This window comes from Sporosarcina sp. ACRSM, from assembly GCF_022346545.1.
Lineage (GTDB): Bacteria > Bacillota > Bacilli > Bacillales_A > Planococcaceae > Sporosarcina.
Window position 1 is genome coordinate 115,344 of record NZ_JAKRNU010000001.1, and the last position, 115,343, is coordinate 230,686.

The 115,343-nt window shown below is 43.7% G+C and carries 105 protein-coding genes, 1 other RNA gene, 2 riboswitches and 1 other annotated feature (2 of these 109 cut by a window edge); of the genes, 20 read left to right on the top strand and 86 right to left on the bottom strand.

Going from position 1 to position 115,343, the window contains the following annotated elements:
- The 5 genes in view from MHZ95_RS00545 to MHZ95_RS00565 are tightly spaced (at most 56 nt apart) and all read left to right on the top strand, a layout consistent with a single transcriptional unit that may run on beyond the window.
- Positions 1-383, top strand: the 3' end of a protein-coding gene (locus tag MHZ95_RS00545; protein WP_239388392.1) for a sigma 54-interacting transcriptional regulator. It extends 982 nt beyond the left edge of the window; the window shows 383 of its 1,365 coding nt (coding positions 983-1,365); its start codon lies beyond the left edge, outside the window; it ends in the stop codon at positions 381-383.
- Positions 384-395: 12 nt separating this feature from the next.
- Positions 396-1,718 (top strand): aspartate aminotransferase family protein, encoded by a 1,323-nt coding sequence (locus tag MHZ95_RS00550; RefSeq protein WP_255726483.1) that lies wholly within the window; start codon positions 396-398, stop codon positions 1,716-1,718.
- A gap of 56 nt (positions 1,719-1,774) precedes the next feature.
- Positions 1,775-2,578, top strand: coding sequence for a transporter substrate-binding domain-containing protein (locus MHZ95_RS00555; protein WP_239388394.1), 804 nt, complete (start codon positions 1,775-1,777; stop codon positions 2,576-2,578).
- Between the two features lie 31 nt (positions 2,579-2,609).
- On the top strand, positions 2,610-3,269 hold the full coding sequence (locus MHZ95_RS00560) for an amino acid ABC transporter permease (RefSeq protein WP_239388396.1): 660 nt from the start codon (positions 2,610-2,612) through the stop codon (positions 3,267-3,269).
- Entirely contained in the window at positions 3,262-3,984 is a 723-nt protein-coding gene (locus MHZ95_RS00565) for an amino acid ABC transporter ATP-binding protein (RefSeq protein WP_239388398.1), read from the top strand. The genes MHZ95_RS00560 and MHZ95_RS00565 overlap by 8 nt, the downstream gene beginning before the upstream one ends.
- A gap of 138 nt (positions 3,985-4,122) precedes the next feature.
- Here MHZ95_RS00565 and MHZ95_RS00570 read toward each other — a convergent pair whose 3' ends face one another.
- The 17 genes from MHZ95_RS00570 to MHZ95_RS00655 all read right to left on the bottom strand — a co-directional run bounded on the left by MHZ95_RS00570 (position 4,123) and on the right by MHZ95_RS00655 (position 26,277).
- Positions 4,123-4,923 (bottom strand): alpha/beta fold hydrolase, encoded by an 801-nt coding sequence (locus MHZ95_RS00570; RefSeq protein WP_239388400.1) that lies wholly within the window; start codon positions 4,921-4,923, stop codon positions 4,123-4,125.
- Positions 4,924-5,373: 450 nt separating this feature from the next.
- The gene (locus MHZ95_RS00575; protein ID WP_239388402.1) at positions 5,374-6,195 is read right to left on the bottom strand and encodes a MetQ/NlpA family ABC transporter substrate-binding protein; all 822 of its coding nucleotides are present in this window, start codon (positions 6,193-6,195) and stop codon (positions 5,374-5,376) included.
- Between the two features lie 17 nt (positions 6,196-6,212).
- Complete coding sequence (locus MHZ95_RS00580) at positions 6,213-6,875, bottom strand: methionine ABC transporter permease (RefSeq protein ID WP_239388404.1); 663 nt, start codon at positions 6,873-6,875, stop codon at positions 6,213-6,215.
- Complete coding sequence (locus tag MHZ95_RS00585) at positions 6,875-7,612, bottom strand: methionine ABC transporter ATP-binding protein (RefSeq protein ID WP_239388406.1); 738 nt, start codon at positions 7,610-7,612, stop codon at positions 6,875-6,877. The genes MHZ95_RS00580 and MHZ95_RS00585 overlap by 1 nt, the downstream gene beginning before the upstream one ends.
- A 678-nt stretch (positions 7,613-8,290) precedes the next feature.
- Complete coding sequence (locus tag MHZ95_RS00590; protein ID WP_239388408.1) at positions 8,291-9,799, bottom strand: malate:quinone oxidoreductase; 1,509 nt, start codon at positions 9,797-9,799, stop codon at positions 8,291-8,293.
- 337 nt (positions 9,800-10,136) lie between these two features.
- Positions 10,137-10,934 carry a hypothetical protein gene (locus tag MHZ95_RS00595; RefSeq protein ID WP_239388410.1) on the bottom strand — a complete coding sequence of 266 codons (798 nt, stop codon included), beginning with the start codon at positions 10,932-10,934 and terminating at the stop codon, positions 10,137-10,139.
- Positions 10,931-11,818: a hypothetical protein gene (locus tag MHZ95_RS00600; protein WP_239388412.1), complete on the bottom strand. Its 888-nt coding sequence runs from the start codon at positions 11,816-11,818 to the stop codon at positions 10,931-10,933. Before MHZ95_RS00600 ends, MHZ95_RS00595 begins: the two co-directional genes overlap by 4 nt.
- 189 nt (positions 11,819-12,007) lie before the next feature.
- Positions 12,008-13,246 carry an MFS transporter gene (locus MHZ95_RS00605; protein ID WP_239388414.1) on the bottom strand — a complete coding sequence of 413 codons (1,239 nt, stop codon included), beginning with the start codon at positions 13,244-13,246 and terminating at the stop codon, positions 12,008-12,010.
- Positions 13,247-13,703: 457 nt separating this feature from the next.
- A complete protein-coding gene (locus MHZ95_RS20925) occupies positions 13,704-15,083 on the bottom strand; it encodes a M28 family peptidase (protein ID WP_304648874.1) in 1,380 nt (459 codons plus the stop codon).
- Between the two features lie 365 nt (positions 15,084-15,448).
- Entirely contained in the window at positions 15,449-16,384 is a 936-nt protein-coding gene (gene arcC / locus MHZ95_RS00620) for a carbamate kinase (RefSeq protein WP_239388416.1), read from the bottom strand.
- A gap of 137 nt (positions 16,385-16,521) precedes the next feature.
- Positions 16,522-17,796: a YlbE family protein gene (locus MHZ95_RS00625; RefSeq protein ID WP_239388418.1), complete on the bottom strand. Its 1,275-nt coding sequence runs from the start codon at positions 17,794-17,796 to the stop codon at positions 16,522-16,524.
- Positions 17,797-17,866: 70 nt separating this feature from the next.
- Positions 17,867-19,612 (bottom strand): acyl-CoA synthetase FdrA, encoded by a 1,746-nt coding sequence (gene fdrA, locus MHZ95_RS00630; RefSeq protein ID WP_239388420.1) that lies wholly within the window; start codon positions 19,610-19,612, stop codon positions 17,867-17,869.
- A 378-nt stretch (positions 19,613-19,990) separates the two neighbouring features.
- Entirely contained in the window at positions 19,991-21,040 is a 1,050-nt protein-coding gene (gene allD / locus MHZ95_RS00635; protein WP_239388422.1) for an ureidoglycolate dehydrogenase, read from the bottom strand.
- A gap of 121 nt (positions 21,041-21,161) precedes the next feature.
- The gene (gene allD / locus MHZ95_RS00640) at positions 21,162-22,214 is read right to left on the bottom strand and encodes an ureidoglycolate dehydrogenase (RefSeq protein ID WP_239388424.1); all 1,053 of its coding nucleotides are present in this window, start codon (positions 22,212-22,214) and stop codon (positions 21,162-21,164) included.
- Between the two features lie 25 nt (positions 22,215-22,239).
- Positions 22,240-23,007 (bottom strand): (S)-ureidoglycine aminohydrolase, encoded by a 768-nt coding sequence (allE, locus tag MHZ95_RS00645; RefSeq protein ID WP_239388426.1) that lies wholly within the window; start codon positions 23,005-23,007, stop codon positions 22,240-22,242.
- 73 nt (positions 23,008-23,080) lie between these two features.
- On the bottom strand, positions 23,081-24,331 hold the full coding sequence (gene allC / locus MHZ95_RS00650) for an allantoate deiminase (protein ID WP_239389161.1): 1,251 nt from the start codon (positions 24,329-24,331) through the stop codon (positions 23,081-23,083).
- 287 nt (positions 24,332-24,618) lie between these two features.
- Positions 24,619-26,277 (bottom strand): PucR family transcriptional regulator, encoded by a 1,659-nt coding sequence (locus MHZ95_RS00655; protein ID WP_239388428.1) that lies wholly within the window; start codon positions 26,275-26,277, stop codon positions 24,619-24,621.
- Between the two features lie 162 nt (positions 26,278-26,439).
- Between MHZ95_RS00655 and MHZ95_RS00660 the strand changes: the two genes are divergently transcribed.
- Positions 26,440-27,312, top strand: coding sequence for an alpha/beta hydrolase (locus MHZ95_RS00660; RefSeq protein WP_239388430.1), 873 nt, complete (start codon positions 26,440-26,442; stop codon positions 27,310-27,312).
- Positions 27,313-27,412: 100 nt separating this feature from the next.
- Here the strand turns inward: MHZ95_RS00660 and MHZ95_RS00665 are convergent, their stop codons facing one another.
- Positions 27,413-28,738, bottom strand: coding sequence for a uracil/xanthine transporter (locus MHZ95_RS00665; RefSeq protein ID WP_239388432.1), 1,326 nt, complete (start codon positions 28,736-28,738; stop codon positions 27,413-27,415).
- The gene (locus tag MHZ95_RS00670) at positions 28,735-29,691 is read right to left on the bottom strand and encodes an oxamate carbamoyltransferase subunit AllH family protein (RefSeq protein WP_239388434.1); all 957 of its coding nucleotides are present in this window, start codon (positions 29,689-29,691) and stop codon (positions 28,735-28,737) included. The genes MHZ95_RS00665 and MHZ95_RS00670 overlap by 4 nt, the downstream gene beginning before the upstream one ends.
- 273 nt (positions 29,692-29,964) lie before the next feature.
- Between MHZ95_RS00670 and MHZ95_RS00675 the strand changes: the two genes are divergently transcribed.
- Positions 29,965-31,623 carry a PucR family transcriptional regulator gene (locus MHZ95_RS00675; protein WP_239388436.1) on the top strand — a complete coding sequence of 553 codons (1,659 nt, stop codon included), beginning with the start codon at positions 29,965-29,967 and terminating at the stop codon, positions 31,621-31,623.
- 57 nt (positions 31,624-31,680) lie between these two features.
- Here the strand turns inward: MHZ95_RS00675 and MHZ95_RS00680 are convergent, their stop codons facing one another.
- The 6 genes from MHZ95_RS00680 to MHZ95_RS00705 form a co-directional block, all read right to left on the bottom strand.
- Positions 31,681-33,027 carry an allantoinase gene (locus tag MHZ95_RS00680; protein ID WP_239388438.1) on the bottom strand — a complete coding sequence of 449 codons (1,347 nt, stop codon included), beginning with the start codon at positions 33,025-33,027 and terminating at the stop codon, positions 31,681-31,683.
- A gap of 70 nt (positions 33,028-33,097) precedes the next feature.
- The gene (gene allB / locus MHZ95_RS00685) at positions 33,098-34,456 is read right to left on the bottom strand and encodes an allantoinase AllB (protein WP_239388440.1); all 1,359 of its coding nucleotides are present in this window, start codon (positions 34,454-34,456) and stop codon (positions 33,098-33,100) included.
- 73 nt (positions 34,457-34,529) lie between these two features.
- A complete protein-coding gene (gene allW / locus MHZ95_RS00690; protein ID WP_239388442.1) occupies positions 34,530-35,999 on the bottom strand; it encodes an allantoin permease in 1,470 nt (489 codons plus the stop codon).
- Between the two features lie 353 nt (positions 36,000-36,352).
- On the bottom strand, positions 36,353-37,750 hold the full coding sequence (locus MHZ95_RS00695) for an NCS1 family transporter (protein ID WP_239388444.1): 1,398 nt from the start codon (positions 37,748-37,750) through the stop codon (positions 36,353-36,355).
- Between the two features lie 584 nt (positions 37,751-38,334).
- Positions 38,335-38,826: a DinB family protein gene (locus tag MHZ95_RS00700; protein ID WP_239388446.1), complete on the bottom strand. Its 492-nt coding sequence runs from the start codon at positions 38,824-38,826 to the stop codon at positions 38,335-38,337.
- A gap of 261 nt (positions 38,827-39,087) precedes the next feature.
- Positions 39,088-39,864 (bottom strand): formate/nitrite transporter family protein, encoded by a 777-nt coding sequence (locus MHZ95_RS00705; RefSeq protein ID WP_239388448.1) that lies wholly within the window; start codon positions 39,862-39,864, stop codon positions 39,088-39,090.
- Between the two features lie 352 nt (positions 39,865-40,216).
- A riboswitch (Lysine riboswitch) is annotated at positions 40,217-40,399 on the top strand.
- A gap of 100 nt (positions 40,400-40,499) precedes the next feature.
- Between MHZ95_RS00705 and MHZ95_RS00710 the strand changes: the two genes are divergently transcribed.
- Positions 40,500-41,951 (top strand): amino acid permease, encoded by a 1,452-nt coding sequence (locus MHZ95_RS00710; RefSeq protein ID WP_239388450.1) that lies wholly within the window; start codon positions 40,500-40,502, stop codon positions 41,949-41,951.
- Positions 41,952-42,493: 542 nt separating this feature from the next.
- On the opposite strand, the gene MHZ95_RS00715 is transcribed toward MHZ95_RS00710, so the two are convergent.
- The 11 genes from MHZ95_RS00715 to MHZ95_RS00760 form a co-directional block, all read right to left on the bottom strand.
- Positions 42,494-42,904, bottom strand: a complete 411-nt coding sequence (locus tag MHZ95_RS00715) for a DUF4275 family protein (RefSeq protein WP_239388452.1) — start codon at positions 42,902-42,904, stop codon at positions 42,494-42,496.
- A 97-nt stretch (positions 42,905-43,001) separates the two neighbouring features.
- Positions 43,002-43,283, bottom strand: coding sequence for a hypothetical protein (locus tag MHZ95_RS00720; protein WP_239388454.1), 282 nt, complete (start codon positions 43,281-43,283; stop codon positions 43,002-43,004).
- 12 nt (positions 43,284-43,295) lie between these two features.
- Positions 43,296-43,430 carry a hypothetical protein gene (locus MHZ95_RS20950; RefSeq protein ID WP_370642864.1) on the bottom strand — a complete coding sequence of 45 codons (135 nt, stop codon included), beginning with the start codon at positions 43,428-43,430 and terminating at the stop codon, positions 43,296-43,298.
- A complete protein-coding gene (locus MHZ95_RS00725; protein ID WP_239388456.1) occupies positions 43,427-43,657 on the bottom strand; it encodes a hypothetical protein in 231 nt (76 codons plus the stop codon). Before MHZ95_RS00725 ends, MHZ95_RS20950 begins: the two co-directional genes overlap by 4 nt.
- Before the next feature lie 356 nt (positions 43,658-44,013).
- Positions 44,014-45,261, bottom strand: coding sequence for a DUF4153 domain-containing protein (locus MHZ95_RS00730; RefSeq protein ID WP_239388458.1), 1,248 nt, complete (start codon positions 45,259-45,261; stop codon positions 44,014-44,016).
- A gap of 45 nt (positions 45,262-45,306) precedes the next feature.
- Positions 45,307-45,522 carry a helix-turn-helix domain-containing protein gene (locus MHZ95_RS00735; protein ID WP_239388460.1) on the bottom strand — a complete coding sequence of 72 codons (216 nt, stop codon included), beginning with the start codon at positions 45,520-45,522 and terminating at the stop codon, positions 45,307-45,309.
- 11 nt (positions 45,523-45,533) lie between these two features.
- The gene (locus tag MHZ95_RS00740; protein ID WP_239388462.1) at positions 45,534-46,016 is read right to left on the bottom strand and encodes a DUF2975 domain-containing protein; all 483 of its coding nucleotides are present in this window, start codon (positions 46,014-46,016) and stop codon (positions 45,534-45,536) included.
- A 747-nt stretch (positions 46,017-46,763) separates the two neighbouring features.
- Entirely contained in the window at positions 46,764-47,873 is a 1,110-nt protein-coding gene (locus MHZ95_RS00745) for a transposase (protein ID WP_239388464.1), read from the bottom strand.
- A gap of 435 nt (positions 47,874-48,308) precedes the next feature.
- A complete protein-coding gene (locus MHZ95_RS00750; protein WP_239388466.1) occupies positions 48,309-48,695 on the bottom strand; it encodes a topoisomerase in 387 nt (128 codons plus the stop codon).
- A gap of 271 nt (positions 48,696-48,966) precedes the next feature.
- Positions 48,967-49,314: a short-chain dehydrogenase gene (locus MHZ95_RS00755; RefSeq protein WP_239388468.1), complete on the bottom strand. Its 348-nt coding sequence runs from the start codon at positions 49,312-49,314 to the stop codon at positions 48,967-48,969.
- Between the two features lie 670 nt (positions 49,315-49,984).
- Positions 49,985-53,173 carry a bifunctional cytochrome P450/NADPH--P450 reductase gene (locus MHZ95_RS00760; protein ID WP_239388470.1) on the bottom strand — a complete coding sequence of 1,063 codons (3,189 nt, stop codon included), beginning with the start codon at positions 53,171-53,173 and terminating at the stop codon, positions 49,985-49,987.
- Positions 53,174-53,474: 301 nt separating this feature from the next.
- Here MHZ95_RS00760 and MHZ95_RS00765 point away from each other — a divergent pair, with 301 nt between their 5' ends.
- Complete coding sequence (locus tag MHZ95_RS00765; RefSeq protein ID WP_239388472.1) at positions 53,475-54,053, top strand: TetR/AcrR family transcriptional regulator; 579 nt, start codon at positions 53,475-53,477, stop codon at positions 54,051-54,053.
- A gap of 106 nt (positions 54,054-54,159) precedes the next feature.
- Here the strand turns inward: MHZ95_RS00765 and MHZ95_RS00770 are convergent, their stop codons facing one another.
- The 5 genes from MHZ95_RS00770 to MHZ95_RS00790 form a co-directional block, all read right to left on the bottom strand.
- Entirely contained in the window at positions 54,160-56,187 is a 2,028-nt protein-coding gene (locus tag MHZ95_RS00770; protein ID WP_239388474.1) for a methyl-accepting chemotaxis protein, read from the bottom strand.
- A 267-nt stretch (positions 56,188-56,454) separates the two neighbouring features.
- Positions 56,455-56,976 carry a hypothetical protein gene (locus tag MHZ95_RS00775; protein WP_239388476.1) on the bottom strand — a complete coding sequence of 174 codons (522 nt, stop codon included), beginning with the start codon at positions 56,974-56,976 and terminating at the stop codon, positions 56,455-56,457.
- On the bottom strand, positions 56,954-57,142 hold the full coding sequence (locus tag MHZ95_RS00780) for a hypothetical protein (RefSeq protein ID WP_239388478.1): 189 nt from the start codon (positions 57,140-57,142) through the stop codon (positions 56,954-56,956). Before MHZ95_RS00780 ends, MHZ95_RS00775 begins: the two co-directional genes overlap by 23 nt.
- Positions 57,143-57,194: 52 nt before the next feature.
- Positions 57,195-57,692, bottom strand: coding sequence for a YjdJ family protein (locus tag MHZ95_RS00785; protein ID WP_239388480.1), 498 nt, complete (start codon positions 57,690-57,692; stop codon positions 57,195-57,197).
- Positions 57,693-57,953: 261 nt separating this feature from the next.
- Positions 57,954-58,277 (bottom strand): hypothetical protein, encoded by a 324-nt coding sequence (locus MHZ95_RS00790; protein WP_239388482.1) that lies wholly within the window; start codon positions 58,275-58,277, stop codon positions 57,954-57,956.
- A 600-nt stretch (positions 58,278-58,877) separates the two neighbouring features.
- Here MHZ95_RS00790 and MHZ95_RS00795 point away from each other — a divergent pair.
- Both MHZ95_RS00795 and MHZ95_RS00800 read left to right on the top strand, forming a co-directional pair.
- Entirely contained in the window at positions 58,878-60,080 is a 1,203-nt protein-coding gene (locus MHZ95_RS00795; RefSeq protein WP_239388484.1) for a right-handed parallel beta-helix repeat-containing protein, read from the top strand.
- Between the two features lie 346 nt (positions 60,081-60,426).
- Complete coding sequence (locus MHZ95_RS00800) at positions 60,427-60,612, top strand: gamma-type small acid-soluble spore protein (protein ID WP_239388486.1); 186 nt, start codon at positions 60,427-60,429, stop codon at positions 60,610-60,612.
- A 67-nt stretch (positions 60,613-60,679) separates the two neighbouring features.
- Here the strand turns inward: MHZ95_RS00800 and hpaB are convergent, their stop codons facing one another.
- From hpaB to MHZ95_RS00855, 11 genes are all read right to left on the bottom strand, one after another.
- A complete protein-coding gene (gene hpaB / locus MHZ95_RS00805) occupies positions 60,680-62,110 on the bottom strand; it encodes a 4-hydroxyphenylacetate 3-monooxygenase, oxygenase component (protein WP_239388488.1) in 1,431 nt (476 codons plus the stop codon).
- 112 nt (positions 62,111-62,222) lie between these two features.
- Entirely contained in the window at positions 62,223-63,680 is a 1,458-nt protein-coding gene (locus MHZ95_RS00810; RefSeq protein ID WP_239388490.1) for a GntP family permease, read from the bottom strand.
- 118 nt (positions 63,681-63,798) lie between these two features.
- A complete protein-coding gene (locus tag MHZ95_RS00815; RefSeq protein WP_239388492.1) occupies positions 63,799-65,337 on the bottom strand; it encodes an acyl-CoA carboxylase subunit beta in 1,539 nt (512 codons plus the stop codon).
- Positions 65,338-65,421: 84 nt separating this feature from the next.
- A complete protein-coding gene (locus MHZ95_RS00820) occupies positions 65,422-66,348 on the bottom strand; it encodes a hydroxymethylglutaryl-CoA lyase (RefSeq protein WP_239388494.1) in 927 nt (308 codons plus the stop codon).
- A gap of 12 nt (positions 66,349-66,360) precedes the next feature.
- A complete protein-coding gene (locus tag MHZ95_RS00825; RefSeq protein WP_239388496.1) occupies positions 66,361-66,573 on the bottom strand; it encodes an acetyl-CoA carboxylase biotin carboxyl carrier protein subunit in 213 nt (70 codons plus the stop codon).
- A gap of 13 nt (positions 66,574-66,586) precedes the next feature.
- Positions 66,587-67,378 carry an enoyl-CoA hydratase gene (locus tag MHZ95_RS00830; RefSeq protein WP_239388498.1) on the bottom strand — a complete coding sequence of 264 codons (792 nt, stop codon included), beginning with the start codon at positions 67,376-67,378 and terminating at the stop codon, positions 66,587-66,589.
- Positions 67,379-67,390: 12 nt separating this feature from the next.
- Positions 67,391-68,953, bottom strand: coding sequence for a class I adenylate-forming enzyme family protein (locus tag MHZ95_RS00835; protein ID WP_239388500.1), 1,563 nt, complete (start codon positions 68,951-68,953; stop codon positions 67,391-67,393).
- Between the two features lie 261 nt (positions 68,954-69,214).
- On the bottom strand, positions 69,215-70,579 hold the full coding sequence (locus MHZ95_RS00840) for a sigma-54 interaction domain-containing protein (protein WP_239388502.1): 1,365 nt from the start codon (positions 70,577-70,579) through the stop codon (positions 69,215-69,217).
- Positions 70,580-70,669: 90 nt separating this feature from the next.
- Positions 70,670-71,164: a hypothetical protein gene (locus MHZ95_RS00845; RefSeq protein WP_239388504.1), complete on the bottom strand. Its 495-nt coding sequence runs from the start codon at positions 71,162-71,164 to the stop codon at positions 70,670-70,672.
- 125 nt (positions 71,165-71,289) lie between these two features.
- A complete protein-coding gene (locus MHZ95_RS00850; RefSeq protein WP_239388506.1) occupies positions 71,290-72,132 on the bottom strand; it encodes an aldo/keto reductase in 843 nt (280 codons plus the stop codon).
- 215 nt (positions 72,133-72,347) lie between these two features.
- Positions 72,348-72,503 (bottom strand): DUF1540 domain-containing protein, encoded by a 156-nt coding sequence (locus MHZ95_RS00855; protein WP_239388508.1) that lies wholly within the window; start codon positions 72,501-72,503, stop codon positions 72,348-72,350.
- Between the two features lie 110 nt (positions 72,504-72,613).
- Positions 72,614-72,657, top strand: a riboswitch (PreQ1 riboswitch).
- A gap of 7 nt (positions 72,658-72,664) precedes the next feature.
- Between MHZ95_RS00855 and queC the strand changes: the two genes are divergently transcribed.
- From queC to queE, 3 genes are read left to right on the top strand one after another with little or no spacing between them, the layout of a single operon-like run.
- Complete coding sequence (gene queC, locus MHZ95_RS00860) at positions 72,665-73,330, top strand: 7-cyano-7-deazaguanine synthase QueC (protein ID WP_239388510.1); 666 nt, start codon at positions 72,665-72,667, stop codon at positions 73,328-73,330.
- Complete coding sequence (gene queD / locus MHZ95_RS00865) at positions 73,327-73,752, top strand: 6-carboxytetrahydropterin synthase QueD (protein WP_239388511.1); 426 nt, start codon at positions 73,327-73,329, stop codon at positions 73,750-73,752. Before queC ends, queD begins: the two co-directional genes overlap by 4 nt.
- Positions 73,749-74,456 carry a 7-carboxy-7-deazaguanine synthase QueE gene (queE, locus tag MHZ95_RS00870; protein WP_239388513.1) on the top strand — a complete coding sequence of 236 codons (708 nt, stop codon included), beginning with the start codon at positions 73,749-73,751 and terminating at the stop codon, positions 74,454-74,456. Before queD ends, queE begins: the two co-directional genes overlap by 4 nt.
- 84 nt (positions 74,457-74,540) lie before the next feature.
- Here the strand turns inward: queE and MHZ95_RS00875 are convergent, their stop codons facing one another.
- The 6 genes from MHZ95_RS00875 to proB all read right to left on the bottom strand — a co-directional run bounded on the left by MHZ95_RS00875 (position 74,541) and on the right by proB (position 81,023).
- On the bottom strand, positions 74,541-74,966 hold the full coding sequence (locus MHZ95_RS00875) for a DUF1801 domain-containing protein (protein WP_239388515.1): 426 nt from the start codon (positions 74,964-74,966) through the stop codon (positions 74,541-74,543).
- Between the two features lie 108 nt (positions 74,967-75,074).
- Entirely contained in the window at positions 75,075-76,811 is a 1,737-nt protein-coding gene (locus tag MHZ95_RS00880; RefSeq protein ID WP_239388516.1) for an AAA family ATPase, read from the bottom strand.
- Between the two features lie 155 nt (positions 76,812-76,966).
- Positions 76,967-77,845: a patatin-like phospholipase family protein gene (locus tag MHZ95_RS00885; protein ID WP_239388518.1), complete on the bottom strand. Its 879-nt coding sequence runs from the start codon at positions 77,843-77,845 to the stop codon at positions 76,967-76,969.
- 265 nt (positions 77,846-78,110) lie between these two features.
- Positions 78,111-78,599, bottom strand: a complete 489-nt coding sequence (locus MHZ95_RS00890; protein WP_239388520.1) for a flavin reductase family protein — start codon at positions 78,597-78,599, stop codon at positions 78,111-78,113.
- A gap of 59 nt (positions 78,600-78,658) precedes the next feature.
- A complete protein-coding gene (locus MHZ95_RS00895; RefSeq protein WP_239388522.1) occupies positions 78,659-79,906 on the bottom strand; it encodes a glutamate-5-semialdehyde dehydrogenase in 1,248 nt (415 codons plus the stop codon).
- A 16-nt stretch (positions 79,907-79,922) separates the two neighbouring features.
- Positions 79,923-81,023 carry a glutamate 5-kinase gene (gene proB / locus MHZ95_RS00900; protein WP_239388524.1) on the bottom strand — a complete coding sequence of 367 codons (1,101 nt, stop codon included), beginning with the start codon at positions 81,021-81,023 and terminating at the stop codon, positions 79,923-79,925.
- Positions 81,024-81,115: 92 nt separating this feature from the next.
- Positions 81,116-81,333, bottom strand: a binding site (T-box leader).
- Between the two features lie 154 nt (positions 81,334-81,487).
- Here proB and MHZ95_RS00905 point away from each other — a divergent pair.
- Positions 81,488-82,027 carry a transcription repressor NadR gene (locus tag MHZ95_RS00905; protein ID WP_239388526.1) on the top strand — a complete coding sequence of 180 codons (540 nt, stop codon included), beginning with the start codon at positions 81,488-81,490 and terminating at the stop codon, positions 82,025-82,027.
- Between the two features lie 32 nt (positions 82,028-82,059).
- Here MHZ95_RS00905 and MHZ95_RS00910 read toward each other — a convergent pair whose 3' ends face one another.
- The 4 genes from MHZ95_RS00910 to MHZ95_RS00925 all read right to left on the bottom strand — a co-directional run bounded on the left by MHZ95_RS00910 (position 82,060) and on the right by MHZ95_RS00925 (position 84,404).
- A complete protein-coding gene (locus MHZ95_RS00910) occupies positions 82,060-82,749 on the bottom strand; it encodes an LrgB family protein (protein WP_239388528.1) in 690 nt (229 codons plus the stop codon).
- Entirely contained in the window at positions 82,740-83,114 is a 375-nt protein-coding gene (locus MHZ95_RS00915; RefSeq protein ID WP_239388530.1) for a CidA/LrgA family holin-like protein, read from the bottom strand. The genes MHZ95_RS00910 and MHZ95_RS00915 overlap by 10 nt, the downstream gene beginning before the upstream one ends.
- Before the next feature lie 139 nt (positions 83,115-83,253).
- The gene (locus MHZ95_RS00920; RefSeq protein ID WP_239388532.1) at positions 83,254-83,433 is read right to left on the bottom strand and encodes a YtzI protein; all 180 of its coding nucleotides are present in this window, start codon (positions 83,431-83,433) and stop codon (positions 83,254-83,256) included.
- Between the two features lie 341 nt (positions 83,434-83,774).
- Entirely contained in the window at positions 83,775-84,404 is a 630-nt protein-coding gene (locus MHZ95_RS00925) for an HD domain-containing protein (protein ID WP_239388534.1), read from the bottom strand.
- A gap of 199 nt (positions 84,405-84,603) precedes the next feature.
- Here MHZ95_RS00925 and MHZ95_RS00930 point away from each other — a divergent pair, with 199 nt between their 5' ends.
- Positions 84,604-84,813 carry a cold-shock protein gene (locus tag MHZ95_RS00930; protein WP_239388536.1) on the top strand — a complete coding sequence of 70 codons (210 nt, stop codon included), beginning with the start codon at positions 84,604-84,606 and terminating at the stop codon, positions 84,811-84,813.
- Positions 84,814-84,926: 113 nt separating this feature from the next.
- Here MHZ95_RS00930 and MHZ95_RS00935 read toward each other — a convergent pair whose 3' ends face one another.
- A complete protein-coding gene (locus MHZ95_RS00935; protein ID WP_239388538.1) occupies positions 84,927-85,115 on the bottom strand; it encodes a zinc-finger domain-containing protein in 189 nt (62 codons plus the stop codon).
- A 144-nt stretch (positions 85,116-85,259) separates the two neighbouring features.
- On the opposite strand from MHZ95_RS00935, the gene MHZ95_RS00940 reads away from it, so the two are divergent.
- The gene (locus tag MHZ95_RS00940; protein ID WP_239388540.1) at positions 85,260-85,652 is read left to right on the top strand and encodes a ribonuclease HI family protein; all 393 of its coding nucleotides are present in this window, start codon (positions 85,260-85,262) and stop codon (positions 85,650-85,652) included.
- Positions 85,653-85,686: 34 nt separating this feature from the next.
- On the opposite strand, the gene MHZ95_RS00945 is transcribed toward MHZ95_RS00940, so the two are convergent.
- The 4 genes from MHZ95_RS00945 to MHZ95_RS00960 form a co-directional block, all read right to left on the bottom strand.
- Positions 85,687-86,283, bottom strand: a complete 597-nt coding sequence (locus MHZ95_RS00945; protein WP_239388542.1) for a metallophosphoesterase family protein — start codon at positions 86,281-86,283, stop codon at positions 85,687-85,689.
- 21 nt (positions 86,284-86,304) lie between these two features.
- Positions 86,305-86,976 carry a DUF421 domain-containing protein gene (locus tag MHZ95_RS00950; RefSeq protein ID WP_239388544.1) on the bottom strand — a complete coding sequence of 224 codons (672 nt, stop codon included), beginning with the start codon at positions 86,974-86,976 and terminating at the stop codon, positions 86,305-86,307.
- 65 nt (positions 86,977-87,041) lie between these two features.
- Entirely contained in the window at positions 87,042-87,863 is an 822-nt protein-coding gene (locus MHZ95_RS00955; protein ID WP_239388546.1) for a sulfurtransferase, read from the bottom strand.
- Positions 87,864-91,502 carry a dynamin family protein gene (locus tag MHZ95_RS00960; RefSeq protein ID WP_239388548.1) on the bottom strand — a complete coding sequence of 1,213 codons (3,639 nt, stop codon included), beginning with the start codon at positions 91,500-91,502 and terminating at the stop codon, positions 87,864-87,866. It lies immediately after the preceding gene.
- A gap of 128 nt (positions 91,503-91,630) precedes the next feature.
- Between MHZ95_RS00960 and MHZ95_RS00965 the strand changes: the two genes are divergently transcribed.
- The gene (locus MHZ95_RS00965) at positions 91,631-92,089 is read left to right on the top strand and encodes a chemotaxis protein CheX (protein ID WP_239388550.1); all 459 of its coding nucleotides are present in this window, start codon (positions 91,631-91,633) and stop codon (positions 92,087-92,089) included.
- Positions 92,090-92,142: 53 nt separating this feature from the next.
- On the opposite strand, the gene MHZ95_RS00970 is transcribed toward MHZ95_RS00965, so the two are convergent.
- From MHZ95_RS00970 to MHZ95_RS01000, 7 genes are all read right to left on the bottom strand, one after another.
- Positions 92,143-94,053 (bottom strand): ATP-dependent DNA helicase, encoded by a 1,911-nt coding sequence (locus MHZ95_RS00970; protein ID WP_239388552.1) that lies wholly within the window; start codon positions 94,051-94,053, stop codon positions 92,143-92,145.
- 63 nt (positions 94,054-94,116) lie between these two features.
- Complete coding sequence (locus tag MHZ95_RS00975) at positions 94,117-95,244, bottom strand: THUMP domain-containing class I SAM-dependent RNA methyltransferase (protein WP_239388554.1); 1,128 nt, start codon at positions 95,242-95,244, stop codon at positions 94,117-94,119.
- Positions 95,245-95,430: 186 nt separating this feature from the next.
- Positions 95,431-95,814: RNase P RNA component class B (gene rnpB / locus MHZ95_RS00980), an RNA gene on the bottom strand.
- Between the two features lie 63 nt (positions 95,815-95,877).
- Positions 95,878-96,174 (bottom strand): cell division regulator GpsB, encoded by a 297-nt coding sequence (gene gpsB / locus MHZ95_RS00985; protein ID WP_239388556.1) that lies wholly within the window; start codon positions 96,172-96,174, stop codon positions 95,878-95,880.
- A 127-nt stretch (positions 96,175-96,301) separates the two neighbouring features.
- Complete coding sequence (locus MHZ95_RS00990; RefSeq protein ID WP_239388558.1) at positions 96,302-97,582, bottom strand: ribonuclease H-like domain-containing protein; 1,281 nt, start codon at positions 97,580-97,582, stop codon at positions 96,302-96,304.
- The gene (locus MHZ95_RS00995; protein WP_239388560.1) at positions 97,572-99,854 is read right to left on the bottom strand and encodes a DEAD/DEAH box helicase; all 2,283 of its coding nucleotides are present in this window, start codon (positions 99,852-99,854) and stop codon (positions 97,572-97,574) included. The genes MHZ95_RS00990 and MHZ95_RS00995 overlap by 11 nt, the downstream gene beginning before the upstream one ends.
- Positions 99,851-100,222 carry a YppE family protein gene (locus MHZ95_RS01000; RefSeq protein ID WP_239388562.1) on the bottom strand — a complete coding sequence of 124 codons (372 nt, stop codon included), beginning with the start codon at positions 100,220-100,222 and terminating at the stop codon, positions 99,851-99,853. Before MHZ95_RS01000 ends, MHZ95_RS00995 begins: the two co-directional genes overlap by 4 nt.
- A gap of 211 nt (positions 100,223-100,433) precedes the next feature.
- Here MHZ95_RS01000 and recU point away from each other — a divergent pair, with 211 nt between their 5' ends.
- Positions 100,434-101,069, top strand: coding sequence for a Holliday junction resolvase RecU (recU, locus tag MHZ95_RS01005; RefSeq protein ID WP_239388564.1), 636 nt, complete (start codon positions 100,434-100,436; stop codon positions 101,067-101,069).
- Positions 101,066-103,759 (top strand): penicillin-binding protein 1A, encoded by a 2,694-nt coding sequence (locus tag MHZ95_RS01010; RefSeq protein ID WP_239388566.1) that lies wholly within the window; start codon positions 101,066-101,068, stop codon positions 103,757-103,759. Before recU ends, MHZ95_RS01010 begins: the two co-directional genes overlap by 4 nt.
- Positions 103,760-103,808: 49 nt before the next feature.
- Here MHZ95_RS01010 and MHZ95_RS01015 read toward each other — a convergent pair whose 3' ends face one another.
- The 12 genes from MHZ95_RS01015 to bshA form a co-directional block, all read right to left on the bottom strand.
- Positions 103,809-104,156, bottom strand: coding sequence for a YpoC family protein (locus MHZ95_RS01015; protein ID WP_239388568.1), 348 nt, complete (start codon positions 104,154-104,156; stop codon positions 103,809-103,811).
- Positions 104,153-104,800, bottom strand: coding sequence for an endonuclease III (gene nth, locus MHZ95_RS01020; protein ID WP_239388570.1), 648 nt, complete (start codon positions 104,798-104,800; stop codon positions 104,153-104,155). The genes MHZ95_RS01015 and nth overlap by 4 nt, the downstream gene beginning before the upstream one ends.
- 10 nt (positions 104,801-104,810) lie before the next feature.
- Entirely contained in the window at positions 104,811-105,524 is a 714-nt protein-coding gene (locus tag MHZ95_RS01025) for a DnaD domain-containing protein (protein ID WP_239388572.1), read from the bottom strand.
- A 41-nt stretch (positions 105,525-105,565) separates the two neighbouring features.
- Positions 105,566-106,777 carry a pyridoxal phosphate-dependent aminotransferase gene (locus MHZ95_RS01030; protein WP_239389162.1) on the bottom strand — a complete coding sequence of 404 codons (1,212 nt, stop codon included), beginning with the start codon at positions 106,775-106,777 and terminating at the stop codon, positions 105,566-105,568.
- Positions 106,774-107,253, bottom strand: a complete 480-nt coding sequence (locus tag MHZ95_RS01035; protein WP_239388574.1) for a cell wall elongation regulator TseB-like domain-containing protein — start codon at positions 107,251-107,253, stop codon at positions 106,774-106,776. The genes MHZ95_RS01030 and MHZ95_RS01035 overlap by 4 nt, the downstream gene beginning before the upstream one ends.
- A 70-nt stretch (positions 107,254-107,323) precedes the next feature.
- Positions 107,324-110,101, bottom strand: a complete 2,778-nt coding sequence (dinG, locus tag MHZ95_RS01040; RefSeq protein ID WP_239388576.1) for an ATP-dependent DNA helicase DinG — start codon at positions 110,099-110,101, stop codon at positions 107,324-107,326.
- 183 nt (positions 110,102-110,284) lie between these two features.
- Positions 110,285-110,665 carry an aspartate 1-decarboxylase gene (gene panD / locus MHZ95_RS01045; RefSeq protein WP_239388578.1) on the bottom strand — a complete coding sequence of 127 codons (381 nt, stop codon included), beginning with the start codon at positions 110,663-110,665 and terminating at the stop codon, positions 110,285-110,287.
- Positions 110,658-111,539, bottom strand: coding sequence for a pantoate--beta-alanine ligase (panC, locus tag MHZ95_RS01050; RefSeq protein WP_370642865.1), 882 nt, complete (start codon positions 111,537-111,539; stop codon positions 110,658-110,660). Before panC ends, panD begins: the two co-directional genes overlap by 8 nt.
- Positions 111,529-112,374, bottom strand: coding sequence for a 3-methyl-2-oxobutanoate hydroxymethyltransferase (gene panB, locus MHZ95_RS01055; RefSeq protein ID WP_239388580.1), 846 nt, complete (start codon positions 112,372-112,374; stop codon positions 111,529-111,531). The genes panC and panB overlap by 11 nt, the downstream gene beginning before the upstream one ends.
- Positions 112,375-112,605: 231 nt before the next feature.
- Positions 112,606-113,589, bottom strand: coding sequence for a biotin--[acetyl-CoA-carboxylase] ligase (locus MHZ95_RS01060; RefSeq protein ID WP_239388582.1), 984 nt, complete (start codon positions 113,587-113,589; stop codon positions 112,606-112,608).
- Entirely contained in the window at positions 113,567-114,757 is a 1,191-nt protein-coding gene (locus tag MHZ95_RS01065; protein ID WP_239388584.1) for a CCA tRNA nucleotidyltransferase, read from the bottom strand. Before MHZ95_RS01065 ends, MHZ95_RS01060 begins: the two co-directional genes overlap by 23 nt.
- On the bottom strand, positions 114,754-115,343 hold the 3' portion of the coding sequence (bshA, locus tag MHZ95_RS01070) for an N-acetyl-alpha-D-glucosaminyl L-malate synthase BshA (RefSeq protein ID WP_239388586.1). It continues 544 nt past the right edge of the window; the window shows 590 of its 1,134 coding nt (coding positions 545-1,134); its start codon lies off the right edge, out of view — the gene reads right to left on this strand; it ends in the stop codon at positions 114,754-114,756. The genes MHZ95_RS01065 and bshA overlap by 4 nt, the downstream gene beginning before the upstream one ends.

Consider the following 115,343-nt stretch of genomic DNA (forward strand, 5'->3'; position numbering starts at 1 on the left):
CCACGTATTTGGAGAAGTTTTCAGCCCAATATCGGACAGTGAAGCAATTAGCGGACGATGTCTATATGCATTTGCTGCAAATGAAATGGCCTGGCAATCATGGTGAACTGGTCCATGTGGTGGAACGGCTAGTTGTCCAAAGCGCATCGACCATCATCACGCTCCAAGACTTGCCGCCGGAATACCGCCAAGATACCGAGGATGACTTATCGATGTTCCAACTCGAAGGTCAATCGCTTCCACATATTTTGGAATCCGTGGAGATGAAAGTATTAAGAAATGCACAGCAGCGTTATCGGACGACAACAGAAATTGCCAAAGTGCTCGGCATCAGCCAACCTTCCGTCGTGCGCAAGCTAAAAAAATATTCCGAACTTGAATAGGAGATATGTAAAATGCAACAAAAAGTAGACACACAACAAGAATGGCATCATATGGTCGATCATATCGGCAACTTCCTCGCCCCGAGCATGGCGAAAGATCACCCGAACCTCCCCGTCGTCAAAGCGGAAGGTTGTTATTACTACGGTGTCGATGGCAAACGCTATTTGGATTACACTTCAGGCATTGCCGTAGAGAACGTCGGCCACCGCCATCCGAAAGTCGTTCAAGCGATCAAAGACAGTGCAGACCATTTGATCCACGGTCCTTCCGGCGTCATCATTTATGAATCGATTTTGAAGCTGGCAGCTGAACTGCAAAAAGTTTTACCGTCCGGACTTGATAATTTCTTTTTCGCAAATAGCGGAACGGAAGCCATTGAAGGCGCTCTTAAACTGGCAAAATATACGACAAAGCGTCCTTATGTCGTGTCATTTACCGGCTGTTTCCACGGGCGCTCCATGGGCGCATTAAGTGTCACGACGTCGAAAAGTAAATACCGTAAACATTTACAACCTTCTTGGCTCGCTTATCAGCTCCCTTACGCGTTACCGGAATACCTTCCAGAAGGCGCAGATCCGGATGTTTTCTTCCCTGAAAAACTGGAACAGGATGCCAAAAAGTTGTTCAACCATCAAGTCGATCCGGAAGAAGTCGCTTGTATGATTATCGAGCCGGTACTTGGTGAAGGTGGCTATATCATTCCGCCAAAAGCCTGGTTGAAAAAGATCCGCGAGATTTGTGACCGTCACGGTATTCTGCTCATCTTTGACGAAGTACAAACCGGTTTCGGACGCACGGGCGATTGGTTTGCTGCGCAAACATTCGATGTCAAACCGGATATCATGGCCATTGCGAAAGGAATTGCCGCAGGACTGCCACTGAGTGCCACGGTCGCTTCAAAAGAACTGATGGACCAATGGCCGCTTGGCGCGCATGGGACGACATTCGGAGGAAATCCGATCGCCTGCTCCGCTGCCCTTGCTTCACTTGAAGTGATGAAAGAGGAAAAATTATTGGACAATGCGACGGCGATGGGTGCCTATGCGAAAGAACGCCTCCTTGAGTTGAAAGCAAAACATCCGGTCATCAAAGATATCCGCGGTGTCGGCCTGATGCTAGGCATCGAGCTTTGGAATCCTGAAACAGGCGAAGCGGACGGCAAAGCCGTTATGGAAGTGCTTGACCTCTGCCTGGAAAAAGGCGTCTTGTTCTATCTTTGCGGGAATTCCGGAGAAGTGATCCGGATGATTCCACCGCTAACGATTACAAAAGAACAAATTGATGAAGGCTTAACGTATTTGGATGAGGCATTGCAAGAGTTTGGAAATAGATGAATGCTCTTGCACTTCACTATTGACAATAAAAACGAAATGAATAGGAGCGAATAATCATGAAAAAATGGTCAGGAATTGCCCTCCTACTCATCCTTGTGATGAGTGTATTGGCGGCATGTGGCGCGAAAAACGAAACGAATGGTGACAATGCAAACACTGACAATGCATCAGGAGCAGATGCGAAAAAAGTACTGAAAGTGGGAACTTCCGCGGACTACCCGCCTTTCGAATATGTAGACACAGCGAAAAGTGATGAAATCATCGGATTTGACATCGACTTGGCGAAAATGATTGCAGATGAGCTTGGTTATGAATTAGATATACAAGACATGGATTTCAATGGATTGATCCCGGCACTTCAAGCGAAAAGTATCGATTTCGTCATTGCAGGAATGGACGGAAATGATGAAAAACGGAAGCAAGTTGTCGATTTTACAGATCCATATTTCACAGCAACAAACTACGTTATCTTCAAAAAGGACAGCGGATTTGAAACAGCTGAAGATTTAAAAGGCAAAAAAGTCGGTGCTCAAACGGCAACAATTCAAGAAAAAAGTGCGACAGCCTTACAAGATCAGTATGGCTATTCTGTTGAATCACGGGATCGTGTGCCTGATCTGATCCAGGAAATCAAATCCGGTCACCTCGATGCGGTCGTCCTTCAAAACGCCGTTTCCATGGGCTATTTATCCGCCAATGACGACCTTGCTTATTTCGAATTGCCGGAAGAGCATAAATTGCAGCTGTCCATCGCTTTCCAAAAAGATAGCGAACTTACACCTGAATTCAACAAAGCATTAAAAGAACTAAAAGATTCAGGGAAAGTCGACGAATTGATCACAAAATGGTTTAACCAATAATTTTAATTTGTAGAGAGAGGGATAAAGACTTATGAGCTTGGACTTTACCCAAATTACCTCCTCGATTCCTTATATTTTACAAGGAATCGGGGTCACTTTAAAAATCGTCGGCATTGCAGCCCTCATCGGTTTTTTTCTAGGTACATTATTAGCGATTTGTAAAATCGGCAAAGTGAAAGCACTCGCTTGGTTAGCGGATATATACACATCCATTTTCCGTGGAACACCGTTAATTTTGCAATTATTATTGATCTATTATGGAGTTCCTCAACTGTTCGGCATCCAAGTCGAAGCGTATATCGCAGCCATTTTAGCATTCGGTCTTAACTCCGGTGCCTATATTTCTGAAATTATCCGTGCTGGTATTTTAGCCGTCGATCGGGGCCAACTGGAAGCGTCCATGGCGCTTGGCATCCCCTATGGTAAAATGATGAAAGATATCATTTTACCGCAAGCAGTGAAAAATATATTGCCGGCTTTAGTCAATGAATTTATCACCTTAACAAAAGAATCGGCGATTGTCACCGTTATCGGGATCATGGACATTATGCGCCGATCTTATATTGTCGGTGGCAACACGTACCGCTATTTTGAATCATTGATCTTTGCGGGATTCGTGTATTATATTATGGTCGTTGTGCTGACGATGCTCGGAAAACTGATTGAAAAGAGGATGAGTAGAAGTGATTAAAATCCAAGACCTCCATAAATCTTTCGGCAAAACCGAAGTATTGAAAGGCATTTCGACAACGATGAACAAAGGAGAAACGATCGCCATCATCGGTCCTTCCGGTTCCGGGAAATCGACGTTTCTTCGTTGTATCAACTTGTTGGAAACGCCGACAAACGGACAAATTTGGGTCGGTGATCAAGAAGTGACAAACCCGAAAACCGATATTTCCAAAGTACGGGAACGGGTCGGAATGGTGTTTCAATCGTTCAATCTCTTCCCCCATAAAACAGTGTTGGATAATATTACATATGCACCGATCACTGTCAAAGGAATGGCCAAAAAAGAAGCCGAAGATATCGGGCGGGAACTGTTGAAAAAAGTGGGATTAGCTGACAAAGAACAAGCTTCCCCTAAACGGCTGTCAGGCGGTCAAAAACAACGGGTCGCCATCGCACGGGCATTAGCAATGTCCCCGGAAATGATGCTATTTGACGAACCGACTTCCGCACTGGACCCTGAAATGGTAAAAGAAGTGCTGGAAGTTATCAAATCACTCGCAAAATCCGGCATGACGATGGCCATCGTCACCCACGAAATGGGCTTTGCCAGGGAAGTCGCGGATCGCGTGTTATTTTTAGACGGCGGAAAACTCATCGAAGACGCTCCCCCTGCCGAATTCTTTTCCTCTCCGAAAAGTCAACGTGCAAGAGATTTTTTGGAGAAAATTTTATAAATCTTAAAAGCCAACATTCCGTTTTATTTCGGGTGTTGGCTTTTAAGATTTATCCATCAAATCGCTCCGCTCGTTTTCCGCTGTAATTAGCCATAAAAAAGCACGATTCCTCACAGCAGGATCATGCTTCTTTCATCATTATTTAACGGTCCTTGCATTGAATGAGTTCAGGACGGTATGCATACACGTCCCCTTCTTTCGTTTACTTTCCTCAATGAAATCAAACAGGATTTCATTGTACTTTTCTTTTCGTTCCAAATTGGGTAAATGTCCACACTTATCAAAAATGATTACTTCCGCTTGCGGCATGAACCATTTCGTTTGATAAATACTATAAAGCGGAATAACTTCGTCATACAGACTGCCGATCAGTAAAGTCGGCACTTTGACGAACGGCAACATTGGTAAATAATTGGATTGAATAGCTGATTGGGAAGAGGCAATATAAGGTTCCGATCTGATAACGAACATGCTTTTCGCTTCTTGAATGAGGTCCGGTGTTTTTTCGTATAAGCATCTTGTCGCTGTCAATGTTATATATTCATCAAGCGTGAGCAACTGGAGATTTCTCATTCTTTCTTTCAAGGAAAGATAGCCGAATAAGTAAGGGGTGTATGAAAAAGTGTTCGATAAGATGATGGATTGCACCCGATCCGGTTGTTGACGATATATTTCCTGTACAACAAGCCCACCCATCGAAAGCCCGCAGAAATGGGCTTGCCGGATCTCCAATCTGTCTAGCAAAGTGCACACATCTTCCGCAAATTGAGCGATCGAAATCGCTTGGTCCTCTTCAGATTCTCCATGCCCGCGTAGGTCGGGTATGATGAGACGATAATGTGTAGCCAGCTCATATTGATACTGCCATGATTCCTTGATACTGCCCAATCCATGAATGAAAACGAGCGGATCGCCTTGGCCAATATCCACATAATGCATATGCGATACCTCCATTAGGTTCCATACTTGATCACTCCGCGGAAGTCATTCACTTCAATTCTGTACCAATGAATGTCCAATTCGAATCAAATTCGTTCATATCAACTTCCGCCGATTCTGTTCTCCCCTGCTCCAAACGGATATTTCAGGGGAACACCGTCTATGACAACACAACACGTATCCTTGTTGCTTACGGTATTGCTTCGCAATTTTCCCTTGCTGGCGGCGCAGACAATCAAATATGTAAAGGCTTTCTTTACTATATGAATTTCAGTAGCGTTTCGTTCACTTTCCAACAATAAAAGAGGGAGAAAAAGGATACCATATGCAACTTACAAGCTTTCTTCATGTTATACTGCCCATTTACCCATTGGACAAAACATCAATTTCTCCGATACCACGCAAAAAAAACCGTCTCCTCTTGTAAAGGAAACGGTCTTAACGTGGTTATTAAAATGCCGGGAATGAAATATCAGCGAAATTTTCCTCTAAAAACGCGCGAATTTCCGGTCCTGACAAATGTTTAGCCAATTTCTGAATCGCTTCGGAATCAGCGTTATCTTTGCGTGCAACAAGTGAAATCGGGAATGCCGATTCCCCTTCATCGATCAGCGAATCATTTACCGGTGTTAAGCCAAGTGGTTTTGCATATGCAGGTAGCATTGTTACCAGATCGACATCATCGATGGAACGAGCGAGCATCAAGAGATCGACTTCAATGATTTCAAGATTCTTCGGATTATCAATAATATCTTTTTGTGTCGCTTCCAGTCCGGCACCTTCTTTTAACGTAATAAGGCCGCCTTTTTCCAGTAATTCCAATGCACGGGCAAGGTTGGACGAATCATTTGGAACCGCCACTTTCGCCCCTTCCGGTAGCTCTTCCACGCTTTGATAGCGGTTGGAATATGCACCTAAAATCGCATGGTATACCGGCTGGACGGCAACAAGCTCAGCGTCATTTGCTTCATTGAATTGTTCCATATAAGGAGGATGTTGGAAGAAATTTGCATCCACTTCTTTTGCTGCCAATGCACTATTGGGCTGGACATTATCCGAAAGAACGACAATTTCCATGTCGATGCCCTCTTCTGCCAGTAAAGGTTTTACTATTTCTAGCATATCTGTCATCGGAGGAATCAAAGACGCCACTTTTATTTTCGTAACCTCTTGTTCTCCCGTAGTTTCCTGTTTTTCTGCCTTCTCTTTACCACACGCTGAAACGATGATAGCTAGCATAGAAACTAGTAAAACTGTCAATAATTTTTTCATATCTTTTACTCCCTTTTTTAAGATCTTTTATCTAAACGTTTGGAAATAGCTGTGCCTGTTACTTGAATGGCTTGGACAAGAATGATCATCATAATAATTGTAAAAGTCATAAGTTCTGTTTCGAATCGCTGGTAACCGTAGCGGATGGCAAAATCACCAACACCGCCACCTCCTACAATTCCCATTACCGTCGAGTAAGAGATGAAACTGATCGTTGCTGTCGTCAATCCGAACACAAGCCCAGCCCGTGCTTCGCGATAAAGAAACTTGAAAATGATCTGGTTTTTTGTCGCCCCCATGGCGATGGCAGCTTCTGTTATCCCTTTCGGAACATCCAATAATGACTGTTCCACTAAGCGGGCATAGTAAGCGATCGAAATAATCGACAAAGGGACAGTGGCAGCGATCGTCCCAATTGCTGTGCCGACGATCCAACGCGTAAACGGGATTAAAAAGACAACAAGCAGCAGAAACGGAAATGAGCGTATAATATTGACAAATGTATCAAGAATAGTAAATAGGACTTTATTTTCATACAAATTTCCGCTGCGGCTTAAATAGAGATACGTACCAAGTGGCAAACCGACTAACACAGCGGCAAGTATGGAAATACCGACCATCGTAAATGTTTGACCGATTGCCGTCCAAATTTCTGATTGATAGGCAATGATTTTTTCCATTATGTATGCACCACCGCGATCTTTCGTAAATCTTCAATGTAATGATCTTCATTCGCCTGGATCCCTTGAGGTTGTATTTGAAAGCTATCGATCAGTTTCCCATCTTTCATAATCGTGACATGATCACAAATGCTTTTCACCACATCCATCTCATGTGTCACAATGACAATCGTTACACCTAACGTTTTTTGAATATGTAGAAGGACTTGCAGCACTTCGATTGTCGTTTTCGGATCGAGGGATGATGTCGGCTCATCACATAATAAGACAGACGGATTATTTGCTAAAGCCCGTGCAATAGCGACCCGCTGCTTTTGGCCGCCACTCAATTGAGATGGATACGCACGTTCTTTATCCGATAGTCCGACAAATTGCAAACATTCCGCCACCCTTTTCCTGCGTTCTTTTTTCGGCAGCCCCACTAATTCGAGCGGCATCGAGATATTTTCAGCAACCGTTCGATTCAGCACTAACTGAAACTGCTGAAAAACCATTCCAATGCTTTGCCGCGCCTTCCGTAACGCTTGCTCAGATAAACTCGTCAGTATTTTATCTCCAACCCGAACAGATCCTTTATCTGGCTTTTCCAAAAGATTCATCATACGGATTAGCGTCGATTTCCCGGCACCACTTGTCCCGACAATTCCATGAATCTGACCTTTGGTAATCGTCAATGATAAAGGATGAACGGCTTTTACATCTTGGAAACTTTTCTCTACTTCTCTGAGCTCTATCACTCCAATTCCTCCTTTTCCTCATTCAATACTATACCACTAAAAGTAATTCAGGAAAATGGAATACGCTTTTTGACGCATGTAATTTCTTTCGCTTTTTCGGTATTCTCCTATTTTTTATAAAAATCTTTTAAAAAAGTGGTTTATCTTTCATTGTCTACGGGTAGACATAGATTACAAGGCGGAACTACCAAAAGATGAACCTTGTAGACGAGCTACCTACAGGTGAAACTGATGGCGAATTGCACAGCCTTGGCGGAAAATTTGCTTTGCTGACGATAGGTACACTCGTCGGGAACTAACAGTTTACGGGTTCCGACCACGATGTGGCAACCAAGCAGTAAGGGTTCAATTTTTTGTGGAAGTGCATCTTGAAGACTGACTGCACAAGGAGCAATTTGCAGACGAATGTCTGTGACGACCTTGAACCGAAATGGCACAGCAGCTCAGCCCACTCAAACTGCACTGGCGGGCGTTATGAAATGATCGTCAGGAAGAACAGTTTTGAGCATTAACGAACAATCAAATTTTCCGAGTGCGTCCCTTTTGAAGTTTGAAGGGGAAAGGAAAAAGCATGATCCATCATGAGGGATCATGCTTTTTTCGTTTGATATGCAAAACGCCAGCTTACGAGAAACTCCTCGAAACTGGCGTTTTTTATAAAACCGCTCTATTTCAATCTCACACTTCACTAAGCACTTGCGCATTCTCATTTAAACCAAGTGACTCCGCAGTCGACTTATGAATTTCTTGCAAGAGTTCCGGATTTTCAGCCAGTGACTTGCCAAAAGAAGGGATCATTTCTTTCAATTTCGATTCCCATTCTTCCACGTGCTGCGGAAAACATTTGTCGATCACTTCGAGCATGACATGTACCGCCGTCGAGGCTCCTGGTGAAGCACCCAATAATGCGGCAACCGAGCCGTCTGCAGCGCTTACAACTTCTGTTCCGAACTGCAATGTCCCTTTACCACCGGCTTCTGTATCTTTAATGACCTGAACACGTTGACCTGCTACGACTAAATCCCAATCTTCACTTTTAGCGTTCGGGATAAAATCGCGTAATTCTTCCATCCGTTTGTCTTTCGACAGCATCACTTGCTGGATCAAGTAAGAAGTCAATGGAAGGTTTTTTGCCCCTGCTGCTAGCAAAGTTGTCAGATTATCCGGTTTAACAGACGCGAGCAAATCCATCATAGAACCTGTTTTTAGGAACTTTGGCGAGAATCCGGCAAACGGTCCAAATAGCAATGATTTTTTGCCATCGATAAATCTCGTGTCCAAATGCGGCACAGACATCGGAGGTGCACCAACGGCAGCTTTTCCGTATACTTTTGCATGGTGCTGCTCCACCACATCCGGATTTTTACATACCATGAAAAGACCGCTGATCGGAAATCCTCCGATATGCTTCCCCTCCGGAATCCCTGATTTTTGTAGCAGATGTAAGCTTCCACCACCGCCACCGATAAAGACGAATTTGGCAGTATGTGTTTCAATTCTACCAGCGGCATCATTCTTCACTTTCACTTCCCAAGCACCATCGCTTGTCCGTTTCAGATCATCGACACTATGATTGTAATGGATCTCTACGTTTTGACGTTTCAAGTGATCGAAGAGCATGCGTGTCAAAGCACCGAAGTTCACATCAGTTCCTGAATCGATCTTTGTCGCTGCAATCGGTTCATTCGACTGACGGTCGTTCATCATGACCGGCATCCAGTCCTTCAGTTTTTGCGGATCATCGGAAAATTCCATCCCCTGAAACAACGGATTGTTTGTCATCGTTTCAAAACGTCTTTTCAAAAACGCTACGTTCTCCTCGCCCCGAACAAAACTCATATGAGGCAATGGCATGATAAAGTCTTCAGGATTATGTAATAATTGGTTATTTACAAGATATGACCAAAATTGCATAGAAACTTGGAACTGTTCATTTACGTTGATCGCCTTGCTTATATCCACGGATCCGTCCGCTTTTTCGCTTGTGTAATTCAATTCACACAGTGCTGCATGCCCCGTTCCCGCATTATTCCATTCGTTGGAGCTCTCCTCCCCTGCATTTGCAAGCTTCTCGAATACCTTAATGTTCCAATCAGGCGCCAATTCCTTTAGCATCGTCCCCAAGGTCGCGCTCATGATGCCTGCACCAATTAAAATAACATCTGTTCGTTTTACACTATTAGCCATACTTACCATCCTTCTACTCTTAACTTTGCAGAAAGGATACGCACCCCTTCTTCAGAACAAATGACAAGAAGTGACAAAATATCACCTTTTCTGTATCAATACTTATCTTATCGTATTATAACAAAATTATCTATAGATTATTATTTCTTCGTTTAGATTGTGTAAATTTAGGGGTGAAGGAGAAGATTATGCGCAATTTGAGTACCGCTCCAATCCAACACCCGAGCCGTTTTCCTATATACTTCAGGATAAATCCCTTAGTTCTTCCAAAGGATTTTTTTGTACAAGCTGTCCAAGTAAGTTGACTATAACAAAGTGGAGACATTGGCTATCATGATCACTGCCACGCATACCGATATTGAATGTCTGTGGTCTGCCTTTTCGTATGATTCGTCCAACGGTTCCAAACACTCGTCTGATCTGCTTCATATTCGGGCAGAATCGGTTTGGTTTCCCCCGCTGCAAAATAGACAGGTCCGTATTGCATGACGTCCATCACTTCGTTGCGACTATTAAAAAATGCGATTTCCATCTGCACCCATAAGCCTTGGCTGTGATTATTCTTCGCCATCACCAAATTTTCATAATAGGAATCACGGCAACTAGAACTGGATGACCTGGAAAAGCAATTTTGCTCGGAAGTCACCAAGACCACAGAAACAGGATCATCAGCAGCAGGGATCACTTGTGCAAGCTGACGGTGTCCTTTATCCAGAACCAGGCTGTATGCATACTTCTGTCCAGCTGGCATGATGAATATAAAGATGATTAAAATCGTCAAACAGAACATCCCCATTGCGACCAGTACTTTCCCATATTGCGCAAACCATTCCCCGATGGAAACACGGATTGGCAGACTGGTGACAACGACGATGGCGAAAATAATCGCAAAGATGCCAACCATCAAGAAGAACATAATATTGATTTCTCCCCAAGCTGGAAAAAACGGCATCTCATGGGCAGACCAATAATGGAAATTGACCATAGTTGCAATGCCATACACGAAAAGCCAAATGACTAGAGAAATGCACAAACAGCGTAAAAGGATTCGGTAATGGCGATGTTCCTTGAGTGCGAACAGAAACAAGATCATTGGAACCAAACCCGCTAGCATTAAGAGGTAGGTGAAAATCATGCGTTTCGTTCCCCCTCTCGAAAGCGAAACGGCTCACGCTCGCACGACAATGTCTGTTCGGAGACGATCATCTCATTTGGGAACAGGCGCGCAACGACAGGGCGCACAGACTCTAGCAATGTTTGCTGCATGCCTTCATAATTATCGGGGTTCGATTTCCAACGGTCGAATAAATAAAAATAGTCATCATGCCAATGGGCATACACTTGCCAATGCATCCAGCGCCAGCCGATGCCTGTCATGAGTCGGACTTTTTGGGAACCGAGCTGATGGGCCATTTGAAAAGGAAGCTTGGCAACCTTCTGCATGATTGGAAAAGCTTTATGCAAATCCTGCAGAAGATCAATCCAGGTATCTGAACGGAATCGCTCAGCGTTTCTCCATAAGATGGAATCCTTCTGATCGGCCGTCGGTTCATAATAGCTCCGGACTCTTTCAAATAGTGTCACCACAAATTCCGCTTCTTCCCGTTCCATTCGTATAAGCGTCAGCGCTTTGTCATTGTCTTTTAACGATGGGAAAAGTTCCAAATAGGTTTGAAAGGACTTCACTCCTTTATGGGGCCTTGGGGAGGGTTGTTGCCATTCGCGAATTTTCGTCGGATTGAAAAACACATCTGCAATTTTGCCAAGTGCCTGGCGATTTCGTTCAACCGTCATACATTGCTCAATAGCATTCCTGTCAGAGAGAATGGTCATCCGATCAGCTTGGTGTTCGATCAAATAACCTCCACTCCGGTTCCCCTTCTCAACAAGTAGCCATTCCAACAACCGGCCATGTTGTTCATACACGATACGAAGCTTGCAATCTTCCACGTCCGGTATGACCGAACGGAGTCCTTCATGTTGAAGTCTCCTTTCTACGATTTCCTTTATTGCATCCATGACATCACCCTTATTTCATAATCAGCTTCCTTCTTTACGTGCCATACTGGGATAAGTTTCAACTCGATCGATTAAAAGCTGGATTGGGAAATCTATAACAAAAAAGCCCTCTTTCTAAAAAAGAGGGCTTCCAAAAGTTTGCATAATCTACAACTCTTTGTAATCGAGATACTATATGATGAAATAAGTTTACTCAGAAATCTCCTTCACTACCGCTTTTCCTGCCTCTAGCAACACTTTACTCCGGCTCAAGAAAACGCCGGCAATCAGAATGAGGACCCCTGTTCCGATAAGCAGCCATTCAATTTTCACAACATCCGAAATCGGTCCGAAAATAAGCATCCCGATCGGCATCATGGAAGTGGAAATCATCCCGAACACACCGAAGACCCGTCCTAAATAATTACTATCCACTTTCTCTTGCACTAAAACCATCGTTGGCGTATTGAAAATCGGCATCGCAATGCCAAACACAGCCATGAACATCAAATAGATCCAAAAAATCGGGACAATTCCCAATGCAAACGTACAGATACCCATTAACACACTCGCAAAAGTCATCGTATGCACTCTGTTGGAAAAACCGCCCCAAGCGGCAATAATGCCGCCACCAGCCATCATTCCGACCGAAAAAGCGATTTCGATGGCGGTCAGGCGCCACACATCGTCACCAAAACTGCGCGCCACTTGCAAAGGTGTTAAAAATGCTGCCGGCGCCATCAATACAAAGAAGAAAGCGAAAAAGAGAAAGAACTTCTTCAAGAATGCATGCTCGTTAATATAGGACAAACCTTCCTTGAAATCGCTCATATAACTCGTTGTCTGTTCTGTAGCCGCCTTCTCATGCACGGCGATTTTCAGCAATGTCACTAACGTCAAAATCGCAATCGCCGCGGTGATGACATCGATGAAGAAAATCACTTCAAGGGAAGTCATCGTCAATAATGCCGCACTGACCATCGGGGCCACAAACATGATAACCGCTTGAAGACTCCCATTCGTGCCATTCACTTTCGTCAGCTGATCCTCTGGCACTATTTGCGGCAAAATCGCCCCGATTGCCGGGGTCTGGATGCCCGCTCCAACGGCTCGGATCGCCGCCATGACAAACAGTAACCAAATGGCGTCATACCCCATTAGGAACAAGATGGCGAGGATGAGCGTCGATAGCGCAATCAATCCGTCCGATACGATAATTAGGATCTTCCGATTATAACGGTCCGCCCACACACCCGCCACCGGTGATAATAAGAATGTCGGGATAAAACCACAGATGATGAACAACGTCATCATCATCCCCGACTGTGTAGTCAACGTAATATGCCACATAATTGCATATTGGACTAAAGAAGAACCAAACAGAGAAATCGTTTGGCTGCTTAAAAAGATAATAATATTTCTTTTCCAGTTTTCATATGCAGAATTCATCTGATTCACGACCTTTATCAAATTAATATTGATGTTCAAAAAGGCAAGGTCCTATCCTACTGGAAATGTCTATTTTTAGACAGCAAAAAAGAGGGCAGACTCGTCTCCCTCTTTCTAAATGATTCATTAAGTTTTCCTCAAATAGACAGACCAATCCCATTTACCCTGCAGATAAGCAGAGCTTTTGAACGTATTCAGTTAACGGTTCAAAACTTGGATTCTTAGTCTCATTGATGCTGTCACAAGGAAAACCTCCGTTTCTGTTGAAGTGAACTTCATTTTACCATAGTTTTTTCCGCTTTTTCAAGTGTTAAGGGAAATAATCCATACTTGTTCAGGCGTCCGAACTGCACAGTCAAATTGCATTGACAAATCTCTTCAAAAGATGAGTCGATCATTCATCCTAAAATTCAAGCAGAAAAAAGCGAGAACATTTTCCCTCGCTTTTTTTCTATCCTTATTGAAGTCCGCCGACTTCCTTCTCATACTCCACTGGTTTAGGTGCAACTTTTGCCCGTTCCAAAGCAGGTGTGTCAGGACGTGCAACTTGATAGACCGCTGCCCCAACGATTTCTGCTGTTTCTTGAAGTTTCGCTTTACTGATTTTATCTAGGGAATCCTCTGGTGAATGATACCAAGGCTCAGTAGGGCTATGGATGAATAAGGCAGCCGGGATACCCGCATAATAAAACGGTACATGGTCGCTTCGTCCCTCTTGTCCATAAGTTAACGTAGTCCCTGTTCTCACTCCCGCTGCTGCTGCAAGATCAGTGACGACATTTTTCTCACCATCTACCGTGAACATCACCAGATCTCCAGCATCACGACTGCCAACCATATCCATTTGGAACATGCCGACAATTCTATCACGCTCATCTTGAGATAGTGTTTCAACATAAGCATAGGATCCAAGAAGCCCTAGTTCTTCAGCACCAAATGACACGAAACGGATTTCCGTATCTGTAGGCATATTGGCCATGACACGAGCCAACTCAATCGAAGTTGCTACCCCGGAAGCATCGTCATTGGCACCCGGAGATCCCGCAACGGAGTCGTGATGCGCACCGACAACGATAATCTGGTCTGTCGCTTTCTTTTTATTTGTAGGCTCTTTGACAGCAACCACATTATGCGACGTTTTCTGTAGAACTCCGCCACCCACTACTTCGATTGTCGCTGAAACAGCTTGTCCATTTGCTAATGAAGAGGCTAACCGATCGCCATCGGTTTGTGAAAGAGAAACGACTGGAACAAATGCATCATTTGGCGCGCCAAGCGTTCCATTTAATGAACCTGAAGTATTATTATAGATGATTACTGCAGATGCTCCCGCCTTGGCAGCGTTTAGCACTTTGTCTGCAAAGGAGATATCTCCTCTTTTAACCAAAGCAATTTTGCCGGTTAAATCAATCCCGGTCAAATCAGTTTCTGTTGCAAGTCCGACGTCAACCACTTCGCCTGTCGCTTCACCATTTGGCGTGTAAGTGAAACTGTCGGATGCTATGGTGTCACCCGCTATTGTAACGGAAACAGTAGGTATCTCATAGCTTTCAAATGGAAAAGATTGAATCTCTGTATCATAGCCAAATGAAGCATATTTCGTTTCGATATACTGAACTGCATCCCATTCAGCTTGTGTACCCGCTATACGTGGTTTACTTGATAGATGACCAATGTCATTGTAAATATTGTCGACATTGATTCTTTTGATAATTTTATTATCAAAAGCTTGTTGTACCTGTGCGGGTGGTGCAGTCACTTCCTTTGCGTATGCAGCCGGCAATCCTACGGTTAGACTTGCAGCCAATACCAAAGCAATAAACGGTTTTCTTCTCATCCTTCATCAAACCTCCTAAATGATACTTGCCTCCCTATCAAGTATAATTGATAGAATAATTTGATAAAGTCCATTTTGAACCAATTTTCTGAATAGTACTTTTGGTAAATAAATGAAAGAAAGGAAGGAACTTTGTCTAAAAAGTATGTATAAGACTGATCATCGGACAAACAATTGAGCGCTTGAAGTATTACTTTCTTAACCCCTATAGATAAAAAGCTCTAAAATATGCGCCTTTTCTATTGTTATGTTTCCGGAGCGCCATAAATCCCTTGCCGAATACACTCATCAACGTCTACAAGACAACAAAATATACCAAAAAAGACAGCTACGAGAGCTGCCTTTCCGGATTCAATCAATGAACATTATAGGGTTACGCGTGTACCTGTTTTTCCTTCAAGAGCATCTTGAAGTTTGTCCATTGTAGTAATGATGACGTTTTTGCCGCCTTTTTTCAAGAACAGGATAGCTGCTTCGATTTTTGGACCCATGCTTCCTTTAGGGAAATGGCCTTCATCCATATAACGAAGTGCATCTTCAACTGTCATTTCAAATAGGTTTTCTTGTTGTGGCGTTCCGAAGTGGATCGCGACTTGCTCAACACCAGTTACGATGAATAAATAATCTGCATTGATTTCTGCAGCCAATAGAGCACTTGCAAAGTCTTTATCGATAACCGCATCTGTACCTTTTAGCATGCCGTTTTCTTCGATAACAGGGATTCCGCCGCCGCCAGCTGTAATAACTGTGATTTCTTTATCAAGTAGAGCTTGAATTGCCTCTTTCTCAACAATTGTAACTGGTTTTGGAGAAGCAACGACACGTCTGTATCCTCTTCCGCTGTCCTCGATGTAAGAGATTTTTTCTGTTTCAAGGATTTTGTCTAGCTCTTCCTGTGTATAGAATGGACCGATTGGTTTTGTCGGATTCTCGAAAGCCGGATCTTCTTTAGAAACAACCGCTTGTGTAACAATTGTCGCAACAGGCTTAGTGATGTTGCGCTCCACCATTTTGTTTCTGAACGCTTGTTGGATCAAGTAACCTAAGTTCCCTTGTGTTTCGGCATCAAGAACATCAAGTGGATAAGCTGGAACAACAGATTCTGCCATTTGGTTTTTGATCAATGAATTCCCGACTTGTGGACCGTTACCATGTGTAATAACAACTGTATTGCCTTGTTCGATTAATCCAAGAACAGGTTCACAGACTTCGTTAATATTTTGTTGTTGTTCTTCAAGTGTTCCTTTTTGACCTTCTTTAATAATCGCGTTTCCGCCGATCGCTAGTACAATTTTGCTCATTGAAACGTCTCCTTTAGTAAAGTAACATAAATTTTCTTTTCATTTTTAACTTGATGATCTTGCATAGCAAGCACTTACATTTTTCACAGAAAAGAGGAGAGGAACTAGCTAAAACTATCCCTCTCCAACTGAATCCATTATTTTGCTTCGACTAGTCCAAGCTTCACTGCGTAAGCTTCGATCGCTTTTTCAAAGCATGCTAATGGCGCACGAACCGTACCTGCACCGATTTGGCCAACGCCAGCTTCTTTATGCGCGATACCTGTGTTGATAACCGGCTCGATTCCTTTATCAACAACTTTTCTTGCGTCAATTCCTAGGCAAGCACCTTGGAAATCCCAAGTTGGAATTGAGAAGTTAGGGTTATGATCGATACAGATTTCAATCATATCATTACTTGTGTTTACTGCATCGTCCATACCGCCAGCACCTACGAAACGAGTAACCCCAGGAGCAGCGATCATCGCCATACCACCAACACCGAATGTTTCAGTGATCGCACTGTCACCCATGTCCGCACAAGCCATGTCTTGATCATAGCCTGTGAAGAAGAGACCTTGTGGTGTGTTAACAGGCGCTGTGAACCATTGGTCGCCCATACCTGCGATACGGATTCCGAACTCATATCCGTTACGGCACATTGCTGTAACAACTGTACCATGTTGGATTTGGCGTGCTGAATCCATTACCGCTTTCGTTGAAGCCATTGCAATGTTCAAGAAGTACTGATCTGTGTCAGCAAGGAATTGAATAACGTCCTGCTTGTCTTTTTCGTTCACATCTGTTTGTAGGATGAATGGAACGATTTCTTTTAGGAAAATAAGTGATCCTGCAATATTACGTTGGTGGAATTCGTCGCCCATTGTAATTGCACGAGCCATCATAACGTTGACGTTTAAGCCGTCACCTTTTACTTGAAGTGCTTTAGATAGTGTTGGACCAAGTACATCTCTGAACCAGTTTAGACGGTTGATAACGTCATCTGAGTATGCACCGAAACGAAGTACTGCGCCGATTCCTTCATTCATTGTACAATATGCACGGTTACCGCCGTCACGGTTTTCAGCAACAAGAACTGGCATACTTCCAGAAGTGATGCCTCCCATTGGGCCGACTGCATTTACATGGTGACATGGGATGAATTCGATTTCACCATTTTCAAGCATTGCACGTGCTTCATCTGGGTTTGATGCCCAGCCTTCAAATAATGTAGCACCAATACAAGATCCTTGCATCGGGCTTGTCATGTTTTCCCACTTGATTGGTGGTCCTGCATGAAGTAATACTTTCCCGTTTAACTCTTCAATAACGGATTTGGCTGGAACTACATCAATTAGAAATGGTGCGCCTGATACGACTTTATCAATAACTGCTTGGTTTGCTTCATCAATTGTTTTAAATTGTCCGTACATTATGCTTTCCTCCTAAAAAATTCAATGATCGTGTAAATCTTTTTTCTAATTACCTTTAAAGGCGCTTAGATTATCGAAGTACACGCAAGACTTCGCGCAATCTTGGATTTCCGCCAGCAGATGGCTGCCAGTCGTATTGTACAACCCGACCACCGTTTGCAGTGATTGCTTCTGTAAATTTCTTCAATCCAACGTTCACTACGCTTGGTTTTTCAGTCAAAAGTTGTTCGATTGCTTCTGAAACTGTAATTTCAACCTTTGCAGTTTCTTTCGCAGGAACAAGCTCTTTTGTTACTTCTTCGATTTGGATGTCAAGCATTGCCAAAGCAGTTAGAGCAGCTTGGTTATTGCTATCACGAAGGATAACGCCAGCTTTTTCTAGCTTCGCTTTTTGCTCGTCTAGATCTTGTGGATCTTGATCCGTACCGCAAACCGTTGCAACAAAGTAAATGTTACGGCCATTTGCTTTTGTTTCTTGTTGAATTTTTTCGATGCCAGGGATCAATGCATCAGCCATATCATCATGTGAACCATAACCAAGTACCACATCAAATAGGATGACTGCTGTTGATTCATCTTGTGCAGCTTTTTGGAAGAATTGGATACGTGTATCCGGGTCGATCATTGGGTGTGGTTTACCTTGTGTATAGATGTCGTCCCCAAGGTCGATTACTTGGAAGCCGTTTGTATTTAGAAGGTAACCCGCTTCATCATGATCCGTTTCGCCAAGGTTTAGGCCTCTGCTGATCAAAGTAGCTGCTTCATAACCAAGCGTACCACCTGAATATAGACCTTTGATTGTTTTTTGTTCTGGTTTCAAGTCCACTGCAGGCACTTCTGCATGGAGTTTATTGTAATTTGGTTTGATTGGGTTGCCTTTAGCAAGATCTACAGCGATTGCAGCTGTTTCTTCAAGCGTATTGGCATAGTATACATTTCCTTCATGGTTATGTGGCTCTTCACCAAGGAAAATAGCAACAACCGGTTTAGAAATGCTTTGTAGTAATTGGACAACTTCGTCACGCACTTCTTTAGCTGGTGGCTTAGAAATAAGTGTGATGACTTCTGTTTTACTATGTTGCGCTAGCGCTTTAATACCATCAAGCATTGTGATTGCACCGATTTTATCAGCAAGGTCACGGCCACCCGTACCGATTGCATGGCTCACGCCGCTGCCTAGACGGTCAATTTCAGTTGTTACTTCTTGGATACCCGTTCCAGAAGCACCGATTACACCAATTTTACCTGTTTTGATAACGTTCGCGAATGCAAGTGGAACACCAGAAACAACCGCTGTACCAGCATCAGGACCCATAACAAGAAGACCTTTTTCATGCGCTTTCTCTTTAATACGTCGCTCGTCTTCGATTGTTACGTTATCACTAAAGATCATAACGTGCATATCTCGGTCTAACGCTTTTTCTGCTTCTTCAGCAGCATATTGACCTGGTGTAGAAATGATTGCAAGGTTTGCACTAGGAAGTGCTCTCATCGCTTTATCCCATGTATTTACCGTTTCAAACGCTTCTTTGCTACCAGCAATTGCTTGGTTGCTTAAGTAGTTATCGACTTCATCAAGTACTTCTTGAATTTTCTCTTCTTGATCTGTGTCAACAACGATACACATATCATTGGAAGCAGCCGCTTCAAGCTCTTCTGTGAAAAGGCCCGCAGTTTTGAAGATATCTTTGTTCGCAGGCGTCCCCATCATGATTTGAGTTTTGTTTACGCCTTCCATTGTTGCAATTTTATTCGTGAGAAGCATTAGGTTAACTGAATCCTGGTATGAATTCTGTTTTACAATCGTATAAAGCATGTTTTCACGCACCTCTTCATGATTATTTGTACATCTATTCTATCAATTACGCCTCGGCGTAATTGCGTCCAGATTTTGAATTGCGCTTGAGGCCAACAGGATGTTGGTCATGCAACCGTTGCCGCAGGACGCGGCGAACTTAGGTTGCCTTCCTCGACTCCCTTCAAAATCTGTGACATCCGCCGGAGGCTTAACTTGAATCAGCAGGGAGTTTGAACCAGCTCTGATCGAAATGCATTCTGGCATTCATCCCGCCACTTATGGAAGTGGACGACTTCTGCTGAATCAAGTTAAAGAAAATCAGATACGCCACAGGCAAAATTGGCGTGGGAAAGGGGGCGGCTACTCAAGCAGACCACCCTGTATCCTTCAAAAAAATTATTTAGCAAAAGGGCTTTTACTGTCATATGCATTGTTGTGAACAACGTCTGAAACTAAATAGTCATAAATATGATCTACAATTTCAATGCCGTCTTCTTCGTATTTCTTCTCCCGTTCAGCACTTCTTTGTCCAGGGTAAGAAACCTGATCGAAACCTGCAGCCGGTTTAATGTTGTTCAGGTCCTGCATAGTTGTGGCAATGCCTTCTTGGAAAGCACTTAATCCTGTAAAGTATTCCGGATTAATGACGATATGAAGCTGTCCAAGATTTCGATATTCCGTGAGATCATGGTACATGGACGACACTTTGTTTCCGAATGGAAGTCCCAGTAAGATGCCGGATAAGACGTCAACCATCATCATGAGGCCATATCCTTTTGGTCCGGCGATCGGTACTAGAGCATTTACTTTAAATGGATCGGTTGTCGGCTCTCCATTGCTATCAACAGCCCATGTGTCCGGAATGGATTCATTTTTTGAACGAGCATGAAGAATTTTACCCCAAGCTTGAACGGTTGTGGCCATATCAAATGTAATATGCTCGCCGTTTTTACCAGGAGCTGCAAAAGCAATCGGGTTTGTTCCATAATAAGGCTCAGAACCGCCAAAAGGAACGACCATCGGATCCGATTGGCACACGGAGATACCGACCAAATTCTCATTTGCAGCCTGTTGGACAAAGTAAGAAAGAGCGCCACTATGACCGATTCTTTTAACACCAACGACGGCTACGCCATTTTCTTTTGCCATTTGGATTGCTTCGTCCATTGCTAGCTTCGCTGCTACATGCCCTACCCCATTATCACCATCAAAAATGGCTGTGCAAGGACCCGTTTTTTCAAATTTGAAATCGGGATTATTATTCAATCCACCCTTAGCAATTCGTTCAGCATAATATTCTACCCGCATTGCTCCGTGAGAATGGACACCTCTTGCATCGGCATGAACAAGCACGTCTGCAACGCCACCCGCATGATCCTCAGTCAATCCTGCTTTGTGAAGCTTTGTCACAATTAGATCCTTCAACTGCTCTTTACTTAATCTCATTCCACACACCCCTTTTAAGTTGTTCCTCGATCAATCATGCCGGAGGTTTAACTGGAATCGGCAAGAAGTTCGGACTTCCTCTGATTCCAGTTCTACCGGTTTATCTCTATCCGCCAGTAGATTACTCAGCAGCGAATGGGTTTTTATGATCATATTGGTTATGATGGACGACATCCGATTTTAAATACTCATAAATATCTTCCACGATTTCAATACCGTTTTCCTCGTAATCCGCGATGACCAGATCATTATTTTGCCCAGGGTATAGGACTTTCGAGAAGCCCGGTGCTGGTTTGACCTGATTTAAATCTTCCATCGTTTGCGTAATATCTTTTTTGAATTCAGTGATTCCTGTAAAGAATGCCGGATTGATGACGATATGAAGCTGACCTAACTTCCGGTATTCTGATAAATCTTCATACATCGAGGAAACTTTGTTACCGAATGGAAGTCCAAGAAGGATTCCTGAAAGCACATCCACCATCATCGCAAGTCCATAACCCTTTGGTCCAGCAATCGGTAATAATGCATTTACATTGAACGCATCTGTTGTCGGTTCCCCATTGCTGTCAACCGCCCAAGTATTTGGAATGGATTCGTTCTTTGAACGTGCATGGAGGATTTTACCCCAAGCTTGGACAGTTGTTGCCATATCCAACGTAATCTTCCGGCCATCGCTGCTCGGAGCAGCAAAGGCGATTGGATTCGTTCCATAATAAGGCTCGGCTCCGCCAAATGGAACAACCATCGGATCTGATTGACAAACGGAAAAGCCGATAACATCTTCATTTGCCGCTTGTTCCGTGAAATAAGAAATGGCTCCGCTGTGCGAAATGTCTCTGACGCCGACAATAGCAACACCATTCTCTTTCGCCATTTTAATGGCTTCATCCATCGCTAACTTCGCTGCGGTATGACCATTTCCACCATCTCCGTGAAATACGCCGGAACATGGACCGGTTTGTTCAAATCGGAAGTCCGGATTCGTATTGATTCCGCCCTTTGCGATTCGTTCTGCATAATACTCCACACGCATAGCCCCGTGGGAATGAATGCCTCGTGCGTCAGCAAACGTCAGTACGTCTGCCGCGACATCAGCATGCTCTTCGTTCAGGCCAGCTTTGTGAAGCTTCGTTTTGATTAGACCTTTTAAGTCCTCTCTACTTACTCTCATCGTGACACCTCTTTAATTGGGTATATTATAATGATGCATCCCGATTACAATCTTTAGAATACACATATGTCAATGGCTCTCTACCTACTGCATAAGCTGCTTGATGCACATATGGTGCCATAAAGATGTAATCACCTTTTTTAACTGGAATCCATTCATTGTCTAGGTTATACATACCCTCACCAGATAGAAGGTAAGCACCATGGCCTTGGTAATGCGTTTCAACAAATGGGTGGCTCGCTGCCGGATCGAATGAAAGGATATGGAAGTTCATGTCGAACTCAAGATCTAATGGCAAGAGATCTTTAAGGTGAACATTGTGCATATCATCATAGTCCATATATTCGATATTGTTCGCATGGCCGGAAACAACCCATGGCTTACGTCCGTTCGCGAGTGGATTATGTTTTTGTTTGTAAAGGAAAAGACGGGAATCACCAGCTTCCAAGTTTTCCAAATACATTTTTACACCTGGAGGGCAATAGAGGTAGCCGCTCTCTTCAAGAACGAATTCTTCATTGTCCGCTTTTGCTTTAATTTTACCGCTAACGACATAAACGAAGCATTGTACGTCTTCTTCACCGCAGTAACCTTCGCTGTTTTTTCCGCCTTCGTGCATTGTCACCATGTAGTCGACAAAGCTTGCACCAAGTTTCGGTGAACCCAAAATGGAGATTCTGCAATTTTCGAATCCAGGAATAACATTATTCACTAATCCTTCTGGAGCGATCAACGCATATTGCCCAGGTTTGATAATTGATCTGCTTGATAGTAAATCTTTTGGATAACCCATTGTTACATTCTCCTCTGTTTGTATATATTTCCAGGTGAACACCTGACTTTCACAACATTCATGTACCAGCGAATTATTCTTTATAGCCCAATTCGTAAAGCGCACCAATCAGTGCTTTCACGCCTTCTGCCAAATCTGTCGGCTCTGTAAACTCAGCCGGATTATGGCTGATCCCTTTCAGACTCGGTACAAACAGCATAGCTGTTGGCACCACAGGCGCGAAGATCTGGGAATCGTGTCCAGCACCACTGTGCATCAGCTTGTAATTCAAGCCGTTTTCTTTACATTGTTTTTCAATAAGCTCAACAACCTGTTGATCCATCGGGACTGGATCTTCATCCATCCACATGTCAATCGTCATTTCAACTGTGTGCTCTTCTGAGATGTCTTGCATTTTAGCTGTCATCTGTTCTGTAAAAGCAACCAATGCTTCTTTATCCGTATGACGGACATCAATTGTGAAAATAGCTTTTCCTGGTACTACATTCACAATATTTGGAAGCGCTTCGATTTTTCCGACAGTCGTTACAAGTGGGTCTCCGACTTCTTTGGCCATCGAAATGATTTCATAGATCATTTGGCTTGCTGCAAAAACAGCATCTTTCCGATAGCCCATCGGTGTAGTGCCCGCATGATTAGCTTCGCCCGTTATTTCAACCGTATACCGTCTTTGCCCAACAATGTTGTTCACGACGCCGACTGAAATTTTTTCTGTTTCTAAGACGCTTCCTTGCTCAACATGCACTTCAACGAATGCTTTCAAATCTTGGCGCGGTCCTTTGGATTCATCTCTGAAACCAAAGCCTGCATTTTCCATTGCTTGAACAAATGGAACGCCGTCGAAATCCTTGATGTTTTCAACGTCTTCGCGTTTCGCGATGCCCACAATGTTTTTAGAGCCCCAGAATGAGTAAGGAAAACGACTTCCTTCCTCTTCAGCCATGGAAACAACTTCGATGTTCCGAACGGGTTGGCCGAAATGCTTTTTCAAGTATTTCAACGCCAAGATGCCAGCGACAATGCCATAAGCACCATCAAAGCGTCCGCCGTTTGTCACAGTATCGACATGGGAGCCAGTCAAGACCGTTTCGTTTGTGTGTTTCCCTTTTAAAGTACCGAATAAACTTCCAACTTCATCAAAACGTGCTTCTAAACCTTCGCTCTCTATCCATTCTTTGAGTGCATTCTGACCTTCGACCCACTCTTTTGTATAGAGCAAACGAGAAACGCCGCCTTGAGGATCTTTTCCAAACTCAGCTAACCATTCAAGTCTGTCAGCCGTTTCTGTCGCTAGTTGATCAAGATTTTGAATTGTTTCTTTGATTTCATTCACCAATTTCCATCGCCCTTTTCCTCGCTATGTAAAAATTGTCTGTCATTACTGTAAAAAGTATATTACGATTTAGTTCATGCAGTTTTCTGATTCACGCAGGTCATAAGCACTGAATCATATTATTTTTTCGCGTCTTTTTGGCTCCACTAATCATTGTAAACGTTTCGCCAAAAATAGTCTTTAGCTCAAATGGATAAAGTTCTATCTTTTTTTTAGCCACTTTGGATAAAACGGAGTGCTGTGGAAGCAAAAAAAAGGCAGCGAGGTAAGCTGCCTTTTTAGTATTCTTGATTTTCACGCTGGATGAGTTCATGGATCTTCAATCCAACCCGTACGGATAGCATCTCTTCCGAATCGTCAAAATCCATGCCCGTTATTTCTTTGATTCTGTCCAAACGGTAGACGACAGTTTTACTGTGTATAAAGAGGTGTTTAGCTGTTTGCGTAACGTTTTGATTGCACTCCAAAAAGGTTTGTAATGTCTTCAGCAAGTCTGCCTGATTGGCTTGTTGGTATTCGAGTAATTCTTTCAAGGAATGAGGGATGAATTGCATAAGCGCAGAGGAATCCTTTACATGGCGCAGCAGTCTGAAAATCCCTAATTCCGAAAAGGCCGTAATCGATTCCAGGCCGTTCAACTTTTCGCCTAACTCCAGCGCATCTTGGGCTTCCCGATAACTTTTCGGAATTTCGATAATATCGCTGACCGCACTCCCGATCCCGACTTGAACCGCAATCTCTTTGACTTGTTTGTTGACAAGCGCTTGAATCTTTTGGGCAATGCCTTTAATCTCTTTCATCCAAGCAGGATCATTCGGACTTGTCTTTTCCACTTTCCACAGGACGATAAACAAATTGCTCCGATTCGAAATAATGCCATTCGGTAAATAGTGATGGATCGCTTCATGCACGAGATAATGACTCCGATCGGAAAGCCCGCTTTTTTGTTTCAATACGTTGTCTGTCAGGCGGTTGATTTTGAAGAGGACCGCTGCAAATGCCCCCATGAAATCCCAACCGATGACGTTCGCTTTTTCATATATGGCGTTGATAGATTGGATTTTCCCGCTAATGAGCTCTTCAACGAGGTCATTTTTATATTTCTTCTCCACTTCCGCAACCGCAAACTGCTTGACCAATTCGAGCGACAAAGAGATGGCCGCATTTTCTACAGCGATCAAGTCCAGTTCACCTAGCGATTTATTGATCTCGCCAATTAATAAATACATTTTGTTATCATTCAGCGTTTCAATCGGTACGACAATTTGATGTCCTTTACAATTATCCAATTCCGGGTATTTTACGATTTGCCGGTAGTGTGGGAATTTGATGCCGATTGTCGGTTCGTAAAAATGGACTTTTTCAACCATTTCAAACGTCTCGAGGCCAGGGTAGGTCGAAACGATGCAACTGAAATTCCGATCAAACAAAGCAACCGGGTTGCCGATCAGTTCTTCCAATGTATTAATAATTTTCTCCAGTCCTTCATCGGCAAGGGACAAGGCCGTGAACCGGTCATGGATCTCTTTATAATACTGCAGTTTGGTGACCTGATGATTAAAAAGCTCCCCCATGATCGGGTACATGACATCGACGAAAGGGATCTCTTTCGGCAATTGGATGATCGGCATCATAAAGGTTTCGCCCGCTTCGATCAATTGACGGGAAATATCCGTATCGGACTGTTTGAAAATGAACGCGCTCACTCTCTTTTCGGCTAAATTCGCAAAAAACGCCTTTAGCTCTTTTTCATCGAAGTTTCGGATCGAATAGAGACTGGTTAAGATCACTTCTCCGCCTTTAATCCATTTGGCAAGATCCGGGCCTTCCATGATCGTTACCCCTTCAATTGTATTCTGAATATAATGTTGTCCCGTTAAAATTTTAGCATCTTTCAATGGCTCCATGGCCAATAAATCTTTCACCCTCAGCTCCATTTGCCCCCGTCCTTTCCCTATCAGTGGTATTGTTAGTGGAAACCTTATCTCTCATACGAGATTGACAACGTAATAAACAATCCTCGAAATTTCATCCATTTTATTATACAATACTAAAATAATGCTTGACTGCTTTAATCATTTAGAAAAGAGTGTGACATCATGTTGAAAACAACCATCGTCTATAAGAAGGAAGAAAATTTCGAGCTCAAAGGAGATTTTTATCCAGCGTCTCAAACAAACCGCCCCGTCATTTTGTATATTCACGGCGGCGGTCTTCTTTGGGGTTCGCGTGAAGATATGAAATCCGAGCAGATCGAATTTTATCATAAAGCGGGCTTTAATATCTTCTCAATCGACTATCGTTTAGCACCTGAATCCAAATTGCCCGCAATCAAAGAAGATATTGCCGATGCCTTAAATTGGGTTGAAAACGAAGGCGCTCAGCAGTTTGACTACGATCCGGAAAACATCGCTGTCATCGGCAGCTCCGCAGGCGGATTTCTCGCCCTCTTGACAGGCACATTCACGAAAAAACCGAAAGCCATTGTTTCTTTTTACGGCTATGGGGATATTCTCGGAGATTGGGCTTTAAAACCAAGCCCTCATTATACAAGCATGACTAATGTGCCAAGGGAACTTGCCAAGATGCTTATTTCGAACGAAATCATCTCCGTCGGCCCGATTGAAAAACGATATGCGCTTTATATGCACGCAAGACAGCATGGCGTTTGGATCGAGGAATTGACTGGACTTATTCCCATTATAGAAAAAGAAGAACTGTCGAAGTATTGTCCACTTTACCATGTTCATGCTGATTTCCCACCAACTCTCCTTCTCCATGGGACCAATGATGACGACGTCCCTTATGAACAATCTGTCTTGATGGCCGAAGCATTAAGAGAAAACGGAGTGGATGAGCAATTGATCACCATTCCTGATGGCAAACACCAATTTGATGAAGATTGGGAAAACCCGGTTGTTCAGCATGCTTTCGAAGAAGTCATCACCTTCTTGACTCACAAACTCGTATAAAATCAAAAGGGCTGAGATCTAATTCTCAGCCCTTCTTTATGCTCTTCATTTATTTTGTTTGTAAATCGCTTTTATCAGGAATGGAGCTTGCGTCTTCCTTTTACTTCGCTTCCTTTTCTACACCGTATTTATCCCATTTGAACAGGTTTTCCAAAAGTAGTGCCAATATGATCCCAACTAGCAATCCACTGCTCAAAAAAGGACGGACAACACTTGGAACTGTAATGAAATAAGAAGCAGGAAGCGTCATAATCACAATTCCTACAAACAATGGAACAGCCGAGCGATAGACATTAACCGTATTGAATTCAACCTGTTTGAAGAAGGTGAGGGAAGAATTCAAAAGCAACGAATAGGAAACAAATAACGCCGCACTTCCAATACTTAAAGGAAGCTGTGAGAAAAAGTTACCGATTGGCGGAATCAGACCCATGACGAGAAACATCAATCCACCAAGCACAAACGGAATTCGATTTAATATTCCTGTTTGACTTAAGAATCCGATTGATGAAACATAAGGCGAATTTGGCACAAGCCCGAAAATCCCCGCTATGAGTGTGAAAACACCTGTAATCGAGAATGACGCTTTATATTCTGACTTCGTCGTTTCCACATCATACATACTTTCTGTCCCTTTTAACGCACCAAAAGTATTTGCTGTGTTTAATAAACCCGCTAGCACAGTCGTAATAATAATCCCGATGTCCCAAGCAGGTGCCCCTAATGGAAATAGCTCAAGGCCAAACGATGTAGCCCCGTTAGTAGCATTTTCGGGCTTGAAAATAAGCGCATAAATAATCCAGCCACCGATAATTCCGATGAGCAATCCATAGCGTCGAATACTTGAAGGCGCCTTTACACTGATCACAATCACAATAGCCGCTATTACAATCGATAATAAAGAAACGGATACATCAATATGCGCAGCTCCTGTCTGATTGCCAAACGGAATGCCAAGCATCCCCTTTAAAAAGATCCCAATCAATTGACAGCCGAACAAAAACATAAACACACCCATCACGGGAGGAGTAAATAATTTAGCTATATGTGGCCCTAGCCCTGTAATACCGATTAAGAAAGTCAAAATTGCAACAATGATAATCCCGACCGTCAAACTTCCCCCAAGTATAGGTAGGGGCATCCCTTGCGCTGTAGCTGTCGCAATTAGTGTTAAAATCACGCCCCACCAAAGTCCAGATTGCCCTTCCATAATGGCTCGTTTATGTCCAAAATATGCCTGAATGATACATGCCAATCCTGTCACGATAAAGGAAAGTTGAAGCATATTGACAATCGTCTGTTGCGACAAATTAAAAGCTGCTCCGACCGTAATCGGTATGACAACAATATTCGTAAAAATAAAAAAGAGCCACTGTAAGCCCGAAATCCAATTGCTTGTTTTTAATAACTCTTTGATAACAATCACCCTTCTTTTCTTTTTTTGAGGAGCACAGCAGCTTTTATACCCATCAACACGCCCACTAGCGTGTCTGTTCCGGACGTATGGCCCATCTTCTTCATCTCTTCAAGGGCATGCAAAAATTCAGACCCCCGCGGTTTATCCATAACATAACATAACTCGAGGAGGTGTGAATGAAATTTGTTTTCAGTTGCATACAAAAGATATTCCAACGCAATATGCGTGGTCCGGGTCCGGCCATGTTCGGCCAAATAGGATTTCAGCTGTTGTCGAAACGTTTGGTCTGTGCCTTCCAACGCAGAAAGAGCCGCACAAATTCCCGTTATACAATCGTCCCCGCTTGGTGTCAGTCCGAGACCTCTGCCAATCCAATAATCGAAAACCTGCTTCGCATCCACCACTCCAGGTTGACTGACCAGCTTCTGCAAGCCATCCAGTTTCTCTAAAACAAGATGACTCTCATCGGAGGATGACGAATCTAGCAAATAATCGATGATCTGCTTTTTTTCTTCCTCGGTTTCAGCCAAGCCCGTTTGCCAATCAGCTTGCAGAAGCCTGTTTGCTACAAACTCAAAATTGTCTTTCAGATCAGCTCGCTCGCCATCCAATTGTTGCATCCGATGGTTTGTCCATTTCACCTGACTGAGCAAAAGGAAAATCCCACCGGGTAAAATGATGGACATGGACCTTTTATCCCAATAAACGTCCTGGTTAGCGCCCATCAGCTTCGTCAAGTGCTTAGCAGCTGCTTGGTCAAGCCCCATTCCGAATGGAGCGAGTCCGTTCTCGACCGCACCGACATGGATGAGTTCTTCGCCAAAGGCTAAATTGAAACTATTCGTAAACACACTATGGATTTTCCCTTTTGGGTTTTTGTCAAGAATACGGGAAACATCTTCACTTGCTGCTGGCACTGTCAATCCAAAAACTTCGTTATGACGACCGGAATGCCTATCCATTGAATCAAACAATCCTTTCACCTCAAAACTTGATTCTAACCGTTTCCTAGCTTCCCCTTTTTCACACTTTCATCTGTTCTATTTTATAGCCAACTATTTCGAATGTCATTGTCTAAAATGACCAATTTATAATTTGATTTTTGTTTACTTTTCACGTAAAATGAAGTGAACGATGGACAACTCGACCGAATGAAGGATCGACATAAGCGTCAATTCAGGATAGCGAATGAGATCGTTCTGAGCTGTAGATTTTTTTATAAAGAGGGTATTGACATGAAAACCATGAACGATTTATTAATCTTAGAAGGCATGAAAGAAAGCGTTGTACTTGCCGGCCATCGCGGTCTAACAAGGAACGTGAAATCTGTTAATATATCTGATACGCCTGACGTGATCCATTTTTTAGCTAAAAACCATCTCCTCCTCACAACCGGCTATGCGTTCAAGGATGATACGGAGAAATTCTGCGAGTTAATTAAACAAATGCATGAACTAGATTGTTCAGGCCTCGTTATCAAAATCAATCGATTCTTTAAGCAGTTGCCAGCTGAGGTAAAATTACTGGCTGACGATCTGGCATTCCCGATTATTGATTTGCCGACCAAGCATACGTTGGGGGAAGTTTCCCGCCATATCTTAAATTATTTAAATGACCATGAAGCGGAGCAATTATATTATGCCTTACATGTTCAAAAAGAGTTCTCCAATATGCTCATTAAAGGCTATAGTTTAAGTGCCTTATTGGAACAATTAGGCCATTTCTTGGCACGCCCTGCCCTTTTATTGAACCATAGGGGGGAAAAAATCGCTCAAAGTCACGACTTTTCAAAAGAGACGATGAAAGAGATCGAACGGGAGATTCTCCAAGAAGTGAGAGAAAACTTACCGGCTGCACGGGAAGGGGCAACGTTTACCGTTCCGTCACAAGTACAACAATCCGTTTCCACGTTTCCCGTTCAAACGAAACGCCAATATCCAAGCATGCTGGTCATTTTCGATTCACTTACTTTGCCCTACCCTTCCTCGCAAATGGCGATTGAACAGGCAGGGAATGTGATTTCATTTACACTCATTAAAGAACAGGCAATCGAAGAAAACTCCCGGTTATTAAAAAATAACTTCTTTGCGGATTTAATCGAGATGAAAATCCATTCCGATGAAGAGATTTTCAGCCGGGCTAACTATTATGGGTTACAAAAAGACATGGAAAATGTTTGTGTAATTTGTACAATCGATGCCCAAGGGGAAAAATATGAAACCTTGCAATTGTACGAAAAAAAGGTCGGCGAACTGCATAATAGCGTGTATGACCAGCTTGAAGATGAAATTATACACGGAAATTTAGAAGCGACTTTATTTACAAAAGGTAAGTACTTCGCCATGATTTTACAGTTTGCGGATTATAGCGATGAAGAAATTAATACGATTACGGAATTTATCGACAATGTCCAATCAAACTTCAATGGGGATTTCAGTCTATCTTTCGGGGTCAGCCATTCCGTGCCCTCCCTTAAAGAAATACCGACCGCTTATTACGAAGCCGTAGAAGCGATTTTGAGTGGGTACGACCAAAATATGAAGGGCTTTACCCAATTTTACAAAACAAGGGATTTAGAAGAATTGTTAAATACCCTACCGCGTAAAGATTTAAAAGCGCTTTATGAAAACACCTTAAAATCATTAGCTTACCCTAAAACGAAAGAAGATCAAGAATTAGTGAAAACGATCCAAGTATATTTGGATACCCAATGTGAGTTTTCGGAAACCTCTAGAAAATTATTCATCCACCGAAATACGGTCAAATATCGAATCGAAAAAACAGAAGAGCTGCTTAACTGTTCACTCCGAGATCCGGCCGATTCTTTACGGATCCGCGTAGCCCTCATCATCGGTTCCATATTAAAAGCGGATGAAGAAGCATTGGAAAACTAGAAAATCCATACTAGTACGCAAAAATCCCTAACCTTGAGCGGTTAGGGATTTTTGAATTTAAGCATTCGCCTTTTGTTTAGCCGTAATTTCGCCATTTTCGAAAACGACATCACCATTGACGATCGTCGATTGGACTTTCCCTTTAAATGTCATGCCAACATAAGGAGAGTGCTGATGACGGTAGAATAAATCTTCATTCTTCAATTCAAAGCTTTCTTCTAAATTGACAATTGCTAAGTCAGCATCGTACCCTTCGGCAATTGTCCCTTTATTTTCAAGTCCAAATAATTTCGCTGGGTTTGTCGCTGTGAGGGCAACAATTTTTTCCAACGGAAGATTCCGTTTGAAATACCCTTCTGTTAACATAATGTTCAATGTGGATTGAGCACCGGAAATTCCGCCCCAACCTTCGAAATAGTTGTCCGTGATCGTTTTCATAGATGCCGGAGCTGGAGAGTGGTCAGAAGCGATGACGTTAATTTCACCGTTAGCAACCGCAGTCCATAAATCTTCCACTTCATCTTCATCACGTAATGGAGGGCAGCATTTTGCCAATCCGCCTTTTTCTTCAAGGTCTTTAACAGTCAGCGCTAAATAATGCGGGCATGTTTCAACTGTAATATCTACGCCTCTGTCTTTCGCCGCCTGAATGACTTCAACGACTTTTCGGCTGCTCGCATGGACAACGTGTACTTTACAGCCCGTTGCTTCCGCATAAGAGATAATACGTCTTACGGCTTCAATTTCAGAAATGATTGGTCTGGATTCCACGAAATCTCTCGCTGTCGTTTTACCTTGTGCTTGCTTCTCGGCTGCAAGCTGATCACAAATGACAGTGCTTTCCGCGTGAACGGCAAGTAGTGAACCAAGCGTAGCAATCTCTTTCATCCCTTTGAAAATCGTTTCATCATCCACATGATTGAAATCAGCGATACCGCTCGGTGACATGAATGCTTTAAAACCAATGACACCGTTTTCATGTAGTTCTTTTAAATCGTTGATATTTTCAGGAACAAGTCCACCCCAGAAACGAGGATTCACAATTGATTTTTCATCGGCACAAGCCTTTTTCAAATCCAAGTTCGCTTTGTTGATCGTTGGCGGTGTGCTATTTAACGGCATGTCGAAGAAGGTTGTTACGCCACCAGCAGCCAAGCCTCGGCTTCCTGTTTCAAGTCCTTCCCATTCTGTTCTTCCCGGCTCATTAAAGTGCACATGCGTGTCAATTAATCCCGGCAAAATATGTAGACCTTCTGCATCGATTTCACGATTAGCAGAACCTTCAATTGGTTGACCAACCGATACTTTTTGGATTTTGCCGTCCTGAATCGCGATGTCTCCTTGCACAATGGATTCTGCAGTGACAATAGTCCCGTTTTTAATGATTAAGTCGTATGTAGTCATCTTTCATTCCTCCAAGTCATTTTCCCTTTGCCATTGCCTGCTCTGACAATGACAAAGGGATGGATTGAACTCATTTTTGAGCAGAAATTAATTTTCCGACCGGTTCTCCAACGATTCCTTGTTCTAGATCGAAGACAACATGTCCGCGAACAATCGTTTTTGTGACACGGCAGTCAATTTTTCTACCTTCGTATGCACTATGCTTGTTTTTGTAGTAAAGGTCTTCCCTTTTCACAGTATAAGACTGGTTCGGGTCTACTAAAATAATATCCGCATCTTTTGAAACCGCGATTTCACCTTTATGAGAAATATTGAAACGTTCAGCAGGATTCGTTGCGATCAAGTCAACAAACTTGTGAACCGGAAGTCCACGTTGTTTAACTGCCAAATCAAACATCAGGTCTACGTTGTTTTGCGCTCCGCTAATGCCGCCCCATGCTTCCCAAAGATTTCCTTGCTTCAAATCTTCCGTACATGGTGAATGGTCAGATGTTAGCCAGTCAATGTTCCCAGCCAGAAGCTCGTCCCATAATCTTGTTTGGTCTTCCGCTTTTCTGATTGGCGGTTGACATTTCGCTCTCGGACCGATTTCATCAACTTGTTCGGCAGTAAAGGCAAAATAGTGCGGGCATGATTCAACCGTCACATCTACACCTTCTCTTTGCGCTTTCAAGATCGTCTGAATGGCCTCTGACGTACTAATATGAACAAGATGCAATTTACAGCCTGTTTCTTTCGCAAAAAGGATCGCACGTTGAACAGCTTCCACCTCTGTGAAAATTGGACGGGATTCCGCGTATTCGACTCCGGAATTTTTACCTTCTCTCGCAAATTCCTTCGCAAGGCCAGATGGAACAGCTGCGTTTTCTGCATGAATACATAGGATTTGATCCAATTCAGCCAATTTCTGCATGCCTTTGTACAATGTGAAATCATCCACATTTACGAAATCATCCGGAATATCACTTGTAATATCGGATAAGAAGCATTTGAAAGCGAGAACGCCAGCGTCAGACATTTCCTTCAGCTTATCCACATTCCCAGGGACAAGTCCGCCGTAAAATGCGTAGTCGACATAGTTTTGGTCAACAGCCGCTTCCAATTTCAAGTCTAAGGCAGCTTTATTGGTTGTTGCTGGCAGGGCATTCAGCGGCATTTCCACATAGCTCGTTGTCCCTCCGGCAGCTAGTGATTTCGAACCCGTTTCGAATCCTTCCCACTCTGCACGCCCAGGTTCGCTGATGTGTACGTGTGTATCAATCATTCCTGGCATGACATATTGGCCAGTTGCATCAATGACCTCTTTCGCACCGTCCGTAATGTTTTCAGCGATACAAGAAATCTTTTCATCTTTAATACCGATATCAACCTTGTAAACACCGTCACGCAATACTACATTTCCGCCTTTAATTACTACATCAAATTCCATTTGAATTCCCCTTCCAACTATCATTTTTTAATGCACCATTTTTTCGCCAAACATTAGTTTTGCCTATTTTGCATTAACTATTCTCTTCATTCAATGTTGGCGATTTTGCTATTAAAGTTCCCTTACTCTGCGGCAACTCAAGCAAAGTGTAAAGGATAAAAGCTGTTATGATGCCGACAAACCAAGACATATCATAAAGTGGTTTTAAAAAGGGAATGAAATTGCCAATCAAACAAATTACACCGGCAATGATTGTCGTCACAATCGCATTGACATTGAATCCCTTTTTATAGTGGTATCTTCCCTTTTTCGCATCATATAATGCATTCAAATCAATTTTCTTTTTAGAAATGATGAAATAATGGGCTAACATAATTCCGGTAACCGGAGCTAATATCCCGCCCACAATATTTAAGAAAGTGAAAACACTCGTTGCACTTTCCATCAATTTCCACGGCATCGTCAGAATTCCAATGATCGCCGCAAGAATGGCACCGGATTTGAAAGTAAGTTTTTTAGGGAATAAGGAAGCTAGTTGGTAACCAGCAGGTACAATATTCCCGGTAACGTTAACCGATAATGTTGTCAAACAGAGCGTAAGAACGGAAATAGCGATTGCAAACGTCCCGTCAAATCGAGCGACAACATCCAATACGTTCCAGATCGGTGTCCCAAAAGCGATTTCAGAACCAACGATAATCGCGATACTGGCAACCGCAAATAGCAGATAGGCCACAACCAGTCCAGCGGTTTGTCCAATTGCTTGTGTCTTTGTAGATTTCGCAAGCTTCGTGAAATCTGAAACGTTTACAATCGGCGCTGCCCATGCTGCAATCACTGCCGTTATAGCGGCGATGAAGATAACTATTTTATTTCCTTCAACACCCGAGCCAGTATACGCTAAAATGGGACCGATTCCACCCGCTAGGTTAATGGCCCAAATTGCCATTCCTCCAAAAACAATGTAAACAAGAGGCGAAAGGATATTTGTAAACTTCCCTAAGAACCCCATTCCTCCATAAATCAAAGCAACGTTAAATAACCAAAAGAGTAAAAAAGAAAGCAATGCTGGCAATGATAATCCTAAAAGGCTCCAATCTCCGCCTAACGTCAAATACGTCGGCCAAAGCTTTCCAATTAAGATTGATAATGCCTGGCTACCTGCGTAGGTTTGAAACCCGAACCACATAATCGCCGAGATAACACCCCTTAAAACACCAGGAATCATTGCGCCTTTCGGTCCATATGATAAACGTAGCAACATCGCAAACGGCAATCCATATTTTGACCCCGCATGACCATTCAGAACGAGCATCGCTGCTATGACAAGGGAAGCAATGAGAATAGCCGCAAAAACTTGGCCGACTGACATCCCTAAAGCAAAAAGGCCACCAATGGCAATATAGTTGGGAATGTTATGAACGGAACCCATCCACACAGTGAAAAAATTCCCTACACCCCAATTTCGATCTTCTGCAGTTGTAGGCAAAACATCATTACTATATCCGGCAGCCATTGCATCTTTCCTATTAAACTGACTCAAAAAGTATTCCTCCTTAACTGATGCAACTCACTATTAAAACTTTTATTCATACGCGTCAAGCAATTTTTCTTTGTTAGCGTACTCGATTAAACAAAGGGTTCATCGGCAATGCCCGAAGAACAGTGTTTTCCCCCATAAAAGTTTTAGGACTATAATGAGTAGTGAACAACATCATTATACAAAATAAATAACGATACTTCTTTAGGTTAGTTAACCAAAAATATCAATTTATATTATGTATAGTGACTAAGGAAGGTAGGGTTTATATACACTTCGTACAACCAATTGTGCAACTTAAACAATCCGAATCACCCCTTGAAGATCGATTCTTCAAGAGGTAATTCGAAAGGTTATTATTTTTCAAAAATCGTTCCCTTTTTGAAGCTTGAACCTTTAAAGGCAAACTTCGATAGAAGATAGTAAGCTGTTCCTGCAACAACCACACCGATGATCCATGCAAGATCGACGACTAAGAATGCAGCTGCCGCACCAATCAGCATCGCTAGCAAGCCAGCTGGATTATACCCGGCATATGGACCGTCTTCATTGTATAAATCAGCTACATCCACTCGCTGTTTTCTTAAAATATAATATTCGACTAACAAAATCGAAATAACAGGTCCTAAAAACGCGGAATAAATTAAGATGAACATATTCAGACCCGTAGCCGATGATTCTTGAATAAGCAACCAAGGGAATGCACATAGTGCAAGCAATCCTGTAATAATTGCAGATGGCTTATATTTCAGTTTCGTCAACATTGTAATCACATAGACTGGCGGAATAATGTTTGCCACCATATTTGTCGCAATTACCGTTACGACGATAAAGGCAGATACACCTACAGAAATATAAGGATTATCAATAACGACCGGGAGTGCTTGTGCAGGGTTCGTAATACCTGTTGCGGATGCAAGCATTGCCCCGATTACAATAACAAAACCATAAGAGAGAGTGATCGGCAAGAAGTATAATGCTCCGCGCTTCTTATCACTCAAACCCGTTTTTAACTCTCTGGAATAGTCAGCTGCACTTACAAAGATCCCAGCATAATTCCCCAAGAAGACCATAATGAGTCCGAAGAACGGTAAGCCCCATGAGCCTTCTGCTTGTACCCAGTTTTGTGCAATTTCAGTGCTATAGTTTGACATGAGAATTCCAAACACATAAATAAGCCCCACCATGAACACAACAGATGCAATCGTTTCTACCCACTTAATCGCATGGAAGCCAAATAATGAAAGTACAATTTGGACTACTTGAAGCGCGATAAAACAAATGAAAATATTATTAAAAGATCCACCTGTAACAATCTTCGCAATCTCATTTAAGGCAGTTCCGCCAATCCAGCTTTGAATACCATACCAGACGATAGCAGGTATACCGCGTAATAGTGACGATATAACTGTTCCTTTTATCCCAAAGGACATTCTAAGTTGGACAACATATGGAATCCCTTTTTTATAGCCAAGTCGATCATTTAATGCAAAAACAGTGGAGATGATGGCAATTGCAGCTAGAGCTGCCAGGATCGTCTGGAAGATGTTCAATGTTGCCACTCCCGCTACAATTACACTGGCTCCTAACGTCATATTCCCTAAATTGACACCATCGCCAATCCACATGAAAACGTAGTCTTTCGGTTTAACTGTCCGTTCCCGATCGTTTTTCGGATGTAACGATTCGTCTAATCCCGAGGCTTGTTCAACTTGCGTCACTTGTGTATCGTGACCTTCATTTATTGCAGACATATGCCGCACTCCTTTTCTTTTATGCTGTATTAAAGCTACATTGAATGTTAGACGATAAATAAAAGTTTACCCTATTACCGCAAAATTATTTCCCTATAACAAACGTTTGCATTTGGAATGCGAATTCTCTCCCCGTGTATAGGCAGTTTTACGCAAGTTAGTTAAATAATTTCGAGTTCCGTAAAATTAACAGTAGCTCAACTTTTTTATCCTATCGAAAACATTTTCTTCCGTAACAATTGTTATTATACATAGTTTTACCCGGCAGGTCTTTATGTCTATTGAACAAAATGAAAAAACCCTCGCTATATACAGTGCATAATATTTTCCGCAATAGCAGCATCCTTGTACAATCATTTGTATACTTTGAACAAAATAAATTAAGCGCATTTCCATCCTTCTTGCTGAAACCACAGAAAATTCAACATATAGAGAGTTGTGTTAGTTGCATAAGGACTACATTTCCTGCCTGTCGCTTCCCTATTAAGCACTCGACGATCTTCCCATTTCCGAAATCTGAAGGAAAAAACACCTTCTTCCCAAGCGGCTCGCTATCACGCAGGAAGAAGGTGTCCGATAAGTTCTCACTTTGCATTCATTTCAAGTGTTTTTTTCAATTGTTTCAAGTGCCATTTTTCATGCAATCCGACAAACAAAAACCATTGGATCAAAGGAACGTGCCCCAAATGAGGGTGTTTGAATGATTTCTCACAAAGGACATCCATTGTTGTCGACTCAAAGACATCTAATAGGAAGAGACGTGATTCATAGAGTTCATTCTTCATCTCAATGATCGATTTGTACCCTTCCGTCGGCACGGTATCCGCCGGCTCATCCACTTTCAACAAACGGCCCGACGTAAACACAAGTGGTTTCTTTGAGGATTTCGGGCTATTGGGGTTTTTCAGTTCTTCAGCGACCTTCTTGGCAATCAGCGTTTCCATTCGAACCAGATGTTCGAATATTTGTTTTGGTGACCACCCTCCGTTTGAAGGAATCTGGTTGAACTGTTCATCTGTTAACCCATCAATGGATTGATATACTTTTTTTCGGATACGATTATTTTTCTCAAACATCGCCTAGATTTCTCCTTTGATATCCTCTAAAAATTTTATGGAGATGATGCATTTTGACCAAATAAGCTGAGGAAATTGGCTCGAATCAAATTTGCCTTCCTTACAATAGTAGCTTTTGTTAGTTTTCGCAAGTGATTTTTCACATAAAAAAAAGAGTTATTCTCGTAAAATAATTTCGAATCATTTTAAGTGTGGCTATCTTTCTTCTATGTGTATAGAATGCGCTTCAGTTTGAAAAAGTGATCCTCATATTTGACAATGTTAGATTCCTTTTTTCTTTTCCGTATTTCCGAACCAATAACCTGCTCCGATAAATATAGCGCCACCGATCACATTACCGATTGTGACTGGCACCAAGTTTGCTGCCAGTCCAGACAGTGTAATGGTTTCAGGATGCGGGACCATTAGTGAAATGGAAAGCAAGGTCATGTTTGCGATACTATGCTCGAAACCAGATGTGATAAAGGCGAATAAACACCAAAAAATGACGATCAACTTCGCGGTTTCTTCCTTCAATTTGAAGGAGCACCAAACGGCCAAACAGACGAGAATATTGCACAGAATCCCCCTAAACAACAACTCCATAAATGGGGCATTCATCTTGTCGGCTGCCACCATGTTCAGAAAATCCGCCGTCCCTCCCGTGGCAAGCCCTGTATAGAAAAAAAGTGCCGCAATAAGCACGGCGCCAGCAAAGTTGCCAATATAGCTGAAAATCCAAATTTGGATCGTTTCAAGCCAAGTCGTTTTCTTCGCCAATGTGCCAATCATCATGATCATATTATTACTCGTAAACAAATCGGCACCCGCCATTAAAACCAGGCTTAAGGCGATCCCGAATGTGAGTCCCATGATTATTTTTGTTCCCGCAAAACCAGTGGGACCGAGCAAGCCGCCCACCGTAAAAATGAGAATGATTCCAAATCCGACAAAAAAACCTCCCATCATTGTCAATATGAAATAGTTCCTTTTACTTGTACGGTACTGCTTTACTTTTGAAATGGCTGTATCACCTAAAACACCAATTGTTGCTTTCATTCTTTTTCCCCTCCAGCTAGCCTTCGCTTGTCCAACCTATAGTAGAATCGCAATCCGTCATGATTATACAACCTCACAGAGAATCACGGCCCTTCATTATGCTGTGCTTCATGTCTTTTTAGTGAAATATGCCAACTAACAAAACTGATAGGTCGACAGAAACAAGTGCTAGATTCTTTATTCCATTCGGTGCAATCCGTGACACGCTCTGTTCTATCTCCCTATTTTCATAGAGCAAGGTTTCTTTTCCTTTAATAGTGAAAATTGCGAAGGAAAAGACAAAGGGCTTTACCCTTGCCTAATCCATTTGCATTCCCTATACTAATATTGTTAATTCAATACTCCCATGCACTGATGGGATAGAGGCCGCAACTTATAAGAGTAGATCGGACGAGATGCAATGACATCGTCGACTCCGTTTGAAAGGATGAGTTGCCGAAGTGTGGATCGTTCATTGACCATCCGGGCTGGTGATGTTTTCGAATAGGAACATCATTGTCACGTTTTTCGAACAACGTGGAGAACTATCTTCGGAAGGATTATTCGGACTTATGACAACCAGCCGTCGATCTTTTTCGTCGGCTTTTTTATATGCCTAAGCCAGCAACCTTCCGTCAAATAAAGGAGAATATAATTTGGCAAAAACATCACCATCATCATCCAACGCACCACAGTTGAAAAGGTCGCTGAAAGCACGTCATTTAACGATGATCTCACTAGGGGGATCAATCGGAACGGGGATTTTCCTCGCGAGCGGTGGCGCGATCCATACAGCGGGACCTGGCGGCGCATTGCTCGCCTATGCGGCTGTCGGTATTATGGTTTATTTTTTAATGACAAGTCTTGCAGAAATGGCGGCTTATATGCCTGTCGCCGGCTCATTCAAAGTGTATGCCACAAAATTCGTCGATCCGGCATTCGGTTTTGCAATCGGCTGGAACTATTGGTATAACTGGGCCATTACGATTGCAGCTGAACTTGCTGCGGTTGTCCTCATTATGAAATTTTGGTTCCCGGATAGCCCTTCCTACATTTGGAGTGCCATTGCTCTTCTACTAATGTTTGGCTTCAACTATATGTCCGTCAAAGGGTTTGGTGAGGCGGAGTTCTGGTTTTCACTCATTAAAGTGATCACCGTCATCATCTTTATCATCATCGGTTTCTTGATGATTTTTGGCATCATGGGCGGCGAAGCGATCGGCTTTACTAACTTCACGATTGAAGATGCACCATTCAATGGCGGCTTCTTTGCAATTTTAGGGATCTTCATGGCAGCGGGCTTCTCTTTCCAAGGAACAGAGTTACTAGGCGTTGCCGCCGGAGAAAGTAAAGATCCAGGTAAAACAATCCCGAAAGCGGTCAGCACCGTTTTCTGGCGTATCCTTCTTTTTTACATCTTATCGATTTTCGTCATCGGGATGATTTTACCTTATACAGATCCACGTTTACTCAGTGAGTCTGTTTCTGTCAGCCCTTTCACACTCGTTTTCGAACGGGCCGGATTCGCATTTGCGGCTTCCGTCATGAACGCTATTATCTTAACGGCGGTCTTGTCGGCAGGTAACTCTGGTATGTATGCATCTACACGTATGCTTTGGGACTTGGCGCGGGATGGCAAAGCACCTAAATTCCTTGGCAAATTGGATAAAAGAGGCGTGCCGGTTAATGCATTAATCGCTACGACGCTTGTCGGCTCCCTTGCATTTCTATCCACGTTCTTCGGGGACGGCACCGTCTATGTCTGGCTGCTAAACGCTTCTGGAATGGCCGGATTCGTCACATGGCTCGGCATCGCTATCAGCCATTACCGTTTCCGCAGAGCCTACGTCGCGCAAGGCGGCAATATCGACGACCTCCCGTACCGGGCAAGATTCTTCCCGCTCGGTCCGTTACTGGCATTGGTCCTTTGTACATTTATCATTTTAGGACAAAACTTCCAAGCCTTCATAGGCGGTGAAATCGATTGGAACGGCGCACTCGTTTCCTACATCGGATTACCCCTTTTCCTCATTGTCTGGCTGGTCTATAAAGTGAAATTTAAAACGAAATTGATTCCGTTGAAAGACTGCGATTTTGATAAAGAATAAAAACGAGCCAGTTGCTAGGACGAGGGAACATGTCCTAGCAACTGGCTTTTTTTGCTGTATATTGTTCTGTGAAAATTTATCTTAAAGTACCAAAGAACAGAGGCACTTCTTAAACACCCGCATTCGGTAATAGCAAATCTAAAATGAAAAGACAGTATTATTTCATCATTTGATAATAGACATAAAAATTAAATATTGCAGGTATTAACAAACTCAGTGCAAGACAAAAGACCGCTGCGAATTTAGACTGTTTAATAAGCCGTTCGTCGCCTAATTTTAAGTATTGGAAGAAAGATAGGCTGAAATAAAAGCAAAGTACAATCAATATCAAGGAAAGTATCCCTAACCAATTCCCTGTTCCCATAAAGTTTAGATTATCCATGCAAACACCTCCAAATCGTTTCATCACTTTATTGCAAAACCTGATCTTTGGCTACATGAAAAAGCTGCCCTGTAAAAGGTAGCCGATTATTCAACAACAGCAGCCGTTAATTTAACTGAAACACAACTACAAAGATATTATTTTTACACCCTTTTTAATATTAACGACTAATAAAATAAGGTCCACATTCTTCTTCGTGTGTCATCATAAATGTCCATTTTAGTTCCCAATCCATTACATAAATATCACCATAAAACATATGCAACCGATCATACGGTAAATCTTGAATCCCCAAACTTTTAGCATTTTCCACTAAATATGCTTCATCTATATACTGATAAAAAATTGTACATTTATCCTTTTTCTGTTGATTGAAAAGTTCAATGGCTTCTCCTTTAATAGTGCAATTTACAGCTTCCCAACTACATAGATGCCATAAAAAAGAGTCTAAGTAAATTTCCTCTTTTTGTTCTGTTGATAAATGATCTGTGAATATATTTTCCCACGACTTACGTAAATATCCACCCCATTTGGGGATTGCTAAAACCTGCAATTCTTTTCTAAAGTTCATCTCACTTGTTCTCCTTGATACCGTCTTATTCTTAATCTTCTAGGGTAAATCGTTTTCTTTTACTAAGGATACTAACTGGTCCTGTTTTCTATTATTATCAAATAAAGATTCTATCCATCAATAAACCAGTCAATATTATTAAAATTCCGCATGCAAAATGTATCTTCATTTGATTCAAACCTATTTTTTCAAACAACATGAACAGAAGAACAATCCCTCCTATATATTGGGCACTCACAAAGAAACTACTTTCAACTAAAAATAAGTTAGGAAACGACTGATACAAAGCTGCTGTTACTCCAAAAAGGAATACAACTAATGGAATTCTTAAATTCCACTGTTTCCAATCCATATCCCTGGTACTAATCATCTTTTGCATTTAAAAGTCCCCTTAATAATTATCGATGATACCACCCAGCGAAGAAGCTTTAATAAAAGGTTTTTTGATGATATCTGCTATTTCATCCTTTGTACCATAAATGACAATACCTAATATTTCCAAGTCATCTATATTTATGTCTTTCATAATATCATAGGCGTTCTGGTGTCATGAAAAAAACTTGTTTGTAAAAAATATAAAATGTCTTCATATTCATTATCCAATTTAAGAGTTGAAAAAACAGGAGAATTTGTAGAAAATCCTAGGGCTTCATTCTCTCTAATAAAAGTGGAAGACCAATCGTGGTCTTTCGCCTCTTGTTTTAATGTTTTTAATTGGTCATCACTATAGGTATTTACCCAAAACCAAGTCATCTCGGGAGATTAATCCTACTCTGGTTATTGCACAGCCTGCCTTTATTCTAAGAAGAATTGAGTCGGTTCCTGATTTTACTATCAACTGAATACAATCATTCTGAAGGCTCAGCCTTTTTTAAAAAACTATTTCTGAGGCTCTTTTGTTATGCAATTTTATCGATTTTGAGCATTTATTAATTTTCATGGTAGTTGAAGAAGAAACGTGAAGCTTATTCAGCAATCTCGCCCTTTTTGCCTTTAGTAATGAAAATAAGCCAATCTATGCAACTTTGTATAAAAAGCTGCATAATATCGGCTCTAAGAATTTTATACGTTATAGAAGATTAGCTTTTCGTTACAGTAACATAATCGTTCTAATTAAAAATTATAGGAAAAGTAAATGTAACGAAAGCTGCCCAAAGTCCGTAGACCGGCAAATACTTAGTAACGGCATCTTGGATAGTTGAAGGGCCGGATTTGTTCTGTAGAAAACGCATATAGGAGAGCATGATCCAAATTAGATTTGCCCAGATAAGTATGTTTACTCCTAAAACAGCAAGTCTATTAGGCGTAATCCCATAAGAAGAAAGTCTGAACACGATGGCTGACAAAGCCACACTGTCAATGATAAGCGCAAGAACGATTAAGGAGAAATTTATATAATCTGAAATGTTCTTCTTCTCGTCTGAGTCGCTCTCGGTAATGGAAAATATGGTAACGGCCAATACACCAAAGAGTATTCCGTTGAAGACTATTAGGAAATTTCGGTCCAAGAATGGATTTTTTCCGACCCATATAACCGTTATAAGATAGACCAACAATGTGACCAGGACAAGAGGACCAAAAATTTTTGCTATATATGGTGTAATATTCTTAGCAAGTTTAAGATTCATTGATACCAGGTATGCAGCCACAATAGCGAGGGCGGCAGCACCAAATAAAACAACATTACTAAAATAGAAGTCTTCTATATCCAAGCCAACAAAGCTAAATAACTGCATGGTTAATGCTGCTAGTACCATTCCACTAACTGCCAGGCTGGCGTAGAGAATACAATATTCCAAATTAAATTTAATATAGGCTAATCGTATACTGCCTTCTGAATATGCGTTCCCAGTAAATGCGAGCCCTACCAATACCCATAGGAATATGGGAAGGTGTAAATAAGCAAGGATAATACTGTCTTTATCATTTAATGGTAGCCAATTAAGATAAAACCCGGAAATTAGGAACATCGCTACAAGGGAATAAATAACACTTTTCTTCGGAGTATTATTGTAAACAAAATAGGCAGCAATAAAGGGAAGTATACCAAAAGCCAGGTTAATTGGAGCAATTGCTTCCTGTTCGACAAAATGGAAAATAATCCTGGTGCTTATCCCGGCCAGAATGGCTAAAATGCCCATGAATAAGAAACCTTTTTGAAGCAAGGAAGATTTTTCTGGATTTGCCGTCTCCTTGAAATGCAATCTTTCATACCAAACACCAAGAACATGAGAATCAGGATTTTGTTCCCATGCGTGTAAGAATGATTTTTTAAAAGCTTTCGGATCTTTTCTATACATCCTCTCCAGCTCATGAGGGTTAGCAATATTTTCAGTAATCAAATCGGTAATGTCCATAGTTATCCCCCCTAATAATCGTTATATTACTTTCCTTCACAATGTTCACCTGCCTTCGTCACTTTTGTATTCTAAAATATCTCCTGGCTGACATTCTAAAGCCTTACAAATTGCCTCTAAAGTGGATAATCGAATCGCTTTTGCCTTTCCATTTTTCAATATAGAAAGGTTCGCCATTGTTATTCCAACCTTCTCAGAAAGTTCTGTTACGCTCATTTTCCTTTTTGCTAACATCACATCAATATTGATTATAATTGCCATTGTTATTCACCTCAGACCGTTAAATCATTTTCTGATTTGATATTAATTGCTTCTTGTAAAAGTTTTTGGAGAACAGCCGCAAAGACTGCGATAACCATCGAAGCAAAAGGGACAACCAATCCGACAAAGATAACTCCTGGTGCGTCGTCTGCTTCCGCAAAGATATAGAAGAGCGGCCAAACTAGCACATGCAAAATACTGATTGTGATGGCACAGTATTTGATTTTCTTTAAAGCCTTTACAGATAAATCGGAGAAAGCTATATTCTTGTCAATATAGCTTAAAAGGTTGAAAGCCTTATACAATGCAAAATAATAAGGTATCGCCGATGCATCAAAAACGATGAAAACAAGATATTTTATAAAAGCAAACTCCGGAAGCAATTTTGCTGCAAGATTCGCCATTTCAGGCACCAAAAAGATGCACAGAGCAAGAACTGGGACTCCCAAAAGAATAACAGCTATTTTTAAAAACAACGTTGTTACTTTTCCCATAAAAAGCACCTCACTTTTTTATTCTGATTTTGATTTTAATACATAATTTATCGTTTTGCAATAAATATTTATTAAATTGGATAACATTTTTATTGTTGTTTTTTGTTTTTAAACAAAAATAAAAAGCATTTCTCATTCAAGAGACATGCTCTATAACTTTAAACCATTAAATTTGTAAATTGTACAGCTAACCTCCCCCGTCAGCCATGCGTGTAGCGCATAATCAGCGCTACACTACAGTGGATGAAAATGTGTGTAGAACGGATATTGGATACTACGGCTGCGAGAGGAAGGTCGATAAACTATGCTGCCAGAGAGCCCACAGGTTAGTCTGACTTCAACGACCACGGTGCATGACAGAATGTCGCTCGCTTACGGGAAACACTCATGGGAGATTAATAAAACAGAGACGCTTATTGAACAAGCAAGTTATAAATCGCAACTGTCATCCGTATTATTCCTCTTCTTTTTATCACCAAAATATTTCCAAAGGTGGTATGTCGACCAGAATAAAGCGGTAGATATAAGTATTGAAAATGGTGAAATGTAAGTTTTTCAAGAATATAATTAGGGGTAAAAACAGTGAATAAGACCAAGATTATTATAGCTAGAATCAAAAGTATCCAGTAACGTTTGTCTGTGAACTACCCCCACCTACGCGATGCTTAGAGGTGGGAGCTTCTAAGGTAATTGCGCCTATTGGCACAAAATGGACTTAGCGAGCGAGCCTGAACCATGCTCTCTTATTCATTCTTCCAAGGTACGAAGTCCTTCCATTTTGATATTGATGGCAGCGTTCCAATCTCGGTCCAATACGAAACCGCATGCACATTGGAAAGTTCGTTCGGAAAGGGATAATGCTTTTTTTACGAGCCTACAACGTGAACAGGTTTTGGAGGATGGGAACCATTTATCAATCTTGATGAGCTTCTTCCCTTGGTTTTCCAGTTTGTATTTGAGGAATTTTGTGAATCTCCCCCAAGCCGCGTCCATGACACTTTTACCAAAGTTCAGCGATTTGGACATCCCTTTCATGTCAAAATCCTCAATGACAATGGCATCGTATTGTTGCGTCAATGCATGGGATTGTTTGTGGAGAAAATCGTTTCGTTGATTCGCCACTTTTTCATGCAATTTCGCCACCTTCAATCGTTGTTTTTCCCAACGATTGGATCCTTTTTTCCTGCGGGACAAAATCTGTTGTGCTTTCGCAAGTTTTTCGAGCGCTTGTCGATAATAACGGGGGTAATTGGCTATCTCACCCTTTTCACTGTCGACAAATAAGCCGCTCATGGAAAAATCCAGACCGACGACACTTTTTAGTTCTTTGGGTTTTGTTTTCTGTTCGCATCCTGTCAAAATGGACACATAATACTTCCCAGTTGTTGTTTTGGAAATTGTACAGGATTTGATTGTGTGATGGGACGGGATTTCCCGATGTTGCTTCATTTTCATCGGTTTGAGTTTTGGTAATTTGAGATAGCCATCCACGAGCTTGATATTTCCGTTCACCATATTGGTTGTATAGGATTGCCTGGACTTCCGATTTTTGAATCGCGGATACTTCGCTCGTCCCCCGAAGAAATTTCGATAACCTTCTTGGAGATTCAATTGTGCATTCGCCAGTGCCAATGAATCGACTTCTTTGAGCCATTCGAATTCCTCTTTATATTTGGCGGGTGTGGGAAACTTTTGCTGCTTTAATAGGGCTTTATTGTCTTTCAGACGTTCATAGGCCTCTTTTTTTTCCGCTAACATCTTATTGTAGACAAATCGGACACAACCGAACGTTTTTGCCAGTAGGATTTCCTGTTCTTCTGTCGGGTAGATACGGAATTTATAAGCTTTGTGGGTCATCTCCAATCACCTCACTTCCGAAAATAGTTCTCCATGGAAAGACTGATAATTTACAAGTGGAATTTTCAGTCTTCTAAACTACCATCATTATAGAACATACGTTTCCGCAAAGCGAACTTTAAGCTACGCCTAACCGAAATTCATCTCCCACTTACGGCTGGGCTATGCCCTTCACGCGCTTGAAGTGAGAGACTTCTTTCGAGGGCTGTTAAAAGTGCTAAAACTCCACATACAATCCTCCCTGTACCAACATGTGATTTTCAAACTCAAGATATCCATTTATTATCCAACACTCTTCAACCAACCTTTAGTTAAAAAAGAGGGTGCTTAACCCCTAATTGAAGTAAAGCACTCGTTTGTTTAAGTACATTTTTTCACAATCTTATAGAGCAACGGTGCTTTTAAGGTTGATTGTATCCTTTAAGAACTTCTCCGTTAGTATTTCTCAATTTTTATTGTTATATTTTCTTCGCTAATTGTTACGTTGTCTGTTTCAGAAACTTTCTTTATAGAATCTTCAACTACTTGTTGGATCAACGTATCATCAACTTTTACATTCTTAGGGAAACTTACTGATACAGAAAGTTCTTTAACATTACCGCCTAACATTATTGCTATTGAATCTGCCTCAATTGCCGTTTGTTCTGTAATAGATACTATTATTTCATCTCGTAATTCGGATAATAATTTTTCCTGTTCACTTTCTACCACGTCTTGTTCACTTTCTAATACTTGAACCGGTTCTTCGCTCTCGTTTCCATTACATCCAACCAATAAAATTGAACTAAATACAACTCCTGAAATTATAGCTTGTTTCATCATTTCTAAATTCCCCTTTCAAAAATAATGTGCACATTCCACAACAATTCTCCATCCGTAAGTTTGACGGCATCCATTGGTAAAAGTTCCAAAATGAAACATAATCTTATTAAACTAAAGTGCTTCGTTAGTTAAAGATGAATCAGCTGTATCATAGAACAGAATATGTATTAAGTTACATTCGATAAAAGCATAAAAAAAGACCATCTATTGATAGGCCTGTTATTGAATTTAAAACACTTCGTTAGCTGAATAAGAACACAAAAACAAAGGTTTAGATCCCAAAATGGATCATATATTTCTTTTCACCTTTTGCTTGTATAATTTTTGTAGCCAGTTCATTAAGTTCAACACATTTTTTAAAATCTGCTGAAGACGTGACAACCTCATAAAATAGTGATAATGATTTAGGTGGAATAATTGTAATTCCCCAATAAGCTAGACCATATTCAGGGCGATTATAGGAATGAAAGTAAGTCTTCATGATAGCTAAATGTGGATTTAAGCTATTGATAATATCATCATCAACGGAAATACAGTTGTACTTTTCTGGTTCATAATTAATGTAATTTTTCTGTTTGTCTAAGTCTTTTAGGATTCCAAATTCGTGTACACAAGGCATGATCATCTTCCTCTCATATGAGATTCTGTTATTTAGTTAAACTCCCCTTAGTTCACTCAAGAAAAAGAACCGTCTAAGTAGCTCACAAGTAACGCATCCGTTTGTTATATTATTTAATTTTTCCCGGATTTACTAAAACCATAAATTAATAATATTATCCCAAGAATTAAGAATGCTGGAACAAACAAATTATCAAAGAAACCATTAGTTTCAACGTCCGGGACCCCACCATTTATTTGTCCAGAGAAAAATCCTGCCCGAACTATACTCGTAGAAAGCAAAGAGAATCCGCGTTCCAAAGTATATATAAATCCTGCCATAACAATAAATACAATTCCCGTGATTTAAAAATACATTGCTTTTTTACCTCCCTTCCACAAAATGACCCGATGGTTGGACACAAGTTAAAAAACACTGTTCAACTAATAAATTTCCTATGTCTTCCAAGACAGTTTATCATAATTTCCGATTCTTACCAGTGTCAAATCCATCCTTTAGTTGAACCAGGAAGTCAATACTATTTAAAAAAAACAGGAGTGATACATATCTTGGCATAAAAATAAATGACAACAAAAAAAGTCGACTCCATCGTGTAAGTTAATGGAATCGACTTTTCTTTTCAAACCTTGTTCCAGCAAAGCAGACGTTTGCTTAAGAAGCATTATATTGATTAAATACCTGCCCAAACATCCTTTGCATAAGTTCCGTCTTCTTGAAGTTTTCTCATCCAGTCTTGCGCTTCCTGTTCGCTTGCTCCGTGCACTGATTGATAGGCTTTTTTCAAGGTTTCTTCCACTTCCGGTGCCATCTTGCTGCCATCTCCACACACATAAAGCCGTCCTCCCTGATCGAGCATGCGGATTAATGCTTCGGCATCCTGGGCCATTAAGGCTTGTACATATGTTTTCGACATGCCCTCCTTGCGGGAAAAGGCTGTATGGAGCGTAACCACTCCGTCTTTTTCGTATTGCTCCAACTCTTCACGGTAAATAAAATCCGCTTCATTTCTGCATCCAAAATACAGATGGGCTTCGCCTAGTGTCTTCCCTTCCCGCTTCATGACGTTGCGGGCTTGCAGGAAACCGCGGAACGGCGCGACTCCTGTACCCGGTCCAACCATAATGATTGGCGTCTCAGGATTTTCAGGGAGTTGAAATCCGGAGGCTGGTGTACGTACAAATGTCACGAGCTCCTCACCAGGCTGACGTTCAGCCAAGAAATTGGAGGCAACCCCATGATATTCACCTTGTCCACTCCAAGCGGGACCACGGACAACCCCTACCGTAATACTGGCGCGTTCTGCATCTACCCGAGGGGAGCTTGAGATCGAATAATATCTAGGTTTAAGTGGTGGTAAAAGCTCCAAAAACCGCTCAAATGGCATTTCACACGCTTCGTATTTTTCCAGAAGATCCAGCATCGTAATCCGTTTCTTCAATAGCTGTTCCTCGTATGTTCCCTCTTCCAATAAAGCTTCCAATTCACGTTTATGCGGAGGACAGACCGTAAAAGCGGCCACTTCTCGTATCTGAGCGCGAGTGGCAGGTTCCTGTACCTCAACACTATGGCTGAGAAGCTCAGAAAGGGATACAGGCCGTTCTAAAGGCAGATGGGACGCACTGACGCCGCTTGCTGTCAAAACGACTTGATCGTTTCCATTTAAACCAAAGCGCTGTAAAATACGGTGGACATTCGTTTCACTATTACTCGGAAAGACGCCAAGGTGATCGCCTTCCTGATACGTCACTTCCTCCGGCAACTGCACCTCGATATGCCGTGTGCTTCGTTCGCTACCAGATTGTTGCAGTTCATTGTTTCCTGCAACCTTCACGTGAACTGCATCGTATGATTGAGCGAGTGGCGTCTCTTCAAAGCCACTAACAAACTCAATATTTAATGTACTTCGTTCTCTCTCCGCATTTTCGTTCATTTTTAAATCAAACGTCTTCATGGCATCCGTCCACATTTGATTTTTCCATATATCGAGCTGTCTTTCGAAATCTCCACTCGCATCGGCCTCACCACGGGTAGAAAATCGGGTGGCCCCTTTTTCGGCAAGTTGCTCGTCAATAAACCGCGGGACATCTTGATACGTCGCAGCCCAGTTATGGTCACCACAACCAAATACGGAATACGTAACGCCTTTCAGTTCACCTGGTTCAACCTGCTCCAACCATTGGACAAACTCTATGGCATTGCTCGGCGGCTTCCCATTATAAGAAGAAGTGACCACCAATAAGGCGCCTTCTGTCGGCAATCGACCTAGCCGATCATTGAGGGGAGCCACTTCGCTTCGAATCCCATGTAAACGGGCGATGTCTGCTAATTCTTTTGCAACATGTTCGGCCGTTCCCATATTCGAACCGTAAAGAACGAGCAACGGTCTATTATTCACGCCCATGATGGCAGCTTTCTGCTCTTGTTTTTCTTGACGAGGGGCAGCGCTTACGTCTTCATCTGGTTGAATTCCATAGCTGTAGTTTATTTTCTTGTCTCGTGATTGAACACGTATTTTCAATTCATCCGGTTTCAGCGTTAATGTTTGCTTTACTTTTAATTGATAATTCATATGATCAATCAATTCAAATTGCTGCAAAATCATACCAAGGACCAAAGCGGCTTCATGAAGCGCAAATTGCATTCCAATACATGCGCGCATGCCATTTCCAAACGGCTTGTAGGCATGATGGGGAATTTTGCTCGGATCTTCAAAACGCTCGGGACGGAATTGCTCTGCATCTTCTCCCCACGCTTCCTTGTCTCGATGAAGCTGAGGCAAAATGACTGAAACACCTTCCCCTTTCTTAATCGGGTATTTCCCCCCAATCATGGTATCTTCCTTAGCGAACAAACCGAATTGAGGAGCAGTCGGCCATAAACGTAAAGATTCATTTAAAATCATGCGAATATATTTCAGCTCTAATACTTGCTCATAGGTTGGAACTGAACTTGTGAGTACTCGATCCACTTCTTCGTAAGCCTTTTTTAATATATCTGGGTTTTTAAGTAAATAATAAATGGTAAAGGATAATAATCCGCTCGTCGTTTCATGTCCCGCAATTAAGAATGTAATGATTTGATAACGAATATTTTCATCATCCAATTGTTCTCCGGTTTCGGGATCTTTCGCATCCAACATGCGAGCGAGCAAATCGGTTTCACCCTGATTTCCCTTTGCTTTACGATCTGCAATGATCTTATCTACTAAGGAAAACATAGATTGAATATCGCGCTCATACTGACGTTTTGTTTTGATCATCAATTTGTTTTGAATTGGCAATCGATTGCTGTAATGCATGGCTTCGTCCAGCGCACGAACCATACTGACAATAAATGGATTAGGCGTTTCCCTGTAATAACTATTGAACCGATAGTTAAATCCACATAAGCCAATCGTGTCCAACGTCAGACGTGTCATATCCTCCGGAACATCGATGCTTTCATCCGGATTCAACCGTGCCCATTTTTGGACAAGCTGCACAGCAATATCTACCATCATCCCATGGTATCCTTTCATGGCTGGTAAGCTAAATGAAGGCATCAGAATACTATGCGCTTTTTTCCAGTTCGGTTCTTCCGTTAAACTTGTGAATAGGCCATCTCCAGCAAAGTCACGGACTTTCAGTAAGTGCCCAATCGCTTTGTCAAAACGTGACTCATCACAAACATCCGCTACTAGATCAGGTCCGGATAGCATGAGTATGGACCTTTCAAAGGCTTCGAAGCGATAAATCGGACCGTACTCGTCTGCAATTTTACAGAAAGATAAGGTTGGCGAATCTTTATCGATTAAAGGTAAATTTCCCAGCGGACCATACGTTTTCGGTTGCGGGATCTCTACAGGCATCATTGGTTCCATAATAACTCCCCTTTTTCTCAGTTTTCAAAAGTACTTTTATCGTTCATTAGTTTCTTTATACCCTAACATTCAAAACAAATTACTCGATCTTCGGCATTTCAAAGAAGCTTCCATATTCAACCGATGTATGAAGAAGAAAAAGTTTTCATAATGTTTCACGATCATTTAATTGACACTCCTCAATCATTGACGTTACAATCGTCTCGGCGTTACACTTGTAACGTCAATGTGATTTTAACATCCATTTTAAATATGAGTCAATAAATGTAAGATAGGGCTGAACAGAAAAGGGGGGAATGTAATGTCCAAGGAAAATTCTGAATGGCAACGGATGGAAGTGCTTAGGTTATCGAATCTCGAATCAAATCGTCTCACGAAAGAATGTATTGAATCTGCTTTAGTATTATTGATGAAAGAAAAAAACTTCAATGACATTTCTATCACTGAAATCGTCAAGCGGGCCGGCGTATCCCGGACCGCCTATTATCGAAATTATGCTTCTAAGGAAGAGGTTCTCCACAGTATGGTCCAAGAAGTCGTTAATAATACTGCGAAAGCAATGGGTTTGCATGATCCAGACAAAAACTTATATGAATTCTGGTATACGATGTTCGATAGTATAAAACCGTTTTCTGAAACATTTCAGATTCTGTTAAAAGCAAATTTCGGAGAAACAATTCTTTACCAGATAAACAAAAAACTGCAGGAAAAAGTTACGGAAGGAGATATAAAAGGACACTATCAACAATGTTTTTGGAGTGGCGCTGTTTACTCGATTCTGACTGAATGGGTGAGAACGGGTATGCAGCAAACAGTGGAAGAAATGACGAGGCTCTGTTGCGCAATCTTGGCTTCTCCTGAACGTGACAAAACGGTATAAAGAGGTTGAGACATAACTTACTTCTCTAATCAAGGCAGAAAACCCGTCATTCTTTAATACAAATGACGGGTTTAACAAGATCTATTTACATCCTACTACACGAAAACTAAATTTTAAATTGAGAAATGGCTTCTTCAAGTTCAGTTGCCATGCTCGATAAATGTTGGCTTGCTGCAGCGATTTCTTCAAGTGTCGCCGTCTGCTCTTCAGCCGCCGCGGCCACATTTTCAAATTCTTCGCCGGTTGAACGGGCAAGCCCATCTACGCCCCGAATAATTCCGACGATGTGCTCACTATCCAAGGATAGCTGCTGTATGAACGAAGATATGGCATGCATCTGCTTAGAAACTTGTGAAACGATGGCGGTGATTTCATTGAAAGTAACACCGGTTGTGTGTACGACTTCCGTACCTTTTTTCACTTCACGTGTACCGTTTTTAATTGACTGAATCGTCAGCTCTGTATCCGTCTGAATTTCTTTGATCAAATCTCCAATATGACCCGCTGCCTCTTGGGACTGTTCAGCAAGTTTCTTGACCTCACTCGCGACAACTGCAAAGCCCTTTCCGTGCTCACCTGCACGCGCTGCTTCAATCGAAGCATTCAAGGCTAACAAATTGGTCTGACTGGAAATGGCGGAAATGGTATCAACAATCTGACCGATTTCAGTAGATCGTTTCCCTAGCTTTTCCATCATCTCTGCCGATGTATTGACTGTATCTTCGATGGTTTCCATCTGGGTAATTGCGGACACCACCGCTTCTTCACCCTGCTGCGCTTTTTGAACCGCTTCTTCAGAACTTTTTGCGACTGCATTCGAATCTGCGGACACTTTGTTAAGTGTCTCAGACATTCGGTCGACTGTTTCGGTGGCCTCCCTCGTCCGATCGATCTGTTGCATGGCTCCATTTGATACGGATTCAGTCGTCTCAGCTACTATTTGAGCGGCCTGTGCAGTCTGATCCGCGCTCGCATTCAACTGTTCGGCTGAAGAAGCCACCTGCGAACCAGTCTCTTTCACAATCCGAATAAGCCCATTCAGATTAGTTAACATACCATTCAGATCATTCGACATCTGACCTAATTCATCATTCGAGCGAATATCAAGACGATGTGTCAAATCCCCCACCGCTATTTGGTTGATCATGCCGGACATACCGGCAATATTTTTCAACATATGTTTTAATAAAAAATAAATGAGTGTTACCAAAATGAGCACTGAAATGAGGAAATAGATGATCAGTTTGGTTGTCATACTTTTTACAGGCGCAATCACTTCATCTTCAGTGACAGTTGCCGCTACAGACCAGCCTGTGGACTGAACGGGCTCATAACCAATATAGTATTGTTTTCCGTCAATCTCCGCTGTCTCCAGTCCGTTCTTGCCAGCGGTCATCTTTTTGGCAACCTCTCCGATATCCCCCGCTTGACTCGTAAGGGGCTCTTGCATAATCAAGCTTTTATCGGGATGATACATCACTTGTCCACTCGACGTCAGTAGTAGACTAAAACCTGTTTGCCCTATTTTAGACTGTTCCATAATGGAAGGTAAGGAATCAAGAAATAGGTCGACTGCTACAATGCCCACTGTCTCATTATCTACCTTAACTTGTTTCATCACACTTAAAATTACTTTTCCAAATACCTGATCCATATACGGCTCTGTAAAATAGACACCTTCCGCTTCCTTCACCGGCTGATACCAAGGCCTACTGTACAAATCAAAATCAAGATCGGAAAGAACATCACCTGTCCCTGTCAAAAAGTTTGCCTTCTCGCTTGCCACCCAAATCATCGCCACATCCGGATTCATGCTTTTAATTGCTTCCAGCGATTGATTCATGTCGTTATAATAGGCGTTTGTCAAAGCCTCTTCACGCGAGAGCGCTGTCTCTAGATAATGAAGCACAGTTTGGTCAGCTGTAATTTGGTTGACCAATGCCCCTTTTACCATAAAAAAGTTATCTACATCATTCGCAACAGATTTACTTTTACTCGATAATTCTGTCTCGGTGTACTGGGTCATGATTTCTCTTGTATCCAAGCTCACAACGATAGCTGTAATCACCATAACCACTGTAATTGCAACCAATAAAATCAGAGATACCTTTGTGGAAATACTTTGCCGCTTCATCTAAACACCCCTTGAAAATCTAACTGATTCATTCTAGTAATCTAGTGAATATGTACTAGTGATTATACCTTAAATTCGATCCGATATCATGATTTCAGAGAAATACAAACAGTGGATTTATTAGAAGGGGATCATTTTTTAAATCGAATAAAACGACTCACTTGTCGAACATGACTGGAGTGCTTTTAACAACTTCCTATTACAAAAGCAATCTCTCCTGCTCAAACATTCGTTTTAAACCTCGAAGCTGTTCATTCGTAATCCATTTTAATTTTCATAAACAGGTACAAGTGTATGAAATCGTGTTCTCATCTTCTCGCTATCAAATACAACTGTTCTATTTACAAAGAAATAAATTCTCAATCCGTCTTCGTTTTGTATAATCTTTGCATAATGATTACTTTCTTCATCCTTTACTCGCCTTATCTTCGGATCTGTTATGACACCGTACCGAATAAAAAAATCATCAAAATTCGTAAATGCCGAGTTTAGCACCTGATCTGTTTGTATGGGAAGTGTGCCGCTTCCTAAATACCACTCCCACTGAGCTCCCTTTAACTTGATGAAAGCATTGTAAAGACTGTTGTCTCGCGTATAAAAAACCAGAACCCCATCTTTTACAATTTCTAAATGGATGATCTCTTCTACCTGAACATCGGTATCTTTCATTACATCCAGCAATTTCTGTTCAATGGTAGGATTTTTATGTTTACTAGCACACGAACTCAATAAAAATATAAGAACTAAGCAAGATAATATATAAAACTTAATTGTTAGCCCTTTTTTCAATCGCTTTATCCCCTCTCTTTCCTTTGACAATTAAAGCACCCATGTAAATACAGCCAAAACCTAGCAATTTCATTATGATATGCCCTATATTTCCCATCTGATCAATAATCAATGAAAATAAAAAAGCTCCTAAAAACAGAAAAGGTATCGCCAAAAACCATCTCAAATTAACCCAGCCTCCTTGAAACACCTACTTTAAGACCTCTAGGCCATCTATATTAAATTGTTTCATTTTCCCTTTCTCCCAAAGCACGTTTAGCCCTATCATTAAGGAATCCAAACAATCCAATACCTATTAATAATATTCCTATCACCAGAAAACTAACGAAAAAGATTTTCAAGCCAATCGTTGGAGATTTTGATACAAAACCACTTAATACTAAAAATGAAACGCCTATCCAAAATAGAAAATACTCAAACATCCTCCCGTTACATTTGAGTAAAGTATATCCCATAAGGATTATGAGGTATGTAGCACTTAATAGCATGAGTAAAGGAAAGGTAGGTGCAAATTTAGCAGCATATACAAAATAGTCGATTTGTAAAATATCATTTTTATCTTCGACTTGACCATTCGCCATCTGTGAAAAAATCACTGTATGTTGCCATTCCCAAGGTATCTCTACTATTGTGCTACCTTCATACCATGCAGCCCCAGTAGAAAATACTAAAAGGAGCGAAGCTAAAATAAGTTGGATAATCATCTTGAAGGACATTTTTTTACACCTCGAATATTTTTTAAAGTCAAATATTTATTTACACCGCAACTTGCACTATATGAAATTATTCTTTTTTAATAAAGATGTTGTTATTCTTCCTACTGTAAAGTGAACTTTTATCAAGCTTTTAATCCTTCCCCGCTTTTTATAAATTTTCTCCAATACTTTCCGCTAATCGTATTAAATAAAACGCTGTTATTTTCACTCACTACAATCCGTTTATACAGTGAAATGGATGGAGAATTTTCCTTTTATCAATTAAAAAGCATCCGGTATTATACTCCAAATGAGATAAATGGCAATGATTATATGGAACAAAACCCCAACACTTAACATCAGATGGATACTGAAGCTTTTAAGTATCTCGCGATAAAAATAATAGAGCCCAAAAAGAACAAAGGCATAGATGACAGGCATTCCTACACTATACAGTAATTTACTCGTATCAGAAATATCTCCTGGTGGTGCGTCGGCAGCATAGAATAAAATGCCACTTATCATATATGACAGAAAAAATTCAACACAATAGGTGACTATGGCTGCGATTAGAAAATAAGCACCGTAAGCAATCATTTTACTCATGAAAATCCTCCCCCATGAACACCCTTACCTCCAAACACAATACCATGGATTTCCCGAAAATTGTCAAACTAATTTGCTTTACCAGTTCGAGAAACACACCTTCTTCAATTCACACAGATTTCTCAGTGATTACTCACCTATATAACAATTGTAAAGCAAAAAAGTATACAACTTTTCTAAAATTATTTTATGAACATGAAAAAACCAATCAAGCATAATTTTGCATACATGGCTCCATTGTATCTTTTCCTTTTAGCTTCCTGTGCTACAGCTCAAAATAACGGAGATATTTGGCTTCATTATTATTCCATAAGAAAAGGCTACCATTTAAAAATGATCCTACTGCGATGACAAATCCATCAATGATGCTAAAAGCGTTGTCGAAAAGTAAATACATGTTTACACTAGAAAATTCAGATACCCTTTTTATTACTATCAAGGCAACAAAAAGAAAAAAACCCCTCTAAATAAGGTGACAAACGGAATTTCGAAAGTTTTACGGCTTAACTGATATTTTGTTCCGTTTGTCTATTTTCTTGTTCTATTCGTCCAATCATTCCCTATGGAACAGAATAGAATACGAAAAGGAGGTTGTGCCTTTTGGCTCAAGAATTTATAGTCAGCCCAGGTCAGTCAATACAAGCCGCCATTACCGTAGCAAATGATTATGACACCATTCGGGTGCTTCCAGGCACCTACACCGGCCCCATCGTTATTAATAAAATGATTCAATTACTAGGCGCTCAAGCCGGGGTTGATGCAAGAACGCGGACAGGTGCCCCTGGTACTGAGTCCATTATAACGGGGACATCTGTGACTGCCCTGGTTCAATTAGCGGCTAACAATGTCGTAGTTGATGGGTTTACCATTCAGGGAAACACTGCTGGAGCAGGCGCATATTCCCTTCCAACCTTTTCAGGTTATTGGTTCTTTAATAATATTGTACAAAATAATGTTTTCGGTTTTTATGTCAATTCAAATGGGGAAACTGAAACACAAGTTAGGCAAAATATTTTTAATAATAATAATCAAGCCGGAGCTTCAACCGGTAACGGAGTCTATTCTGATCAAGGCATTCAAAACCTATTAATTGATAGCAACCGATTTACAGGACCCCATGCAAATGCATCCATCAATATGGCTACAAATGCGTCTGATGTCGTTATTGTAAGAAATGAAATGCTTACAGACAACTCGATCGCTTTAATTGATACGACAAATGTAACCATCGCTTGTAACACATTAACCAATACGCAAGGAAGTTCAATATTCTTTGGTGGCGGAACCAATCGAACTGATATAAACAATAATATATTGCACAATAGCATTTCAAATGGGATTTCAGTAACCACTGCTTTCGTACCTGGACCGAATTCAAATATCCGGGCAAAACATAACAATATTCAGGGTAATGCCAATGCTGGACTTAATATTGCCGCAGGGGCCTATGCAGTTGCACCAAGATTATTAGATGCCACAAATAACTGGTGGGGGGCTCCTGATGGACCTTCCGGTGCAGGTTCTGGATCAGGGGACGCTATTCTGCTTAACGGAAACCCACCGACCATTCTTGAATTTGAACCTTTTTTACAATCTCCACCGCTTCCCTGTTCCACTGATCTGGCGTGTCAAGCTGCTCTTGAAGCCTTACAACAACAACTTGCAGCGTGTCGACTACAACTTGCCAACTGCCAAAATCAAAGCAAATTTAAATGCCAAAATCCTAATCCACGTTGTATTAATACAGCAGGATCTCAGCGTTGTGACAAATGTCAACGCAAATCATGCCGGTGCAAGAAGTAAAAAAATGTATTGAAACAGGCGCTCTCATTCAAGCGCCTGTTGTTTTATTCAACAAAGTTTTTGAAGCCTACCTACACTACTTCATAAAGGGACACAGTCCTCATAATGCAAATTACAACGTTTAGAGGTTTGATACAAGTCATGATGAAGTAAATGTAGGTGAAATGCTAAGAATGCCGTTTGGTACCCTGTTCTCATTTTGGTGGAGCTTTTTGATACGTTCCCAACAACCAATGAGCTTCATTAATATTGACAATAAACAATTTTCCACTATCCTTTTGTTAATCCAACCTTTACATAAAAATCGCCAATCAACAGAACCTACTCAAAAGGAGGAGGTGTTTCAATGGAAAGCAACGACCCAAAAAAGTATACGGAAGCGGGGACGGATATCGAGGAGGTCAAACGTCAGAACGCCAATTCCGGACTGACGTATAATGAGATAAAAGAAGTACTCGCGAAATCTTGTGGATTTGGCACTGGCCAGTACAGCGACACGGATGCTGAAGCAGTCCGGGAGCAAAACCGCTAAATCCTTTTGTTAAATGCAAAAATCTGGTACGCTCACGATTCAACATCGTTTTCGTACCAGATTCCCTCTACATCAATTTCTCCACCCGTTTCACAAATGCCTCTTTCTCATATTCATGATACAGCTGGCTTGCCAGCTTCACCGGATCGCCAAAGAAAAACCGTTCGTACAACGTTTCGCGTGTCCCGAACGCACTCATCGTCAAATCCCATGCCAAACGGAAAAGCTTCACACGCTCTTCCGCATTTTTGGATGCTGCTTGTAAATACTGATCCAAATCTTTGCGTATCGTCGATTGGAATGCTTTTTCAGTCGGTATAGACATTAGACCGCTCGCCCCTAATTGCTGGATGATTTCAGCAAAGCGCGGATAGATCCGTGGGTAGACATTGCTGGCGATTTGCAGTGTCGTTTGGTCCGGGCGCATAAATCCTGCTTCATCTAGCTGGGCTTCGGATTCCGCTTTCAGTACAAGCGCTTTCATCGTTTCCAACACGACAATGACCTCGGTGGCTTTTTCTTGTACATGCTGGTATTCCCCGATCTGGATCGTATCGATGATCGACTGAACAACACCGAGGATAAACTCCGTCTTCACAATTTGTCTGGAGACGACTTGATGCAAAGTGAATGGCAAATAGGCACTCGTACGCATAAAACTGTTCGCTACTGCCATATTGTCACAATAAAACACGCGCTCCCAGGGCACCCAGACGTTGTCGAACACGACGATCGTATCCATTTCCTCATAGCGTGAACTAAGCGGATAATTAAAGGCGGAATCCCCTCCGACAAATGATTCCCTGCATACAAATCGGAGTCCTTCACAATTGCTTGGGATGGCAAACGCAAAGCCATTCGCCTCAACATGCACGCCTCCCGATGAGATGACGACAATCTCATCCGTAATCCCACCTTGCGTAGCAAGTAAACGCGCTCCTTTGATCAGGATACCGTTTTCATTTTTGGCCATCACTTTCGCCGCGATCGGCTCTTCCGACTCTTCAAAATAAAATGCCTTGCGGTTCACTTGCGGGTCGATAAACGTATGGGTCATCGACAAATCATTTTCGCGTACATATTCATAAAAGGCTAAAACATTTTCCGGAAAACAACTCGCTTTTCCTTTTAACCAATCTACGGAAGAGGCAAGTGCCGTGATGACGGTATTCATATAGTCCGGACTTCTTCCCATCATGCCGTTATTCAATCTGGCCCACTCTTGAATCATGAGCCGCCTTTTCGTTAAATCCTCCTTTGTTTTCGGCTGTAAAAAAGACATGCCGACCCATTGCCCTGTTGTAGGAGAACGGTACAGCATCTTTTCCCGAACTTCTGGTTGGTGCTGTAAATCATATAATGCCGCTTGGCTTTTCATGATTCCTTTAAAGGCGGCATGTTCCGAAATCTTGCCTGTAATGGGGGTGCCATCTATCCATACATTTGTTTGCAACCGATCGATCCTGCTAATATAGTCACTTCCCGTACTGGCTGGCAACTTCCCACTCCTCATCGCTGAAGGTTTGCATGTGTCGTCAAGGCATTTCCTTCTCTATATCTATCTTATTATTTCCGCCCAGCAATCGTGACAAGTCGGCGATGAACGAGATTTAGACGAGCCCCGTCAACATATACAAACAAATGATAAAGAAACAAGCCAACGTTTTGATGATCGTAATGACAAAAATATCTTTATACGCTTGTCGATGCGTTAGTCCACATACTGCTAGCAATGTGATAACGGCTCCATTATGCGGCAATGTATCCATTCCGCCTGCCGCCATCGACATCACGCGATGCATCACTTCCAATGGAATATCAAATGCGGCCGCGGCTTCTACATACTTTTCTGCCATGATTCCTAACGTAATACTGATTCCGCCAGATCCGGATCCAGTTATGCCGGCAAGTGTATTCGTTAAGACTGCTCCATTGATCAATGGATGGGTGAAAGCCGTCGAAAGCGCGTTTTGCACAACAGCAAAACCTGGTAATGCTGCAATGACTCCACCAAAGCCGAATTCGGATGCCGTGTTCATCGTCGCCAATAAAGCACCACTTATCCCTACATTCAAGCTGGCTTGGAAATTCGCTTTAACGGCTTGAAAATTCAATGCGATGGCAGTGAAAATACCGACAAGCAATGCCAGTTCAACAGACCAAATCGCAAGTTGCTGGTTCATGTTAACGCTTCCATATTCATTCAAACCGAGCGTCGCAAATTCAAATCCATCTGCATACCACTTCGGAATATTCACGGTAAAAAACTTATTCATCACACCGACAAGAATAAGAGGTAGAAAAGCAAGCCAATCTTTCATTACGATTTTCGTCGTTGATGCCGATGATGTCTGCGTATGAACGGTTTCAGTCGTAGCCGCAAGCTCGCCATTCGCTGTCGGCTCGCTTATTTTATTTTTCCCGATACCATAATACCCTTCCCCATTCGCTGCCGCTTTGCGGCGACGGCTCTCCAAATAGAGCATGCCCGACGCAAATATGAATGCAGCGCCGACTAATCCAAGAATGGGCGCGGCATAGACATCCGTATTGAAAAAGCTGGTCGGGATGACGTTCTGGATTTGCGGCGATCCCGGAATGGCATCCATGGAAAAGGTAAAAGCACTAAATGCAATCGTTGCAGGGATCAGCCGTTTCGGAATATTCGCTTCTCGGAATAACTGAGCTGCAAAAGGATAAATGGCAAACACCGCGACAAATAAGCTCACACCGCTATAGGTTAATATAGCCCCCATTAGGACGACTGTAAGAATTGCCTGTTTGGCACCGATAAAACGGACGATGATTTTAGCGATTCTTTCCGCAATGCCTGTCATCTCAATGACTTTACCGAAAACGGCACCTAGTAAGAAGACTGGAAAATATAATTTCACAAAGCCGACCATCTTTTCCATAAAAACATTTGAAAAGAACGGCAGTACATAACTTGGATCTGTGAAGAAGACCGCAAACAATGCGCATAACGGAGCGATGATGATGACAGAAAAGCCCCGATATGCGAAAAAGATCAGAAAGCCGAGTGAAAGTAGAATAATCAGCAATTCCATAAATTCACCTTCTATCGCGAGATTTGGTCGTAAAAGTAAAACTGGGAAACTTAAAGCCTAACAAGAAGGGACACCTCAAACTGAATTGAGGTGTACGCCTCGGCAGTTCTACCTTTCGTTACACCGGGTAAACGCCATGTTTCCGCTCGGTGAATACCATGTATTTGGATAAATAAACATCCAAACGCGATGCAAGCTCTTCACGTAAACGGTTCGGTTCTACAATATCATCGATGATCAAATCTGAAGCAAGACGGTAAATGTCGATATCCTCGCGATATTCCTCCCGCTTTTCCGCGATGAAGGAAGCTCTTTCCTCTTCAGGGAGGGAGGCGATTTTATTCGCATAGACGGCATTGACCGCTGCTTCCGGTCCCATGACCGCGATGGACGCTGTCGGAAGTGCAATGCAGCAATCCGGTTCGAAAGCGGGTCCCGCCATCGCATATAACCCCGCGCCATAAGCTTTCCGGACGATGACTGTCATTTTAGGGACGGTCGCTTCACTCATCGCTGAAATCATTTTCGCACCGTGTCGGATAATCCCGGCCCGTTCAACATTCGTTCCGATCATGAAACCGGGTACGTCGACAAGGAATAATAGCGGTATATGGAAAGCGTCACATAGATTAATAAACTTCGCCGCTTTATCGGCGCTATCATGAAATAGCACTCCACCTTTGACACGGGGCTGATTGGCAATGATTCCGATCGGCTGGCCATTGATCCGTCCAAGTGTCGTTATAAGTTCAGGAGCAAAAAGCTTCTTAATCTCACATTTCGAACCTTCATCAATTAGGCGATCAATCAATTGGTACATATCGAATGATGCGTTTTGATTGTTCGGGATGATCTCTTCGATGCTTTTCTCAGAAATTGTGGGCGCTTTTGCCTCCGCTTTTACTGGCTTCTCCGTAAAGTTTTCTGGGAAATATGTTAAATAGTTTCGCGCGTAGGCAATGGCTTCTTCTTCATTTTTCGCGAGGACATCTCCACAACCCGATACCGAGCAATGCATCTTCGCGCCGCCCATTTCTTCCAGCGTCACTTTTTCCCCTATCACCATTTCAGCCATCCGAGGTGAGCCGAGATACATCGAGGCGTTCTCCTCAACCATGACAACGATATCACAGAAGGCTGGAATATAGGCGCCCCCCGCAGCGGATGGTCCAAACAACAGGCAAATTTGAGGGACTTTCCCTGACATTTTCACCTGATTATAAAAAATCCGTCCGGCCCCTCTGCGACCTGGGAACATTTCCAATTGGTCCGTGATCCGGGCGCCTGCCGAGTCGACTAAGTACAGCATCGGACAACGCAGCTTTTCGGCCGTTTCTTGAATGCGTAAAATTTTCTCAACGGTCCGTTTCCCCCAAGAACCCGCTTTGACAGTCGAGTCATTCGCCATGACACAAACCGTGCGGCCATGAATTTTACCAATGCCTGTGACAACGCCATCCGCCGGTAAATCACCTGCTAGTAAATTGGCAAACAGCCCGTCTTCCGCTTTCAGCCCATCGTCAAAAAGCAGTTCCAATCGATCACGGACAAACAGTTTCCCTTGTTCTGTATTTTTTTGATGATATTTTTCCTGGCCGCCTTGCAAGACGGATTCTTTTTTCAGTTGGTAATCAGATTGCGAGATTGTTGTCGTCATATTGTTTCCTCCCTATTTCCCTGTATATTGAAGACTGCGGTTTTCTGCAAACGCCTATTACCCTTCCAATCGATGATTCATGCGTTAAACGCTAGCTTTTCGGTTTTCTTGGCAGTTCGCCGCTTCCATCTCCATTTGGCGGCTCTTCAATTTTTCACCCCGAATGTTTTCAATAAGGCGGGCCGATGTCATTACGGCATCGACTTCGACGCCGGTCTCGATTCCCATTCCATGGAGCATATACAATAAGTCTTCGGTCGCGACATTGCCGGAAGCCCCTTTGGCGTATGGACAGCCGCCCAATCCTCCGAGCGCGCTATCGAAAATTGTAATGCCCATTTCAAGTGATTTCACAATATTAGCGAGTGCGGTTCCTCTCGTATCATGGAAATGCATGGCAAGCTGATCCGCACTGAAATACGGCAGCAATTCCTCAAGCAATCGTTCCACTTGCGTAGGGACGCCGACGCCGATTGTATCGCCTAAAGAAAGTTCGTCGATTCCCATGGAAAAAAGGCGGTCGGCCACTGTTCTGACTTGTGCGGGTGCTACCGCTCCTTCATACGGGCAACCGATCACGGTTGACAAATAGCCTCTCACTGTCTTGCCCGCCGCTTTCGCTTCTTTTACAACCTCTTCCAAGATCGGATATGTTTCTTCTATGGATTTATTAATATTATTTCGATTATGCGCCTCGCTTGCTGACATGAAAATGCTCACTTCATCGACTTCGATGTCCAATGCCCGTTCCAGGCCATTTACATTCGGGACGAGCGCGGCATACGTGACACCCGGCTTCCGACGGATATTCTTCAATACTTCTGCAGCATCAGCCAGCTGCGGAATCCATTTCGGGTGGACAAAGGAACTCACTTCGATATACGAAAGTCCTGTTTCGGAGAGCGAATCGATCCATGTAATTTTGTCCGCTGTTGATATGGACTGTTTTTCATTTTGCAAGCCGTCTCGCGGTCCGACTTCTTTAATCGTGACAGATGTTGGTAGTTTCAATGATAAAACCTCCTATTCAATCTCAACGAGGATATCCTCGTCATTGACGAAATCTCCTTCTTGGATTTGGATCTTCTTGACTATGCCGTCCTTTTCAGCGGCTATCGGAATTTCCATTTTCATCGATTCCAGGATGATGATATCTTGTCCTTCTTTCACTTCATCCCCTTCCGCCACCAATACTTTCCAAACACTTCCTGCCATACTCGCTACAATATTCGTCATGTTCATTTCCTCCTCATTGATCGATAAATTTCGGTTGCCGTTTTTGAATAAAGGCTTCGACGCCCTCTTTTACATCTTTCGTCTGGAATACTTGGCCGAAATAATCCGCTTCAGTCACCAACCCTTTTTGAAGCGTTTGCTCATAACCGACATCAATCGATTGCTTGGCAAACGAAACGGGTTGCGAAGAATGATTGCAAATCTTCTCTGCGATTTCCAGCGCCTTTTCTAGCGCTTTCCCTTGCGGCACGACATGATTGACGAGGCCGATTCGTTCAGCTTCTATAGCTGAAATCGATTCCCCAGTGAAAATCATTTCTTTCGCCCTTGCTTTTCCGATCAAACGCGGTAACCTTTGTGTACCGCCAGCGCCTGGGAATAATCCTAATGTCACCTCGGGCAGACCAATCTCAATGGATTCCTCCGCAATCCGGATATCGCAGCTTAAAGCAAGTTCACATCCTCCGCCTAAGGCGAGTCCGTTGATGGCGGCGATGGTCGGATGGGGCAGCTGTTCGATCTTATTAAGCGGTTGTTGAAGCCAAAGCGCCTTCTGTTTCGCTTCTTCCACCCCTTGTCCGATCCATGCCGGGAATCCTTTGATGTCCCCTCCGGCAACAAAAGCCCTCTCTCCTCCACCGGTGAGAATGACGACCTTCACATCCGGATGACGTTCGATTTCCTCCACGACTTCGTTCAATTGTTCAATGACAGCGGCGCTTAAAACATTGACCGGCGGATTATCAATAACGATCTTTGCAATATTTTTTTCCAGGGACCATGCTACAACACGGATTTTTTGCATCGGCTTGCCTCCTTATGCTTCTAGTTTCACTTCACCGAAATCTTGACGTAAAATATATTTCTGGATTTTGCCGGAAGGTGTTCGTGGCAATTCATCGACGAATACGACTTTCCTCGGCTTTTTATAGCTCGCTACATGTTGCACACAATAACGGATGACTTCTTCCTCCGTCAGTTGGGAATCTTTCTTTTTAACGACAACCGCGCACACCGCTTCGATGTATTTCGGATCAGGTATGCCGACGACGGAAACTTCTTGAATGTCTTCGTGGCGATAGAGAATATCCTCGATTTCAGCAGCGTAAATGTTCTCGCCGCCACTTCGGATCATATCTTTCTTCCTTCCCGCAATCGTTAAGTATCCATCCTGATCGAGCTTCCCTAAATCGCCCGTTTTACACCAACCGTCTACAAACGTTTCCATCGTCGCTTTCGGATTTCGCCAATAGCCTACTGACACCGCCGGCCCTTTAATCGCAATCTCCCCTACTTCACCGACAGGCAACATATTGCCATGATCATCAATGATCTTGATTTCCGTAAGCGGCATCGGCTTGCCGACCGTTTGCCCTTTTGTAAATGCATCTTGCGGGTCGAGCGATGCAGCGATCGGTGTCCCTTCCGTTAATCCATATACTTGTACAACACCTACATTTGGATACAGTTCTTTCAATCGTTCGAGAGCGGATGGCAATAATGGATCCCCACCGGTGTAAATCGTCCGAAGCTTTTCCAACTTATACTGATCGATGTCCGTAGCGTTCAGCATTTCATAAATCATAAATGGAAATAAAAAGCAATCGGTCACTTCCTCCTGCTCAATTACCGATAGAATTCGACCGATCTCAAATCCTTGACTCTCCGTAATGACCAGTGTTCCACCCATCATAAGAACGGGCAGTCCAATGTCTTCCATCGCACCTACATGATAGAGCGGACCTGTTGTCATGCCAATTTCTTGACCCGTGAATTTCCATTTCAACGATTGGATAGCTGAAAACCATAGGGTCGTATCATGTGTCCAAATGGCTCCTTTTGGCCTGCCCGTCGTCCCCGATGTATACATCAGCATGACCGGATCACTTAATTTAACGTTCTGTTCCGGCACTTCTTCTACTGAACCGTCTTCCAACAGTCGCCAAGGTTGAGACCACTCCGGAATCGGTTCCTGTTCATTCTCCAAGCAAATGTATTGTTCCACAGCCACTTGCTGGCGTACTTTATCCAATTCACTCGTCAAATTCGAATGAAAGCATAATACTTTCGTTTGGGAATCGTTAAGGGCATATGCAAGTTCCCCACTTGAAAGCCGGAAGTTTAAACGCACCGCAATGGCACCAATTTTTGCGGCAGCAAAATACAACCCGAAGTATTCCAAGCAGTTATACAGCAAGACGCCCACTCGATCCCCTTTTTGAACGCCTAATTCGCGAAGCTGATTGGCATAGCTGTTCGATATACGATGGAGGTCGGCGTATGTCCAACTTCTCCCCATCTCTTCTTTTAATGCAATTTTTTCCCGAGTTGCCGGATGGAGCCCATTCGCCATCTTTCTCGTAAACAGTCCAACATCCATTGGATTTCCCCCTTTCGTTTCTCGCTATTACTACAAGCAAGTTTCATGCCAAGTCCAAATACATTGAATAATCCATGTTTTTAAACTTCTATTCACGCAGATATTTGCTGCATTTTCCGGGAATCCGGAAAATGGTTATGACTTCTGCTTTCCAAAAATCTCATTGGATATGGTTTTTCTTCACTCACACACATGGATAAATGGGCAAAATAAAAAATCCGGAAATCCGAAAAGTTTTCCGGATCCCCAGATTATTGTTGATCAATCGATGAGTTGATATTTTTTAATCTTCTCGTAAATGGTGGAGTTGCCAATTCCTAGCATCATCGCAGCTTTATTTCTATCGTATTGGCTATTCTTTAACGCCTGTTCAATAGCCTGCTTTTCAGTCTCTTCCACAATTTCCTTCAATGTTTTTTTCTGTATATCTACAGCTTCCTTCGTCAAGTAATCCGGCAAGTCTGGCATTCTAATGAGGCTATCTTGCGCCAAATGGACGCCGGCATTCAGTACATTTTCCAATTCCCTTATATTCCCGGGCCAGTTATACCGTTGAAATAATGCGAGTACGTCTTGCTGAACGCATTGCACCCGTTTTCCGATTCTGGACGTTATTTTCTCAAGAAAATGCTGGACGAGCATTGGAATATCTTCCGTTCTTTCACGCAAAGGCGGAACCATTAATTGCACGGCATTGATCCGATAAAATAAATCCTCGCGAAACTCCCTGTTTTCAATCATTTTTTCCAATGGGCGGTTCGTAGCAGCAACAATCCGGACATCCACTTTTTGAGATTGAAGGGAGCCGACCGGTTCCACTTCCCCTTCTTGAAGAACACGCAACATCTTCACTTGCATATGTAGAGGCATATCTCCAATCTCATCCAAAAATAAGGTCCCGCCATCCGCCAGTTGAAACTTGCCGATCTTCCCGCCTTTTTTCGCCCCTGTAAAAGCACCTTCTTCATAGCCAAATAACTCGGATTCTATTAAATGTTCCGGAATTGCACCACAATTCACACTGACAAACCGTTTTTGACTGCGTGAACTTAGTTGATGGATGCTTTGAGCGATAATTTCCTTTCCTGTTCCACTTTCTCCCCTAACCAAGATGGAAATATCTCCTTCAGCGATTCTTTTAATACGTTCTTTCAATTCCAATATAGCTTTGGAGTTCCCTTTTAGATCATGTAAGGTATAGTTGATCCCGTTCATCGGCTCGTCTTCAGGATGATAAAGATTGTTCCTTGCCAATAGTTCTTTTATATTATTATTCATTTCCTTCCAATCATGAAGATCACGAAATAGGATTGTCCCAATCGCACCAATGATCTCTTTATTTTCGATAATGGGAATCCGATTCGCGATGACAAAACTGCCGCGCAGAAACTGTAAGTCCGCCATTTCCGATTGACCGGTTTGAACGACAAGATGCATCCTGGTATTTTCAATAAGATTTGCGACATACTCCCCAACGACATCTTCCCGATTCACTTCTAGAAACTCGCAATATTGGTTGCTCATATACTGGATTTTCCCGTTCCGATCCACAATGACCGTTCCATAATTGGCACTTTCAAATACGATGTCGAGTAATTGATGATTAAAGAACTGCTCGGAAATCATGTGATGTCCCCCTTCTCCCATTCACCTCTTCTCTAACTATTTTACATGATATCCGAACCTTCTCAAAATAGAAAAAACTCATCATTTTTCCTATGGACATAAAACGACGATTTGATAAGGTGTCGTTTGGGCTGGGATACTTCTAGTCGTCGCACCATAGACCACAATCAAATTCCGATTGGCAGGATTCCCCCTAAAGGCCTGCCCGTTTTGCAGAACGATTGGTGTATTGGGAGCGAGATTCAATTGCAGCATCCCATCACTGCTGACGAGTTGTCTGTTGAAATAATCGACTTTCACATTTTGATAAGAATGGTCCTTGGCCATGACAAGAGCTCGATATTGTGGAGGATAAATGAGAGGTACAGGGGCATTTGCATCATAAAAGCCAGTGACTCGATCCCCGACCGACACCATAGCATGTTCCACAAAATAAGTCGTAGGCGACACAACAAAATTGACGATATTCCCATAACCGTTATCTACCGTAAATAATGTATAACAACCTTCACTGCCGGCATTTTGTCCGATTGGAAAATCATTGATTGCTGTGACAGTTCCACTAAACGATAAAAAACTGACCATACTTTTCCTCCTATCCAAATGGACCTCTATCTAGATTATTCAAAGGCTAACAAAGCGTGAAAGTTCAGTGCTATGTCTATCAAAAAAGAAGCACACCGCTTCTTGCCGATGCGCTTCCTCTCTTCTTAAAATTCCTCATAAAATGCTGGATCTTGATTTTTCAATCGCCCATCCGGACGTGTCAATGTTGCGATTCTTTCCATCTCTTCCTCATTTAAGGTGAAATCGAAAATCGAGATATTTTCCAGTTGGCGTTCTGGAGAGGCTGACTTTGGAATTGGAATGGCTCCCAGTTGAATATGCCAACGTAAGATCACTTGCGAGATCGACTTGCCATGCTGATCGGCAATCTGTTGGAGCACTTCGTTTTCGAGCAGTTCATTGGCTCGGGCGATCGGACTCCAAGACTCGGTCTTCACATTATGTTTCTCATGCCATTGCCGTTGTTCTTCCTGATTGAAAAAAGGATGCAATTCAATTTGGTTGAGACTCGGCAGTACACCCGTTTCTTTCTGTAGTCGCTCCAAATGTTCAGGCAGGAAATTACATACACCGATGGAGCGGATGAGTCCTTGTTTTTTCGCATCGATCAACGCCTGCCAAGCTTCCACATACAAATCTTGCTTCGGATTTGGCCAATGAATCAAATAGAGATCATAGTAATCCAGATTTGCACGATATAAGGATTCTTGAATCGTGACAATCGCTTTGTCATACGTTTGGTAACGTCCCGGCAATTTGGATGTAATCCGTAATTCTTCCCGCGGTACCGAACTCCGCCGAACTGCTTCCCCTACTGTCCCTTCATTTTCATAGTTATAGGCGGTATCAATCAGCCGGTAGCCGATATCAATGGCCTGCTTGATCGCATTTGCGCCTTCATTTCCATTCAGCTTATATGTACCTAAACCAAGAGTAGGCAACGTTAAGCCATCGTTTAATCGTATTTCTGAGATTACTTGATTCATTTTCTCTTTCCCCTTTCCTTTATAAGGTAAAGGTATCATTTAGCTATCTAAGAATTCAAATAGTTGAATCCTTTATCTACTCACCCGAGAAAAACCTCCTCCCATGACGAGTTCGTCACAGAAGGAGGTTTTCCTGTTAAGAAGGCTTCATATGTGTGATTCTAGATGCAAATTGAGGGTTGAATTCCTCGGACGCGACTTAGAATCCGCCGTGTTCAATCTCTCGGTACGAATGTTTTACAATCGGTTTCTTCACTGCTCGTTGCCTTTTTACCTTTTTGGCTGACAACGTAAATCGATTTGGCGCTACATTTATTGCCTGAGCTCCAATATTTACAGTTGTTCACTTCACAAAGAATTTCTTGAGCCACGGCTTCACACCTCCTTTTTTGTAGGATGCACAAGATCGCGAGAAAAAATACTTATTTTAAAATGGTTCAAACCAACCTTACTTTACATATGTTATGATGGACAAGGTTCTAAAAAAGAGGTTCGCAAACTCCCTCTATAAAAAACTAAGGAGATGTAGATATTGAAAAACGAAAAAGCGGTCGTCGTCTTTAGTGGCGGCCAAGACAGTACGACATGCCTGTTTTGGGCATTGAACAATTTCCGAGAAGTCGCAACGGTAACGTTCGACTACGGACAACGCCATTCGGATGAAATCGAATGTGCAAAGAGAATAGCGGAGGAGCTCGATGTCTCGTTCAAAGTGCTCGATATGCAATTGATCAACCAATTGTCGGCCAATGCATTGACGCGGGATGACATCGAAGTGACTGAAGTGGATGGCGAATTGCCATCGACATTCGTCCCGGGACGCAATCATCTGTTCCTTTCTTTCGCAGCCGTCTATGCAGATGCGATCGGCGCACGGCATTTGATCACCGGTGTCAGTGAGACGGATTTTAGCGGCTATCCGGATTGTCGTGATAATTTTATCAAATCATTGAATGTAACATTGAATTTGGCGATGGATGGGCGCTTTGTCATTCATACACCGTTAATGTGGCTCGATAAGTCAGAAGTATGGGCTTTGGCGGACAAACTTGGTGCACTCGATTTTGTACAAGAGAAAACACTCACTTGCTATAATGGTGTTCCGAGCTCAGGTTGCGGGGAATGCCCGGCATGCGTGTTGCGCAATGAAGGTCTCGCGACATATTTAACTCAAAAGTCTGCAGGTGTTGTCAAATGATGCAGCAATTTTACCCACAAGTCCAACATAGCTATCGATTCGAATTAAACAAAGATATGCATTTTTCAGCGGCTCATTTCATTCCCGATGAAGAAGCCGGAAAATGTCAAGTGATGCATGGACATACGTACCATATCAACGTGACCATTGGCGGAAATGAATTGGATTCGCTCGGTTTTTTGATCGACTTTAAACAATTGAAAGACTTGATCCATAAAAAGTATGACCATTCCGTCTTGAATGATCATCCCGAATTCCAACATCGCTTTCCCACAACGGAAATATTGGCGGAAACGATTTGGACGACGATCCAAGATGTACTACGGACGAGGGAAAATCGTCCGGTTTGCCTGCAAGTGATCGTTCGGGAAACGCCGACAAGCTATGTTGTCTACCGTCCAGGACAGGAGGATTTGCAATGAAAATTCCTGTAATGGAAGTGTTCGGTCCGACGATTCAAGGCGAAGGAATGGTCGTGGGGCAAAAAACAATGTTTGTCCGCACAGCAGGTTGCGACTATTCTTGTTCCTGGTGCGATTCCAGTTTCACATGGGATGGAACGGGCAAAAGCGTCTCGAAACGACCGACGCAAATCATCGAAGAACTAAAAGCGATTGGCGGACAATTGTTTTCACATGTAACGATCTCAGGTGGAAATCCAGCGCTGCATAAAGGTATCGGGGAACTCGTCGACCTTTGCCATGCAGAAGGATGGAAAGTCGGGGTCGAAACACAGGCTTCGTTCTGGCAAGATTGGTTATTGAACATCGATGACATTACCTTGTCCCCGAAACCGCCAAGTTCAAAGATGGTAACGGATTTTGATAAGCTAGACCGATTCATGGAAAAACTAGCGGCTGCAAACGCCAGCCTGAAAATTGTCATTTTTGATGAGGACGACTTCAAATTTGCGGAAGAGGTCCATCTCCGTTACCCGACAGTCCCTTTCTTTTTACAAACCGGCAACGACGACATTACCACAACAGACGACGCCTTCCTCGTACCGAAATTACTGCAACGCTACGAATGGCTCATTGAACTGGCCGTCAACTCCCCCGTTATGAACGACGCAAAAGTACTGCCGCAATTGCATGCTTTAGTGTGGGGAAATAAGCGTGGCGTGTAATAGTATAATTGTAAATAAATGAAAAAGGTGCTTTCTTCGAAGTCGTTTTTAGACTTTGGGGAACAGCACCTTTTCTTCGCTTATTCATGATTGTTCAGGATATTGTTTCCGTAAAAATACTACGGATGCGGTGATCAATTCTTTTAACACATCTGTATCGATATCGGCCACTTTGTTAATATAGACGCAAGCTTTTCCCGTCGTATGTTTTCCGAATTGTGCCAACAAGCTTTCCCGTTCAGTTTCCCCCGGTGCAAAATACAAACTAATCTTCGCTTTTCGCGGAGAAAATCCAACCAGTGGTGCGTCCCCTTCATGTCCGGTTTTATAGACGTAATGATAGGAACCGAATCCAATGATACTTGGCCCCCACATTTTAGCCTCATAACCCGTTGCTTCTTTAAAAAGTTCGAGCAATCGGTATGCATCTTCCCGTTTTTTAGGACTCTCCACACTTTCAATAAACTCGATAACACTCGCGTCTGTTTCCTTCGTCTTTTGTTCATACATACGCTTTTCACTCCCATCTGATTTCATACTTCTTTTCCATTCATCATAGCATGTCTTCTATACAATAAAAAACAGCCATCAATGGCTGTTTTTCATTTTCTATTCTATTTAACAGACGCCAACTTCTTCGAACACAGCCACTTTTCTATCGACAATTGACTGGACTTCTGTCCCATCGAGCGTTTCTTTTTGCATCAACGCCTCGACTAACTGTTCGAACTGGGAAGCATTTTCCTGTAATAAAGTTTCCGTTTTCCGAAGGGCATCTCCAAAAATTTGTTGCATTTTCGCTTCTTTTTCGCCTTTATTGAACGTTAACGTAAAACCGTCTTCCAAAAGACCCGTGTCGACCATCCGCTCAATGATATCTTTCGCTTGCTGAACATCGCCACTGACACCAATACTATGTTCACCCAAATACAGCCGTTCCGCAACGCCGCCCGCGAGAATCATGCTCACTTGATCGAGCAATTCGCTGAATGTGGAAAGATGAAGCTCTTTTTGAAGCGGCGCGACATAGCCGAGCGCTTGCCCGCGCGGAATGATTGTCGCTTTACGAACCGAACCAGGCTTGGTGATCGCTGCGACGAGCGCATGACCGGATTCGTGAATAGCCACTCTTCTTTTTGTCTCCGGATCGTTCATGGTACGGGAAGTGCTTCCCAAAATTGTGCGGTCTATCGCAAAATCCAAATCGCTTTTATCGATTTCTTGACGCCCATCACGGATCGCCCTTCTGCTCGCCGTTTCAAACAGGGAGCTAAGCTCGGCACCGGAAAAGCCTGAGGTGCTTTCCGCCAACGTATCCAAGGATGCAACGACATCTGCTGCCAACAACTTGCCTTTCGCATGGATATCAATGATTTCCCTTCTACCCGTCGTATCAGGTAGAGGCACTTGGAATGAATAATCGATTCGTCCAGGACGCAAAAACGCGTCATCGAGCATATCCTTCCGATTCGTCGCCGCGATGAACAGAATACCGTCATTGTCACTGCCGCCATCCAGCTGGACGAGCAATTCAGTCAACGTTTTTTCTGCTTCTTCTCCGCCATGCGCTTTCCGTTTCGCCGCAAGGGCATCCACTTCATCGATAAAGATGACCGCAGGTGTATGCTTTCTTGCATTTTGAAACAATGTGCGCACCCGTGACGCTCCGACACCGACGAACAGTTCCGTAAAAGCCGCACCGCTCGATGAAAAGAAAGTGGCGCCGATTTCACGTGCCATCGCTTGTGCTAACAATGTTTTCCCCGTTCCAGGAGGTCCATACAATAAAATCCCTTTCGGCGCAGCAATGCCTAGTTGCGTAGAACGTTTCGGATCTTTAATGATGGATAATGTTTGGTGGATCTCTTCTTTCATTTCATCTGGAAGCCCACCGATATCTTGTAACGTAATCTCCGGCAAAGGGGTTGCTTTGGAAGCACTGTTTTTCATCGTGGAAGCGCCAATACCGATCTTCCCTTTTTTGTGAAGAACGAATAGCGTAATGAACCCCGCAATCAGGAGCCCACCCATGAGCAAACCGCCGATACCGCTTTGATCTCTATATTGATAATTGATATTATATTTTTCTACTAACTGTTCAACCAATTCACTCTGTGGACGGACTTGCGTCACATATAACGCATCATCAGTTTGCAAATAGACCGTTCCATCAGATTTTTCCTGCAAGGTTACCGGCTGACCATTCTCGGCTTGGATTGTTTGTTCCAAGGCAGAAAAGGAAATCGCCGTTCCTTTATTCACACCAAAAACATACCATCCGACACTTGTTGCGATTCCAACGACTAAGAGGACCAGGACGACAATTTTTGCTGTAAATGTAGAAATAGGCTTCAAGCCTTCCCCAACTCCTTCTTTGGTATGTGTCTATTATAATAAAAAATAGGCAAATAAGATAGGGAATTTAATGGATTTATTGAATGAATCGTGAACATCTTGGCGAATGAAGACTCAGAGGAAGGACAGGCTGGGCTGACTTCCAGCAATTCGTATTACCATGTTTTTAAAAATTGTAACGTTCGCTCACGTCCAATTTCCATCAAGGCATTTTTAGTTGCCTCATCCATATCGAATTCGGTCGCACGATAACCTTCGACGGGGATAAAAATGATGTCTTTTTCATGTTTACGGGAAATATACCTGTTATCATGCGCATTTTTCATGGTTGAGAATAGTGCTTCGAATAGCTGCAATGCATTGTGAATGGGATGGCCTTCCATGTCTTCGTTACTTTGACTCAATTTCAAGCCTAATACCGGCCGCTCCCGTTTTCCATGTTCACCGTCAAATATCCACATTGGAAAGTTGCTGAGCACGCCTCCGTCGACAACGATTGTGTCGCCGGAACCGACTTTCAATTTCACCGGTTCAAAGAAAAACGGGATGCCGCAGCTCATCCGTATTGCACGGGCAATCGGAAAATTATCCGGGACGATCCCATACTGTTCCAAGTCATCTGGAAGAACAATCATTTTGCCATGTGTCAAGTCGGAAGCCACAAGCTTTAACGAACCCGGCGCAATGTCTGCAAAGGTGTAAATGTTTTTCTTCGCCAACTTTTCCAAAAACCAATTTTCCAATGCTTTTCCTTGGTACAGGCCAAGCCGCCAATACAAGCCGAGCCATTTCATGAATGAGAATGGAAGAATCGTCCTGCGAGGATCGAGAAAAGTTGACGTATCTAACTCATCCAGCAAAGCCTCGATTTCCTTGGCCGAATAACCCGCTGCTATGAAACTGGCTAAAATGGATCCTGCGCTAGTGCCGGCAACTCTCTGAAATCGATACCCCTTCTCCTGCAACACTTGATAAGCCCCCACCAGTGCAAAGCCTTTCAAACCACCTCCGGAAAATACACCATCAATGATCATGTATGACCCCTTCCCTTTTCATGATGCCTCCGTGCCGAGAGATGAATGGAACAGCATTTATGCGCATATATAGGTAGGGTGTGATGCAATGAATCTTGTGACATAGGTAAACATGCTCATCTCTACACAACCACTACAACTGTATGAAACAAACAAGGGTCTCGATGCGTCTTCTTTGAAAGACGGCTAAATGGCGGGATTTCACTGAATGTGGGGGTATTTATTAAAAAACGCACCGGGAAAGGGGTTCCCGATGCGTTGTTTTTTAGTTATGAAATGCTTCCGGAATCGGACCGAATTTTCTTCGATGATAAAGAAGCGGGTCCTTCTCCGCTTTTTGAATATCTACTACTTCTCCGATTAAAATTGTATGATCACCAGCATCCACTTGTTTGAATGTTTTACATTGTAGAACTGCTAATGACTCGGAAAGAAGCGGGAGATTCAATTCGGATTGTGTCCATTCACATTGACTGAATCGATCGGCCACTTTACTTGAAAATAATACACAAAGATCACTTTGGTCCTCCGCCAAAATATTAACTGCGAATTGATCCGCCTTCAAAATGGAATCATAAGACGCACTTCTCTTATCAATGGACCATAGAATGAGCATCGGGTCCAATGATACGGACGCAAAAGAATTGACTGTAAGTCCAATCGGATTATTTTGCTCGTCAAAAGCCGTAATGACAGTGACGCCTGTCGGGTAATTCCCCATCACTTCTTTGAAACTTGTAATACGATCTGCCATGATAGACACTCCAGTACCATATTTTGAGACAACCTAATTTTAGTGCTCTCCTTACTATACTACACTCTTACTTGTCCCTCGCCAAATATCATGATTTTACTAGTGGTCAATGCTTTCAATCCCATCGGTCCGCGCGCATGTAATTTTTGTGTGCTAATACCGATTTCCGCCCCATAGCCAAATTCGAATCCGTCTGTGAAACGGGTCGAAGCGTTATGATAGACGGCGGCAGCGTCGACACGTGCAAGGAATTGCTCCGCATGCTGCTTGTTCATCGTAATGATCGCTTCGGAATGTTGCGTACCATAGCGGTTAATATGCTCAATCGCTTCATCTACATTGGAAACGAGCTTCACACTGACAGCCAATCCAAGGTATTCCGTAGACCAATCCTCATCGGTTGCCAGTTTGACGCCTGAGCATGTTTGGACAACTGGCTCTTCGCCGAAAACTTCAACGCCTTGTTCCTGCAATTTCGCTATTAATGCCGAGCCGTGCGCTGTAAACCAATTTTCATGGATAATGATCGTTTCGATTGCGTTACAAACGGAAGGACGCTGGATTTTAGCATTCAACACAATGTTTTCCGCCATTTCAACTTCCGCCGATTCGTCAATAAATACATGGCAATTACCGGCGCCCGTTTGAATGACCGGCACCGTCGCTTCACGGACAACCGTTTCAATAAGCGTTTTACCGCCCCTTGGAATCAATACATCCAAATAGTCATTCAGGCGGAACAACTCTTTCGCTGTTTCCCGGCTCGTATCTTCGATCAATTGCACCGCTTCTTTCGGCAAATCGCTTTTTTCAAGTGCAGCGTGAATCGAATTCATCAATGCAAGATTGGAATGTTTTGCAGAAGAGCTGCCTCGTAAAATGACGGCATTCCCCGTTTTGATCGCAAGCGTTGCCGCATCTACCGTAACATTCGGTCTTGCCTCATAGATCATCCCAACGACACCGATCGGTACACGTTTTGTTTCGATGCGCAAACCGTTTTCTTTTTCGATCTTCTCCAACGTTTCACCGATTGGATCATTCAGTTGGATCAATTGTAAAATCGCTTCAGCCATTCCTTGGATCCGCTGTTCATTGAGCATGATCCGGTCAAGAATTGCCTCTGTTAATCCGTTTGCCTTCCCTTCCGCTAAATCTTGTTCATTCGCAGAAAGGATCTTTTGGTGATCCGCTGTTAATTGTGCAGCGACTAAAGCCAATGCCGCATTTTTTTGCTCCGTCGTACAATTGATCAACTGATAGCTTGCTTGCTTTGCAGCAAGTCCTTTGCTCTTTACTTCACTCATTATATAGCCCCCCATTTCAAATTTTTGCCCACCGATCCCGGTGAATGACTTCAATTGTCGATGACTGTAAATCTGCCATCAGTTCCCGATTGCGTTTTTCAATCGTCTGCTTTAATTCTTCAGAGGAATAACTGACTTCCCCTTTCCCTAACAGGCCATTCAAGCCGAACACTTCCACGACATCCCCTTTTTGAAATTCCCCTTTCACTTTAAAGACGCCTGCAGGCAATAAGCTTTTCCCGTTATACAAAATCGCTTGTTCCGCCCCTTCGTCCACATATAGTTTTCCGGTAATTTCGGAATGGAGGAAGATCCATTGCCGATTCGTATTGAGCTTCGCAATGGACGGATTTGAAATATACGTACCATCTCCCTTTCCTTTCACAATATCAATCAATTTATCGTCACCTTTTCCGGTTCCGATAAACACCGATACTCCAAGTGAAGATGCCGTTTTGGCAGCAAGCAATTTCGATTTCATGCCGCCCGTGCCCACTTTCGAACCATTTTCATCCGCCCCGGCCATCAATTCTTCCGTAATTTCTTCCAAATAATCAAATCGCTTTGCGGTCGGATTTGTTCGGGGATTTGACTCATATAACCCATTGATATCCGTCAAGATAATCAGCTGATCCGCATGGAGAAAACCGCCAACGAGTGCAGATAGCATATCGTTATCTCCGAAAGTCAATTCCTCGACAGAGACGGTGTCATTTTCATTGATAATCGGTAAGACGCCGCGTTCCAACAGCTCCGTCATCGTTGCGAAGGCATTGCGGTAACGTTCACGATTAGAAAAATCGCTGCGCGTCAATAAGATTTGTGCAGGGACGATTTTGTACGCACTAAATTTTTCAATATAGGATTGAATGAGTAGACTTTGACCAACTGCCGCCGCAGCTTGCTTTCCTTTCAACGTAACCGGTCTCGATGGATATCCGAGGCCTGCAAACCCTGCCGCCACAGCACCTGAAGAGACAAGAATGACTTCATGTCCAGCATTTCGAAGTGCGGCAAGTGCCCCGATATGATCATCGAATTTCTGTTGATCGATTTCTCCACGATCATTCGTTAAAGAACTGCTGCCTATTTTTACGACAATCCGTTGTTTTTTCATCACGAAATCCCTACCATTTCTTATGTTTTTGCCAAATCATCGCCTACATTGCTGAAGGCAGGACAATGGAAAAAAGCCCATCCATCCTTCTGATTAAGGACGAAAGGGCTTTACTTCCGCGGTACCACCATAATTGGATGCACGCATGCATCCCGCTTTACCCCATAACGCTGAGGGAGGCGCCTATGTTTTGGCATAGGACTCCGAAGGTAGGTTCCGCAGATTGTCTGTGGTGAAGTCTTCCAGCTTGTAAACTTCACTCTCTGGCACAGCAAGTTCCTGCATACTATTCCTTCATCGACATTCGTTTGTGAAGATTTCTATTTATCATACAACAGAAACGGAATTTGTCAAGAGCACTTCACCTACGCGCAGCATCCAAGTTCCGCGCAATCAAGACCTTTCATTCCTCCATATCCGGCTGTCAATTATGATAGACTAAACAATGTAAGGAGGGCTCTATCATGAATGACAACGAAAAAATACGTGGAAAAGAACGTCGTGAATTAATCATCAGAACATTACAAGCATCCAATAAACCGATCTCAGGCAGAGAGCTCGGTGAAATGACCAATGTCAGCCGGCAAGTTATTGTAGGGGATATTACATTGCTCAAGGCTAAAAATGAACCGATTATCGCCACCAGTCAAGGTTATGTCTATCTGCCGACTCAAGGTGATCATGGAAAGATCGAAAAAACAATCGTCTGTCGCCATACACCTGAACAGACGGAAGAAGAACTACAAATTTTCGTGGATCATGGGCTCACTGTGAAAGATGTCAAAATCGAGCATCCTGTCTATGGTGATCTCAGCGCATCCATCATGGTTTCGAACCGGCATGAAGTGAAAGAGTTCATTAAAAAAGTGCGGGAAGCAAATGCCTCTTTTTTATTGAACTTATCCGAAGGTGGTACCCATCTCCACACCGTCTTGGCAGATACCGATCTTCAGCTCACCACTGCCGAAGATGCGCTACGCAAAGCGGATATCCTCGTTGAATGAGGATCATCCGTTTTGGTTTGCTAATGCCTGTTTTAATAAAACAACCAGACGACAATCGGCGCCATCACCGAGCCGAATAACGCACTTAAAGTCATCGCCACCGAACTCATCGAAGCCTCCTGTTCGCCCAACTCAAGCGCTTTGGATGTACCGAGCGCATGCGCAGACGTCCCTAAACCGAGACCGCGACCGAGCGGCGTATCAATCCGGGTCCACCGCAAAAATACCGGTCCGAATAAAACACCTGTAAAACCCGCAATCATGACAAAAACAGCCGATAAGGGAGCAATACCCCCTATACCCGCGGCGATTTCCATAGCAACCGGCGTCGTGATGGATTTCGGCAGTAACGTGAGAATGATTTCTTGAGAAAATCCGAAAAGCTGCGCAAACAATGCACCGCTGAAAAGGCCGGTAAAGACACCAAGCGCGATACCACCAAGCACCGGTAACACATGCAGCCTCAACAAATCCCTCTGTTTATAGAGCGGGATTGCCAACGCAACAATTGCCGGTCCGAGAAATCGTTCGATCCATTGTCCACCAAGCATATAAGTATCGTAGGGAATTCGGAACATGAGAAGAATCAGGATAATGAGAAACGATGAAGCAAAGGCCGGAACGAGAAACGCCCGACGATATTTGAAATACAACGCATTTGTCACCAAATAGAACACGACGGTCATTAAAACAAAACCGAGGGAAATTCCGATCATTTGCATGCGATCCGCTCCTTGCTCTTACGGGCGATCGTCTGGCTCACATAGCCCGAAACCCACATTGTCGCAAAACTGCTCAGCACAATGAGCGGGATGAGTAATATGCCTTTCCCGGTGAAGACCCCACCATAATCGATGACACCCACTGTAGCAGGAATGAAAAAAATCGGTAAATAGGACAGTAAAGCTCGTGAACCCGATTCGATCCATGGCAGCTTAATGATCTTCAAGGACAACGCGGCCAACATCAGTAACAAGCCGATAATACTTCCCGGTAGCGGGAGATGGAAATAACTTTGAAGCCAGTCCCCAACAAGCACAAAAAGATATAATATGATAATTTGTAATGCTATTTTTACATATTTCAAAACTTACAACGACATCCTTTCTCTAACTCTTCATATATAGACTACCATCAATCCGAATGATTCTAATGCAAAGACCCGATTTCATAAATGCCAAAAGAAGAACAAAAAAATGTACACATTAAGTGTACATCCAGGGCACCTATTTAGTGAACTCCGTATGATGGTTGTCCGATCCAGTTTCTTTCATTTCTTTCCCGCGTGCGTCAATTGGATCGATTGTATGTTTAAATCGATAAGCTTTATGAATAACAATGTAAATAAATATGAGCTCCACAACTAAGAAAGCAATCATAATCCAAATCCATCCCATCGTACTCAATTACTGCTCACCTTCCCGTCTAAATACTCATCAGTACAAGTCTACTACAAAGCCTTCCCGATTCCTAGGTGATTGACTGAAATTACACAAATTAGTTAGAATTTCCTCTTGACAATTCACCGCAACGCCAAATTGTGAGCTCTATTATTTCATGCTATAACGATCGTATCCCCAAGGGCGTAAGTGTAAGTATCTGTTTCATTCCCAATCATTTTGAGCAAATGATTATTAATGAAAACCCGAATAGCACTAACGCCCTGCAAGATGAATGAATGGACGGGCATCTATCATATGATGAAGAACGGACACGCTTTTTTTGACAGGCCGTGTGCTAATCATCATCAGAAGCCGACTTCACTGTCCAATTGTTTCAAATATGCTTCCATGAAGGCATGTCGCTGTTCCGCAAGCCGCTTTCCTTCTTTTGTACTCATTAAGTCTTTCAGTAACAGCAACTTTTCATAGAAATGGGTGACGGAGGCGGTTTCCTTACTCCGATATTCGGCTTCGGACATATTTTCCCTTGCGGCTTCATTTGTGTCATACAACTTCCGGCCCCTTGCTCCACCGAATGCAAACGCGCGGGCAATCCCGATGGCACCAATCGCATCAAGACGGTCGGCATCACGGACGATCGCGCCCTCCATGGATGTCAGTTCTTTTGCATGACCGCCGCTGAATGACACACTTTCAATACAGGCCAACACTTGCTGTGACAAAGATCGGTCGGCCCCTATCTTCTGTAATAGTTCAGAAGCTGTCGGTTGATCATCCGATTGATATTTAACATCATCGATATCATGCAACAATACCGCCAATCGGACAACTTGTGGATCGGCGCCCGATTCTTGCTGCAAAATCATTTCTGCGTTCCGCAGTACACGCTCAATATGCGCGAAATCATGACTGGCATCATATTGATTGTATATTTCTTCGACGAGTTGTTCACATTTCTCTATAAGGGTATTCATCAAATCACTCCATTTGTCTGTCTTATGAAAAGTAATTGCTGTGATAGGTCAGTCAAATTAACTTACCTTTATGTAAAAGTAATCAAGAAGGCGTCTGAAAATTTAGGCATATGATTGACGCAAATTGTCGATTCATGTATAGTTTAAATATCCATGCCATATGATGGATGAGACATTGAAACGCCGAGGAGGAGTATACATGTACCAGGGAAAAGTGAAATGGTTCAGCAATGACAAAGGCTATGGTTTCATCGAAGCGGATGACGGGGAAGATGTGTTCGTCCACTTTACCGGTATAGTATCAGATGGCTTTAAGTCGCTCGATGAAGGGCAATCCGTATCCTTCGAAATCATCGAAGGGAATCGCGGACCTCAGGCGGCGAATGTCTTAAAAATTGACGATGAATGATCAGAACTTAGGCGCCCGGATTTTGCATTGCACTTCAAAATCTACGGGCGCCCTATTCTTTTGTAAAATGAAGTTAAACAGTAAATCCCGCTGATGTCAATTGCAGCGGGATATTATTTTGTAATTTTATTTAATTCCTGTCCTAGAAACTGTAATTGCTCACCAATCGTGCAAGTCGTAATACAAAATCGATGTGCACCGGGTTTCCCTTTTTCTTTGGACAATTGCCGTTTCACAAAACATTCTTCACAATAGACATCCAATATTTCCGTGATTTCATTCATCACATTGGTTTTGTTCATAACAACCTCCCATAGACACGATTCATTTATTTTAATATGCTTTGTACAAGGTTGCAACTTTCCATACGCAAACCGATCGGAGCAGGACATTGTCAACAATATATATGCCTGTCACTTAATAATTTAACCAATGGAGTTGAAAACATGCTGGAAGTATATGTGGACGGAGCGAGTGCGGGGAATCCAGGTAAGAGCGGTATTGGTATTTTTATCAAAGGGGAAGGACATCACCTGAAAATTTCCGAGCGAATTGAGCCCACGAATAATCATACGGCTGAGTTCCAGGCATTATTACGAGGGATGGAAGAAGCGGCAAAACTAACAACTGGAATCGTCTCAGTCCGTTCAGATTCCCAAGTTGTCGTCATGGCCGTTGAAAAAGAATTCGTCAAAAATGAGTACCATAAAGAACTATTGACAAAAATTCTCGATATTGCCAAAACGTTCGATTTCTTTTTCATCAAATGGATTCCTGATGAAGAGAACCGGGCCGCAGACGCCTTAGCCAGAGAAGCTATCCATAAAAAAGAAAACTAACCCATCTTGGCGTTAGTTTTCTTTTTTTGAAATATCACATGTCCACTTTCATAAACGTGACTGTATGGTCATTCAAATCGTACAAGACCCATTCACGATCCCCGATGACTGCACCTACATTGACCAGCACTCGTTCCCCTGCGACGTCATAGGGAACACCGAATTCGATGGCTTGATCGACGCCATCCCTCGATAAAGCCGACCGATGGCTATGCCCATAAAAAACAGGTGATGTATCCACCTCCGCATGGATGAGCGACCACGGTTCACCGCCCCACTGCCACTGATGGCCATGGATCACTTCTGCTTGGCCGATTTCCAATGTCTCCGGCAAAGTGGATAACTTTTCCCGTAACGGGTCTTCCGTTTCCGTAATTTGAACAATTCGTTCTTCCTGATTGCCCCTCACTGAAAAAAACGTCAGCAATTCAGGAAATCCTTCTGGAATGATCATGACCTCTTCCAATGTCAGGAACTTTTTATCCGTTATATCCTTTTTACTGATTGTACATTCAAACAAGTCTCCCGTTCCGACCCGGATAGCTTCGGGTGCCCGCTCCGTAATATGGGCGAGCACTTTTTCCAGGTCTTCTTTGGATGAATGAATATCTCCCAATAATGCGTAATTCAATGTTAAAGCCTCCATCATCGGTTAATAAGTTTTAATGAATAAGCCTTCCGTTTCAGACCATTCACCATATGCGATTCGCTTTGGATCAGGGTACCCTTCTTTCGCAAGTTCGTCCATGAGCCATTTGCGGTCTTTCCCGGCAAACGCAAGCACTTCCTCCTTCACTTCACCTTCATCGATCAGGAGCACGGTCGGTTCTTCCTCTGCCGCCCCATCTTGTAAAGTCCCGTTCGTTACCGGTTCAAAGCGAGCATATGGATTGACCGTCACATCTCCGTCAGGTTCTAAAAACAGATCCCGCACTTCCCGAAGCGTGAAAATTCCCTGCTTCCGCAAAGCTGTTCGCAACTGTTCCATCTCAAGATGATGCTTATTGAACTTTTTCATATCGAGTTCGCCATCACTGATCAGTTTGACAGGCTCACCTTTCAATAAAAGCCGAATCGGATTCCATTTTTTCGTCGCTCTTTCAATGAAATAGATAAGTATTGCCCATAATGCGATGGCAAACAAGAAATGTGTAATTTTTATTTTCTCATCAAAGAGGCTTTCTTCCAAAATGCCCCCGAGCACGAGCGTATAGACAAAGTCATAAGGTGTCAATTGTGCCAATTCTTTCTTGCCAAGAAGACGCACGATGACGAGCAACGCACAGAGGCCGATGACAAGTTTTAGTAAAGTATCGTGATACATCCTTTCGTAACCCCCTCAACTTACCGAGTTACAGACTTATACCCCTTTTTACCAAATTGTATTCTTTACCCTCTCTCGACTGCATTCCCGTCTCTTGAAATCCAATCGCTATAGCTGCCGACATACAGACGGACCTTATCGTATCCATGCTGCTTCAACATCGCATAGAGCGGGGCTGCCGTCACACCGCTGCCGCAATAGACCGTCACTTCTTCCAATGGAGCGACGACTTGATTCAGCTCGCTTTTCACTGCCTCATCCAATCGGTAAACGGCCTCCTGCTTAAGCTGTTCCCAATCGAAATTCAAGGCGCCCGGAATCCGCCCGGCAATCGGGTCGATCGGCTCCTGTTCGCCGCGATAACGGGCAGCGGAGCGGGCATCCAGCAAATGGCTTGCCGTCTGCCCCTCCACCGTCTGTTCAACATATTGTCTTGACGCATAGATCGTCTCATCCCATTGTGGCGACACAGCGGTCGGAGCCGGTTGTGGAAGCCGGTCATCGACAGGGATGCCTGCCTCTTTCAACGCTTCAAAGCCTTCCAGCGCGATAAACGCTTGTTTAAATCCCGCATATTGCAATAGCCACCAAGCACGTGCTGCAAAAGGACTGCCACCATCATCGTAGACAATGATGGAATCCTCGAGGGACAGTCCACTTTTCTGGAAAAGTTCCGTCAGCGCTTCTTTCGCAGGCATCGGATGCCGCCCTTCCCGCTTGGTCATATCTGATAGATCTTCTTCCAAATCCCAATAGATCGCTCCGGCTACATGACTTTCTGCATACTTGCGCTTGCCTTCCTGTTCATCCTGCAAATTGAAACGCGTATCGATCCATTTCGTTTTCTCGAAATCAACCTCACTCGCCGACTTAAATACTTCCGCCAATCAGACCATCTCCTTTACGCGTAAGCGATCATACACTTTCTTCCATTCCTCCAGCTGTTCCGTTCCTTGCAACAAGGATCTTTCCGATGCGATTTGATTCAAGCCCTCTTTCAATAAATGCTGCCTGAGTCCTTCCGCTTCGCTTTCAATCCAACTGTCCGCCCATTTGGCCAGTTCTTCTTTCTCCTGACCTAGATAAGTGGAAGCATCCTGTTTCAGCAGTTCACCGAGACGGTCTTTCAAGACGTCCCGCTCCCCTTTTTCAAAAAACGCTTTTTGGTTTTTAAACAGCTTATTGACACTGCTATAGACACTCGGATCCGCAAATGGTGTCGCAAAGGTCAACATCTCCGCTTCCTGCGGCTCATACGGCGAAGGGACGATGGAATTGTCCAAGTCGTTCAAATGGTTCAATTCAATGCGTTGGCGATCCCTGATCTGCTTTTTCATGAAGTTCAGCATCCGTAAATTCGTCACTTTCAACTCCTGTGTCAAATCGAATCCGATCATTCCGACCGTTTCAGCAAGCGCCCCTTTTAATGCTCGCTCTGCCGAGTTGTTCACAAAGACGGATGGACTATACGCTTCTTTGAAAAAGTCGCTGTAACGCAGGAAGACGCGTTGCAAAATGTAATAAATGAGCTCTTCCAATTCGTTATGGGTCGCTTTCGTCAACACTTCCGCAAACTGATAGGCGAAATGGCGGCGTACTTCCCCTTCCAAACGGTTCAACTCTTCCAATCGTTCCGCTTTCCGTGTCCGGTTCGCTTCCGTACGGGAAATGAGCGAAGACAGGCGTTCAATCGTTTTCACTGTTTCCTCTTCAAGTGCCTGAACGGCAAGCCCTTTCAGATCATTCTCCAAGAAATGATGGAATTCCTTTTCAAACGGCGTCATAAAAGGATCCGCTTGACCGTTCACCTTTGCTTCAAGCGCCTGCAAGCTTGAAATGCCATGTACACGCGGATGACGGATGCCGAATTTCCGCAACTCATCCCCGACAAACGTTTTGACGGCTTCCGCTTCCTCTTCATTCGCCGCCAAATCGATCGCGTTAACGATGAAGAACATCTTGTCGAGTTCAAACGCATCTTTCACGCGTCCCAATTGGACAAGAAACTCCCGATCCGCCCTAGCAAATGCATGATTATAATACGTGACAAAAAGAATGGCATCGGCGTTACGGATATATTCAAAAGCGACATCGGTATGGCGAGCATTGATGGAGTCAGCTCCCGGTGTATCCACCAAGGTGATCCCTTTTCTTGTCAATTCACAATCATAATAGAAATCGATTGATTCGACAAAACAGCTTCTGTCTTCCTCAGCAACAAATTTCACAAATTCATCGCGCTTCGCTTTGATGACCGTACCGAGTGCTTCCCGGTACACCGGATAACCTTTTTGGAATGCACTGATGAACGCTTTATGGATATGGAGATGCTCTTCCTGCAATTCCGTCTGGAGCGCGGCCTCTGCCTTTTGGTATGCATCGTCCAATGACAAAGCTTTTATGCCCAGCGCCTCCAATGACCGGAGGACATCCTCCGTCATCCGCTCCTCCGTTTTCAACAGGACATCCGCCGTGCAATCTTCTTTCCCAGACGTAACCGGACGAATCCGATTAATCGCTGCCGTTGTCGGGTTTGGAGAGACCGGCAAAACTTTTTCTCCGATCAATGCATTGGAAAACGATGATTTCCCTGCACTGAAAGCACCGAACAACGCTACGGTAAATTCCTGACCATCCAATCGATCCGCTTTTTTGTGTAAATATTCCGCCGCTTCCAGGAAACCAGGAATCTTTTCCACCGCTTGTGCCACTTGCATCGCCTGCTCGGAGACAGTTCCCGCATTGGCGACATCGGATTCCGCATGAGCCGGCGACAGTTCCGGTTCCCTTGTTGCCTCTTGTTGTGCGCTATCTACTTCATCTGTTCCCTCAAATTCAAGTGTTTGCAACGTTTCACGTGTTTGCCACTTTTCCAGAAGTGCATCGCGCGCGATTGTCATCTGTTTGGATGGGTTAGCCATTTCTTTTTCCACGTTTTCCAGTTTCTGTTGCACTTCTTCTACTTGGAAAAGTGCCATTCGTTTTTCTTCAAGAAGGCGTACTTTCTGTTCAAGAGGACCTGCTTGTTCATTTCCGGATTGGGCTGTGATGCGAGCCATTTCGTGCTTCCAGTCATCTGTCATTTTACGGAAAGCATGCTGGATCACCGTCCGCATCCGTTCGGAATAGTTCAAGACAGTATCGCCCGTGATCACTTCCGACACATTGAATTCTTTCTCCAGCTCTGCAAATGGAACCGTGAAATCCATCCCATCGATGGCAAGCGATCGGTCGTCTGTTAAGATTCCCGCTTCTTTCAAAGATTTTTTCATCAATGTTTTCAAATGTACTTCAATCTGTGCATGGACAAGTTTTCCGATATTTTCGGCCAATGCGTTTTTCCGGCGTTCCCTTTCCTCCGCCGTTTTTTTGGCTCCGAATAGAAACCCGACTTTGAAACGTGAAGACAACGATTCCAAATAGTCCTTTAACAGCTCCCGTGTTTCATAAGGCGTAATCGCAGCACTTTGCAGCAAATCGTTCTGTGCCCGATCAAAATTCGCGGCGAATGCATCTTCCGATAGTAAAGAGAGCATCTTTTCCGCCTCTGCAAGCTCCGCCAACAGTTCTTCTTTCTGATTCCATTCTTCGTCCGTCATTCTGTCAGCAAAGGTGTTTTTTCGTTCTTCCAGTTCATCCGTTAGAAATTGACGGTGCTCATCACGCAATTTGACAAGCGTTTGTTTCGCATTTTCCACAAACTGCTCTTGCCAGTTTTCAATTGAACCATCAACGATCGCCTTCACTTTATTGAAATCATTGTGTTCATGTGCAGCATCCTTTAATGATGTATAGAAAATCCCTTTCGGCACAACGCCCCACAAGCCGAAAGAATGTTCAACAGATTTTTTGAAGTCCTCGAATGGTAGCTCGCTTTCCCGGTGTTTATCGATCTGATTGATGATTAAATAAACATTTTCATTGTAGCGCATTAGCTCTTTCGTAAAGCGGAAGTTCAATTCCGATTGCACATGATTATAATCCATCGTATAGAAGACGAGGTCTGCCAAGTGAAGTGCCGATTCCGTCGAAAGTCGATGCGCATCATCCGTGGAATCGACACCCGGCGTATCCATGACTGTGATTCCATCCGGCAATTTCGACTCCGTGTGTCCGATTTCAACGAGGGAAACCGCCGCCCCGTCCTTACTGAATGATTTGATCGCCGCCGGGAAACCATGCCCTGCATATTTTGCGGCCGTTCCATCCGAGCGATGGATAATGGCATAGTCCGTCTCCGCTTTCCGTACTTTGACAATATTGGCGCTTGTCGGAATCGGGCTGGATGGCAACAGATCATCCCCGGTCAATGCATTAATCATTGAAGACTTCCCGGCGGAGAAATGGCCTGCAAAGCCGATTGTATATTCCTTATCGATTAATTTATTGGCGAAGTATACCGTTTTCTTAAAACGTTCTTCGTCTTCATTCTGGTTGAAGAGCTGTCCATATAAGGCAGCTTGTTGCAATAGATTGTCCAATTCAGGCATGTACATTTCGATCCCTTCCTCAATTTCTCTTCCCATCATACCACTTTTCGAGCTCTGAATAATGGAAAAAAATTTTGCTAAAGATTTTTGTCGAATTCTCATACTCTAGCACGTATTCATGATATGATAGACCCATTGAATCACGACGAAAGGCGGAATGGTAGATGAGTACCTCCAAATATGTACAAATGATCTTGAATGGCACCATCACTTCTTTGACAACTGTTATTCCCGTCAAATTAGACGTTCTTCCCCCATCGCTTACCGTTCAACCTTATGTACAAAAGGAACTAAGTGTTCTCATTGGGCTTATCGGGGGGATTAAAGGCCGGTTGATCATCGATACCTCAGAGCAAGGGATCGATACAATCGGACAAGCGATGTTCGGCATGTCGATCGAAGGGGAAATGATCGAATCGTTCACGGGCGAACTCGGCAATATGGTCGCAGGAAACTTATGTACCCTCCTTGAAAAGGATGGTTTGCACCTTGATATCTCTCCCCCTACTGTTATGGCGGGGGAAACGAAATTTTTCGGATTCACCCAAGCTTTCAAATTGCCTGTCCGGCTGGAAGATGGGACGATGCTACATGTTTTATTGACAATGGATGAACCAGCTTAAAAGACCAAAAAGGATTCTCCCGGTATTGCGGAGAATCCTTTTCATTTTGATTTTCATTTGATTGTTTGAATGTCCACAGGGAAAATTCCTTCAATTTCTGCTTTTATTTTTTGATCGTTTTCTTCTAAGAACAGATGGATCGTCCCTGAATCTTCCGATGTCCGGATGAGTCTGCCTGCCCCTTGGCGCAGCCGCAACAACATGAACGGCACATCCACTTCACGGTATGGATCTTCCGCGTGTTTCCGTTTCGCATCAAAGAGCGGATCGGATGGCGGCAAAGGCAAGTCGTAAATGATGACACGGGTCAAGGCGTCTTGTGGGATATCCAACCCTTCCCACAGATGATACGAACAGAGGACTGGAACTTGCTTCTGTTGAAAATCGCGGACGAGCGACGAAAGTTCCCGATCGCCTTCAAATGCAATCCGGTCTTGCCAACCGGCGGGTACTTGTTCCTTGAAGCGATTCATCGATTTCTCGGATTTAAAGAGAATGAGCGTCTGTTCGCCATCCGCCAGCAGTTCGAGTGCGCGCTCAGCTTTTTCCCCCGCTGTCACATCAGCCGCGTAGACTTTCATCACTTCATCATAATCAAACGGTGAATCCACGGAGAAGGAGATGAAATTCTCAATACCAAGCCCATCCGCCAAATAGGAGAAATCTTTCCCGACAGACAGCGTGGCAGATGAAAAGACGATCGGCGTTTTCGATGAAAACAGTTTTTCTTTCAAAATATCGGTCACAAGGCGTGGCATGATGACGAGTGTCGCTTCCCCTTTACGATCTTCCAACCAATCGACCGCGTCGTTTTGGGAAGTGAACAATCCCATCGAATAAATATATTGGTCCAAATACTCCTCGACCATTTTCAAATCATACTCCGGAATGATAAACAATTCCCCTTCGAAAACGAATTCCTCCAGCAGTTCAGTCGAAAGACGGACCGCCTCTTTCCCGATTTCGAGTAATTCCTCCGTCTTCTCCAGCGCTTTCCGTTCATTATCCGTCGCCTCTGAAAAGGCGTCCAGCATGGTGAAAAACGCTTCATGTGTATCGATCAGCCGCTCCATCAGCTGCAATGTATGTTCACGGATGCCATCCACCATAATGCGTTCCAACAAGTTTAGCAATGTACTATTTTGCACTTCATAAGTCAACGCACGCTGAGCGGAATACTCGAGCAAATGCCCTTCATCGAAAACGATCATGGACACTTCCGGCAGCAATGGCAATTGCCCTTGGCGCTTCCGGGATTCCTTCGTCCAGATATGTTCCATATAGAAATCATGGGAACAAATGATGATCTCCACCGCTTCCCGGTAATGGTTACGATGGATCGTTTGCCCGCATCGATTGCGGACATCACATGCTGCACATTGCTGAATCGGGTGGAAATTGACTGTTTTCCATTGTTCATCGCTCAAATCCGGAAAATCCGATCGTTCGCCATACGGGCTGATGGACTGCAAAGAGGCGTTGCCATGGACAAATTCCGGCAGGCTGTCCTCAATCCATTCAATATATTCCTCGGCAGAAGTATCTCCCGTCTCTTCCAAACGTTTCAAACATAAATACTGATCCCTTGCTTTGGCCAGACGTACATCGATATCCAAATCGAGGGCTTCCCCGACTTTTTTAATATCACCGTCTTCTTTCACCAACTGGTCGATGAGTGTTTCATCCGCACAGGAAATAAGTGCGGGTCTTCCGGTGTAACGGGCATAGGCGATGGCCGGTAACAAATACGCAATCGTTTTTCCCGTCCCGACACCCGCTTCCGCAAAAAGGACTTGTTTTTCTTTCAATGCCTGCTCGATTTGGAACGCCATGAAGATCTGTTCATCCCGGCATTCAAATCCTTTTTCTGTCAGGTCATCGTATAACGTATCCCCAATCCAATCATTCAATGATTCGTAGAATGATTTCTCTTTCGATAATGGGAATGGCATCTTACTTTTCATATGGAACCCCTTCCTACTTTACATGCAAAAGGAAGAGGCATCTCCTCTTCCACAAATGCTGACTTATTGCTTTTGTCCCCAATACTGGTAAAAATCAGTACGGATAAACCCATTGAATAGTTTCCGTTTTTTCGTCGCTTTTTTTCCATACATCGTTTCAAAGTTTTCCAATGAGGAAAGCATATAGACCGACCAAGACGGATGCTCCTTCATTATACGTCCGAGCATGCGCGTTATGTCCTCCGCTTCTTCAATTTCACCGAGCCGCTCACCATATGGCGGATTCCCGACCATGACGCCGTTCAATCCTTCCACGGTCAAATCCCTCACATCGCGCTGTTGAAATTGGATTAAATCCATAAAGCCTGCTTCCATCGCATTCTCCTGAGCGACCTTGATCATTCGCGGGTCCACGTCGGAGCCTATAATATTTAATGGCTGATCATAGTTCGCCACGTCTTCCACTTCTTCCCTAACTTGATCCCAGGCGCTTTTCTTGATCCACGGCCATTGTTCACTCAAAAACTCCCGGTTATAACCAGGGGCAATATTCTGTCCCATCATTGCCGCCTCAATAGCGATCGTCCCTGAACCGCAAAACGGATCAACGAATGGCCGATCCGGATTCCAGCGCGTCAATTTGACAAGCGCCGCTGCCAGCGTTTCCTTCAACGGGGCATCCCCTTGTCCGACACGATAGCCGCGCTTATGTAACCCCGTACCGCTGGAGTCGATCGTCAATGTCACTTTATCTTTTAAAATCGATACTTCCAATTTGAACAATGGACCGGATTCATCCAAGAAGCCGATTCGCTTATAGGCCATTTTCAACCGTTCCACAATCGCTTTTTTCACAATCGCTTGACAATCCGGTACACTGTACAATGTCGACTTCACTGATTTCCCTGCAACAGGGAATGCCGCATCAACCGGTAAAAAACGTTCCCAAGGAATCGCTTTCGTCTGTTCAAATAAGTCGTCGAACGTCGTCGCGTGAAATTCCCCCGCGATGATCCGGACACGGTCCGCGACACGCAACCACATATTCGTTTTGGCAATGGCCGTTTCATCCCCTTGGAAATAGATCTTTCCATTATCCGATGTCGTATTAAAGCCAAGCGCTTTCACTTCATCCGCTACGATCGATTCCAATCCCATTGCGGAAGTGGCGACCAATTTATATTCACTCACGTTTATCCAACTCCAATCCCAACATTCAAACAAACTTACAAAATATCAGTATACATAAGGAAGCAAGTTTGCTTTCCCTTATCTATTCTGTACGGTATTCGTCATCATTAAACTTCGTTAATTCCAAAAGAAAAGCTCTCCACATAATTAGGAGAGCGGTCGTTTGTACAATAAAACCATAGAAAATCCGATAAGCCATGTTTTGTTCCCGTGTACTCAAGCGGCTTACGCCTCGTACTTAGGGTGGTAATCATCTATCTACAAGCAAATGCTTGTCCCTTCGTCCGTTCAATTCCTTCAGAAGAGTGCCCCTACCATAATTTGGGTTTCTCACTCGTGGGGTTTACCGCGTTCCATCCGACCCGTTTCCGGATCAGCTACGTTACTGTGGCACTGTTCAGGGAACCTCATCCATATCCGAAGACTTAGGATTTATTCCCGCCGTCAACGCGCAAAGCGCGATGCCCCGGCTTATTGTTTCGCCGAGCACGAACACTACGGTCATCTCAGATCCGTGTGAGCATGGACTTTCCTCTACAAAAACAAGTTTTGCAGCGATTACCTGAATTCACTCTATGGTATTGTTTAGTATACAGTACATCAGGTCTATTTTCAATCCCGATGTCCATTTTTTTATTCCTGATCGAAAAGTTTACTGCCAAACACGTGCTTTTCCAGATTGGAAATTCGTTTTAAAATATCGAAGTTTGTCGTGCCTGCGCTTCCTGCTGCCGGACGTCTTTGAGCGGCAGTCAACTCTTCCTGTAGTTTTGCATTTTCATTGCGCAATTCTGCAATCGTTTTTTTGAAAGTTTCATAATCTTGGATGACATCATCAAGGAAGAGATCGACTTCTTCCTGGTTATATCCGCGCAGGCCCGTTTTGAATTCTTTTTCAAGAATCTTTTTTGAATCCAATTTAATGTCCATGAAAATCGCCCTTCCGTCTATGTTTACATACGGTCGATTATAGCATAATACACCTCTACCTGTCTTGCCAAGCGGCGCGAGCTATCCGACCCTTCCACGTGGGAAAACTTTCAATCCGCTACACATGTCAACTCTTGGCGCCCGATGTCGTTTCTTGCGCTTCCCCAGGAAATAATTTTCGTTGGATTCTTATTTCCCGTTTTGCAAACGCAGTACTCGCCCGAATCCGAAACCGTTCCGACAGTTCGGGATCCACTTGCAGATGCCAAATCGCCTCTTTCGTTACGCGGTTTGCCTCCCCCCACTCCTTCAGCCTATGCTCATACAGCTTGGCCAATTCCTCCAGGGCAATAATCCGTTCCCTGCCCGCAAGCCCCGTCGATGCGATCGTGAAGGATTGGACTGCCTCCTGATATGCCTGTTCTCGCTTTAAAATAAAACCGAGATGAAAATGTGTCATCGGATGATCCACGCCATATTCCGCAATGGATTGTTCAAAAATGAATTTACTTCGCTCATATGATTTCAAGTCTGCAAACCATTTCCCGATATTCGTCTGGGTGACGGCAGATGCCGACACTTCCGTTTTCAGCAATAAATCCGTCGAACGGATATATAAAGTAACGAGGGATAGGATATCCCACTCATTATGGTCGAGCACTTTCATCAGAAGTTCCGCACGACCATTTTTCACTGCATCTTGGTAAATGATCGGCGCCATATGTCCAGGGATATCCCCTTCCCGCTTGAAACCAAGCTGTTTTTCTTCAATGGCCGGCAGCCGGAATGTTCCCATTTCATCTTTCCAAATACGACGTGAACCGTGTAGCAAGTCGATTTGAGTGTGCGTAAGCAACGGGGGGATTACATTCCGATTCATCGTCCAACGCGTCTCCAACTGTGGAACATCGAAACTTTTTCCGTTATAGGTCACGAGTGTCGTAGACTGTTTCCACAAATCTGACGCATATAGAAAGGCCGCTTCATGATCAGGACCCGGCAGGACATACTGCGTCAGTTTAAAACTGGAGGCTGTCTGTTCAATGAACCCCATCAGGAAAATGAGCGTTCCGGCGCCTTTCAATCCGGTCGTTTCCGTATCGAAAAACAACAGCGGCTTTGAGAAATCCGGTGATAACGGGTGCGGCTCACCGGACTTCCTCCATTCATCAACGGTCGCTTTCAGACCGGAAAGAACGATATCGCCATGCCGATGATCGGAATGATATTCCACAATCCGTTTATAGACGATGCCATGCTTATTTTGCTCTTTCGTCAATCCTGCATCCAGCCATTGTTGTTCATAAGAGGGTGCCGGAATTTCTTTTTTCACTTCTGGCACCACTTTATCTGCCGGCTTCTTTTTTAGTAGCTTCTTCATCTGCATCAGTTTTTGTTCATAGGACATCGGAATTCCCTCCCGCCAACGTTTGAAGCAAGGACTCGACATCGCGCTTCATGCCCATCCCGGCTTCTTGTGCGCCGATGCATACCGGGCATCCCGATTCACAGCGGCAGCTAGCTACATGATCGGCTGCCTGTTGGAATAAGTCATCCCAACGATCGAATATTTTTTCACTTAAACCGATACCGCCAGGATAACTGTCATAAATGAAAATAGTCGGCTTTCCGGAATGAACTGCCTTCACTTGTGGCACAACATGGATATCCGTCCGATCACAACGCACAAACAGCGGGATAAACGACTGGATGGCATAGGCTGCGCCTGTCATCGCATCTGTCAACCCGGCACCTGTCCAACCATCCGGAATGTCGAATGAAAACCATGTGGAAGACGTATGCAACTCTTCCGATGGCAACGAAATCGGACCGGAACCGATATTATCATGGGAATCGAAGCGGATTTTTTTAAATATCGTCGGGATCGCCAGCACAGCGATATCTCCATAAGCTGCTTCCCCCACTCCCAACGGATGTACATCGTCTTCACTCATCACTTTCAATTCCACTGCCAGATTGGCATCGGTGAAATAATCGACATCGACCTCGGTGACGTATGCTTTCTTTTCCTCCCAATCAAGCATTTCCACTTGAAATTGCGTTCCTTGATGCATATAGATCGCCTCTTCGTGGAGTAAGGTCATCGCACTGAAGCGATCCATCTCACCAATGACCGTCGTTTCTTTCGGATGGGTTTTGTCGATGATGACAACATTTTCTTGAGATGCGGAACGGAGACTGATCTCACTCGCCGGGAAACTGTCCGTCATCCAATGCCATTTGTCCGTCGTTTTCACTAAGATCCCTTCACTTTCCAGAAAGGCGAGCAGCTCCTGCACCTCAAATTCCCCATACGTTTCTGTCATCGTAAAAGGCAGTTCGAACGATGCGCATTTCAAATGATCCATTAGAATGAACATATTATCCGGATGGATGCGCGCTTCTTCCGGCGATTGACCGAGTAGATAGTCGGGATGCTCAATAATGTATTGATCGAGCGCCAAGGATTGCGCGACGTAAATGATCAGCGCCTCTTCCTGTCTCCTCCCTGCGCGCCCCGCCTGTTGGAACGCACTCGCAATATTTCCGGGGTATCCCGTCATGATGCACGCTTGCAACTGGCCGATATCGATGCCAAGTTCAAGCGCATTCGTACTGACGACCGTCCGGATTTCTCCCTCACGTAAACCTTTTTCGATTTTCCGTCGCTCCGAAGGCAAATAGCCACCACGATATCCCATCACGGTATTGTCAAACAGTTTCTTTTTTGTTAATTCTTTCATATAAGTGACGAGCATTTCCACACGTACCCTGCTTTTCGCAAAAATGATCGTTTGGACACCTTCACGATATAATAACGAAGCGACATCTCGCACTTCCAAAACGGCACTTCGACGGATGCCGAATGTCGGATGAACGACAGGCGGATTGTAAAAGACAAAATGCTTTTTCCCTGCAGGCGCCCCATTATTAGCAATTAATTGCATATCCGTATTGGTCAATGACTCCGCAAGCTCCTGCGGGTTCGCAATCGTCGCCGACGTGCAAATGAACACCGGATCACTGCCATAATAATTGCAAATCCGTTTCAACCGACGCAACACATGCGCGACGTGACTGCCGAAAACGCCTTTATACGTATGCAATTCGTCTATGATGATATATTTCAAGTTTTCGAAGAGCGACACCCATTTCGTATGATGCGGCAATATGCCTGAGTGCAGCATATCAGGGTTCGTCAAGACAATATGACCGGACTTCCGCACTTTAGATCGTAACCCTGGCGCGGTGTCGCCGTCATAAGTGTAACTGAGAATCGACTCCCCACTCGCTTCGATCAGCTCATGCAAATCCGCCAGCTGATCCTGCGCCAGTGCTTTCGTCGGGAATAAATAGATAGCCCGAGCCGCTTCGTCCTCCAAAATACTTTGCAGTACCGGTAAATGGTAGCAGAGTGATTTACCAGAAGCAGTCGGCGTCACCGCTGTAAATGACTTTCCCGAAGCAGCCAATTCAAACGCTTCCCGTTGATGGCTATACAGTTGCTGGATGCCTTTCGACGCCAACGCTATAATGATGGAAGGATGGAGCTTGTCCGGAAATTCCGCATAGACCGCTTCTTTCCCTTCAATTGTCCTATAATGAACGACATTACTCGAAAAAGAAGGATCCGTCCGCAACTTCTCCAACACTTCATGAATCGCATTTTTCTTAGTCATGTGACATCCTCGTCCTTCTCTGCGTTCAAGGCATCCAAAATGGTTTTCAATGTATATTCAGCCGAATTGATCGACAACACAAATCTTTTTTTTCCTGTCTTCTGATAAAATGACTGGACAATAAATTGCTTCATTGAATCATTCAATGATTCAATCTGTATCGGATGAACATACTTCGGCTTTTCCGTCTTGATAAATTCCGATACTTCTTCCGTCCATTCATCCAACATCGTATGATACCGATCCGCATACGGCTTTACTTCTATAAAAAAATCAGGTTCCCGATCAAGTTCCCTCATCTGTGTATGACGTTCACGACATTCCCCACAAACAGAAAGGAGAATCTCCGTCTTTTCTTTTAAATTCATAAGGTTATACATCCTTTCCGTACCTTTCTTTTATTTTAGCAGATAGGAAGAGGATGTACCACACCGAAAGGGAACGTGTATTCCTTTCAATAATTTAAGAAGTGAACTAAAGGAAAACCTCTTTCCATTTATCTAGACACCAGATTGCAACTTTCTGCGGGTTAATCCGTCTAAATCATGTGGTATGATAGTGAGATGCGAGGTGGTAATGATGACGATACGCTATCCGAACGGGAAGAAATATGTGCCTGTTCAGCAGTCGACTGTCCAACGGAAGACGGATTTCTCTTTTAGTAATCGCGGAATGGCTTTGGAAGAAGAATTGAATGAGTCCAATGAATTTTATTTGAGCCGCGGCATCGCTGTCATCCATAAAAAACCCGTCCCGATCCAAGTGGTGAATGTCAATTACCCGGCAAGAAGTGCCGCCGTAATAACGGAAGCTTATTTCCGGACACCCTCCACTACCGATTTCAACGGCGTCTGGAATGGGAAATACATCGATTTCGAAGCGAAAGAAACGAAAAGCTCCACTTCCTTTCCGCTACAAAATATTCATGCGCATCAGGTCGATCATATGAAAAGCGTTTGGAAGCAAGGTGGACTTGCTTTTTTTATCATCAAATTTACACTGCTCGATCGCTATTTCATCGTCCCTTATGATCGTTTTGAGCGCTTCTGGGAAAGAATGGAGATGGGTGGAAGGAAATCGATCACCCTTGCCGAATTTGAGAAAGTCGGCATTGAAATCGCGCCAGGATTTAATCCGCGAATCGATTATTTACAAGCGGTGTCCACCTTAATGGCGGACTCCGAAGAAACAATTGAAGGGCAGGAAGAACTATGAGTGAACATATACATTCAAGATCGGCTCGACGTAAAGCACTGGAAGCTGAGCGCTCGAAAAAGAAAGGCAAAAAGCCGAAACGTCCAAAAGGGTTATTCAAAAAAATAATCTTGGCGATCTTTGTGATAGGCTTAGCGGGACTGTTAGGCGGTTTCGGCTTATTTGCATACTATGCAAGTTCAGCACCGAAACTGGACGAAGAACTATTAAAAGATCCATTGTCATCCGAATTGCTCGATATCCACGGCAATGTCTTCATGAAATCGGGTGCTGAAAAACGGAAGTTTGTTCCATACGCCGATATTCCGCAAGAGATGCAAGATGCGATTTTAGCGACGGAAGACGTCCGCTTCTACTCCCATCACGGCATGGACTTCTGGCGATTGGGCGGCGCCGTCATTGCGAATTTCAGAGGTGGTTTCGGTTCACAAGGGGCAAGTACCCTTACCCAACAAGTGATCAAAAACTCATTCCTGACAGATGAAAAAACATTGAAACGGAAAGCGCAAGAAGCGTGGCTCGCCTTCCAACTGGAACGGAAGTATGACAAAGAGGAGATCTTTGAAATGTACTTCAACAAGATTCTCATGGGTGGCAATAATTACGGATTCGGAACTGCAGCTGAATTTTATTACGGGAAAAATTTAAACGAACTGGAATTGCATGAAATGGCGATGTTAGCCGGCATTCCTCAAAGTCCGAACGGCTACAACCCGACGAAAAATCCGGAACGTGCCGAGAAACGACGCAATATCGTACTCAGTCTGATGTATCAGCATAAAAAAATCACAAAAGCGGAAATGGAAGCGGCTAAGGCGATTCCGGTCACTGCTACGTTGCTCCCGGAAGACCAAAGACAAGTGGCCACCACGAAATATCCAGCCTACGTCGACCTCGTCCTGGCTGAATTGGAAGAAGCGGGCATGAGCCATCTCTTGGCCGAAGGAGTGAAAATCCAGACGGCATTGGATCCTTCTGCACAACAGGCTGTTGAAAAAGCGATCAATACATCCGAACTTTATGAATCGGACGAAATGCAAGCCGGCATGACCGTCGTCGATACAAAAACGGGCGCCATCGTGGCGGTCGGTGGCGGACGCAATTATTCCGGCCTCGATTGGAACTTTGCATCCGACCAGAAACGCCAGCCCGGCTCTACGATCAAACCGATACTCGCTTACGGCCCCGCGATTGAAAATCTCAGTTGGTCAACGGGGAATACGATTGTCGATGAACCGTATAACTACAAAGGGACCAATCAGGCGATCCGCAATGTCGATGGCAAATATCAAGGTACGATGACGATTCGTGAAGCCTTATACAAATCGCGGAATATCCCGGCTGTCAAAGTTTTTGAAGAAGTGGGCACACAAAAAGCCGGCGATTTTGCAAGAAACCTTGGTCTTCCTTATGACAAATTGTATTCTTCCGATGCGCTAGGTGGCGGCGGAAATGACTTTTCAACTGTCCAAATGGCGGGAGCCTTTGCAGCATTTGGCAATGGCGGTATTTATACGAAACCGCATGCCATTAAAAAAATCACGTTCCGGGATGGCAAAACAGAACGGAATATGGCACCTAACCCTGAAATTGTCATGAAAGATTCGACTGCTTATATGATTACCGACATTTTACGTGACGTACTCACTTCGGGAACAGGTACAAAGGCGAATATTTCCGGTCTTGATATCGCCGGAAAAACAGGTACGACCAACTATCCGAATGATATTAAGCAAAAACACAACATGAAAAATACAGACGTCCCCGACTCTTGGTTTACAGGCTATACGACCAATTACACGATTGCAGTATGGGGCGGTTATGCAAAATATACAACACCGATCACAACGTATGACCGAGGTCGCTATGTTCCTCAAAACTTGTTCCGGATGGTCATGAGCGAAATTTCTGCCGGGAAAGAGACGGCACGCTTCAAGAAACCTGGTTCGGTGGAAGAAGCGACGATCGAGTACGGATCGAACCCGCTCCTCCTCGCCAGCCCTACGACGCCGGCCAGCATGAAACGGACCGAATTATTCGTACGCGGTACGGTACCGACGGAAATGGCGAAAGAAGAGATCATTGAACTTGAAGATCCAAGTAATTTATCGGCTCAATACGATCCAGAGACGAATTCCGTCTCCCTGAACTGGACACATCATGCACCTGTTTCAGAAGCGATTACGGGTGAAGTTGAATTTACGGTCTTCGTAGGTGTCGATGGTGGCGACATGCAAGAAATGACCAAGACGAAAGACATGTCTGTTACGTTCTCAGGCGCCGAGCCGGGCCGGACCTATGTATTCTCCGTCGTCGCGAAACTCGGTGAATTAGAAAGCGGACCAGCCAGCGCGACACTCCAAATTGACAATACCACTGAGGAAATACCAGGTGAGGAATTCGATGATGGTTCCGAAAATCCTGATAACGAGTGGAATAATGGCAATTGGGGTAATGAGAACAACGGCAATAACGGTAACGACAGCAATTGGAATAACCCAAACAACTGGAACGAAGGAAAAAACAATAATTGGAACAATGGCAACTGGAATAACAGAAACGACGGCAACGGAAATAACGATGAAAACAATCCAGATGACAATTCATCGAATAGCGGAGGGACAGATTCAGGCACCAATACCACTCCTGATGGCCAAGAAGGAAATTCCAGCGAAGATGGTACTCCTTAAATTGATAAAAAAAGCAGCACCTCGGATCACCAAGGTGCTGCTTTTTTCTTCATTTTTTCATAATCGACAAGCGGGCGACTTTCTTTTTTGTTTCCGTATATAGTGCATCCAATTGGACAAATGCATAATGGCTGGAAATTTTAGCTTTTACGAATGCGAGGCGCTCCTCACCATTCAGTGGCTCAAGCGTATAAACCCACTTCCCTTTTTGCTCGTCCAACAGCTTCCCGCCGTGTTCCAATAATTCGTCAAATGCCAAAATGGCCTCTTCCATCATTTCAAGTGCTTGACGATCTTTTTGCGTGTAAAACAGCTCGATCGTTTCCCGGTTTGCCTCCCACTTTTCAAAATAGGGGCTGAACAATTCCTTGTCGATCGGTTTCATTTCACTGATCATATCGCTTTCATCCTCTTCTTCCCTTCCCTGCAAAGCGGCAAGAGCGGACAGACGTCACATCCCGGATTTTGCGCTTTACAATGATATCTTCCGAAAAAAATGATTTGGTGATGGGTATCCGTCCACTTTTCCTTTGGCGTCCAACGCATGATCTTTTCCTCGACCGCAAGCGGACTGTCTTTCCATCGGTTCATACCCAATCGTTTGGCTACACGCTCCACATGTGTATCGACCGCCATCGCCGGTATGCCGAATGCATTCGACACGACGACATTCGCCGTTTTCCGACCGACACCCGGCAAGGTCGTCATCACATCACGATCGGCAGGCACTTCCCCGCCAAAGTTTTCGATGAGCATCCGGCTTAACGCTTGGATGTTTTTCGCCTTATTGCGGTACAAGCCGATGGAACGGATATCGGTCTGCAATTCTTCAATATCCACCGCCAGATAATCCTCCGGCGTTTTATATTTCTTAAACAAATCTGCGGTCACCCGATTGACAAGGACATCCGTACATTGCGCAGAAAGTAATGTCGCAATGAGCAGTTCGAATGGATTGTCATGCACGAGCTCGCAATGTGCATCGGGAAACATGTTCCCGAATTGCTCCAAGCATTCTTGCCATTGTTTCTTTGTAAGCAATTTCCTCCCCCTAATCCCGTTCTTCCAACCAATTATAAAAGGGCACCCGTTTCACGGATACCGTTCTCTGTTGTGGCTGATCCGGACGTGGACCTATCGTCCTGAAAGACTTTGTTTGCCGTTCAACGTCCGCTAATGTTTTGACGTTTTTCTTTTTCCATTCAAATAAGATGCGGTCGATATAGCGAAGACTCAGCTTCTGCGCAATGACCGCTTCTTTCAAGGCCGCTCTGATGATTTCGACCGAATGGCCATCCTCATCCAGCCACATCGCGATCGATTCACATTCCATCGGCGATAGGAAACGTCCAAATTCTTGCTCGAATAAGGCGTAAATTTCACCTTCCGCCTTCTTCTGATTTTCCTCTTCCGATTCGTTTGCTTGAAGCGCTAGTTGATCGACCAACCGATCCCATAAAGGCTGTAATGAAAAAATCTCCACTAAGACACCTTGGGGATCCTTGCTTTGCACAATCTGTAGAAAACCTCGCTGCATAAGTCGTTGCAAAATCATGGACACTTCGTTTTCCGTTAAATTCATCCGATCGGAAAAATCCGTCGGTGTCGGAAATTGGATGCCTCCTGATTGAAATGCAGTCATATGCATGATCAGCATGGCATCTATATCTTGGATGCCCAATTTTTTATAATGGTGAAAAAAAAGCTGGGAAATGTTAACATTTCCCTGCTCAATCCAAATTCGGAGCCGTTCTTCGTGTTGCATGCCCGAACTCCTCTCTTCTCTATAAGGTATTGAAGTTTATATCATTCTTTCCAGTTCTTTTCAACAAACGTGTGGATCCGTTGAACAGCCTCTTCTAACAGTTCAATTGAAGTTGCATATGATAAGCGAATTGTATCCGGTGAGCCGAAACCGGATCCCGGAATGACAGCGACTTTCGCTTCCGTCAGCAATGCAGCAGCGAAGTCATCCACATTTGCAAAGCCCGTTTTCGCAACAGCATCCGATACTTCAGGCAGGAGATAGAACGCACCTTGTGGTTTAATCACCTTGAAACCTGGAATGGCTGATAGTTTCGGGTAAATCTGCTCTAAACGTGATTCAAAAGCCTGCCGCATCATTTCTACAGCATCTTGAGGCCCATTATATGCCTCGAGAGCTGCGTACTGGGATGTTGTCGTCGGATTGGAAGTCGAATGGCTGGCAAGGTCCGTCATCGCGCTGACAACTTCTGCATCGCCAGCAATATAGCCGATCCTCCAGCCCGTCATTGAATGTGATTTGGAGACGCCATTGATAATCAGTGTCCGTTGTTTCGCATCTTCTGAGAGCTGTGCGATCGACACATGCTGTGCCCCGCCATAGAGAAGCTTCTCATAGATTTCATCCGAGATGATCCAAATATCTTTTTCCTGGCAGACAGCAGCGATTTGCTGCAATTCCTCTTTGGAATAGACCATCCCTGTCGGATTGCCCGGTGAATTGATAATGACAGCTTTCGTTTTCTCAGTGATGGCTTCCCGAATCTGTTCGGCTGTCACTTTGAATTGTGCTGCCGCAGTCCCTTCGACGTGGACAGGTACGCCCCCCGCCAATTTCACCTGCTCCGGATAGCTGACCCAATAAGGGGTCGGGATGATCACTTCATCGCCCGGATCCAGTATGACCTGGAACAATGTATATAAGACATGTTTAGCTCCGATGCCAATCATGATTTCTTTTCTGGAATAGAGCAATCCCTGGTCTTTCTCCAACTTTTGAATAACGGCGTCTTTCAAAGCAGGCAAACCGCCGGAAGGTGTATACTTCGTCTTGCCTTCCTTCATGGATGCATAAGCTGCTTCTAAAATATTTTCAGGTGTATTGTAATCCGGCTCTCCTGCGCCAAGCCCGATTACATCGATTCCTGATTCTTTCATTTCCTTTGCTTTTGCTGTAATTGCCAATGTTGTAGAGGGTGATAAAGTACTCACCCTAGCCGCTAATCGTTTTGTCAACTCAAATCGCCCCTTCATAGGTTCAAAATTCGTTTCCACCATTGTCCGTCTTCGAAAAAAACATAGACGTAATTCAATTTTCCATTATCACCTTTGAATGTGACTTCCCAAACGGGACCTTTTTCTTCCATTCCGAGTGCTACATGATGGATCGTTTTCACATTCAATTCTTGTTTGACGTTTTCCACAGCTTGTTCTGCCGAAATGCCATCTGCCATCGTCACTTCCGGAAAACCGTCCTCCGAATTCCCGCCTACGAAAACGGCCTTTTCAACCCCGTCCTCCCCTTTTCCATAAACGGTCACAAACGAAGTGGTGCCATTAAAGATTTCGGCGGAACTCGCGGAGACCAGTTGCCCGGATGCAAGTGCGGCTTCGATTGCCGCTTTTTTAGCGGCAGAAATCGGTTGATTGGCATTATAAAGCACGATGACGGTAATTACCGTAGTCAATGTCAACAGAAAGACGACGATGAATTTAATCCAGTTCAGCATTGTGTTTCACGTCCCATACGTCCTAAACTAATTCTCAAATCCGAATCTGGTTGATTCTTTCCTTAGACACTTACTCATTATAACAATTTTCAAGTACATTCACCATATGTTCGAGTGACACTTTTTTTACGGGAACATCCGGCAACGCTTCTAAAAAACGGCGTCCATATGACTTCGTTTCAATCCGTCTATCCAGAATGATGAAAAATCCTTTATCATCCGATGAACGGATCAGCCTACCAAAGCCCTGCCGCAAGCGCATCATCGCTTCAGGCAGCGCATACTCTGTAAATGGATTCCTGCCTAAAGCGGTCATTTGTGCCGCTTTCGTTTTAAAGATCGGTTCGTCGGGCGATGAGAACGGGAGTCTCACAGCAATGACTGCAGTCAAGGCTTCCCCCGGTACATCGACTCCTTCCCAAAAGCTATTCGTTCCAAAAAGCACCGCATTCGGCAACTGCCGAAACGATTTCAACAGTTTCACACGGCTGCCTGAGCTGATGCCTTGGGCAATTAAGGCATAGTCTTCCAACTGTTCACTTTCCGTGATCAACTCAAACGTTTTGCGCAACATATCTTGCGAGGTGAAGAGGACGAATAATCGACCGCCTGTTGCCATGACCGTCTGCACAACAGCATCCGCAACCGCTTCGATATAATCCGATTGGGCGACTTCTTGAATATCGGGCATATTGTCAACGATGAAGATCTCTGCCCCTTGATAAAAGTGCCACGGTGCATCGAACGTCAATAACGGAATGGAGTCGGCAATCCCAAGCTGTCGGGCAATGAAACGATCATTTCCCGGAACCGCCAATGTCCCGGACGTCCACACAATGCCCGTCTGTTCTTGCTTTAATCCATCAATAAAGCTACGGATGGCAGCCGAGCCATCGAGCGCCCGTTTAATGACCGTTAAACTGCCAGGAATGCTCCGCCGATCTTTTTCTAACCATACGGAAAAACGGGTAGAAGAATCTTCGATGAAAATGGATACCCACTCACCAGCTTTAATTTTCAATTCTCTGATCCAATAATCCCATTCGGCCAATACCGCTTGCTCTTTTGCTGTCAGATGATCCATTTGATTCGCTACGTCTTTCGTAAAGGATGCTGCCTGATCGATATAGACAGACATCGCTTCCAGCATTTTCGTGAAAATTTGGCGATCTCCGCTCACTTCCGCCAACGAATAGACGATCCGATTGCCTTGCTGGTTTTTATTATCTGCCGGCTGAAAGGCTGTCAATAGCCCGACAGCATCATCAAAGAATGTCGAGAACTTCACATAAGCGGCATCCAATCGCTCTTTCGCGTGATAATGATTGACGCCATATTGCTGGATCAGATCGGAAACCTGTTGCAATAACTGCCCATTTGCATCGGAAGAAATCTGGCCCATGACATATTTCCAATTGGTGTAGGAAAATACCGTTTCATCAATCCGCTCGGCAGTTTGGACGAATTGGTGCGCTTCGTCGACAACGAGTCCGCCAAGTGAATGGAAAACTGCTTGCCCCCTGCTCATATCGGATAGAAGCATGGAATGATTTGTAATGATCAGATGCGAATGGCGACACTTTTCGAGCAGGCGATAATGGAAATCGGCAACTTGCTCATCCGCTGAAAGCCGGTTGGATCGTTTACGGATGCGGTCAATAAATAACTGGCCACCTCCCGAGACATTCAGTTCTTCCAAATCCCCTGTTTCGGTTACGGTGAGCCATACGAGAATTTGCATGATCGTAAATGTTTCGTCATAAGATTCTTCTGTTATTCGAAGAAGTTCCTCAAATTTATTGAGCGAGATATATTGCTGCCTTCCTTTCAGCGCCGTTGCCGTCACGTCTGCTCCTAGCATCATACGCACTTTGTCCAACTCATCCTCTATGATTTTGTCGGCAAGATGGTTCGTAAACGTGCTGATAACAACCGGCTTTCCGGTCGTGATGGCATGGACCGAAGCCGGTAGAAGATAAGCCAGTGTTTTACCGATTCCTGTTGGCACTTCCGCAATTGTTTCAGCCTGTGTAGACAAGGCTTGCCAAGTCGCATCCATAAAACGGAATTGCGCATCTCTACGTTCAAATGCCGGATTGAATTTTTTCAATACCGCAATCTTTTCCTCGTCATCATTCGGATACACCGGCTGGACACTAGCATTCGGTTTCGGTATCGGGATGATGCGATAAGGGATGCCCCGAAAAGAGGCAAAGCCCGTTTCGGCACGTTTTGTTCGCACCTTTTTCAACGCTTCATAGAACAATGTCGATAGATTGGACTTCAATTGAAATGATCGGCGATGCAGAAGATTTAACGTGTCTTTCGGTAATGTATGTAATTTCTTCATGCAGGCGATAAGAAGCTCCGCGGTCGCTTTGGCATCGTCATCCGCACGATGTGCAGATGCCAATGAAATGCCCAATTCTTCCGTAATATCCTGCAATCGATAACTTGGCGATGAAGGATAGACGATTTTAGACAGTTCTACCGTATCGATTTTTTTCCCGGACCATTTGCCCACACCACACCTCGCAAACTCACTCTGCAAGAAGGACAAGTCAAAATCGGTATTATGGGCGACGAAAACCGTTCCTTCCAATAGTTTTGCCACTTCCGCTGCAATTTCTTCAAATCGCGGCGCATCCGCAACATCATCATCCGAAATGGCTGTCAGTTGTCGGATAAAAGCGGGGATCTTTTGACCGGGATTCACAAATCGAACATATTGCTCCCCGATTTCCCCTTCTTTAATAAACACAATCGCGATCTGAATAATCCGGTCTCCTTTAGCAGGTGAATGACCGGTTGTTTCCAAATCGACGACCGCATACGTTGTATTGTTCATACGATTACCAACTTCCTGTCTGACATACTCTAACAAATTGTATCATATCCGGACTTTCAAAAACGAACAAAAGCGTAGGACGCCTTATGACTCGAGCGTCTGGCGTCCGGAGTCTAGACGGCAAAAAAGCCCCTATGGAATCGAGATGCCTGATTCCATAGGGGCTTTTCTGTACGAACATGTTTAAACAGTCATGCCTTGTTTTTCTTTGATGACTTCTTTCACGCCATTATTCTCATCCATGATGAGAACTGTCGGCTCATGCGTGCGTGCTTCTTCGTCTGTCATATAAACATAAGACAAGATGATGACGATATCCCCACGCTGGACGAGTCGCGCTGCAGCCCCATTCACACAAATGACGCCACTGCCCCGTTCCCCTGCAATAATATACGTTTCAAAGCGTGCGCCGTTGTTATTGTTGACAACATGCACTTTTTCATTCGGCAACATGCCAGCAGCATCCAGCAAATCGCTATCGATCGTAATGCTGCCTACATAATTAAGATCGGCTTCCGTCACAGTTGCCCGGTGTAACTTGCTATTCATCATCATTCTAAACATGATACTCATCCTTTACAGAGAAAATGGAATTATCAATCAACCTTGTCTTCTCGAATTTCACAGCACAAGCCAAGATCCATTCACGGCTCGTTTCACTGCTTGTTGTCAACTCGGGATACGCCAATAAAGAGACATAATCGATGCACCCTGAACTATGTTCCGTAATATGTCGGGCGACTTCCTTTTCCACTCGCTCTGCTGGTACGCCTGTCTGGAATAATGCTGCACCTTTCTTGAGCGCTTGCTGAATGACTGGGGCTTCCGCTCTTTCTTTTTCAGATAGGTTGACATTGCGCGAGCTTTTCGCCAAGCCATCCGGTTCACGAACGGTGGGGACTCGTACAATAGCCGTCCGCAAGTTGTAGTCTCGGACAAATGTTTCGATAATGGCCAATTGCTGTGCATCTTTCATGCCAAAATAAGCGCGATCCGGATCCACGATATTAAAGAGCTTCAAAATGACTTTGAGCACACCGTCAAAATGACCTGGCCGGGAAGCCCCGCAAAGGGCAGTCGCTTGCGGTCCAGGCAAAATGCGGATGCCGCCGTCTTGCGGGTACATTTCCTCAGCAGTCGGCATGAAAAGAATATCGACACCCGCTTCCGCCGCAAGCCGTGAATCCCGTTCCGTATCGCGCGGATACGCTTCAAAATCTTCCCCCGGACCAAATTGTGCCGGATTGACGAAAATGCTCATCACAACGAGGTCATTTTGTGTTCGTGCTTGCTCGACAAGCGCCAAATGGCCTTCATGTAAAAAGCCCATTGTCGGCACAAAGCCGACCGTCCGTCCACTCCGCTCATTCCGATTAAGCATGCGCTGAAGCACCTCGATCGAATGGACAATCTTCATTTCTCTCGTGTTAGCGACCATTTTCCTGTCCCCCATACAAAGATACCAATTCTTCCTCCTGCATCGTAAAACGGTGGCGTTCCATCGGGAAAGTTCCATTTTTCACAGCAGATTTATAGGCACATAATCCTTCACGGATAAGTGTAGCGCTATCTGCAAATGTCTCGACGAATTTCGGCACATGATGGCTGCCATATTTGACGGTGTCATGGAAAACAAGCACTTGTCCATCTGTCTCCGCTCCTGCACCAATACCGATCACCGGAATCGAAACAGCCTCTGACACCGCTTCCCCAAGCTGATAAGGAATGCATTCCACCACAATCATAAAGGCTCCCGCTTCCTCACAGGCACGTGCATCGTCAATGAGTTGCTGTGCAGCAGTCGCTGTCTTCCCTTGCACTTTGTAACCTCCAACAACCCCGGCAGATTGCGGCAAAAGCCCAAGATGCGCAACAACCGGTATGCCTGTTTCAGTTAGCAAACGGATCTTCTCAATGACTTGGCCAGCACCTTCTAATTTAAGCGCATGTGCGCCTGTCTGCTGAAATGTACGAACCGCTTCAGCCAATGTCTGGTCTGCAGAACCATGATACGAACCGAATGGTAAGTCCACGACGATAAAGGTATCATTCGCCCCACGTTTCACCGCTTTTCCATGATGAATCATGTCATCCACCGTCACTGAAACCGTTGACTCATAGCCGAGAACCACCATCCCAAGCGAATCGCCGACTAGAATGACGTCCATCCCCGCTTCTTCCGCCAGTTTTGCGGACGGATAATCGTATGCCGTCAACATCGCGATTTTCTCGCCGTCCCTTTTCATCTTCAGGAAATCAAGTGTACTTTTCATTTCTTCTTTTACTCCCTTTCCTCGGGAGAAAACCGAATATAAAAAACCTCCTGCCCAAAAATGGACAGAAGGGTGGATTATCATCACTGGTTTCCTCCGTCCCTGTCTGTTAGTAGATCAAGGCAGATCATTATTGAACTATGCAATTGTCAGTCTCACCTAAGGTGCAGTTCAGCATCGATACCGCCCTTCGAAACTACTATAACAAATTGGAAGTTCATTGTATACTGTTCATTTTGATAATTCAATATCTGCAGAATAAATGCCCCGTACCGTTCCATCGTCCAATTTCAACTCAAGAACGCCCTCATCGGATATGCCGATTGCCGTGCCGGTAATTGTCTCATTCAACATAACCGCGCGAATCCGTTTCCCTGTCGTATTGGAATAGCCTTCCCATAAAATCTTGATCGGTCCGAAGCCATGTTTTTCGTACATCTCGGTATACAGTTCCAAATAACTGAAAATCTTGGCGATCAATCGGGCACGGTCAATCTTTTTACCGGTCATCAGCTTCAGCGAAGTGGCGATGGACTGCAACTCCTCCGGAAAATCTTCAAGTTCTTGGTTGACATTCATGCCAATCCCCAAAATGACCGCTGTCACTTGATCGGGATCCGCTTGCAATTCTGTCAGAATACCGGTCACTTTTTTGCCTTTGATCAAAATATCATTCGGCCATTTGATATCCGCCACGACACCTGTCAATTCTTCAATGGCACGCGTCACAGCAACAGCCGCTACAAGCGTCAGTTGAGGAGCCTGCTGCGGCGTCAATGTCGGCCTAACGATAAGACTCATCCAAACCCCTTTCCCCGCTACAGAGCTCCACGGACGCGCCATGCGTCCCCTGCCAGCCGTCTGTTCTTCCGCCACGACAACTGTTCCGTCCGGCGCACCGTTCTGCTCCGCTTCATGCGCAATGGACTGGGTGGATGGACAAGTTTCATAATAATGGATATGTTGACCGTATCTTTTCGTTGTCAAATGCTTTTGAATATTGGCCGCGTTAATACGATCTGGAGAGGAGATGAGATAATAGCCTTTTTTCCGGATCGTTCCAATTTCATATCCTTCCTGTTCGAGTTCCCTGACGTATTTCCAAATGGCGGTTCTCGATAAACCATATTCATCCGCGATTTCCTGACCGGATACCGGCTCCCCATTCGCGTCAAATAACCTTTTAAGCAATTCAGTTTTCACGTTTATATTCATGGCTAAACCATTCCTTTATTTTGTTCGGCTCATTTTCACACCTTTTGTGGAGGACGGCTTTTTCGATTTTCGCCATCCATTCGCCCGTCCATCTCCCGCCTTTCATCCCCGTCCATTGGATCAAATCTTTTCCTGTGACGGCTAATTCCGCCGCAGATTGGATAGGCAGTGACTGTTTGTTCTGACTAATTTCTTGCGAAGTCAATGCCTGCACCGATCCCCGCTGAATGGTGGATAGCTTTTCGGCCGTGACCAATACATCCTCATTAAAATGGTAATAATCATCGATTGAATACAGTCGGGCGGTCCGGATGGTTACAGCCTGATGGACCGCTGTTAAAAACGATTTTTCATAATTGGATAGTTTGTATGCGCGGACGAACTCCGCCGGTGTAAAATCTCCGGCTAACATGAAAGCAGCCCATCCTTCCAGTACGGATTGGAACGGGACGCAACGATTCAATTTTTCAATGTCCAGCGGGAATAAAGGCATATAGGCCGCTAGCCCTGAATCTTGGAACGCTTGAAAAGCTTTCAGCGGATATTGTCCTTTGAACAATTTATCCATTTCATCTTTCACACGTTCCACGGATACATGCTGGATCCGCTCCGCTTCTCCCCGGATCGCTTTGAATGTCTCCTTTTCAATCCGAAAACCGAGTACAGCTGTAAAACGGATGGCCCGCAACATTCTGAGGGCATCTTCTGCAAAGCGTTCTGCCGCATTGCCGACTGCCCGTATAAGACCATCCGCGAGGTCCTGTTGTCCCCCGAACAAATCGATCAGCTCGCCCTCTTTTGTCATGGCAAGAGCGTTCATCGTAAAATCGCGCCGCAATAGATCATCACGCAATAATTTCACGAAACGCACTTCGTCAGGACGGCGATGGTCTGTGTATGTTCCTTCCGTTCTGTACGTCGTCACTTCGATAGGTTCCCCGTCCATCAGCACGATCACCGTTCCGTGCGCACTTCCGACATCAACGGTCAGTGGAAATAGCGCCAACACTTCCTGCGGTTCTGCAGATGTCGCAATATCGATATCAGACGCCTGTTTGCCCAACACATGATCCCGTACTGCTCCACCGACAAAAACTGCTTCATGTCCGGCATCTTCAAGCAACCGAATGACTTTCCGGCTCGATTCCGTTCCAAATAATGCTCTCATCGCCGCATCGCCACTTCGTAATACAGTTTTTCGTATTGGTTCACGATGGTTGAAGAATGGAATCTTTCCGTCGCTGTCACCTTTGCTTGTTGCTTGAAGCTTTCCTGTAAGGCTTCGTCTTTCAACAATGCGATTGCCCGATCCGCAGCCTGTTGTACAGCTCCCAGCGGGACGAGAAAACCATTTACACCTTCTTCGATCACTTCCGGAATGCCGCCGATCTCTGTCGCAATACACGGGACACCGCAAGCGAGTGCTTCAAGCAACACTAATCCGAAGGCTTCCTTTTCCGACAAGTGAAACATGACATCACTGATCGCAAGGAGCTCAGGCAAATCATCCCTCTTCCCGGTAAAGATGACATGGTCCTGAAGATTTTTTTCCACAACGAGCGCTTCCATATCCACCCGCTCGGGACCATCCCCGACCAGTACCAACTTGGCATCCAATTCTTTCCTGACAAACGAGAAACTATCAATAATATCTGGAATCCGTTTCACTTTCCTGAAGTTGGAAATATGAACAATGACTTTCTCATCGAATCCGATACCAAGGTCTTCTTTCAACGATCCCGGATCGACTGGAC

Coding starts and splice junctions, on each gene's coding strand:
- MHZ95_RS00550 (WP_255726483.1), top strand. CDS start 396: ATGCAACAAAAAGTAGACACACAACAAGAATGGCATCATATGGTCGAT.
- MHZ95_RS00555 (WP_239388394.1), top strand. CDS start 1,775: ATGAAAAAATGGTCAGGAATTGCCCTCCTACTCATCCTTGTGATGAGT.
- MHZ95_RS00560 (WP_239388396.1), top strand. CDS start 2,610: ATGAGCTTGGACTTTACCCAAATTACCTCCTCGATTCCTTATATTTTA.
- MHZ95_RS00570 (WP_239388400.1), bottom strand. CDS start 4,923: ATGCATTATGTGGATATTGGCCAAGGCGATCCGCTCGTTTTCATTCAT.
- MHZ95_RS00575 (WP_239388402.1), bottom strand. CDS start 6,195: ATGAAAAAATTATTGACAGTTTTACTAGTTTCTATGCTAGCTATCATC.
- MHZ95_RS00580 (WP_239388404.1), bottom strand. CDS start 6,875: ATGGAAAAAATCATTGCCTATCAATCAGAAATTTGGACGGCAATCGGT.
- MHZ95_RS00590 (WP_239388408.1), bottom strand. CDS start 9,799: ATGGCTAATAGTGTAAAACGAACAGATGTTATTTTAATTGGTGCAGGC.
- MHZ95_RS00595 (WP_239388410.1), bottom strand. CDS start 10,934: ATGATTTTCACCTACCTCTTAATGCTAGCGGGTTTGGTTCCAATGATC.
- MHZ95_RS00600 (WP_239388412.1), bottom strand. CDS start 11,818: ATGGATGCAATAAAGGAAATCGTAGAAAGGAGACTTCAACATGAAGGA.
- MHZ95_RS00605 (WP_239388414.1), bottom strand. CDS start 13,246: ATGAATTCTGCATATGAAAACTGGAAAAGAAATATTATTATCTTTTTA.
- MHZ95_RS20925 (WP_304648874.1), bottom strand. CDS start 15,083: ATGAGAAGAAAACCGTTTATTGCTTTGGTATTGGCTGCAAGTCTAACC.
- arcC (WP_239388416.1), bottom strand. CDS start 16,384: ATGAGCAAAATTGTACTAGCGATCGGCGGAAACGCGATTATTAAAGAA.
- MHZ95_RS00625 (WP_239388418.1), bottom strand. CDS start 17,796: ATGTACGGACAATTTAAAACAATTGATGAAGCAAACCAAGCAGTTATT.
- fdrA (WP_239388420.1), bottom strand. CDS start 19,612: ATGCTTTATACGATTGTAAAACAGAATTCATACCAGGATTCAGTTAAC.
- allD (WP_239388422.1), bottom strand. CDS start 21,040: ATGAGATTAAGTAAAGAGCAGTTGAAGGATCTAATTGTGACAAAGCTT.
- allD (WP_239388424.1), bottom strand. CDS start 22,214: ATGAGAGTAAGTAGAGAGGACTTAAAAGGTCTAATCAAAACGAAGCTT.
- allE (WP_239388426.1), bottom strand. CDS start 23,007: ATGGGTTATCCAAAAGATTTACTATCAAGCAGATCAATTATCAAACCT.
- MHZ95_RS00655 (WP_239388428.1), bottom strand. CDS start 26,277: ATGGAGCTGAGGGTGAAAGATTTATTGGCCATGGAGCCATTGAAAGAT.
- MHZ95_RS00660 (WP_239388430.1), top strand. CDS start 26,440: ATGTTGAAAACAACCATCGTCTATAAGAAGGAAGAAAATTTCGAGCTC.
- MHZ95_RS00670 (WP_239388434.1), bottom strand. CDS start 29,691: ATGGATAGGCATTCCGGTCGTCATAACGAAGTTTTTGGATTGACAGTG.
- MHZ95_RS00675 (WP_239388436.1), top strand. CDS start 29,965: ATGAAAACCATGAACGATTTATTAATCTTAGAAGGCATGAAAGAAAGC.
- MHZ95_RS00680 (WP_239388438.1), bottom strand. CDS start 33,027: ATGACTACATACGACTTAATCATTAAAAACGGGACTATTGTCACTGCA.
- allB (WP_239388440.1), bottom strand. CDS start 34,456: ATGGAATTTGATGTAGTAATTAAAGGCGGAAATGTAGTATTGCGTGAC.
- MHZ95_RS00695 (WP_239388444.1), bottom strand. CDS start 37,750: ATGTCTGCAATAAATGAAGGTCACGATACACAAGTGACGCAAGTTGAA.
- MHZ95_RS00700 (WP_239388446.1), bottom strand. CDS start 38,826: ATGTTTGAGAAAAATAATCGTATCCGAAAAAAAGTATATCAATCCATT.
- MHZ95_RS00705 (WP_239388448.1), bottom strand. CDS start 39,864: ATGAAAGCAACAATTGGTGTTTTAGGTGATACAGCCATTTCAAAAGTA.
- MHZ95_RS00715 (WP_239388452.1), bottom strand. CDS start 42,904: ATGAACTTTAGAAAAGAATTGCAGGTTTTAGCAATCCCCAAATGGGGT.
- MHZ95_RS00720 (WP_239388454.1), bottom strand. CDS start 43,283: ATGCAAAAGATGATTAGTACCAGGGATATGGATTGGAAACAGTGGAAT.
- MHZ95_RS20950 (WP_370642864.1), bottom strand. CDS start 43,430: ATGAAAGACATAAATATAGATGACTTGGAAATATTAGGTATTGTCATT.
- MHZ95_RS00725 (WP_239388456.1), bottom strand. CDS start 43,657: ATGACTTGGTTTTGGGTAAATACCTATAGTGATGACCAATTAAAAACA.
- MHZ95_RS00730 (WP_239388458.1), bottom strand. CDS start 45,261: ATGGACATTACCGATTTGATTACTGAAAATATTGCTAACCCTCATGAG.
- MHZ95_RS00735 (WP_239388460.1), bottom strand. CDS start 45,522: ATGGCAATTATAATCAATATTGATGTGATGTTAGCAAAAAGGAAAATG.
- MHZ95_RS00740 (WP_239388462.1), bottom strand. CDS start 46,016: ATGGGAAAAGTAACAACGTTGTTTTTAAAAATAGCTGTTATTCTTTTG.
- MHZ95_RS00745 (WP_239388464.1), bottom strand. CDS start 47,873: ATGACCCACAAAGCTTATAAATTCCGTATCTACCCGACAGAAGAACAG.
- MHZ95_RS00750 (WP_239388466.1), bottom strand. CDS start 48,695: ATGATGAAACAAGCTATAATTTCAGGAGTTGTATTTAGTTCAATTTTA.
- MHZ95_RS00755 (WP_239388468.1), bottom strand. CDS start 49,314: ATGCCTTGTGTACACGAATTTGGAATCCTAAAAGACTTAGACAAACAG.
- MHZ95_RS00760 (WP_239388470.1), bottom strand. CDS start 53,173: ATGGAACCAATGATGCCTGTAGAGATCCCGCAACCGAAAACGTATGGT.
- MHZ95_RS00765 (WP_239388472.1), top strand. CDS start 53,475: ATGTCCAAGGAAAATTCTGAATGGCAACGGATGGAAGTGCTTAGGTTA.
- MHZ95_RS00770 (WP_239388474.1), bottom strand. CDS start 56,187: ATGAAGCGGCAAAGTATTTCCACAAAGGTATCTCTGATTTTATTGGTT.
- MHZ95_RS00785 (WP_239388480.1), bottom strand. CDS start 57,692: ATGTCCTTCAAGATGATTATCCAACTTATTTTAGCTTCGCTCCTTTTA.
- MHZ95_RS00790 (WP_239388482.1), bottom strand. CDS start 58,277: ATGAGTAAAATGATTGCTTACGGTGCTTATTTTCTAATCGCAGCCATA.
- MHZ95_RS00800 (WP_239388486.1), top strand. CDS start 60,427: ATGGAAAGCAACGACCCAAAAAAGTATACGGAAGCGGGGACGGATATC.
- MHZ95_RS00810 (WP_239388490.1), bottom strand. CDS start 63,680: ATGGAATTGCTGATTATTCTACTTTCACTCGGCTTTCTGATCTTTTTC.
- MHZ95_RS00815 (WP_239388492.1), bottom strand. CDS start 65,337: ATGACGACAACAATCTCGCAATCTGATTACCAACTGAAAAAAGAATCC.
- MHZ95_RS00825 (WP_239388496.1), bottom strand. CDS start 66,573: ATGACGAATATTGTAGCGAGTATGGCAGGAAGTGTTTGGAAAGTATTG.
- MHZ95_RS00830 (WP_239388498.1), bottom strand. CDS start 67,378: ATGCAAAAAATCCGTGTTGTAGCATGGTCCCTGGAAAAAAATATTGCA.
- MHZ95_RS00835 (WP_239388500.1), bottom strand. CDS start 68,953: ATGGATGTTGGACTGTTTACGAGAAAGATGGCGAATGGGCTCCATCCG.
- MHZ95_RS00840 (WP_239388502.1), bottom strand. CDS start 70,579: ATGATTTCCGAGCAGTTCTTTAATCATCAATTACTCGACATCGTATTT.
- MHZ95_RS00845 (WP_239388504.1), bottom strand. CDS start 71,164: ATGGTCAGTTTTTTATCGTTTAGTGGAACTGTCACAGCAATCAATGAT.
- MHZ95_RS00850 (WP_239388506.1), bottom strand. CDS start 72,132: ATGAATCAAGTAATCTCAGAAATACGATTAAACGATGGCTTAACGTTG.
- queD (WP_239388511.1), top strand. CDS start 73,327: ATGATGCAGCAATTTTACCCACAAGTCCAACATAGCTATCGATTCGAA.
- queE (WP_239388513.1), top strand. CDS start 73,749: ATGAAAATTCCTGTAATGGAAGTGTTCGGTCCGACGATTCAAGGCGAA.
- MHZ95_RS00875 (WP_239388515.1), bottom strand. CDS start 74,966: ATGTATGAACAAAAGACGAAGGAAACAGACGCGAGTGTTATCGAGTTT.
- MHZ95_RS00885 (WP_239388518.1), bottom strand. CDS start 77,845: ATGATCATTGATGGTGTATTTTCCGGAGGTGGTTTGAAAGGCTTTGCA.
- MHZ95_RS00890 (WP_239388520.1), bottom strand. CDS start 78,599: ATGGCAGATCGTATTACAAGTTTCAAAGAAGTGATGGGGAATTACCCG.
- MHZ95_RS00895 (WP_239388522.1), bottom strand. CDS start 79,906: ATGAGTGAAGTAAAGAGCAAAGGACTTGCTGCAAAGCAAGCAAGCTAT.
- proB (WP_239388524.1), bottom strand. CDS start 81,023: ATGAAAAAACAACGGATTGTCGTAAAAATAGGCAGCAGTTCTTTAACG.
- MHZ95_RS00905 (WP_239388526.1), top strand. CDS start 81,488: ATGAATGACAACGAAAAAATACGTGGAAAAGAACGTCGTGAATTAATC.
- MHZ95_RS00910 (WP_239388528.1), bottom strand. CDS start 82,749: ATGCAAATGATCGGAATTTCCCTCGGTTTTGTTTTAATGACCGTCGTG.
- MHZ95_RS00925 (WP_239388534.1), bottom strand. CDS start 84,404: ATGAATACCCTTATAGAGAAATGTGAACAACTCGTCGAAGAAATATAC.
- MHZ95_RS00930 (WP_239388536.1), top strand. CDS start 84,604: ATGTACCAGGGAAAAGTGAAATGGTTCAGCAATGACAAAGGCTATGGT.
- MHZ95_RS00935 (WP_239388538.1), bottom strand. CDS start 85,115: ATGAACAAAACCAATGTGATGAATGAAATCACGGAAATATTGGATGTC.
- MHZ95_RS00940 (WP_239388540.1), top strand. CDS start 85,260: ATGCTGGAAGTATATGTGGACGGAGCGAGTGCGGGGAATCCAGGTAAG.
- MHZ95_RS00950 (WP_239388544.1), bottom strand. CDS start 86,976: ATGTATCACGATACTTTACTAAAACTTGTCATCGGCCTCTGTGCGTTG.
- MHZ95_RS00960 (WP_239388548.1), bottom strand. CDS start 91,502: ATGGGAAGAGAAATTGAGGAAGGGATCGAAATGTACATGCCTGAATTG.
- MHZ95_RS00965 (WP_239388550.1), top strand. CDS start 91,631: ATGAGTACCTCCAAATATGTACAAATGATCTTGAATGGCACCATCACT.
- MHZ95_RS00970 (WP_239388552.1), bottom strand. CDS start 94,053: ATGAAAAGTAAGATGCCATTCCCATTATCGAAAGAGAAATCATTCTAC.
- gpsB (WP_239388556.1), bottom strand. CDS start 96,174: ATGGACATTAAATTGGATTCAAAAAAGATTCTTGAAAAAGAATTCAAA.
- MHZ95_RS00990 (WP_239388558.1), bottom strand. CDS start 97,582: ATGTCCTATGAACAAAAACTGATGCAGATGAAGAAGCTACTAAAAAAG.
- MHZ95_RS00995 (WP_239388560.1), bottom strand. CDS start 99,854: ATGACTAAGAAAAATGCGATTCATGAAGTGTTGGAGAAGTTGCGGACG.
- MHZ95_RS01000 (WP_239388562.1), bottom strand. CDS start 100,222: ATGAATTTAAAAGAAAAGACGGAGATTCTCCTTTCTGTTTGTGGGGAA.
- recU (WP_239388564.1), top strand. CDS start 100,434: ATGACGATACGCTATCCGAACGGGAAGAAATATGTGCCTGTTCAGCAG.
- MHZ95_RS01010 (WP_239388566.1), top strand. CDS start 101,066: ATGAGTGAACATATACATTCAAGATCGGCTCGACGTAAAGCACTGGAA.
- MHZ95_RS01015 (WP_239388568.1), bottom strand. CDS start 104,156: ATGATCAGTGAAATGAAACCGATCGACAAGGAATTGTTCAGCCCCTAT.
- MHZ95_RS01025 (WP_239388572.1), bottom strand. CDS start 105,524: ATGCAACACGAAGAACGGCTCCGAATTTGGATTGAGCAGGGAAATGTT.
- MHZ95_RS01030 (WP_239389162.1), bottom strand. CDS start 106,777: ATGAAGGGGCGATTTGAGTTGACAAAACGATTAGCGGCTAGGGTGAGT.
- MHZ95_RS01035 (WP_239388574.1), bottom strand. CDS start 107,253: ATGCTGAACTGGATTAAATTCATCGTCGTCTTTCTGTTGACATTGACT.
- dinG (WP_239388576.1), bottom strand. CDS start 110,101: ATGAACAATACAACGTATGCGGTCGTCGATTTGGAAACAACCGGTCAT.
- panD (WP_239388578.1), bottom strand. CDS start 110,665: ATGTTTAGAATGATGATGAATAGCAAGTTACACCGGGCAACTGTGACG.
- panC (WP_370642865.1), bottom strand. CDS start 111,539: ATGGTCGCTAACACGAGAGAAATGAAGATTGTCCATTCGATCGAGGTG.
- panB (WP_239388580.1), bottom strand. CDS start 112,374: ATGAAAAGTACACTTGATTTCCTGAAGATGAAAAGGGACGGCGAGAAA.
- MHZ95_RS01060 (WP_239388582.1), bottom strand. CDS start 113,589: ATGAATATAAACGTGAAAACTGAATTGCTTAAAAGGTTATTTGACGCG.
- MHZ95_RS01065 (WP_239388584.1), bottom strand. CDS start 114,757: ATGAGAGCATTATTTGGAACGGAATCGAGCCGGAAAGTCATTCGGTTG.